The organism is Rhodococcus sp. NPDC058639 (genome assembly GCF_042717545.1).
GTDB lineage: Bacteria > Actinomycetota > Actinomycetes > Mycobacteriales > Mycobacteriaceae > Rhodococcus.
This window is the reverse complement of sequence record NZ_JBHXRF010000005.1, coordinates 104,293-204,902: the sequence shown is the minus strand read 5'-3', so window position 1 is coordinate 204,902 and position 100,610 is coordinate 104,293. Positions and strand designations below refer to the sequence as shown.

Below are 100,610 nucleotides of genomic sequence, written 5' to 3'. Positions count from 1 at the left end.
TGTTTTGTTTGTTTATTATTCTCATCGTGTCTCTTTACCCCATACTACCCTTTTAGAGCAGCCCCCACCCCCCCCCCCCGCGCCCGCCCCCCCCGCTTCTGTGAGTGTGCTTGCGGGCTAGGGTGACCCGCGTTATCCGGCGGGCGGGGCGAATGCCTTCAACGGCTCGGAGCCCGTCTGATCGTGGCCCCAGTACGCGTCGGCGGTGATCTCCTCGGACGTGTAGAACCGTTCGTCGACCAGCATGCCCTCGGTACCGAACTCGAGATCCCATCCGCCCGGTGCACGGACGTAGAACGAGATCATCTTGTCGTTGGTGTGGCGGCCCAGCGTCGAGGAGATCGAGAAGTCCATGCGGTTGACGCGATCGAGGGCCTGACCCACTGCGTCGAGGGTGTCGACCTCGGTCATCAGGTGCACGAGTCCGGGCTCTTCGTTCGGCGGCGCCGGGCACAACGCGAGGCTGTGGTGGCGCTCGTTGATGCCGAGGAAGCGCACGCGGGCGAGGCCGTCCTCGTCGAGACGGATCGAACCACGCGGCAGGAATCCGAGTACCTGCGTGTAGAACTCGTACGTCTCGTCGAAGTTCGCCGACGGCAGCACCACGTGACCGAGGCCCTGGCGTCCGGTGACCCAGCGTCCCGCGAATCGGGTGACCACGGGGCTGTGGTCGAGAACCGGGCCGAAGAACACCTCGAGGCGCGTGCCGGACGGATCCTCGAACGCGATGGCACCTTCCGCATCGATGTAGGTGGCCTCCTTGTGGGAGAGCACCTCCACCGTCCGGCCCGACTTCTCGACCGCTTCACGCACACGCTCGAGTGCGAACTCGTCACGTACTTCCCAGCCCACGGCCAGTGCCTTGTCCGAATCGCCGGGCAGCACCTGGATGCGGGAGCGACGCTCGTCGACGCGCGCGTAGAACCCGTCCTGCTCGGGACCGGAACCCTCGGCCATGCCGAGGCCGTCGAGCAGCAGTTCGCGCCAGCGCGGCACGTCCTGTGTCTGAATCCTGAGGTAACCGAGACCCCGTAACTCTGTCATGTCAGTTTGTTCCTCGAAAGTAGTAGGTGGATCAGATCATTGCGCGGTATGCGCCCTGCGGCTCGCCGCCGAGCTGCGTGAGGGCGGCAGAGTGGTAGATCATGCCGGGCACGTGAATGGCGTGAGTCAAGCCGACGTGCGCGTCGCGCCAGAAGCGCTGCATCGGCGTCTTCAGGTGAACGGCCGCACCGCCGGCGCGGGCGAAGACCTCGTCCATCGCACGCACTGCACGCCACGCCGCCGAGATCTGGGTGCGCCGGCCGATGGCCCGCTCCTCGAAACTGATCTCCTCACCGCGGTCCGTCTTGTCCCAGAAGCGGTCGACGGTCTCGAGCAGAGCCAGTCGCGATGCGGAGATCTCCGACGCGGCCTCGCTGATCGCGAAGAGAATGTAGGGGTCTTCCTTGATCGGGACGCCCGTGACCTGCACTCGCTCCTTCTGGGCTGCGATGTAGCAGGCGAGTGCGCCTTCGGTCATGCCGATCAGCGCCGACGTGATGCCCAGCGGGAAGATGTAGGAGAACGGGAACTTGTACAGCGTCTCGTCGCGCCCGGCGTGACGCCAGCCGTTGCCGCTGAGCACGATCTCGGCGTCGAGGGTGCGGTGCTCGGGGATGAAGGCGTCCTTGATGATCAGGTCCTTCGAACCCGTGCCGCGCAGGCCGATGACGTTCCAGCTGTCCTGGTCGATCTCGTAATCGGAGCGGGGGAGCACGACGTGCAGAACCTTGTCGGTTCGGTTGCCGTCCTTGTCTCCGACTGCCGCTCCGATCATGATCCATCCGCAGTGATCCGTGCCGGACGAGAATGCCCAGCGCCCGTTGAGGATGTAACCGCCGTCGACCGGCACCGCGACACCCATGGGCGCATACGGCGATGCCATCCACATGTCGTTGTCCGCGCCCCAGATCTCTTCCTGTGCTTTGGGGTCGAAGAACGCGAGCTCCCACGGGTGGACACCCACGATGCCGGCGACCCAGCCCGTCGCGCCGTCGAGCGCACCGAGCGCCATCACGGTCTCGGCGGCCTCACGGGGATGGCCCTCGAATCCGCCGTACTCCTTGGGCTGGAACGTGCGGATGATGCCGGACTCGCGCAGGTGCTTCGCGGTCGTGTCGGTGAGGCGCATGAGCTTGTCGCCCTCGACGCCTTCGGTGCGGATCTCGTCCGCGTGCTGCATGATTCTGTCCAAAACGTGGCCCATGGCGTGACTCTTCCTGGGTATCGGCTTGTGGGAGCCGAGCGGTGGGGTGGTGTCCCGATGAGGGGGTGGGGACCGGCGCACACAGTGTGCCGATGCGCTACCCCGAACAGTGGCAGGGACCACACCCACCCGCATCGATGTTTCCGTTGAACGGGACAGCAACTGCGGGACCTGCGGGGGCGCGGTACAACGAGGGCAACGCACCGGCCGTCCGTGCCCGCACCTTCCGAAGGAGCAAGATGACCGACACCGCAGCTCTGGTGGCTTCCCTGCTCGAGCGTGTCCAGGCACTCGAAGACAAGGCAGCGATCCAGGAGGTGCTGTCGGCGTACGGGCCGGCCGTGGACGCCGGTGACGCCGACGCCGTCGGCGAATTGTGGGCCGAGGATGCTGTCTACGACATCGACATCCGGGTGATGGAGGGCCGCGACGCGATCACCGAGATGGTCCGCACCCGTCCCCACCAGGACTACATCAACGAGGGCTGCGGCCACCTTCTCGATCCCGTCCACATCCGGGTCGAGGGCGACACGGCCGTCGCGACCTGCCATTCACTGTTGTTGCGCCGCAACCTGGACGCCGATTCCTTCCGCGTCTGGCGCGTCACCGCCAACCGCTTCGAGCTGGCACGCATCGACGGAACCTGGAAGATCACGCGCCGCACCGCCCGGCTGCTCGACGGTAGCGCCGCAGCGCGCGAGTTGCTCGCGCGAGCATCCCGCTGACACCGACCGGAGGACATGTCGTGTCGCAGAACGAATCACGGGACCCCGCATCGAAATCAGCGGCCCTCACCCTCGGTGCCGCAGAGCAACTTCTCGCCATCCGGGAAATCGAGCGGGTCTTCGCCGCCCGACTCCGAGTGATGGACAACAAGCAGTGGGAGTACTACCCCACCCTGCACACCGAGGACGTCGTCAGCGAAACGTGGCAGGGCCTGCCCGGCGACAAACGCCCCAGCACCGACGGTGAATCGGGCCGTGTGGTGGGGCGTGCGGCACTGACGCGTGCCATCAGCAACCTGCTCGACGGCCCGGTGCCGGTGACCTCGGCGCATCACGGGCACTGCCCCGAGATCGTGCTGGAATCCGACACCACCGCCCGCGGTATCTGGGCGATGGAAGACCGGTTGTGGTGGGACAACGCCGGCACCGAGGAATCACTGCACGGGTGGGGTCACTACCACGAGCGTTATACCAAAGTTGATGGCGTATGGCTGATCTCGTACCGCAAGCTCACTCGTCTCCGTCAGGTGCACACACCGGGATTCTTCTCGTTCCTGAAGCCGCTCTGAGTATTTCGGCACACCCGTGGCGCACCGTCGTCACGCGCGAGTAGCGGAGCCCTTCTCTGCCGCCCGCGCATGGCCGACGATTTCGCCGGTGAGTTGTGGCCACAATTGCGGGGGCAGGTTGTGGCCCATGCCCGGAACCACCACCAGGCGGGCTCCCGGGACGGCGTCGGCAGTCGCGATTCCGCCGTCCACCTCGACGAGCGGATCGTCTTCGCCGTGGATCACCAAGGTCGGGATCGTCAGGTTGCGTAGTCCCGGAGTGCGGTCGGGGGAGACCACGATCGCGGCGAACTGGCGCGCCACACCGGCGGCGTCGTGGCTCCGGAGGAACGAGCGCCGCCCGAGGTCGGCGACACGCGACTCGTCGAGCGGGTATCCGGGCGAACCGATCACCCGGTACAGCTGAAGGGAGCGTTCGGCGGCGCTGTCCGGGTCGGTCGGCTGCGGAAGGAACAGCGCCGCTGTCGCCTCCGGTCGCGTCCGCCCCACCTCCCGTGACGGAGTGGACATGATCGACGTCAGGCTCCGCACTCGGCCGGGGTGATCGATCGCGAGTTGCTGGGCGATCATGCCCCCCATCGACGCACCGACGATGTGCGCGGATTCGACACCGAGCGCGTCGAGCAACCCCGCCGTGTCCTCGGCCATGTCCACCAGCGTGTACGGCGGTGCAGGCGTGCTCTGTCCACCCAGCAGCGCACCCAGATCGGGAACTCCGGCCTCGTCGAGGTGACTCGACAATCCGATGTCGCGGTTGTCGAAGCGGATCACGTGGAAACCGTGGCCGGCCAGCAGTCCGCAGAATTCGTCGTCCCACGCGAGCATCTGGGTGGCGAGACCCATGATGAGCACAAGGGGAGGGGCGTCTGCGTCGCCGAACGTCTCGTAGGCCAATTCGAGGTCGCCGACTGTTGCGCGCTCGGTCCGGTCGGTCATGGGCATCCTCATCGCTCGCTACCGGTGTCTGTTTCGTACCCTGCCATGTCGCGCCGTCGTCTTTACGCTTTCGAGGGGACGTTGGAGTGTTCCGGAGGAGACTCGGAACGGACTTCGAAGTGAGGGCACATGACGGTCGACGAGAATCCCACGAATCTCCGCCGGGTGTCCAGGCTGCTTGCCGCCATTCGTGACGGCACCGATGACGACACGCTGGCGGCGGGATTCCTGCTCACCGCCACGGTCGTGGCGCTCGTCTGGGCGAACCTGGGGGATTCCTACGAGTCGTTCTGGCAGACCCCACTGAGCATCCGGATCGGGGACTACGGCATCACCCTCGACTTGAAGAACTGGGTGAACGACGGCCTGATGACGTTGTTCTTCTTCGTCGTCGGACTGGAAGTGAAACGCGAACTCACGATCGGAGAACTCACCGACCGCACACGCGCCGCTGTTCCCCTGGTAGCCGCCGTTGCCGGTCTCGCGCTGCCTGCTGTGCTCTACCTGTTGCTCAACCCCAGCGGGGAGGCTGCGGGTGCGTGGGGTGTGGTGGTCTCCACCGACACGGCGTTCGTGCTGGGCGCGATCGCGCTCGTCGGACCACGGTGCCCGGCCCGCTTGCGGGTGTTCATCCTGGCGCTCGCGGTGGCCGACGACATCGGCGCGCTCGCGATCATCGCGTTCTTCTACACCGAGCAACTGAGGCTCGGGTACCTGCTGCTCGGCTTCGTGGGTTTGCTGTTGATCATGCAGTTCCGCCGACTCGAAGTGTGGCGTGGCGTCGCCTACTTCTTGGTTGCGGCCGCAACGTGGGTGGCCTTCTACGAGTCGGGCGTGCATCCCACTCTTGCCGGTGTGCTGATCGCGTTGATCCTTCCCATCTACCCGCCGCGCCGCGCCGAGGTGGAACGGGCGGGTCAGCTCACGCGGGCGTTCCGTCAATCACCCAATCCCGACTACGCGCGCGCGGCGCAACTCGGTGTTCTCCGCGCGGTGTCCGTCAACGAGCGGTTGCTCCGGTTCTATCAGCCGTATACCGCCTTTCTCGTGGTGCCGATCTTCGCTCTCGCGAACGCCGGTGTGGTGATCACCGGTGAGACGATCGGCGACGCGCTCGTCTCACCGATCACGTGGGGTGTCGTCCTCGGTCTTGTGGTGGGCAAACTGGTCGGGATCACCGCTGCGACCGCAGTGTTCTCCCGTCTGCGACCCGGGAGCCTGCCGCCGGGCCTGACTCTGTCTCAGGTCAGCGGTGGTGCAGCACTTGCGGGCATCGGATTCACCATCTCCCTGTTCATCGTGGACCTGGCGTTCGAATCGCCGGAGGCGGCCAACGATGCGCGCCTCGGTGTACTCGTCGCAGCCGTGTTCGCGACCGGATTGGGCTGGGCGCTGTTCCGGTTGGCGGACCGCCGCCGCCCCACCGACGGGGTCCCCGGACTCGTGCTGTTACGTCCGGTCGATCCGAGCCGAGATCACGTGAGGGGACCGGAGAACGCACCGCTCACGCTCGTGGAATACGGCGATTTCGAGTGCCCGTTCTGCACCCGGGCCACCGGGGGCATCCAGGACGTGCGCAAACACTTCGGTGACGACCTCCGGTACGTCTTCCGGCACTTCCCGCTCGATGCGGTGCATCCCCACGCGCGTTTCGCGGCCGAGGCCTCCGAGGCGGCCGCGGCGCAGGGCAAGTTCTGGGAGATGCACGACGTCCTCTTCGCCCACAGCGACGCACTGTCGGAAGAGGAGATCTACGACTACGCCGAGCGACTGGGCCTCGACATGGACCGCTTCGACGAGGATCTGCGGTTGGAACGCTACCGGCACCGAGTCGACGACGACGATCTCGACGCCGCGACCAGCAACCTGTCCGGGACACCCACGTTCTACCTCGGAGCCACCGGCACGGGTCTTCCCTTGCACACCGGGCCGTTCGACGCGGCGACCTTGATCAGCAGACTCGAAGAAGCGCGCGAAGTCTGACCCTTACCGGACTCTGCACGCGCGCGAGGTTTGGGTGCGCATGCAGAGGGAAGCCGACATGCGGACCAGCATCCGGATAGCTCAGGAAGGTACTGATGGCTGAAGAGGACGCCCACACAACGCGGACCGATCAACTCCGCTTCCAGGACCCCGTGACTCGCTATCCGTCGATCACGCCTCCAGAGCAGCACCAGCCGGAACCGGGGCACGAATCCGACCTCGAGCCACGAGCGGACATCGGTGAGTTCTCGTACCGCGGCACCGGTCGCCTGCAGGGTCGCAAAGCCCTCGTGACCGGCGGTGATTCCGGAATCGGTGCGGCTGTGGCGATCGCGTTCGCCCGCGAGGGAGCCGATGTCGCGATCTCACATCTGCCCGAGGAAAAATCCGATGCGGAGAACGTCGCCCGCATCATCTCGGAGAGCGGCCGGAAGGCGGTGACGCTGGGTGGCGACCTGACGGACGCCCGCTTCTGCCGCAGTGTGGTGGACGATGCAGCCGAACATCTCGGCGGGCTCGACATCCTCGTCAACAACGCGGGCAAGCAGATCGCGACGACCAGTCTCGAAGAGCTGCCCGACGAGCAACTCGAGGAGACGTTCGAAACGAACATCCTCGCGATGTTCCGGACCACTCGCGCCGCGCTGGCGCATCTGGAAGCAGGGAGCACCATCATCAACACCACGTCGATCGTCGCCTACATGCCGTCGCCGACGCTGGTGGATTATGCCTCCACCAAGGCGGCGATCAACAACTTCACGAAGGGTCTGGCGAACCAGCTCGCCGGCAAGGGTATCCGCGTCAACGCTGTCGCGCCGGGTCCGATCTGGACACCGCTGCAACCTTCCGATGGGCAGCCGAAAGAGGAACTTCCCGAGTTCGGGCAGAACACACCCCTGGGGCGTGCGGGGCAGCCCACGGAACTGGCGCCGGCGTATGTGTTCCTGGCGTCGCCGGAATCGAGCTACGTGGTGGGATCGACGATCCACGTCAACGGTGGGATGCCGTCCCCGTAGTCACTCCGTGCGCCTGCACCGTCGATGGTCACTCGCTGCGCCTGCACGACCCGCGGACACACGCCTACGACGTGGTAGGCGTGTGCCGCGTGGACGGTCGGAGGTCCGTGTCATGTGGCGCACCGCCCCGGGCGTCACCGACAACCAAGACCGCCGTCGTGAGGCCTGAACAGCCTCGACCGACGCCCCGGCTCCATCCGAGTCTCCTCCCCGAGACTGGCCGCTCCGCAGATGTTCTGCGTATTCACTTGCGACACACCGTCTATCCTCTGACCCACGATTCCCGTTACTCCTCAGGGGCATACCTTGGTCAGGTTCAACCGTTCGGATTACAGACGGGCGAACAAGGCGATTCGTCGGTAACGGACCATCCGGATGCCGCGATCCTCGGTGCAGTTACCCACACCGAATGAGGTCCCGGATGACGAACTATTACGCAGTCGACGATTCGACCGACACCACCCCGATCCCACGCGTTCTACCGGATGCCGCTCCGCCTCGACCGGCCGGACTCCCTGCTCACCGAGCCGGACAGGCCGGCGCCTCGCAGCTCGTCCGTGTGCGCAGGCGTCGTCGCACGGCCGTAGTCGCAAAGAAGACACCGAGTCTCTGGTTCATCGGGGGCCTGATCGTCCTCCTGACCGCTTTCGGTGTCGCTATCGGCGCTGCGGTGTCCAACCAGGTGCGTCACGCTCCGGAGTACCAGTCGGTATACGTGCCCGCGCACCCACTCGTCCCCATCGAGTAGTGCGGTGGTGGGGCGCGACGCTGTTCGTCCCTCATGCGGCCGCGCAAATAGTCGTACAAAATAACCCGTGATGGTATATGGCAAAGTCCGATTACGCCCGAATGTCGTATTACTGGGACGGTGTAAATAGTTTCAACGGGTGCTCCGAAGTTCGTAAATTCGCCCGGGGGGACACGACGCGGAGGTCCGTTGCGCCCGTGCATGTTCGAGGCGTTACACCCAGTTAACCGTAAACGGGCGCGATACGGGGCTTTGGTGAAGAATGGGCGAAATTTAGGGGCAAATTTGGCCTTCCTCGGGGTGCTGCGAGTTGTAAGTGCCGTTATAGTTGCGGCAGCGATAGCGCGCCCGGCAGAGACTTCTCGGGCATCGCGAGGGCATTAGAGACTTCTCGGGCATCGCGAGGGCATTCGGGGAGGTTTGCCCAGCTCGTTCCTAGCCAATGGCGACTCGGACGCGAGTGGGATGACGCTGTCTCGGGGAGGAGACACATGAGGACGAGGGCACGATGACCGCGGTACCCGAAAAACGGCGTCCTACAGCGACTCTCGACCGTCGGGGGGCGCACGGCAAGAATGTGCTTAGCGATCGACGTGAAGAATCGCCGGCGACGCGGTGGAACTGGCAACGGGCGTACGTCCGCTGGCTGTTCTGGACCGACGCCGCGATCGTTGTTCTCGCCGTGGTGTTGGCACACGTGGTGCGTTTCGGACAGGACAGCCTGTTCACGATGGACACGGCGCACGCGCTCAACTACTCCCTGGTTTCGCTCGCGCTGGCCGCGGTCTGGATCGGATTTCTTGCCGCATTCCGCACACGGTCGCGACGCGTGATCGGTTCAGGCTACGACGAATACCAGCGCGTGATCGCCAGCACCCTCCGGTTGTTCGGCCTCGTGGCCATCGTCGCACTCGTGTTCCGGATGGAACTCGCCCGCGGATACCTTGCGATCGCGTTGCCGGCAGGGTTGATGACGTTACTGGTCAGTAGATGGCTTTGGCGCAAGCTGATTTCACGCAAGCGCCGCGCGGGAAAGTTCAGCACCCCGGTCCTCGTGGTCGGGGGAGCCCAGGCCGTGCGGCACATGGCGCAGACGTTCGAGCGTAAGAAGACCGACGGGTACCAGGTCGTCGGCGTGTGCGTCCCCCGGTATTCGGGTATTGCGGGCGAAGATATCGATGTCGGCAACCGCAGGATCCCCATCTACGGGGACGAGTCCTCGGTGGTCGAGGCTCTGCGCATCTCCGGTGCCGACACCGTAGCGGTGACGGCGACGGAAACCCTCGGGCACGAGGGCATTCAAGACCTCGTGTGGAAGTTAGAACCGCTCGATGCGGATCTCGTCGTCGCAACCGGCGTAGTGGATGTCGCCGGACCCCGACTCGAAATGCGTCCGGTGGCCGGCCTGCCGTTGATCCACGTGGAAAAGCCCCGGTACCACGGCGCGAAGCGCAGCGGGAAGCGCTTGTTCGACCTCGCTTTCTCGTTCGCCGCATTAACCGTGCTGACTCCCGTGTTCGCGCTGGTGGCGCTGGCGATCAGGCTCGACGACAAGGGACCTGTGTTCTACCGTGCCGAGCGCATCGGGTTGGATGGAAAACCCTTCGGGATGGTCAAGTTCCGCTCTATGGTGACCGACGCCGACACGCAGGTCGACACGTTGCTGGCCCAGAACGAAGGCGCCGGCCTTCTGTTCAAAATGCGCGAAGATCCGAGGGTGACCCGCGTGGGACGGATCCTCCGCCGCTTCAGTATCGACGAATTGCCCCAGTTCATCAACGTGGTGCGGGGTGAGATGAGCGTCGTCGGGCCTCGCCCACCGTTGCGTCGTGAGGTGGAAGGTTACGACGGCCGGGTCCGGCGGCGCCTGTTGGTGCGGCCCGGTTTGACGGGGCTGTGGCAGGTTAGCGGCCGGTCGGACCTGTCATGGGATGAGGCAGTGCGACTGGACCTCTCATACGTCGAAAATTGGTCGATGGTGAGTGATGTGCTGATTATCGGTAAGACGGTCAAGGCCGTGCTGGTTAGTGAAGGCGCGTACTAATGAGATGCACTTCCAGGGTACCGGTATGAAAGCAATCCACGGCCCACAGACGATGTCCCGAGCCTGTCTTGGGCGACTTACGTCGACAACGCCGTCTAGAACATCGCCGCGAGCGGTGATGTGGGACCGCGCCTGCCGACGTAAGTGCGAGGCGAGACAGCCAGCGGCACAGTCAGGTGCGGCGCTGAACGTGCAGGAAAACGCCGGTCTTGGGGCTAGGGGATCTGAGCATGTCTGTTTCGAACGTGAAGAACCAAACGATCGTTGACGAGAGACAACAGGCCGGAGAGTTTCATGGCGAGTCAGATGACTGTTTTTGGAACCGGGTACCTGGGTGCAACTCACGCGGCGTGTATGGCGGAGTTGGGGCACGAGGTTCTGGGAGTTGATATTGACCCCGCGAAGTTGGCCAAGCTCGAAGCCGGCGAGGTGCCGTTCTACGAACCGGAACTCGAAGAGGTACTCCGTAGAAACTTGGCGAATGGTCGTCTCCGGTTCACGTCGTCTTATGCAGAAGCTGCCGAGTTTGCCGACATACATTTTATCGGGGTAGGGACGCCTCAGAAAAAGGGCGAGTACGCGGCAGATCTCCAATACATTGACGCGGTGATCGACGGGCTCGCCCCCAAATTGTGCCGCCCGACCGTGATCCTGGGAAAGTCGACAGTGCCGGTCGGTACTGCCAAGCGCATTGGAGAGCGAGCGAGGGCGCTGGCCCCCGCCGGCGAGGGCGTGGAAGTGGCCTGGAACCCAGAGTTTCTGCGTGAGGGGTACGCAGTACACGACACCCTGCATCCCGACAGGCTGGTCTTGGGCATCGACCGCACGAGGTCGCGACGAGCGGAGGAAGTTGTGCGCGTTATCTATTCTCAACTTCTGCAAGAAGGAATTCCTTTTTTGGTGACCGATCTCGCGACGGCAGAGCTCGTAAAAACTGCAGCAAATTCTTTCCTGGCGACGAAGATATCTTTCATCAATGCGATGGCCGAGGTGTGTGAGGCAGCAGACGCGGACGTAACAGTGCTTGCAGACGCAATTGGATACGACACGCGCATCGGCCGTCTGTTTCTCAACGCTGGCATCGGATTTGGAGGGGGATGCCTGCCGAAGGACATCCGGGCATTTATGGCTCGAGCTGGCGAATTGGGTGCCGATCAAGCGCTTACCTTCCTTCGTGAAGTCGACAATATAAACATGCGTCGTCGCACGCGGGTCGTCGAACTTGCACGTGATATGGTCGGGGGCTCGCTACTCGGGACTCGCGTCGCGGTTTTGGGTGCGGCATTCAAGCCGGACTCCGACGATGTCCGGGATTCGCCGGCGCTGAATATCGCGGGCCAGGTTCAATTACAGGGCGCCTCGGTCACAGTTTACGACCCCAAAGCAATCGAGAATTCCCGCAAACTATTTCCGACCCTCGACTATGCCGCCACTGCGCTTGATGCATGTCGTGGCGCGGACTTGCTATTGATTCTGACCGAATGGACCGAATTCCAGGAGCTTGACCCGGCGAGCCTGCACCCAGTTGTCAGGTCGAGGACCGTGCTCGACGGTCGTAATTGCCTTGACCCAGGGGAATGGATGCGGGCGGGGTGGCAGTACCGAGGGATCGGGCGGAATTGCGAGAGCGGGCGACGCCAACATGATCCATTCGAGCCCGACAAGTTTGCAGTAGCGCGAAGTTTTTTCAACACCTCGGAAGGGAAACAGTGAAGGTCGGCCTGCTCGATACATCCTACGGCTCCGATAATGATGGAGACACGATTATTGTCGACGCAATCCTCAACCGCTTCCCATCGTTCCGCCGCGGCCCACGGTTGCCGACGCACCGTCACTTGAAGTGGACCGAACGGAGGATCGCTGCGCAGTCGGACGCGCTAGTCGTCACCGGGACCAATATCCTTTCATCTCAAATGCGACCTGACCGGCAGTGGAAACTGTCGACTATGACGCTGAAGGCGATCAGCAAGAAAGTCGTGTTCTTAGGAGTGGGCTGGAGACAGTATCAGCCCGATCCTGACCAGCTAAACACTTCCCTTTTGAACAGCCTTCTTCATCCTGACCTGCCGGTTTCGGCCCGGGACGAATACACCAATTCTAAGCTCAAGCGCATAGGAATCGATTCCCTGAACACAGGGTGCCCGACCACTTGGGGGCTGCCTGAGGTTATGGGTCCAATTGGGTATTCCTCCGAGTGTGTCTTCACGTTCACTTCGTATAATCCGGATAGAAACCACGACCCGGAGCTGATTTCAAGGCTTTGTGCTAAATATGAGATGGTCCACATATGGCCTCAGGGATCTGATGACCAAAAAAATGTACAAAAAATGAATCTCCCCCGCAATGCGCACCTTCTTCCCCGTGGCATCGAATCGCTCGACAATGCTCTTGTCGACCGGGACTATATAGGCACGCGGCTACACGCAGGTATTCGGGCCGCGCAACTTGGAAGGCCAAGTCTTGTGGTCGCGGTCGACAATCGCGCCGTCGAGATTGGTCGAGATACGGGGTTCCCGGTCGTTCAGCGAGAGGCTGGCATCACAGCGTTCGAAGAGCGGTTCGCGCAGTTATGCGAACAGAACACAAGAATCTCCATAAACCATGCGGATATCACCAAATGGACCAAGTGCTTCGAGAAACTACTTGCGACGAGTCCTCCAGTGCACGCCGGGAATGAGTGTGAAACTAGCCGATGAATAATTACGGGAAATCGGCGGATCTCATCGCAAAGGCGCTTGGCAAGACAGGTAGGCTTGTCGGACAGTCTTTGTGGCAGCGTCACCTGATCAACAAGGGTGTTAACGTAGGTTTACACGTCCAGATAATCGGCCGACCGATTGTGACGGTGCATTCCTCCAGCGTCATAATAATTCGCGACCGTGCTGTCCTATGTAGCAGGTCTGAATACACCGCGCTCGGCATAGCGAAACCTGTCATACTCCGGACATTGGCCGCAGGCGCGTCAATAGAAATTGGACATAATGTAGGTTTGAGCGGAACCGTGATTTGTTCGGCGAGCTCGGTGTCCATCGGAGACAACTGCCTGATCGGGGCCGACGTAACGATTGCGGATACCGACTTTCACCCAATATCACCCGCGACGGGGCGACGAAACGCACCGTTACCGGGCGCTCGAACTGAGGACCGGATATGCATAGGATCCGACGTATTCATCGGAGCTGGCACGCACGTACTCAAGGGAGTGCGCATCGGCAGCGGCGCAGTTGTGGGTACCCGAAGTGTCGTGACGCGGGATATTCCTCCGATGACCATTGCAGCTGGAAATCCTGCCCGACCCATCGGGAGGGTGATGCAATGAGGATTGGACTCGCCGGCCCAGTAACTCTCTCTGGACTCTCCGGATACCTTCCTGCAGGTAGCGCCGAGATGTCCACATATTCCTTTCCGTATTTAAGCAAGCTCGCAGTGGGGTATTTAAAAGCGGGGCATTCCGTAGATGTGTTCACCTGTTCGGAAACGGTCTCCCAGCCGATGTCCATTAGTGGCGGTCAGCTCACCGTACATGTCGGACGACGGCGAGTTTCGGCCCGCGAACGAGGGCTCGATTTTTTTCGCACAGAAAGGGCAGACCTCGTCGCGCTCATGGAAGCGGCTGCCCCGGACGTGGTTCACGCCCATTGGTTGTACGAGTTTGGCTCAGCCGCATTGACATACCAGGACGACTCGCTGGTAACCGCTCACGACTCACCAAGTGCTCTTGTTCGCAACTACAAACACCCGTACTGGTGGTTCCGGGCAGGTTTGGGTCTCAGGACTATTCACAGACTAAGAAACTTGAGCGTAGTTTCGCCTAGCCTGTCCACCGAGATTCCTGAGTCTTGGATACGCCGCAAGAATGTGGCGTTGATCCCGAACGGTATCGATATTCCTTCTGGATTCACAGGCCGGCCAAAGGTGGGGAACCCGCCGGTGACTTTTGCGTGCGTTGCGAATGGATTCGATGCACGAAAGAACACGTCTTCTGCCATCGTGGCCTTTTCGTTGGCCCGCCGAAAACTACCTGACTCGAAGCTTCTTTTGTTCGGCACCGGCCACGGTGCGGGAGAAGCTGCATACGAGTGGGCAAGTAGTCGCGATCTATGCGACGGGGTTTGCTTCATAGGCGCAACTACGCACGAGGAACTGCTCGCGTACTTGGGACGCGACGTCGATGTGCTGGTACATACCAGCGTGTGGGAGGCGTGCAGTATGGCGATCCTTGAAGCGCAAGCTCATGGAATTCCCGTGGTGGGAGGCGAGAAATCAGGGGGTGTTGCGTACACCCTAGCCTACGGATCGATTGGTCTATTGGTTGATGTCAAGGACCCTTATAGCGTGGCACGCGCCATGGTAGATCTCGTAAGCGACGAAAAATTCTATTCTGAAATCAGCCGACGAGCCGTCGATACGATGCGTACTCGCTTCGGGTTCGAAGGGGTTGTGGACCGGTACCTCTCCCGGCTCGAAGGAATTCTTGATGCACGTCACTAGAAGCCATACCGCTAGAGCGAGACAGAAGCGCGGCAAAGCGCGTCAAAGTGCCATGCATATCGCGGTATTGATGACTACCCACAACCGCGTAGCTGTCACCCTGCGATGCCTCAATGCGCTTGCCGCCGTGGAGACCGATGACGACGTCGAATTGACAGTGGTGCTTGCAGACGCGGGGAGCAGCGACGGAACTCTTAAAGCAGTTTTGGAGGCACATCCTGATGTCGTTTCCATAAGTCTGACCAGCGATAAGTATTGGGCTGAAGGAATGCGGAGCGCATGGGAGCAGGCGCAGTCTCTCGATTACGACTACATCCTCTGGTTGAACGATGATGTCGTTCTGGGACGCCTCGCTCTTACTACGCTCCTCGATACCCTGGATTGCGGCAGCCATCGTGCAGTTGCGGTGGGCGCACTTGTCGATCCCGTGACTGGTGAGGTTACTTACTCTGGGTTTAGGCAGCGCTCGAAATTGTTGCGCCCCTTAGCTTTGGAACCAGTACTCCCGGATTCGGAAGTCATGGAATGTGATACTTTGAATGGCAACGTCGTGCTGATTCCGGCCGAAATCGATAGGGAACTCGGCGGTTTCCCACACGGGTACGTGCATGGTATGGCAGACCTTGCTTACGGCTTCGCGGCACGGCGCTCAGGTTTTCCCGTGCTTGTGCACCCTGACCCGGTGGGTTTGTGCTCTCGAAATCCCGTTGCGGGAAGCTGGGAGGATCCGGGGTTGCGGCTAAACGAGCGATTTAAAACGCTCGCCGGACCCAAAGGTCTACCCCCGAGGGTGTGGATACGGTTCTGCATACGCCATGGGGGGATAGTCGGGCCCTTGCTTGCGATGAGCCCGTACATGCGGGTGCTAGTGACATCTCTCAAATACAAGTTCAAAAACCGCCGGGGCGGTGAGCGAGGGTGAACGAGCAGTTATATCTCGGCGTGGCGAGCGCCGCTCTAATTGTGCCTTTCAGCGCAGCAGTTGTACGTTGGCCGCAACTGGGACTTGCGGCGATTTCAATCGTGATAGCCGCGAGCTGGGAGGTCCCAACGTGGCCTTCTATCGGGACTGTTTACGGCCTCTCGGTTTCGCTTCCCGATGTGTTATGTGGAGTTTTGTTTCTCGCAAGCATCATTATGCCGAGGCCGACCGGAAGCGCGAGTGGACTGGCCCCCAGTTTTAAAATTGCGCTTCAGTTGTTTGTCGCGTTATTCGGGTTATCAGTGGTCCGGGGCGTTGTCGCCAACGGTGTAGCGAGCGCCTTGAATGAGGCGCGGCCATGGCTGTATATCTTGGCTATATCGTTCTGGACGGCACGTCTTCTCGCTGTCTCACCGAACGGGAGAAGGTGGTTGCAAAACTGGATTCTCGCCACGGGAGCCTTGGTGTTGATGGTCGCCATTATCAACATCTTCCGATATGGGTTGGGAGGGGCGAGCACGTCTGTCCGCTCCGTGCAAGGCGACATCCTCGAGGCTGGGAGGCCGGTCGCGTCGGGCCAGGCACTGATACTTGCCGCCTGCGCCATACTTGCTCTCTTCCTCTGGCACGCGCACGGAAACGCACTTCACCTGGTCCTGGGCGTGGCGTGCGGGGTGGCAGTCGTGGTTGTGCAGCATCGATCCGTTTGGATCGCTTTTGCCTGCGCGGCTGTGGTGGCCGTTATGTCGCTCGGTTCTGGAAAAAGGATGACTGTTGCACTCTTGGGGATTGCAGGACTACTCGCTGTCTCCCAGGCCGCACACTTGGGACTGCTCGGCCGGCTTCCCGAACTGCTGGCGAGGTCGGCAACTGACAGTGCAACATATCAGGGGCGTGTTTACGACTGGGTGGTTCTGGTCGAGCGGAGTCTCGAATCGGGGCCGCAGGCCTTGCTTCTGGGTATGCCTTCCGGGTCCGGGTGGTGGCGTTATAGAGAAGATGGGCTCCGAATAGGATACGTTCCGCACAATTGGTATATCGCGACATATCTTCGTGTTGGTGTTCTAGGACTAATGAGCGCGCTAGCTGCGGCAACCGTGTCGGTCGCGCATCTCTATGCCAGACATCGTCACGCGCCGTACCTATCGCTAGTAGTGCTCATCCTTATCTACGGCTGGGCCTACAACTTGCAGTGGTACCTGGCCCCCCTACTCGCTTTCGCACTGTGCGGGGCCTTCCCGAATGGCGCTGACGGGAACCCCCGTACCCGGCATGTGCGTTCTCGGCGTATCGGCAGTTCGCACCCCAAGTCTGTGCCCGGTGCTGCGGAGGCCCACAGTTGACCGGCGTTAAGCCACTTGCGACCGGGATAGCGTGGAGTTACGGCGCTCAGGTTTTAACGGCTATTGCACAGTTTTTGTACGCAGCCGTGACGTCGCGGCTGATCGCCCCGGACGGATTCGGTGCGTATGCTATCGCCCTGGTTGTATCAGGGCTCATCACATTGGTCGCCAACGGCGGACTAGGGCAATCCGTAGCGAGAATGCAGATTCTAGACCAGTCACGCCTAGAAGGACTTGCGACCTACGCGCTGATACTTGGGTTCATCGCGGCGGTGGTGCTCTTTTTTACGGCACAATTTTGGGCCGGGATATGGGGGGATGGCTCGGCCGCCGCGCCGATCAAATGGCTCGCGATCTCGGCGCTGTTGGCACCGCACATTGGTTTAACCTCGGGCCTTATGCGTCGACTCGGCCACTTCAAGCACTTTGCGGTTTGCACATTTATCACAAACATTGTGGGAATGGTGTTCGGGTTGGTCGTCCTTATCTCGACCGGCAGCCCCGTAGCCTTGATTGCTGCGCCCATCATCGCGCAGCTCACGCTGTGGTTGGCGTTAACCCATATGACTGAGAGAAAGCTTGTTCGTTTCGGGGCCCCGGCCCGCGCACGAGACGACATCAGCTTCAGTTGGGGCGTGACGCTTGCGAGCGTCTTGTCGTATACCGCAAACAACCTCGGAAAGTGGTCTGTTTCCAGATGGGTCGGAGCAGCGGCACTGGGCCAATGGAACCGCAGTGACGTTGTTACGGCGGTACCCTTTTACCAGCTTCAGACCGCGATAACGCAAGTCGTATACCCCGAATTTCGGCATGATCGTGGAGATACTAACCGCGCAAAGCGGGCATGGCCCGACCTGCTCATATTGGTGGCATGGGTGACTGTTCCTGCTGGTGCCGTAGGTTCGATAATACTTCCGTACCTTGTTCCGGTCCTTTTTGGTCCCGGGTGGGAACTGGCGGCGTCCCTTACCGCCGCGCTATCGCTAATCTGCGGCGTGCAGGTTGTCACGACCGTCTTGGGGAGTGCGGTCGAAGCGCTGGGGAAGTTTAAGTGGATATGGGCATCGCAGGTGCTCATGATTGGCATCCAGATCGTGGCGGTGGCCGCAACAATACTTCGGCACTCCGTATGGCCGGCAGTCATTGCGACGGGCGTGCTCGCAGTTGCGCGGCAGGCCTGGTATGTGTGGCTGTGCGGTCGTTCGGGCTATATCGACGTTCCGAGATTGCTATCCGGTTATCTGCGTGTCGTTGCGGGGACCGCCTACGTAGGGCTATTGAGTTGGACGCTTGTCAATTCAATTGATAGCCCTATTCGAGTAGCCGCAATTGCGCTATCGGCGGCATGCGCAGTATTGGGTGTCCTGTCTTTCCGCGACAGTTTTCCGCCATTGGTGATTTTGCGCCGTTACGGAATAGTCCGGAACGATGAGTAGTGATTGTGTTGCACACGCAAACCTCCGGAAAGAAAGTGGCGGAAGATGCCGAACCAGGATGATCGGAGTGACGGTGTGAATATCGTCCGTGTTGGGAGAGTTCCATTTACGGTGTCGAACCTCGGACGCGCGACGGACACGGTCCTGGCTGCTGCGAGCGCCCGCGAAGGACTCCCGGTTCGTCTAGCGAACGCCTACTGTGTTGCGCTCGCATCGAGTGACGAAAAGTACTGTTCAGTCTTTAATTCGCATGGGATTACCTTCCCCGACGGAACCCCGGTCGTATGGTTCATGCGCCGCCGGATTTCGGCTGCTAGGACAGTCCGTGGTCCGGCGCTTTTCGAACGCGTCATCGACCGGGGACGTGAAAGGCAAATCCGGCATTTCTTCCTAGGGACACAAGACGCCACCTTGGAAGCGCTCGTAGCGGAACTTGGCAGGCGTTATCCGGGAATGGAGTGCGCAGGCACCTTCGCCCCCGGCTTCAATGCGATCGATAACGAATCGCTTGTTGAGTTCGCCGAGAAGATCCGAGATTCGGAGGCCGATATCGTATGGGTCGCACTTGGCACTCCCAAACAGGACTTTGTGAGTTCCTGGCTGGCTCCGGAAGTTGGCTCCCCGTGTGTCGGGGTGGGGGCGGCCTTTGATTTCGTCGCAGGCCGTGTGGGGGAAGCCCCCGTATGGCTCAGGGAGACGGGCTTCGAGTGGTTATACAGGCTATTATCTGAGCCCCGCCGGCTATGGCGGAGATATCTCATCGGCAACTCCAAATTCCTTTACTGCGCCATCTTCCAGAGTTCCTCCAGCAGTCAAGTGTCGCATTTCGGATCGGGAGAACGCCGGTGACGAACCTTACGCGCTTCATATTGAGAAAGCTCGCAGTTCGAGCAAATGTCGCGGTGGGAGAGGGGTTTCACGCAGGGCCCGGATCGATTCTGTGGGCGCCGAATGCGCTCAGCATCGGTCGAGATGTGTACGTCGGTAAGAATGTCACTATTCAAATCGACGGGACCGTTGGCGACGGGGTGTTGTTCGCGAACGGTTCTGGCGTAGTGGGGAAGAACGACCACGACTACCGGCAGGTAGGCACCACCGTTCGGCATGCTTCGTGGGTTGGGGACAACCCACATCTTTCTCTTTCGACCTTTATCGGGTCAGACGTATGGGTTGGTTTCAATGCAGTGGTGTACTCAGGACTGAAGATCGGAAACAGCAGCATTATTGCAGCCGGAGCAGTCGTAACCAAAGACGTGCCCGACAACTCGATCGTGGCGGGGTCCCCCGCGAGGGTCATTAAACCGAGATTCACGGACGGCGAGTTTGCATCGCACTGGGCGTTGCTGCGAAGACAAGGCGTACGGTGGGTCGCACCCGCGAGTTCGACCGGAGGCTGTGTCTGAAATGGCCAAGTCCGTCGCAATTGTGCACCCTTGGATGCCGCAGTACCGTATCAAGTTCTTCACTAGCCTCAGAGAGGAGCTGGCGGCGCGGGACATCGAATTGTATGTCTATTTCGGAGACACCCCGCCCGAATGGGCGCAACGGAATGACTCGGCCATCTGCGATTCCGCGATACGGCTCCCCACCCGATTTTATCCCGTCGGCGGGCGTAACCTTAGCTACAAGGAAATCCGGCTGCTGACGCGGCAGGGAGAAGTGGACCTACTGATTCTCGAACAAGCTATTCGCAACCTTGAGACCTACCGGCTTATTTTCTCTAGGCGTCTGTATCGGAAACTGGCGTTTTGGGGACACGGACGGACATATACGGTTAGGAAGTCCTTATTCGAAGAGTGGTTGAAGTACCGGCTGACGGCACGGGCAGATTGGTTTTTCGCCTACACGACTGGTGGCGCGGACGCTGTTGCTAAGCGAGGTTTCCCGGTCGGAAACACTACCGTAGTGCAAAACTCTATCGACGCTGTAGAGTTACGCCGAAGTCTCGCGGAAACGACCGAAGAGGATTCTGCTTGGTTTCGGGACAAATATGACCTGACATCAAATACGTTCATTTATATCGGGGGTGTTGATGACTCCAAGAGAATTACATTCCTGCTAGATGTTGCAAAAGATGTGCATGCCTGCGACCGATCCTTCCGGCTCATCGTTGTAGGCGATGGACCCCAGGCGAGGGCAGTGACTGAGCTTTCTCGCCGAGAGCCCTGGCTGGTCTATCTGGGCGGGTTATTCGGGGCAGACAAGGCCAGAGCGTTGACTTCTGCCTCGGCGATTCTCAATCCGGGGCGTGTGGGCCTCATTGCAGTCGACAGTCTTGTTGCTGGCCGGCCGATCATCACTACTGAGTGGCCTCATCACGCGCCGGAATTCGAGTATCTCCGGCATGGAGAAACCGCAATCGTGACTCCAGATGAAAAGATGGTGTATCGGGATGCCATATTGAATGTGATGTCGGATCCGAGCGTGATTGTGGGGCTATCGCGCAACTGTTTGGCCGAGTCCGCTAAGTACGACGCCCGGGTGATGGCGGCCCGGTTTGCTGACGGTGTGGAGGAAGCAATAGAAACCGAACGCCCCAGAGATGGGGTGGTCCGAAAGATGAGACGTTGGTTGCTGAGGTGCGATCGAAGGAGGAAATCGGGTGTTGCCTAGACGAGAAACCGCGGGTTATTCGGTTCCTGTATTGCAAGGTCTGCGCGGGGCCGGGCTAGGAAACGAGGTGATTACATGGGCAACGGCGTACATAGGCGCGCAAGAGTTGGGATTAAGAATGCGGTGCCCTCCGTGGTTCTTGAATCGGAGGGGTTACCGGCGCGACTTCAATGCAGGGCATTTGACTGGGCCGGTTATCAGATCCTTCGAGGGCTGCCGAAAATAGTTGTCGACGAGGCCCTTGTCGTTGGGCACGATGATTACGCCAACGCGATGGAGGAAGTCAGGGGCAGGGTCCACGAGCAGCGCGGTCCGTTCGGGGTTTGGCACGCGTCAGGAATGTCGGGTGGATACCTTGGCATCAGTCGGGCGCGAGACTACCTCAGGGCAATGGTAACCAGGCCACCACACGTGATGGATGATATGTACAAGCTGCGTGGAAGAACTGATCCAGAGAAGCTGACGGTTTCTGTACATATTCGCGGAGGGGACTTTTCAGGGGGTGCAGGTACTCCCCGTCCGGGTGAGTTCAACAAGGTGATCCCGATTGAATGGTACTTCTCTGCACTGAGACTGGTGCGAAACCGATTTGGCTCGGATGCGCAGTTTGCCGTTTTACCGATTCTCCCGAGGATCGGGATATCGCACAGTTATCCCCAGGAGTTTCAGGCGACCGAGTTTCCTTTTCAGAGGCTCCCGCTCTTGTCAGATATCCTGTACATGGCAGAATCCGACCTTTTGATCTGCTCCATATCCAGCTTGTCCATGTTTTCGGCTTTTCTATCCGGAAACAACTATGTCCGGTTCGGTCCCCATCTTGGAGAGGCCGGCGGCTGGCTCAGTATCTGGGGCCACGAACCGCAGCAAGTCGCCGGACGAACCCACTTGAACCGAACAGGGGGTTCACTTGAGAACGCGCTTAGTGCGCGTGGTGTGGGATATTCAGATGGAGGCGATTTTCTGATGCTGTGTGGTCTCGGTTGGACGATGCTCTGAGGCAGAAGATGGCCCGATACGATTTACTTTGTACGGTGTTATTCCTGCTCGAAATTCGTACTCAAGCAGTTCTGAAGGGTAGACAGGATCCAGAAGTAGGTCATTCGAAATCACGCTTTTCGGCGCCGCTTGCAGCGGATCTCTGTGAAGGACGGAGGAGATTAGAGGTGTGATTGGCCTCGAAGCGGCGTAAAATACGCATTGGTCTCCGCCGCAACGGCGTTTGGCCGCCGCGCGACGCCGGTCGATCCTTCCGAATGAGCACGCGACTGTCACGGCATTCGCTCGATACACTAGGAGAGGTTATGAAGAAGGCGCTCATTACTGGAATTACCGGGCAGGACGGCTCGTACCTTGCGGAATTCTTGCTTTCAAAGGGATATGAGGTCCATGGGCTGATCCGCCGATCGTCAACGTTCAACACTGCGAGGATCGACCACCTCTACGTAGACCCGCATGACCCGACGGCAAGGCTTTTCCTTCATTACGGGGACTTGAGTGATGGTGCCAGATTGGTCACGTTGCTGTCAGAAATCGACCCAGACGAGGTCTACAACCTGGGAGCGCAGTCTCATGTACGGGTGAGTTTCGATGAGCCGGAGCACACCGGGAACACCACCGGTATCGGGTCGATAAGGCTCCTCGAGGCGGTCCGGCTTGCGGGTGTCAACTGTAAGTACTACCAGGCCTCCAGCTCTGAGATGTTCGGTGCGACCCCGCCTCCCCAGAACGAGGAGACCCCGTTCTACCCGCGCTCGCCCTATGGCGCGGCCAAGGTCTACTCGTACTGGGTGACTAAGAACTACCGCGAGGCCTACGGCATGTTCGCGGTCAACGGGATCCTCTTCAACCATGAATCGCCCCGCCGCGGTGAGACTTTCGTAACGCGGAAGATAACGCGTGCTGTTGCGCGAATCAAAGCGGGTGTTGAGAAGACTCTGTATATGGGTAACCTCGACGCGGTACGGGACTGGGGTTATGCGCCCGAGTACGTCGAAGGCATGTGGCGGATGCTTCAGGTCGATGAGCCGGACGACTTCGTTTTGGCGACGGGAGAGGCGCATTCGGTTCGGGACTTCCTAGAGGTTGCTTTCGGTCACGCCGGGTTGAATTGGGAAGAGCACGTCGAGTTCGATGAGAGATACCTTCGTCCTACCGAGGTCGATGCGCTCATCGGCGACGCCTCGAAAGCGCACCGCCTGCTCGGATGGAAGGCGAAGGTCCACACCCCCGAGCTCGCTCGGATCATGGTCGACGCTGATATCGAGGCGCTTGCCCACGAAGGCCGGCCTTGGATCGATAAGCCCACCCACGACGACTGGTTGGCGGTGTGATGATGAGCGAGGGCTTCGTTCCTGCCGCGCTTGACAGAGACGCACCGTTCTACGTTGCGGGTCACCGAGGGCTCGTGGGTGGAGCGATCTGGCGCCGCCTCGAGGCGGAAGGGTTTCGGAACCTTCTAGGCAGGTCGTCGGCAGAACTCGACCTGAGAAACCGCGATGCAGTCTTCTCATTCTTCGCGAAGTATCGCCCGGTCAATGTAGTGCTTGCGGCAGCCAAAGTCGGTGGAATCCTTGCGAATAGCACCTACCCCGTAGATTTTTTGTCGGAGAATATGCGGATCCAAGTCAACGTGCTCGACGCCGCGGTCATGAACGGCACGCACAGGTTGTTGTTCCTGGGCTCGTCCTGCATCTACCCAAAGCTAGCTCCCCAGCCGATCAAAGAGGAATATCTACTCACCGGTCATCTGGAGCCTACGAACGACGCATACGCGATCGCGAAGATTGCGGGGATCCTTCACGTGCAGGCCGTGCGGCGTCAGTACGGACTCCCGTGGATTTCCGCGATGCCGACCAATCTCTACGGGCCCGGAGACAATTTCTCGCCCCAGGGCTCGCACGTGCTCCCGGCACTCATTCGCCGATTCGATGAAGCCCGGAGGGATGGAATAGGTACCGTGACCAACTGGGGGACGGGCTCACCACTGCGAGAGTTCCTTCACGTCGACGACATGGCCTCGGCATGCCTTCACTTGTTGGAACATTACGACGGTTCCGCTCAGGTGAATGTCGGCACGGGTAAGGATCAGACGATCCGGGCGATCGCGCAGATGGTCGCCGAAGAGGTGGGTTTCGAGGGACAGATCGACTGGGATACGAGCAAGCCTGACGGCACGCCTCGAAAGCTATTGGACATCAGCAAACTTCGCGCATCCGGGTGGGAGCCGAAGATTGACCTTCGGTCGGGCATTGCCTCAACGGTGGCCTGGTATCGCGAGAATATCGACTCTGTCCGGACCTAGCGTGTCATTTTGGGTTCCTACGGCTCGGGCGAGAGGGTCCCTAACCGCACACCGGCACAGCAGCCTCGATGATCGGTTTGTCGATGATCGGTTGGATCGGCACGCGTGGTTCACCTGGCGCAGTCGGTTCGGTCAGTTCGTAAACTAGCTCTGTCGTCTCACCCTGCGGAATCGGCACCTGCACGTTGAACATCGGGTGGCCACGTTCCTTGCCGTTGAACCCGAACGCGGAGGTGCCGTTGACCGTTACCTTGTTCAACTTCGCGCCTTGGGTGGCGAGTAGGCCTACGTCGGAAAGGTTGGTGCCGACCGGTGCGCCCACCGGATTGTCGAACATCCCCGCGACGTAATTGGTGTAGTCACCAGCGGGAAGGCTGTTGGTGAGACGCACCGTGACAGTCGAATCGCGTTTCTCTCCGTCACACGGGCCTGCCGCGTACTCGATTTCGCGCTCCAGGTAATAATCGAGTTTGTTGCCGCCGAGGTTGTTGATCACCACGCTGGCGTAGGGCGCGGGATCATCGGGAACCACCTTGCCCAGCGGGGTGGTGGCCAGTACTTCTTGCTCTTCGGGCACTGAACTCCAGACAGCGAGGCGTCCCTCTCCCGCAGCACGGCCCAATGCTTCGAGTAGAGCCTGGGGGCGGGATATACGTCCGGTCAGCTTCTGCACGACCGTCTGCGCGACTGTCTCCAGGTAGGCTTTGCGCGCTGCCTGGTCTTCCCCGAATCGCGTATACGCTGTTGACTCGGTCAGTTCCACCACGTTGTCCGCGGTGATCGTCTCCCCATCCGGCAACGTCACGTCCCCCACCGCATCGAGGACGTAGCTCAGTGCGACGGGATCGGTTGCGATTGCTCCGTCGACCCGCTCGCCCGTTTCTTGCTGCCACATCGATTGCCAGATTTGACCGGCATAAGGGAAATGGGTGCTGATGTTGCTGTTGCGGAAGTCCTGGGTGGGACGGCTGTGGCCGTAGGATTGCTGGAATTCGGGGCCGAGATCGATGGGCGCGTAGTCGAACCGGAACTGGCGGTTGCTCGTCACGTCGTCCACGCCGACCGCGCCGTCGTTTGCGCGCACAACACCGAAGCCGCCGAGCAGGCCACCTGTGCCGCGTGCTTCGGCGTTGGTCTGGAAGCCGACGAAGTAGCTCCGCGGTCCGTCTGCGCCGAGCATCGCCGGCGCGATCTTTGCGGCGGTGGACGTATTGTTCAGGAGCCCAGACAATTCGGACACTTGGTCCTGGAGTTGCACCCTCGCGTCGTCGATCGGACCGATGTAGGTGCTGTCGACCGCCTGGGCCTGCGCGTCGAGATCGGTGATCGCGGCCGCGGTGGTCTCGAGGACGGGCGCGGCGTCTCGCAGTGCCGCGAGGTTGATCCGGGCGCCGTCGAGAATCAACTGATCGGGTGACACCGCACTGCCCGCGTCCACCGTCGGCAGCAGAACGTCCTGCGTCAGACCGCTCACGATGGTGGTCATCTGACGGGTGGAATCGAGCGGAGCTCCCAGAATTGGGACCGCGGAAGTAACTCGCCAGGGAAATGAATCGACGGAACTTTGGGCGTTTTGGGCGTATCGATCGGCATCGTCGGCTGCTTGTGAGGCATTCTCGGTATCTCCCGACAGCAGTGCGTCTTTGGCCTGCATTGCGAAGTTCTGAGCCTTCTCGAGGTCCGATCTCGCCTGGAGACCCTCGTATCCGAGCCAGCCGACGAAGCCGACAACGACGAGAATCGCTGCGCCGAAGGTGATCCGGATGATCCGGCGTTTCTTGCGTCGAGCAACCATTTCGTCGTCGGACAGGCGGCGACGAACCTTGCGGCGACCTGCATCGGCCGAATGTGATTCACCGGTAGCATCGCTCACGCTCGAACCCCCCTCATTGGTTCCGATGCTGACGATAACCCGACTTTCTCTTGGCCGTTCGTTCAAGTGGTAGCTATCGGTATGCGTAAGTACACTTCAGATATTCGATCGTGACAATGGGAGTTGGGAGCCTCCGGGCACGTTTCGGGCGGGAAGGGCCATCGTGTACCTCGCTCGTCGATCAGTCGAAACTGTCATATCGGGCGAGGTGAGGGAGTGCGGTGCAACGTTTTCCGCTGTCCCCGAGCCAGCAGGGCATCTGGTATGCGCAACAATTGAATTCGGACATTCCGTTCATTACGGCGCAGTACGTGGAATTGCGGGGTGTCCTCGACCACGACCTTTTGCGAAAGGCGTGTGTGCAGGGCGGCCGCGACGTCGAATCCGGCTTCCTCTTTCTTGTTCCCGGAGAGGGTCTTCCCGAACAGGCAATCGACCTCGAACTCGAGGACGATGTCCCGTATGTCGACTTTCGTGCCGCCGACGATCCGGAGAACGCTGCCCATCGCTGGATGACGCAGCAGTTCGCGAGACGCCTCGACCCGCTTCGGGACCGTCTGATCGCGACTGCTGTGTTGCACATCGGAGAGGATCGCTACATCCTCTCGAGCTACGTTCACCACATCGCCCTCGACGGGCACGGCGCGATGACCCTGATGCACCGCTGCGCGGACCTGTATACAGCGTGGAGTACAGGCATGGATACTCCGCCGCTCAGGTCCATGCCCCTCGAGAAGATCATCGAATGGGAAGCGGCCTACGCCAGTTCGTCGCGGCAGGCGGGCGACCGTGAGTATTGGTCGCAGCGACTGGCCGACCTGCCCGAGCCGCTGTCGCTCGCAGACGGGGCCGCACCGGCATCCGTTCCGGCCCGCCAGGCCGGAGCCGATATTCCCCGCGAGGTGGCCGAAGCCGTCGCGGCGCTCGCTCACGACGCGAACTCCACCGATGTACCCGTCGTCGTCGCCGCATTCGCCGCGTTTCTCGCGCGCACCAACGGCAGTACGGACGTAGTGCTCAGCCTGCCGGTGTCGGCGCGAACCACTGCGCCGCTGCGCCGCTCTGCAGGCGTGGTCTCGAACGTGGTGCCGCTGCGGGTGCGCGTCGAACCGTCCGCGTCGGCAACCGACCTCATCCGCGATGTGCAACTCGAACTCACCGGCGCGTTGCGTCATCAGCGTTACAGGTACGAAGACATGCTCGTGGACCTGCGGGAACTCGGCCGCGAATATGCCGACACGCGTGGCGCGTTCGGTCCCGTAGTGAATTTGATGATGTTCCACCCCCGGATCCGATTCGGCGATGTCATCGGCGACTTCCACGTGCAGTCCACCGGCCCGATCGACGACCTGTCCGTCAACGTGTATCCGGGTATCGCCGGGCGCTCCACCCGCATCGACTTCGAAGCGAACCCCGCTCTCTACAGTCCCGGACTCCTGAATCTGCAGCACAATCGGTTCCTCGGATTCCTGTCCCATTTCGTCCACGACCGGACGACTCCGATCGGCGACCTGCCACTCGCAGACGGTGCAGAACTCGAGGGACTGACCCCGGCCCGCGGTGACGACGCACCCGCGCCGCAACTGTTACCCGACCTCCTCTGTTCGCACGCCACCAGCGATGCGAGTGCTGTCCGCGACGGCGACGTGTCCGTCACCTACCGCGAACTGGATGCACGCTCCGACCACCTCGCACACCAACTCGTTTCCGCCGGCGCCGGACCCGAGGATCTCGTCGGGGTGCTGCTGCCACGTTCGGTCGACTCGGCGGTGGCGTTGTGGGCGGTCGCGAAGACCGGTGCGGCCTACACCCCGCTCGACCCGGAAACACCTGCTCGCCGCCTCGCCGAGATGCTGACCGCGGTACGCGTCGCCGTCGCGCGGGACGATGTGGCTCTGCCGGATCACGTCACGCGCGTCGCCCCGCCGGCCGGCGATATCCCGGCCGACGAGTTCACAGCCCAAGACCGGTTGCGCCCACTGCGTTCCGACAACCCGGCCTGGGTGATCCACACGTCGGGGTCCACCGGTGTTCCGAAGGCCGTCACCGTCGGCCACGGCGGACTGTCCGCACTGGTCGCGGCCCTCCGCAACCGCTACAGCGCCGACTCGGATTCGCGCGTGCTGCACTTGGCCGCACCCACTGTCGATGCGTCGCTGCAAGAATTGCTTCTCGCGTTCGACGTTGGCGCCACCGTGGTGATCTGCCCGCCGGAGGCCGTGGGTGGGCCGGCGCTCACTTCGCTGCTACGAGCCGAAGCGGTGACCCACGCCGTCACCGCGCCGGCCGTACTGGCAGTGACACCCGAATCGGGGTTGCCGGACCTGCGGGTGCTCGACGCAGGTGGCGAAGCCCTTCCTCGGAATGTCGCCGACCGCTGGTCTGTGGACCGCACTCTGCTCAATGCGTACGGCCCCACCGAGGCCACCGTGCTTGCCACACTCAGCGATCCGCTGCGGCCGGGTGGCGGTGTCCCCATCGGGCGACCGATCGACGGGATGACCACTGTTGTGCTGGACGCGCGTTTACACCCAGTGCCTCCCGGTGTGATCGGTGAGCTCTACCTGGGAGGACCGGGGATCGCACGCGGTTACCGCGCCGCGCCGGTCCTCACTGCCGAGCGCTTCGTCGCCTCGCCGTTCGGCGGCCGGATGTACCGGACGGGCGACCGCGTCCGCTGGAATGAGCGCGGCGAACTCGAATTCCTCGGTCGTGCCGACCAGCAGGTCAAAATCCGCGGTCACCGCATCGAGCCAGGCGAAATCGAAGCAGTACTCGCCTCTTTCGCCTCGGTGAATTCTGCTGCCGTCGCAGTGCGCGGTGAGAACCTCGCGGCGTACGTGGTGGGCGACGTCCACCCGGCCGATCTCACCTCGCGGCTGGCAGAACAGTTGCCGGTATACCTGCGACCCATGTCGATCACGGTCCTCGACGCTCTGCCTCTGACTCCGGGCGGCAAAGTCGACCGCCGTGCCCTGCCCGAACCCGCGCTCACTGCGACCGGTTCGCGCCCTCCGATCGGGCCCGTCGAAATCCTCGTCGCCTCCCTGTTCTCCGACCTGACCGGCACGGCGGACGTCACGGCCGACGACGACTTCTTCACTCTCGGAGGCCACTCCCTCGGTGCGACACAACTCGCCGCCCGGCTCAGCGCCGCCCTGGGGTGCGATGTGAACCTACGCGACGTGTTCGCACATCCGACTGTCGCGAGGCTGGCCGCCGTTGCCGTCGAACGACCGGCCGCTGTTCCCGCCCCCGTCGCCACGGCGGATGATGGATCGGCACCCCTGGCCCCGGCGCAACGTCGCCTGCTGCTCCTCGCCCGTGCGCACGGCGACCCCGCCGCCTATCACCTGCCATGGGCGCTGCACCTAGACGGCCGCCTCGATCTCGATGCACTCGAATCCGCGCTCACCGACGTTCTCGGCCGGCACGAGAGCCTGCGCACCGTGTTCACACCGATCGACGACGCACCGCTCCAGCACGTGCTGCCACTATCGGAAGCGCGCGCCGTCCTCGATCTGGAACCGTCTGCTGCCGAAGAAGGTTCGCTTGTCGAGACGATCAGGGTGTGGTCGGCCGAGCCCTTCGACCTCACCGCCGATATTCCGTTCCGCGTCCGTCTGTTCCGGGTAGCGGACGACCGCCACGTGCTTGCCGTGGTCGCACACCATATCGCTCTCGACGGTGCCTCGTTCGCACCGCTCACCCGGGATGTCGCGACCGCCTACCTCGCACGCACCCGCGGCGAGATGCCGGCGTGGACACCGCTACCTCTGCACTATCGCGATTACGCCCGATGGCACCGCGACCGCCTCGGCGATCCTCACTCGGCCGACAGTAGCGCCGCAGTCGAACTCAGCTTCTGGCGTGCAACTCTGGCGGGGCTGAGCGAAGCAGCACCGCTGCCCACCGACCGGCCTCGCGCCCGCGGCCTCGGACCGGCGTCGTCGGTCGACGTGATCGTCCCGTCCGAGGCGGCCCGCGCGCTGCATTCCCTCGCGCACGCCCACGACGCGACCACGTTCATGGCCGTACACGCCGCCGTCGCGGTGTGGCTCTCGGCCTGGGCAGCGGAACGCGACATCGCGATCGGTACGGGGATCGCCGGACGCGATCATCCCGACCTGGAAGACCTGGTGGGAATGTTCGTCGGCACGGTCACGCTGCGCGTGGATGTCGATCCGGCGCAGCCCTTCACCGATCTGCTCGCCACCGCCCGCGCCGCCGACCTCGATGCCTTCGCGCACGCGACCGTGCCGTTCGACGACGTCGTCGATGCCCTCGGCTTCACTCCGTTCCGCGTGATGCTCGCATACGACAATGTCGACGTCCCCGATCTCGAACTGCCGGACCTGACAGTGCGGGCGCGCGAGATCGACCCCATGCAAGCACGATTCGACCTCGAGATCTCGCTGCGCGAACTGCGCGACGGATCAATGACCGGTCGTCTCGTCTACGACTCGTCGCTGTTCGACGACGCGACCATCGCGCAGTGGTCGTCGCGCCTGACCTCGGTGCTCGAGCAGGTCGTGCGAGACCCCTCACAGCCCGTGGGCGACCTCGACCTGGGCGCTCCCGACGTCGAGACTGCTGCCGAGGGACCCGAGGCGACGTTCGCGGAACTCATCGACGGCTCACCCGCTCGGGTCGCCGATCCCGGAGCAGAACCGGTACACATCGCCACTGCCGCGCATCCGCTGGCGTGGAACCTGATCGGTCTCGGACTCGGAACCGAAGATCGAGTGGCCGTGCTGCTGCCGCGCTCGACGCAATCGATGCTGGCGGCGGCAGCCGTCGCGCTCGCCGGTGCAGCCTTCGTGCCCATCGATCCGCATCAGCCGCCGGACCGTATCACCACGTTGCTCACCGATTCCGGCGTCCGCTACGCCATCGCCGGACCGGGTGTGTCGCTTCCGGGCGACGTGCGCGCGGTGCCGTTCACCACTAGCGGTGACACCCGCGAGATCACCGACGCCGACCGGGTGCGCCCAATCCGTGTCGGCAACATCGCCTACGTGGTCTACACGTCGGGATCGACGGGCACGCCCAAGGGCGTCGTGGTGACACATCGCGGACTGGGGCCACTGGCACAGTCGTTCCGCGACCGGTTCGACCTGACCGGCGATGCACGCGTGATGCATTTCGCGTCGCCTGCATTCGACGCCTCCGTCCTGGAGTACGTCCTGGCACTGGTATCGGGCGGCACCCTCGTGGTCGCACCCGCGGACGTGTACGGCGGCGAGGAGTTGCTCGAGTTGCTGCGCTCCGAGCGCATCACGCACTGGTTCACCACGCCGTCGGTGCCCGCGCGTCTCGACCCGGCCGGGCTGGACGACCTGAGACTGGTCGTGATCGGCGGTGAGGCGTGGCCCGTCGACACCGCGCATCGCTGGGCGCACAACCGCACGGTGCTCAACGTGTACGGCCCCAGTGAAACAACGGTCCTGGCAACCTCATCCGCGCCGTTCGAGCCCGGGCATCCGCTCACTATCGGCTCCGGCCTCGTCGGCGTCACACCGGTCGTCCTCAACGACCGGTTGCGCCCCGTCGGCGAGGGAGTGACCGGCGAACTGTATCTGCTGGGCCAAGGCGTGGCCCGTGGGTATCTCGACGCCCCGGGGCTGACCGCCGAGCGCTTCGTCGCCTCGCCGTTCGGTGACGGTCGCATGTATCGCACCGGCGACCTCGTGCGCTGGACCCGAGTGGGTGACAGTGCTGCGCTCGAATTCGCGGGGCGCACCGACTATCAGGTCAAGATTCGCGGCTTCCGTATCGAACTCGGCGAGATCGACACCGTCCTGCAGGGCTACGCAGGAGTGAGTACCGCCGTCACCGTGGTGCACGACGAGACACTCGTCAGCTACGTGCAGGCCCGCGACACCGACCTCGACCCGGACGGTGTCCGGGAATGGGCCGCAACCAGGCTTCCGAGGCACATGGTGCCCGCGACCGTCACCGTGCTCGACGCGCTGCCTCTGACCACGACCGGGAAGATCGACCGCGCCGCGCTGCCCGCACCCACGGTCCGGTCCGGGCCGGACGACGGATATCGTAGTCCGGGCGAAGAACTGGCCGCACGGATCGTCGCGGACCTACTCTCGATCCCCGCGGTGAACCGCCGCGACGACTTCTTCGCTGTCGGCGGAAACTCCTTGATCGCAACGCAACTCGCGGCGCGACTGAGTGCCGTCGCGGGACGCCGCATCGGGGTTCGCGACATCTTCGAACACACCACGATCGACTCGCTCGCGCACCTGCTCGGCGAGCGCGATGATGGCGGGGATACCCTGCCGATCGTCCACGTCGACGCCGACGACGAGACGCCGCTTGCGCCGGCCCAGCAACGCATGTGGCTGCTCAACCGGTTCGACGTCGCCGGCGGTGCCGGGGGCGGCGACCACATCGCGTTCTCGGCCGAGTTCGACAGCGCATTCGACGTGGACGCGGGGCGTGCCGCAGCCCACGACGTGGTGAGGCGCCACGACGCGCTACGGACGGTCTTCCCCGAGGGGCCGGACGGCCCGTATCAGCGGGTGCTCACGTCCGTCGACGTCGACCTCACACCCGTCGAGGCGCACCCGGAACTCGAGACCGAGTTGCTCGGCTTCGCCCGCGAGAGCTTCGATCTCACCGTCGACCCCCCGATCCGTATGCGCCTCTACCGACGGGAGAACGGGTACGTCCTCGCGGTGGTGCTCCACCACATCGGGGTCGACGGCTTGTCACTGCTGCCACTGGGACGCGATGCCGCCACTGCCTACAGCGCCCGCCGGGACGGTCACGTTCCCGTCTGGCCGGAGCCCGCCGTCACCTACCGGGACTATGCACGCTGGCACCACAGCCTGCTCGGCGACGAGCAAGACCCGGGTAGCCTCGCCGCACGGCAACTCGGGTACTGGAAGCGCACCCTTGCCGCCGCGCCGCCGATGCTCACCCTGCCCACCGACCGGCCCCGGCAGTCCGCCGGTGACGGTGACGCGGGGCAGGTGAGATTCTCGGTACCCGCCGAAATCCACACCGCTGTGGATAAACTCGCTCGCGCCCACGACGTCACGGCATTCATGGTGGTGCACGCGGCGCTCGCCACTCTGCTCGCCACCCTCGCCGCGACCGACGATGTCACGATCGGTACTCCCGTGTCGGGACGCATCGATGCGGCCCTGGACGACATGGTCGGCATGTTCGTCGGCACCGTGCCGTTGCGGTTGCCCGTCCGCCCCCGCTCCACCTTCGCCGAACTGCTGGCCGAAGCCCGGCGCGTGGATCTCGACGCGTTCGCGCACGCGGACGTGCCGTTCGACCGGATCGTCGACGCTGTGAGTGCCGGCCCGTCCGGGCACCACCCGCTGTTCCAGGTGATCCTCGCGTACGAGACGTTCACCGTCGACACACTCGATCTGCCCGGTGGAACGGCCTGCGTCCGGGACATCTCGGCCGCGCCCGCGCGCGTGGACCTCGAAGTGGCGGTCCGCGAACGCCGCTCCGACACCGGAACACCCGCCGGGCTCGACGGCACCTTCACCTATGCAGCCGACCTGTTCGACGCTGACACCGTCGCGCAGTGGGGCACGTGGCTCGCGAGCATCCTGGACGCGGTCACCTCGGATCCGGGTGTGACCGTGGGCGGTATCGAGCCTGGGGGAGTGGCCGACGCGCCGGGCTGCGCACCGCTGCCACTGGCCGCACAGTCGCTGCCCGAACTCGTGGCGCAGTGCGTCGCCGACGACGCCGAAGCCGTCGCCGTGCTCGCGGACGAAGAATCGCTGACCTACGGGCAGCTGTGGTCACGCTCGGGTGGCCTCGCCGCGCTCCTGGCCGAACAGGGCGTCGGGGCCGACGATGTCGTAGCTGTCGCGGTGCCGCGCTCGGCAGACCTGCTCGTGGCAATCCTCGCCGTGACCCGCATCGGTGCGACTTACCTGCCGGTCGACGTCACACATCCGCCCGCTCGGCTGCAGGCTCTGTTCGACGACGCGCGGCCGGCGCTCCTGATCGCTCACCGCGGCTTCGGCTCACAGGTGCCGGCGGTGTACCTCGACGACGATGCCGTCGCCGCGCGGGTGGACGACGGTGCCGACTTCGACGCACCCGTGCTGCCGGATCAGGGCGCCTACCTGATCTACACGTCCGGTTCCACCGGAGTGCCGAAGGGCGTACTCGTCACCCACCGCAACGTGCTCGCGCTGCTCGCCGCGACCACCGACTTCGGCTTGGGACCTGCCGACGTGTGGACGCTGTTCCACTCGCCGGCATTCGACTTCTCCGTCTGGGAGATGTGGGGCCCGCTCACCACCGGCGGCCGTCTCGTGATCGTCGACCACCTCACGGTCCGCGACCCGCAGGCCGTCGCCGCGCTGATCGACCGCGAACAGGTCACGGTGCTCAACCAGACACCCACGGCCTTCTCGCAACTGTCCACTGTCGCCGCCGACCTGACGTCGTTGCGGCTGCTCATCTTCGGCGGCGAAGCACTCGACCCCGACCGCGTCACCCCGTGGGCCGATGCACACCCGCACGTGCGCACCGTCAACATGTTCGGCATCACCGAGACCACCGTGCACGTCACCGCCGGTGACGCCACCGTTGCCGGAATCGGCTCACCTCTGCCGGGCGTGACCGTCTCGATACTCGACGCGTCGCTGCGGCCTGCCTTGCCGCGTGCCGTCGGCGAACTGTATGTCGCGGGAGCTCAGGTAGCCAGGGGATACCGAGACCGGCCTGCGCTCACCGCCGCTCGGTTCGTCGCCGCGCCCGGTGGCGCGCGCCGCTACCGAACCGGCGATCTCGGCCGCCGCGATCGCGCCGGAACACTGCAGTATCTAGGGCGGGCCGATCAGCAGATCGAACTGCGCGGTTACCGGATCGAACCCGCCGAAATCGAAGCCGCCCTGATGCGGTGTGAGGGCGTCACCCAGGCTGCGGTCCTCCTGCGCGACGACATGCTGGTCGCGTACCTGGTCGGCGGTAACGGCCCGGAGGTGTTGCGGGAGTTGCGGCATTCGCTGCCGGATTACCTCGTTCCGTCCGCTGCCGTCGTCGTCGACGCGCTACCCCGCACCGTCAACGGCAAGCTCGACCACGAGGCCCTGCCGGCACCCGAGGTATCCACCACCGGCCGTACTGCTCCGCACGGTCCCGTGGAGGAACTCGTCGCCGAGATCTACCGCGAACTGCTCGGTATCGAGGGGACAGTCGCCGCCGACGACGATTTCTTCCACCTGGGCGGCCACTCGCTGCTCGCCACCCGGCTTGCGGGACGGCTGTCCGCCGTGGCGGACGTCGACGTCACGATCCGCGATGTCTTCGAGGCACGGACGGTATCCGAACTGGCAGAGCGGGTGTCGACGCGGCGGGGTGCCGGAAGCCGGGTGCCGATCGTCGCTGACGACACCGCTCCCGCGCCGCTGTCGGCCGCCCAGCAGCGCCTGTGGTTCGTCAATCGGTTCGACACTTCGTCGGCCGGGTACAACCTGCCCTTCGCGGTTCGGCTCGACGGCGCCCTCGACATCGGCGCCTTCGCCGCCGCCGTCGCGGACGTGACCGAGCGGCACCGCACGCTGCGCACGATCTATCCCGCGGCCGACCGGTACACGATGCTGCCCGCCCAGGCACCCGATCTCGTCCCGATCGCCGTTCCCGCCGACGCACTCGACGATTTCGTCCGCGACGTCGCCACCACCGGTTTCGACCTCACCGTCGACCGGCCGGTGCGCATCCGGTTGTATCGCACCGGACCGGATCGGCACGTACTGGTCGTGGTGCTGCACCACATTGCGGCCGACGGCTGGTCGCTGACGCCACTGGTGCGCGACCTGGCCGCGGCCTACGAGAGCCGTACCGCAGGCACCAGCCCGGACCTATCACCGCTTCCGTTGCACTACACCGACTTCGCTCGCTGGCAACGCGGCAGCGCCGACACCCAGGTGGCGCAGTGGACCGATCGCCTTGCCGGACTCCCCGACGAAGCGACGCTGCCCGCGGACCGTCCCCGGCCTGCGCGGCCCACCGGTCGGGGTGCGGGGCACACGATCACGCTCGACACCGGGTTCGCGCGCGGACTGCACACCCTCGCGCGTGACCGCCACGTCACGGTGTTCATGGTGCTCCATGCCGCGCTCGCAGCGTTGCTCACCCGGCACGGCGCGGGACGGGACATCCCGATCGGCACGGTGGTCTCCGGCCGCGGTGCCCCGGAACTCGACGAACTCGTCGGCATGTACGCCGGAACCCTGGTGCTGCGCACCACAATCGACCCCGAAGGGTCCTTCGCGGATCTCCTCGCCGAGGCGCACGCCCGCGACCTCGACGCGTACATGCAGCCCGACGCGCCGTTCGAGACGCTGGTCGAGATGCTCAACCCCACCCGCGCGGAAGCCCGGCACCCGCTGTTCCAGGTCGCGCTGTCGCTCGCGCGTCCGGCGCCGACGACGGTGGACCTGCCGGGACTGGCAGCGACGGTACTGCCCCTCGACGCCGAATACGCCAACGTCGACGTACAACTCACCGCAACCGAGACTCCCGCTGGACTCGATCTCGAATTCTTCTACAGCACCGATCTGTACGACGACGAGACGATCGCCGTGTACGCAGACCGCTATCGCGCGATCCTCGCCGCGGCCGTCGACGACCCGGCGGTGCGCGTCGGCGACATCGAACTCCCGGGGCCGGCCGTCGTAGCAAACATCGGACCCGATGCCGGACCGGTGCGGTCGTTGCGCCGGTGGCTCACGGCAGGAGCCGAACTCGGAGGCGCGCACCAGGCGGTACGCGACGGAGATCGCGACCTCACCTATCCCGAACTGCTGCACCACGCCGGCGCGCTCGCGGCACGCCTTCAGGCTGTGGGAGTCCGGCCGGGCGACGCGGTGGCCTGCGCGCTGCCCCGCTCGCTCGAATCGGTGGTCGCCGTGTGGGGAATCGTGTGGTGCGGTGCTGCTCCGATGCTCGTCGATCCGGACCAGCCCGCGGCGCGTCTCGCGGCGATGCTCGGAGACGCCACCGTCGGTGTCGGTGACGCCGCCACGCTGCCCGGCACGGTGGTCTGGCTCGACGTGGACGCCGACGACGAGGAACCGCTCGACGTCGTGACCGAACCCGCTCCGGACTCGCCCGCCTACATCGTCTTCACCTCCGGAACATCCGGAAACCCCAAGGGCGTCACCATTACCCAGCGCGGAGTCAGCGCACTCGCCGAGGACGTCGCCGAATACTTCGGAGCGGTGCCCGGCGATCGGGTACTGGGCGTCGCGGCACCGAGTTTCGACGCCTCGATGCTCGAACTGCTCGTCGCGGGTATCTCCGGCGCGACCCTCGTCGTCGCGGACTCCGAGAGCTATGCCGGTGACGCGCTCGGCGGCCTTCTCGAACGCGACGCCGTCACGCACGCGGTGCTGACGCCCTCGACGCTCGCCACGGTCCCCGTCCGCGACCTGCCCCACCTGCGCATGATCATGCTCGGGGGCGATCGGGTGGCACCGGCCCTCGTCGAACGCTGGGGGCCGCAGCGTGCGCTCCTCAACGGATACGGTCCCGCGGAGGGGACGGTCTTCGTCACCGTGTCGCAGCCGTTGCGGGCCGGTGGCGGTATCGGGATCGGTGTCCCCGTGCGCGGCGTCACCGCCCATGTCCTCGACGAGCGGTTCCGGCCGGTACCCGTCGGGGTGACCGGCGAACTCTATGTCTCGGGCGGACGGATCGCGGACGGGTACCACAACGCCCCCGCCCGAACCGCCGAACGGTTCGTCGCGGGACCCGGTGGTACTCGCCGCTACCGCACCGGCGACCTCGTGCGGTGGCGATACGACGGAACACTCGACTTCGTCGGGCGCAGCGACGCTCAGGTCAAACTCCGCGGTGTCCGCATCGAACCGGGCGAGGTGGACGCCGCGCTCACCTCCCTCGAGGGCGTCGACCGTGCCGTCACCGTCGCGCGCGACGGCCGGCTCGTCTCCTACATCGCTCCCGCGGCAGTCGATACCGACGACGTACGCCGGCGTCTGCGGTCCGTGCTCCCGGCGCATCTCGTACCGGCGGTGGTGGTTGCGATCGACACGATCCCGATCACCGCCCACGGCAAGGTCGACACCGCCGCGCTGCCCGACCCTCGTCCTGCCGCAGACCCGGCGGACGGGACAACGCCACCGTCGACGCAGACCGAAACGATGGTCGCCGGGATACTCGGCGAAATCCTCGGCGACGGTGCAGAACCCGTCCGCGTGGGCCGGACCGACGATTTCTTCGCCATCGGCGGGAACTCGCTGCTCGCCACCGTTCTGGTCGGGCGGCTACGGGAAGAGACGGGCGCAGCGGTGCCGCTGCGGACCGTATTCACCCACCCGACCGTGGACGCGCTCGCAGCCGCGCTCGATGCCGGAGGGTTCGACGTGGACGCCGGACCGGTTGCGGTGTCGCCGCGCCCCGAGCGCCTCCCGCTCGGCCGCGCGCAGCGCCGCCTCTGGGGACTGAACGCCCTCGCACCCGGTGCCTACCGGTTGCGCAGCGAGGTGCGGCTGGACGGACCACTCGACGTGGCCGCGCTGCACTCCGCCCTCACCGATGTCGCGCACCGGCACGACATCCTGCGCACCGAGTACGTGGTCACCGGCGACGACGTGTACCAGGTGATCGGGGACGAACCCCGCAGCACTTTGTGGCACGCACACCTCGAACGCGTCGGCACCCACCGGCACGTCCTGCATTTCGACGTGGACCATTCGATAGCCGACGGCACGTCGCTGCGACCGTTGTTGCGGGATTTCGGCGCCGCCTATCTGGCACGAACGGCCGGGCACGCCCCGCACTGGGAGCCGCTGCCCCTGCAGTACGCCGACTACGCGCTGTGGGAGGCCGAACGCGGTATTCCAGAAGCCGACATCGCACACTGGCGGCAGGCGCTCGACGGGCTCGGGGCCGCGGAACTCCCCGCCGAGCCCACCGGTGCCGGGCACACCACCCGGACCGTCGAGTTCACGGTGCCCGCCGACGTGCGCGACGCCGTGTCCGAGATGGCCCGCACCTACGGCGCCACCGAGTTCATGGTGCTGCACGCGGCTCTGTCGGTACTGCTCGCGCGCCTCGCCGCACACGACGACATCGCCGTGGCAGCAGTCGTCGGCGGCCGGCGCTGGTCGCAACTCGAAAACCTCATCGGGCCGTTCCTCGACACACTCGTGTTGCGCGCCCGGGTGGCACCCGACATGCCGTTCAGCGGGCTGCTCGGGCAGGTCCGGGACTTCGACGTCGCCGCCCTCGACCACGCATCGGTGCCGTTCGAGGACGTACTCGCAGAACTGAAGGTTCCGTCTCCCCAGGTGGCGCTCGCACTCCAAGATTTCGGCACAGATCCGGCGAACCTCGGCGATCTCACCGTGGACGCACGCGAAATCGTCGACACGGCTCCGCAATTCGACCTGCATTTCGCGCTTGCACCGGAGTCGTCCGGATTTGCGGGCACGGTGCTCTACGACGGATCACGATTCTCGGACCACACCGCAGGGCTTCTCGCGACACGTTTCGTGGCACTGCTCGGCGTGCTCGTGAAGACCCCGGACGGCCTGGTCGGCGACGCGGTGTTCGACGCGCCCGCCGATCCGCTCGTCGGGGACAGCCCCGCGCCCGTTCACACCCTCGCCGAACTGCTGCGGGCGGCGGCCGCAGCGCATCCCGATCGGGAGGCGTTGCGCGGCGCCGATGCGGTCCTGACCTATCGCGAACTCGACGAGCAGTCCGACGAACTGGCCGACGAACTGCGGGCACAGGGTGCCGGGCCGGGTGTCGTCGTGCCGATCGGCCTGCCTCGCAGCACCGAGTACATCAGGACACTCTGGGCGATCACCAAAACCGGTGCCGCCTTCACCGACTCGTCCGACGTCGGCAGCACGTGCTCGCCGGAGGTCGCATACGTCGTCACCACCTCCGGATCGACCGGCATCCCCAAGCGGGTCGCGGTGACGCACCGCGGGCTCGCGCCACTCGCCGCCGAGGTGGCGTGCCGGTACCAGGTGGGGACGGGTGACCGCGTCCTGCACGGCTACTCGCCGGCATTCGACGCCGCGCTGCTCGAACTGATGCTCGCGCACACCACCGGTGCCACACTCGTCGTCGCGCCCCCCGACGTGTATGCGGGGCCGGACCTGCATCGGCTCCTCGTGGAAGAGCGCATCACCCACTACCTGTCGACACCGACCGTGCTCGGCACCCTCGACCCGGACGGGTTGCCGGAGCTGAAAGTGGTTGCCTCCGGTGGCGAACCGCTGCCGGGTGCGCTGGCAGCGCGGTGGGCAGCCGGTCGCATGATGCTCGACGCCTACGGACCCACCGAGGCGACCATCGTCGCCACGCTGGCCGACATCGACGAGGACACCACTTCCGATGGCCGCACCGCCGGTATCGGACGCCCCGTGCCCGGGATCGTTGCCCACGTGCTCGACGCACGCCTGCATCCGGTGCCGAGCGGGGGAGTCGGGGAACTCTATCTCGCCGGGGAGGGCCTGGCCGCCGGGTATCTCGATGCCCCGGTGCAGACCGCCGAACGCTTCGTGGCGGCGAGCGACGGCGAGCGTATGTACCGGACGGGCGACCGCGTGCTCCGCCGCAGTGACGGAACACTGGTGTACCTCGGGCGGACCGACCGGCAACTCAAGGTGCGCGGCGTCCGTATCGAGCCCGGTGAACTCGAGGCCACGCTGCTCGCCCAGCCCGGGGTCCGCCAGGCCGCAGTGCTCGTCGTCGGCGACGCCCTCGTCGCCTTCGCCGCGGGGACCGGACTCACCGCCGAGGACGTCACCGCGCACCTCGCGCTCGTGGTTCCGCCTCAGCGCATGCCCTCGCGCATCCACGTGGTCGACACGTTGCCGGTCACGCCCAACGGCAAACTCGACCTCCGTGCCCTCGAACAACTCGATGCGCTCGAACAACTCGATGCGCTCGAACAACTCGATGCACTCGCCGACGCCTCGCTCGTGAACGCAGACGATGCCCAGCCCGGCCGCCTGCTCACCGACGCCGAAGAACTCGTGGTGACGGTGGCCGAGGACGTGCTCGGCGTACGTCCCGCCGCACACCGCGGGTTCTTCACGGCCGGCGGAGATTCGCTGTCTGCGGTGGTGTTCGCAACCCGCCTCACCGACGCGTTCGGGGTGGATGTTCCCGTACGGGAGATCCTCACGGCACCGACGCTCTCCGCGCTCGCCGCGCGGATCGGACACGACGACGCGCGACGGCTCCCGGTGCGCCGCTACGAGCGTGAGGGCCCGGCACCCCTCGCACCCGCACAACGGCGCCTCTGGCTGCTCGCACGCGCCGAACCCGACACCACGGCGTACATCGTGCCTGTCGTGCTGTCGCTCACCGGCGAACTCGATACCGCGGCACTCGGAGCCGCCGTCGGCGACGTCGTCGCGAGGCACGAGATCCTGCAGACGGTGTTCACGGACGAAGGACAGGTACTGATCCGGCCCCCGATGCTCGTGCACCGCGCACCCGCCGACCTCACCGAGGCTGTCACCGAGACCGTCGCCACGCCGTTCGACCTCACCACCGAAGCACCGTTGCGCATCCGGCTGTTCGACGTCGAGCCGGGCCGCTGGGTTCTCGCCGCGGCCGTGCACCACATCGCCTTCGACGGCGCGTCCCTCGGGCCGCTGCTCACCGACCTGTCGACTGCGTACACTGCGCGTCTGGGCGGGAGCGCCCCGCACTTCGAGCCTCTGCCCGTCACCTACCGCGACTACGCGCACTGGCAGCACGAACTGCTCGGTGATCCCGACGACCCACAGTCGCTCGCCGCGCGGCAACTGGACTACTGGTCGGAGACGCTCGCCGGCCTGCCGGACACCCCGCTGCCGCTGCCCCTCGACCGGCCACGCCCCGGACGCCCGAACTACCACGGTGCCCAAGTGGTCTCGCATCTCGATGCCGGAACCCACGGTCGTCTGCGGGAAGTCGCCCGCAGAAACGACGTGACGGTATTCATGACGGTCCATGCCGTACTCGCCGCGCTCCTTGCACGCCGCAGCGGACGCGACGACATCGCGGTCGGCACGGCGGTCGCCGGGCGCAGCGATCCTCAACTCGAGCAGCTCGTCGGCATGTTCGTCGCCACGGTCGCGCTGCGTACCGCGGTCGATCGGGCGAGGCCCTTCAGCGATCTGCTGCGGGTCGTGCGGGCGGCGGATCTCGGTGCGGTGGGCCACGCCGACGTGCCGTTCGAGCAGGTCGTCGCCCGGCTCGCGCCGCGCCGAGATCCTGCACACCATCCGCTGTTCCAGGTGCTGCTCACCCACCGGGCCGCGGGCGCAACCGATCCGGCGGCCGTGCTGCCGGGAATCACCGTGGCCGACGTCGCGGCCGGGGAACCCGCCGCGCAGTTCGATCTCGTCGTCGAAGTCGTCGAACAAGGGACCGGACATGACGACGCGGGCATCGACCTGCGTCTGATCTACGCCACCGAACTGTTCGACGGCAGCACCGCCGACGGTCTGCTCACCGAGTTCGTCGCCGTCCTGCACGGCGCACTCGCCGAACCCGAACGGCCCGTCGGCGACCTCGCCGCACCGGCCCCGGAACCTTTCGCGACGCCCGGCGTCGAACCCCGCACGCTGTCCGAGATCTTCGCCGACACCGTTGCCCGGCATCCCGGGCAGATCGCTGTGCGCACCGGCAATGTGGCGTGGACGTACGCCGGACTCGACGCCCGGTCCGACGACATCGCCGGTGAACTCGCTCACCGCGGAGTGCGCCGGGGTGACGTGGTCGTCATTGCGGTTCCGCGCGGCGAGTACTGGCCCCTCGCGGTGTGGGCGATCGCCAAGGCCGGTGCGACGTGGGTGTCGCTCGACCTCGCACAACCGGCCGCCCGCACCACCGCACTCCTCACCGACTCGGAAGCCGTCGTGGGCCTGACCGTCGGGGTATCCGGCATTGGCGGCCTCCCGTGGATCGACATGAGCGCCGACCACGGCGATCACCGCGTTCGGACACCCGCAGTCACCCCCGACGACGTCGCCTATCTCGTCTACACCTCCGGCACCACCGGGCAGCCCAAGGGCGTCGACGTGCCGCACCGGGGTCTCACCTCGTTGCTCGAGATCCAGCGCGAACGGCTCGGCCTGACAGCCGGTTCGCGTGTGCTCCACGCGTCGTCCCAGACGTTCGACGCGGCGGTGTTCGAATTGCTCTCCGCGCACGCTCACGGGGCGACGCTCGTCGTGACACCCGAGCACACCTTCGCGGGATCGCCACTCGAGCACCTCATTGCAGCCGAAGGCATCACGCATCTGTTGGCGACCCCGAGCGTTCTCGCTACCGTCGACCCCGGAGTACGCGACAACCTGACCGTCCTCGCCGTGGGCGAGACATTACCGTCCGTACTCGCACAGCGATGGTCGCGGCACCGTCTCTTCAACGGGTACGGCCCCACCGAATTCACCGTGGCCGTGTCGCTCGGTGGGCCAGTGGACGGCGCGACGAAGCCGGATATCGGCACGCCGGTCGCGGGCGCGTGCGTCCACATCCTCGATGCGCGCCTGCATCCGGTCCCGCCGGGCACGGTCGGCGAACTGTATGTGGGCGGGGCAGGGCTGGCGCAGGGTTACCATCACCGGTTCGGCCTTACCGCAAGGCATTTCGTGGCGAACCCGTTCGGTGTGCCGGGGGAGCGGCTGTATCGCACGGGTGACCTCGTGCGGGTGACGGTGGATGGGGTGCTCGAGCACATGGCGCGCGTGGACGATCAGGTACAGATCCGCGGGATCCGGGTCGAACCCGCCGAGGTCGACGCCGTCCTGCTGGGCATGCCGGGCATCGAAGCCGCGGTGACCGTCGCTCGGTCGGGGTCCGCCGGCGAACTCGCTCTCGCCGCATACGTGCAGGCGAGTCGCGCCGATGTCGACGGGGCTGAGTTGCACCGCGATCTCGCCGCTCGGCTCCCGCGGCACCTGCGCCCTTCCTCCGTCACCGTGGTCGATTCCCTGCCGCTGACGTCGTCGGGCAAGGTCGACAGAGCTGCGCTACCCGAGCCTGAAATAGTTGTCGCCGCAGACGCTTACGTCGCGCCGACAGGGGAGATCGCGCCGATTGTCGCAGCCGTGTACGCGCGGCATCTGAGGTTGCCCACACACGCGGTCTCCGCCGACCGCGGATACTTCGATCTCGGGGGCAGTTCGATGGGTGCGGTGGCCGTGGCCACCGACCTGCGTGCGGAACTCGGACGGGACGTGCCGGTCGAATGGATCTTCACCACGTCGACCGTCGCGGAACTGGCGGACCGGATCGAGCACGGGCAGCCCGGCACCACCGTCGACCCCCTCGGTACGGTCGTGCCTCTCGCGACGGGTGATCCGGCGCGGCCGGCGCTGTTCTGTGTACACCCGATCAGCGGACTGTCGTGGATGTACGCCGGGCTCGCGCCCTCTCTCGACGGCCGCACCCTTTACGGGGTGCAGGCGACCGGACTCGGTGACGACCTGACGCACCAGGGACTTCCGGATACCGTCCATGACTTCGCCGCCCGTTATCTCGAGGAGATCCGCCGGGTGCAGCCGGAGGGTCCGTACCACCTGCTCGGCTGGTCGGTCGGCGGCTCGATAGCGCACGAAATGGCAGTACAGCTGAGAGCATCCGGTGAGCGTGTCGGCGTGGTCGTGCTGCTCGACACCCTGACCCCCGAGGCGTTGCCGGACGATTCCGAACGGCAGCGCCGGGACGAAACAACCGGCGAATCCGACGGTGAAGTCGTAGCCGATCCGAGTATCCCCGGCGAACTCGTTGCCGCCGTGCGCCGGCGCAGCCGTGCCGCGTCGATGGCGGTCGAAACCGCCGCTCGGAGTCACTCGCCACAGGTGTACGCCGGTGACATCGAGTTGTTCGTCGCCGCAGTTGATCTCGATCGGCATCCCGCCCTCGCTGCCTCCTGGCAACGCTATGTCGGCGGCCGCGTGCGCGAACACCCGGTTCCGTTCGCGCACTCGGAAATGGCCGATCCGGACGCGCTCCGCGTGATCGGGCCGATACTGGGCAGCGCACTTTCGCGTTTCGAGGACATCCACAGCCCGCCGGTAGAGCATGCACGCACTGCCACCGCAATGAGGGAGACGACCTGATGGAAGTACACGACTACATGCGAATTCTCCAGGCGCGCTGGAAGATCGTCGCCGTGGTGACCGTCGTCGCGGTGCTCGCCGCACTTACCGTGTCTCTGCTGACGACGCCGCAGTACGAGGCGAAGACACGACTGTTCGTGTCGACGTCGTCGGGCGCGTCGGTCCAGGAGATCTACCAGGGCAACCTTTTCTCGCAGCAGCGCGTGACCTCCTATACGGAGTTGCTGGCCGGCACCACCGTCGCTTCGCGGGCACTCGACAAGCTCGGTATCACCGACATCACGCCGGTCGACCTCGCGGCCAACGTGACCGCGTCGTCCACACCGGACACGGTCCTCATCGACACTGCTGTGACCGACGAGTCGCCCGAGCGCGCACGCGACCTCGCCAACGCCCTGTCCGACGAATTCGTTCTGATGGCACGCGAACTCGAAACACCCGAAGGGGGCGGGGAGCCGACGGCCCGAGTGGTCGTCGAGCAGTACGCCGCGACCCCGTCGACGCCGATCGCTCCGAAGACGACCCGCAACGTCGCGCTGGGGCTTGCGGTGGGCTTGTTGCTCGGCATCGCACTGGCTGTCTTGCGCGACCGCCTCGACAACACCGTCAAAGATCGCAACGCCATCGAGGAAATCGCGGGCACGGGCGTCGTGGGTGTCATTCCGCTCGAGAAGTTGCGTCACGAAGAGCCGGCCATCATGTTCTCCGATTCCAGCAGCGGTGACGCCGAGGCATACCGGGAACTGCGCACCAACCTGCAGTTCCTCGAGGTGGACAACCCTCCACGCGTTCTGGTGTTCACCAGTTCGGTTCCGTCCGAGGGCAAGACCACAACGGCGATCAACACAGCCCTCGTGCTGGCGGAAGCGGGCAAGTCGGTGGTCCTCGTCGAGGCCGACCTCCGGCGGCCCCGGGTGTCGAAGTATCTCGGCGCTCTCGGCGAGGCAGGCCTGTCGACGGTCCTGGCGCACCAGGCGTCCCTGGACGATGTGCTGCAGTCGACACGATTCGATTCGCTGTGGGTGCTCGCCGCCGGCACGCTGCCGCCGAATCCGTCGGAACTGCTCGGCTCGGCACACGCCGAGGAGGTCGTCACCGATCTGCGGTCGCGGTTCGACTACGTCATCATCGACGCGCCGCCGCTGCTGCCCGTCACCGACGCGGCGATCCTCACACGCATTTCCGACGGTGCCCTGCTCATCGCGCGCTACGGGAAGACCACCCGGGAGCAGTTCACCCGCGCGGTCGGCAACCTGCGGGCGGTCAACGCGACGGTGCTCGGAACGATTCTCACGATGGTCCCTGCGAAGCGACGCGGCGCGTCGTACGAGTACCGGTACTACTACGACACCGACAAAGCGCAACAGAAGGTCGCGGCGCCCACGCAGGCTGTGGAAAACCCCGTCGTCACCGGCACACCCGTCGCGCCGAGCCAACCGAGCCCGCCGCGGCCGTCCCCGGGCAACGGCCGGTCTCCAGGTGGTCAGTTCCCGCCGACCGTGCGGGACGGCGAGAGTCGTCACTCGTCGGAGCCGCGGCCCGTGGTCCACACACCGCGGCGTCCGACGGATGGCTCAGGCCCGGATACGGGCGAGCAGGGGTAGCAGAAGGTCGGCGATCTCCGATCCGACCGCGACGAATGTCTCCTCGTCGCGGCCGATCGGGTCGACGATATCTTCCGGCCCGGACGCAGGAAACTGCGCCCGGGCCACTGCCAGTTCTGCGACGGACGCGGCGCCCGAAGCCTGCTGCACGCGCGCGGCTTCCGGCAGCGTGAACGTCACGCGCATCATCCGCGGTGCGAGCTTGATCACGTCGCCCCGATGCTGTTCGCTCATCGTGAGGATGAGGTCGGCGTCCTCTGCGATATCCGGAGTCAGCCGTCTCGCGACGAACCCCTCCGGGTCACCCCCGAGCTGCTGCAACACGAGCGCTGCGGTGGACTCCATGCCGTGTCCCACCACGGCCCTGGTGCCCGCACTGTGGGCGTCGAGGTCGTCCCGTCCCGACTCGGTGGCAAATGCTGTGGTCAACCGTTCGGCGGTGGGCGAGCGACAGATATTTCCGGTGCACACGAAGAGAATCCGCATCCGCCGATCGTAGGGGACGCCGCCGCGAGGGGTTGTCCCACGAACCGGCCCTGGCGTCGTATCCGACATTGGGTAGCATCGGAGCGATTCGAAAGGCGCCGGGGAGAGCACAATGCGGCTGGCGCGAACAACTGTCGAAGGCGGCTCATGAGTTCGGTTCTCGGTGTAACCGTGGGGGAAAGCGCCGTCCGGATCGTGCGTCCGGTGGATCGGACCGCACCCTCCGCGGGTTTTCAATTCCAGGTCGTGGAGACAGGTAAGGACGATCCGGCGCGACTTGCGGCGAGCACGCTCGGCGTGCTGTTCCAGGCAGGCGTGGCGGGCGATCCGATCGAGACCGTCGGGCTCGTCTACCGCGATCAGGCACAGGCCGAACGCCTGCGTGCCGCGCTGTCCGCCGAGAAGCTCGACCGCTTCACTCTCGTATCCGAGCCCGAAGCGGCCTTGACCTATCTGCAGGCGACCGGCGAACTGGGCAGCAACACCGCGGTCTTCTACGACCTCGGCGACGCGGGCCTGACGGTCACCGTGGTCGACCTGCGCGCCGGCCAGGTCCTCGCCGAACGGACCGACTCGATCGGTGGCCGTGTCTTCGACAACGCCATCCGCGAACACGCGCTCGATACCAACGGCGTCTGGCGTCCCGACGACCCGAGCACCGACAACGAACTGTCGGCGCAGTGCCGGCAGGCGAAAGAGAAGCTCTCCGAGAGCGATACCGTGGCGGTGCCCGGGGCGGCCGGTGTGGTGTTCCTGTCGCGCGATACCTTCGACCCGCTGATCTCCCAGTGCGTCGAGTCGTCGGCGCAGTTCGTGCACAACGTCATCGCTCGCTCGAACCGCAATCCCGAGGCCGTGGTGCTGCTCGGGGGCGGCGCGCACGTGCCGCTGGTCCAGGAAGTGCTGCGGTCGTGGCTGAAGCTTCCGCTGGTCGTGCCGCACGAACCCGAACTCGTCCTGGCCAAGGGCGGTGCGATTGTCGCTGCGCGGCCGCCGTCGTCGCAGCCGATCAGTCCGCTCACCCGAATCGTGCCTCCGCGTCCCGCGCCGGTCAGCGAAGACACCGACCGCATTCCGGTGGTGAAGGCGGCGGTGTCCTCTCCACCGCCGGAGAAGGCTGCGGAGAAGGCGAACGACGACGCGAAGCCGTGGTGGGCTGCGCTGTCGTGGCGGGGACCTTCCGTCAGCGGCAAGCAGATCTCCGGTGCCGGACTGGCCGGGTCGGCGCTGGCCGTCGTTGCGGTGATCGGTATCGCCTTGAGCGCGGGGAACTCCGTTTTCGGGGCGCCCGCAGACGGGCGCGGGACGAGTCCTACGCAGTCGTTCGATCAGCCGACGACGTCCTCGACGCTGCCGCGGCCTGCGCCCGCTGTGTCACCGTCGACGGTCGCTCCCACGACCACCACCGAGTCGCCCACGACCACCTACGCGCCGCGACCGGTACCGCCGCCTCCGGCGCCGGAACCGACTCCGGAACCGCAGATCCCGGGCCTGAACATTCCGGTCCCGACGTTGCCGCCGCTCCCGACGATCGAACTGCCCCGGCTACCGGAACTCCGCGTACCCGGTCTGTGACCTACCGGCCCGGCTCCCCGCTCCCGTTGGGGCGGGAGTGCCGGCCGGGCGCGACCGGCGGGCTTCCGGCCCGCGACAGCACGGCGGCGATCGCTGTGGTGAGCGGAACCGAGAGCGCCAGTGCGATACCGCCCACGCATGCGCGCACGATCTCGACGGCCACCGCGTCACCGGTGACCACGTCGGAGATCGACCGGCCCGCGACGGAGAAGAGCAGCAGCAGCGGCAGCGCGCCACCCGCGTAGGCGAGCACGAGCGTGTAGACGGTGCTGGCGATGTGGTCGCGGCCGACCCGCATCGCGGACGTGAAGATCTCCCGGCGCGACGCGCGCGGATCCAGGGATGCCAGTTCGAATGCCGACGACGCCTGCGTGATCGTGACGTCGTTGAGCACACCGAGCGAGCCGATGATGAACCCTGCCAGCAGCAGTCCGCTGATCGACACGGTGCCGATGTACATCTGGACGTCGGTGTTCTGTTCTTCGGACAGACCCGTCAGGTGGGTCATCCGGATCGCGACGTACGAGAGCAATGCGGCGAGGACCATCGAGGCGAGGGTGCCGAGCAACGCCGAACTGGTCCGCAGATTGACCCCGTGGGCGAGATACAGCACGGCGTAGAGGATCAGCGCTCCGCCGACCAGCGCGACGGGGACGGCCGGTTTTCCGTCGAGGAGCGCCGGGAGCATGAACATCACGAGAACAGCGAAGGCGACGCCGAGGCCGATGAGCGCCCGCAGGCCGCGCCAGCGGGCGACGGCGACGATGACGATCGCGAACGCCGCGATGACCAGGGCCAGTGGCAGGCCGCGCGCGAAGTCGTAGAACGAGTACTGGGTGGCACCGGTGGGGTCGGTCTGGCGGACGATCCGGATGTCGTCGCCGGTGCTCAATTCGGGCTGCCCGGGGCCGGGGACCACCTCGAGCAAGGTGGAGGCGCCGGCGTTGGGCCCGGACTCGATCGCGATGATGCTGCGCTCGCACTCGTAGGCGCCGCCCGCGGGCGGGGGCAGCGGGTCGCCGGGGAACACGCGCCCGGACGACGGGCTACCGCACGCGCCCGGACCTTGCTCCACCACTGTTCCGGCTTCGGTGACCACTGCGTCACCGCCGGTGGTCTGGAACGGGGCCGGGACGTCGATGGATTGACTGCTCGGCCAGAGCAGCACCGTTCCGAGGAGGACGACGGCGCCGATGGCCACCAGCAATCCGATGACGATCTTCGCGGCGAGCGGGCCCAGTGGTGCGGGTCCGTCGAAGTGGCCGTGTCCGTGTCCGTGACTCACGGCCACAGGCTAACCACCCACCGGGCGACACGCGCAGGCGGTGGCCGATCACGAGGTAAGAGAAGACAGGTGGGCTGGGGGTGGCGGGGAGCAGGGGGGTGTCCCCGCCACCGTCACCTGACCTCGCACAGGGGGGATGGCGTCGGTCAGGGAGCCCGGCACTGAGTGCCGAAATCCAAGCTACTTGCTTTTCGGGGCTCGCGGGGACCGCGATTCTGTGGCGCTCCTCACGAATCGGACGGACCGTCCAGGTCCGCGCAGCACCCGAGAGCTTGAACAGGGACTTTCGCCTCTAGCGCCCGCGCGTCACCGTTCCACAACGATCGTTGTCACGGGTCCGGACGCGGCGTGCCGCTACTGCTTGTAGCTCGAGAGGAAGTTGCCGATCCTCTCGATCGCAACGGAAAGGTCCCGGGCCCACGGCAGTGTGACGATGCGGAAGTGGTCGGGGGCGGGCCAGTTGAAGCCCGTGCCCTGCGTGACCAGGATGCGCTCCTGCAACAGCAGATCCTGGACCAGCTGCTCGTCGTCGTGGATGTCGTACACCTCGGGGTCGAGGCGGGGGAACGCGTACAGCGCGCCGCGCGGCTTGACGCAGCTCACGCCCGGAATCGCGTTCAGGCGCTCCCATGCGACGTCCCGCTGTTCGAGCAGGCGCCCGCCGGGCAGCACCAGATCGTCGATGCTCTGGTAGCCGCCGAGGGCCACCTGGATGGCGTGCTGGGCCGGGACGTTCGGGCACAGACGAGTGGACGCGAGCAGATCGATGCCCTCGAGGAATCCGGCGGCGTGGTCCTTCGGGCCGGTGATGACCATCCAGCCCGACCGGTAGCCGGCGACGCGGTACGCCTTCGACAATCCGTTGTACGTGATGCACAGCAGGTCGGGGGCGAGCGTCGCCAGGGAGACGTGCTTGGCGTCGTCGTAGAGGATCTTGTCGTAGATCTCGTCGGCGAGCAGCAGTAGCTGGTGCTTGCGTGCCAGGCGCACGATCTGCTCGAGCACCTCGCGGGAGTACACCGCGCCGGTGGGGTTGTTCGGGTTGATCACCACGATCGCCTTGGTGCGCTCGGTGATCTTCGACTCGATGTCCTCGATGTCGGGGTTCCAGCCGTTGGTCTCGTCGCACAGGTAGTGGACGGGTGTTCCGCCGCCGAGCGACGTCATCGCAGTCCACAGGGGGTAGTCCGGTGCAGGGATGAGCACTTCGTCGCCGTCGTCGAGCAGCGCCTGCATCGTCATGGTGATGAGTTCGGAAACGCCGTTGCCGAGGTAGACGTCGTTGATGTCGAACTTGGGGAAGCCCGGGACCAACTCGTAGCGCGTGACGATCGCGCGCCGGGCCGGCGCGATGCCCTTGGACTCCGAGTACCCCTGGGCATGCGGAAGCGACCCGATCATGTCCTGCACGATCGTGTCCGGCGCCTCGAACCCGAAGGGTGCGGGGTTGCCGATGTTGAGCTTGAGGATGCGATTGCCCTCCGCTTCGAGCCGTGCCGCGTGCGCGTGCACCGGTCCGCGGATCTCGTACAGCACGTTCTGGAGCTTGGACGACTGCTCCAGACGGCGGCTCATGCGGTGGTGGAGCTGGCCCTGTTCCTCGTTAGTCACGGCTCTATGGTGCCACCGCCCCGCAAACCGATTTCATCCGCATTTTCCCGACACGCAAAATTTAGGCGGGATCTACCGCGACGAATGTCCGGATCAGTGCGATGATTGGGATTCCAGCAAGGCCGCACGTCGGGGTGACGTGCGGGAAGATTAGGAGCAAGTGGTATGGCGCAGGGCACTGTCAAGTGGTTCAACGCAGAAAAAGGCTTCGGATTCATCGAGCAGGACGGCGGGGGCGCGGACGTTTTCGTTCATTACTCCGAGATCCAGGGTTCGGGATTCAAGTCGCTCGACGAGGGAGCACGCGTCGAGTTCGAAATCGGCCAGGGTCAGAAGGGCCCGCAGGCCCAGGGTGTGCGCCCTATCTGAAGCGCATCTCTGCTGACCGAGCGACGGCGTCGCATCTCAGGGTGCGGCGCCGTCGCCGTGTCTGCTCCAGGTGCCGATCCGGGTCTCACCGCAAACGGGACCCCATGGATACTGTGTAGCCGATCCAGCGCGCGACCCGCGTTGTGGTCGGGGGGGATTCGATCAGCCGTCGGAGACGGAACCGATGTGAGGTGGGAATGAGCGTGGGGGGCGACACCGAGCGCGCAAGCTCGGGTGCGCGATGGCGGGATCCGAAGCGTTACCTCTGGTTGTACGGACTGGCGATCCCGTTGAGCCCGTTTCTCGCCTACGTCCTGGTGCAGCACTTCCGCCTCGGGGTGTTCTGGGCGACCGGCGCCATCATCATCGCGGTGATCTGCCCACTGATCGACGCGCTTGCCAAGGTCGACACCAGCAACCCGCCCGACGCGGCGATGAAACCCCTCGAGAACGACCGGTACTACCGGTACTGCACGTACCTCTACCTGCCGCTGCAGTACGCCGGGTTCGTCTTCGGCTGCTGGCTCTGGGTATCGCAGCCCATGGGCGGTGCTGAGAAGTTCGCCCTGGCCGCGACCTTGGGCATCGTCGGCGGAGTCGGCATCAACGCAGCGCACGAGCTCGGGCACAAGCGCACGTCGATCGAACGAACCCTTGCGAAAGTGGCGCTCGCCCAATCTTTCTACGGCCACTTCTACGTCGAGCACAATCACGGGCACCACATCAGGGTTGCCACACCGGAGGATCCGGCGACCGCACGCTTCGGCGAAGGGTACTGGCGATTCCTGCCGCGTTCGGTGTTCGGCAGCCTCGGTTCGGCGGTGCGGTACGAGAACGCGCGGCTGAAGCGACGTGGCCTCTCGTGGTGGAATGTGCGGCACAACAACGTGCTCGGTGCCTGGCTGATGAGCACGGTGCTGTACGCGGCGCTCATCGCGGTCTTCGGCTGGTCGATCGCACCGTGGCTGGTCGTGCAGGCCGCCCTGGCCATCATGTTTCTCGAAGGCGCGAACTACATCGAGCACTACGGGTTGCTGCGGCGGAGCCGTCCCGGCGGCGGGTACGAACGGGTTGCTCCGGAGCACAGCTGGAACAGCAATCATGTCTGCTCGAACGTCTTCCTCTACAACCTCCAGCGGCACAGCGACCATCACGCGAACCCGCTGCGGCGCTATCAGACGCTGCGCTCCATGCCCGACGCGCCCCAACTTCCCGCCGGATACGCGGTCCTGATTTTGCTGTCCCTGGTCCCGCCGCTCTGGCGACGGATCATGGATCATAGGTTGCTGGAGCACTACGGCCGGGATTTGTCACGCATCAACATCCACCCCCCGAAGCGAGATTTGCTCCTTGCCAGATTCTCCGACTGACGCGAAGCTATATTACGGATCGATCTTGTCCGAATAACGATCCGGAATCTTTTCACCAGCGTCGGGAGCCGAGTGAAACAGCAGGATGCGCGTGGGCCTGTGGTCATCGATCACGAGCCGCAGTCGGGTTTCCCCCTCTCGTCGGCGCAGCGCGGGATCTGGTTCGCGCAGCATCTGCTCGGCGACATCCCGCTCACCATCGCCCAGTACATCGACGTCCACGGTGATCTCGACGTCGAGGCGTTCGCGGACGCCGGTGCGGCCACCGGCCGCGAAATCGGCACCGGAATGCTCCGGTTGTTCGAGCACGACGGGCAGCCCTACCAGGTGATCGATCCCGACCTCAACGATCGGGCCACCGTCCTCGACCTGCGTGAGCGTCCCGATCCCGAAGCCGCTGCCTTCGCGTGGATGCGGGCCGAATACCGCACACCGCTGGACATGCTCGAGGACCGGCTCATCGTGTGCGCGCTTCTGCGCATCGCCGACGCCCGGTACTTCGTCTACACCCGGATCCACCACGTCGCACTGGACGGATTCGGCGCCACAACCTTCGTCAACCGCATCGCCGAGCGGTACACCGCTGCCAAGGAAGGGCGCGAACCCGCGTCGTTCCCCGTCAGCGCGCTCCACGAGATCGTCGACGACGAGAACCGCTACCGGGACTCGGGCCGGTTCGAGACAGATCGGGAGTATTGGGCCGCGCGGGTCCGCGACCTGCCGCATCCGATCGGCCTCTCCGGCCGGGCGGCGCCGGTCGGCCCCAATCCGGTCCGTTACAGCGCGCCGCTGCCCGACGAGGTGTCGGCGTCCGTCGAACGCGTCATCGCCCGCGACGAGCAGGCCTCGTTCGCGAGCGTGGTCATCGCGGCCTTCGCCGCGTTCCTCGCCCGCGTCACGGGTGAATCCGACATCGTGCTCAGTCTGCCGGTCTCGGCACGCACGACCGTCAAGTTGCGACGCTCCGGGGGCATGGTCTCCAACGTCGTGCCGATCCGCGTGGGCGTGGACCCCGCGGACACCGCCCCCGACATCACGTCTCGCGTGCAACTCGAACTCACCGGAGCACTGCGGCATCAGCGGTACCGGCACGAGGACATGCGGCGCGACACCGGGAGGGGTGGAGCCGACCGGGGATTCTTCGGTCCCGCCGTCAACATCATGATGTTCGGGACGGAGATCCGTCTCGGCGATCTCGTCGGCCGTCTCCACGTGGTCAGCACGGGACCGGTCGAAGACCTCTCGCTCAACATCTATCCGAGCAAGCCCGGCGATCCGGCACACATCGACCTCGAAGCCAACCCGAACCTGTACTCTATCGACGAATTGCGCTCGCACCACAGCCGATTCATCGAGTTTCTTGCCGACTTCGCGGAGTGCGACGGCACGGTGGGCGCGCTCGAGGTGCTGCACGACGACGAGCGGGACGCACTCGTCCCGTTCCGTGGCCGCCCGCCGCGCCCCGTCCGGATGCTGCCGGACCTCCTCGCGCAGGGGATGTGCCGCAACCGTGACGGCATCGCCGTCCTCGACGGAGACCGGACGCTGACCTATCGTGCCCTCGACGAGCGCTCCGATCGGCTCGCCCGGGTGCTCGCAGACGCCGGCGCCGCTCCCGAGAGTTTCGTCGTGCTGAGCATGGAACGCAGTGCCGAAGCGCTGGTCGCCCTCTGGGCCGTGGCGAAGACCGGCGCCGCGTTCGTGCCGATCGATCCGGCGCTGCCCGCGGAACGTCTCGCGTACATGATCCGGGACTCCGGGGCGCGACTCGGCATCAGCACGCGCGACCGGATACCCGACCTGCCCGCTGGTCCGCGCTGGCTCGCTGCCGACGACGCGCATCCGGTTGTGGATGCGCCGCCGGTCGTAGCGGCCAGGCCCGAGCATCCCGCCTACATGATCTACACCTCCGGCTCGACCGGAACACCGAAGGGCGTGGTGGTCACCCACTCCGGGCTCGCCGCGTTCGACGCCGACGCCCGGCCCGAACTCGGCCTCACCCCCGCCTCGAGGATGCTGCGCTTCTCGTCGGCGAGTTTCGACGCATCGGTCTTCGAGATGCTGCAGGCGTTCAGCGCCGGCGCGGCGATGGTGGTCGCCCCGCCGCACATTCTGGGTGGGCAGGATCTCGCCGACCTGCTGCGCAGCAGCCGTGTCACCCACATCGTGTCCGCGCCGACCGTGCTCACCACCGTCGACCCCACCGGACTCGACGATCTCGAAGCCGTCGTGGTGGGCGGTGATGTCTGCACCCCCGACCTCGTCGAGCGTTTCGGTGCCGTCAGCCGGTTCACCAACAGCTACGGACCGACCGAAACCACCATCGTGGTCACCGCGGGGAGCCCGCTGCAATCGGGCGACCGGATCACCATCGGGCGGCCGCTCGATGGTGTCGCCGCCGTCGTCCTCGACCGCAGATTGCGGCCCGTCCCTGTGGGATTCGTGGGAGAGCTGTATCTCGGGGGCCCTGCGCTGGCCAGGGGATACCACTCCAGGCCCGGACAGACCGCCGACCGGTTCGTCGCCAACCCGTTCGAGCCCGGTGGCCGGCTCTACCGCACCGGCGACGACGTGCGCTGGACCACCGACCACGAACTCGAATTCCTGGGCCGCTCCGACTTCCAGGTGAAGATCCGCGGATTCCGGATCGAACTCGGTGAAATCGACACGGCACTTCTCGAACAACCGGGTGTCGACTACGCCGCGTCCGTCGTCCACGACACCGGGCACTCGAGCGTGCCGATCTCGTACGTGCGGATGGAATCGGGCCACCCATTCGACGCAGCCACGCTCCTCGAGGGCGTCGGCCGGTTGCTGCCGTCGCACATGATTCCCGCCGCGCTGATGGAACTGGACCACATTCCGGTGACTCCCGCGGGCAAGCTCGACCGCGCCGCCCTACCGGCACCACGGTTCGAGTCGGCCGAATTCCGCGCGCCCCGGACAGATTCGGAGATTGCGCTCGCCGAACTCGCGGTGGGGCTCCTCGACGTCGAGCGGGTCGGTGTCGACGATTCGCTGTTCGCGCTGGGCGCCGACAGCATCGTGGCGATGCAGTTCGCCGCCCGCGCCAAGGACATCGGTCTGCACATCACGGCACGACAGATCTTCGAGCACAAGACGATTGCCGCGCTGGCCCGTGTCGCTACGGCGGTGTCGGCGACCACGGTCATGGCCGAACTGCCCGGTGGCGGTGCCGGCGAGATTCCGCTGACGCCCATCGTGCACGACATGCTCCGGCGTGGTGACTACTCCACGTTCGCGCAAGCGGTACTCGTCACCACTCCCGCGGGTCTCACCGCCGAACACCTCTCTGCCGCTCTCGCCGCCGTGCTCGACCGCCACGACATGCTGCGCTCGGTGATGCGTGACGACACCTGGGAGGTCCGTGCCGGCGCCGCCGATCCCGGAACCTTCGTCACGCGCGTTCCCGTCGCCGACATCGACGCCATCGACGACCTGATCGCGTCCCGGTGCGACAGTGCCGCAGCGGCGCTCGATCCTGCCGAAGGTGTGATGCTGCAGGCCGTGTGGTTCGACGTGGACGCGGCCGACACACAGGGCAAACTCCTGCTCGTCGCGCACCACCTCGTCGTCGACGGGGTGTCCTGGCGGGTGCTGCTCCCCGACCTCGGACAAGCCTGGATGCAGGTCGCGGCGGCCCAGGAGCCCGTGCTTCCGCCGGTCGGTACGTCCTTCCGCCGCTGGGCGCACGCCCTGCACGACGCGGCCCGCGACGGCACGTTCGTCGACGAACTCGCCTACTGGCAACGCACGTCGGCCGGGGCCCGTCCGCTGCGCGGGATCGAACCCCTCGACCCGCACGTCGACACGCTCGCCGCCACCCGGCGCGTCCACGTCGCACTCGACCCGTCGGTCACCGACGCCGTCCTGACCCGGCTGCCCGCGCTCTACGGCAGCGGTGCCGCAGACGGATTGCTCACCGCCCTCGTACTGGCTGCCGCACGCTGGGACCACGGTGCCGAGCGTTCGCTGCTGCTGACCCTCGAAGGCCACGGGCGCGACCTCGATACGCCGGACCCCGCAGAGCTCGCGCGCACCGTCGGCTGGTTCACCAGTGCCTACCCGGTGCGTCTCGCCGTCACCGGCGACCTCGACGACGCCCTGGCCGGCGGATCCGCAGCGGCCGCCGCGGTCAAAGCCGTGAAGGAACAGCTTGCCGCCGTGCCGAACCACGGTATCGGCTACGGCATCCTGCGGTACCTCGATCACGAGACCGGTTCGGTGCTCGCGGACCTGCCCGAATCCCAGCTCTCGTTCAACTATCTCGGCAGGCTGACCTCGGGCCACATACCCGACGAGATCCGCGAGATCGGCTGGGTACCCGACGACCTCGATCTTGATCCGAACCGGACCTCCGCGCTCGCCGCCGCAGCGGCGATCGACATCAACGCCATGGTCGTCGACGGTCCCGACGGACCACACCTCACCGCGTCGTTCGCGTACGTGCCGCGCGTGGTCTCCTCGGAGGACGTCGCCGAACTCGCCGAACTGTGGCGCAGCGCTCTCACCGGTCTCGCCGCGCACCTCGATCGTCCCGGCGCGGGCGGTTTGACCCCGTCCGACGTGCCGCTCGTCGCAGTGGGCCAGCGCCAGATCGAGCTGTGGGAATCCGAGTACCCCGCAGTGCGCGACATCTGGCCCCTCCCACCGCTCCAGGCGGGTTTGCTGTTCCACACCCGGCTCGCTGCCGGCTCGCTCGATGTCTACGTCGCGCAATTGACCCTCGAACTGGCCGGTGCCGTGGACGGCGACCGGCTGCGCAGCGCCGTCGACGCGGTCGTCGCCCGGCACGCCGGCCTGCGCACCGCGTTCGTCCACGACGAGACCGGGGATCCGGTGCAACTCGTCCTCGATCGCGTCGAGGTGCCGTGGCGTGAGGTGCGCGCCGCCGCGGGTGGGGCCGCCGAGGTACTAGACGCCGAACGCGGAACACCCTTCGACCCCGCCCGGCCGCCCCTGCTGCGGGCGGTCCTCGTCCGCACCGACGACGGTCGCGCGACGCTCGTGCTCACCAACCACCACCTCGTGCTCGACGGGTGGTCGATGCCCCTTCTCGTGCGAGAGATCCTCACCCACTACATATCCCGGGATGCGCTTGCCGAGCCCGTGCCGTACCGGGACTATCTCCGGTGGTGGCGCGAGCAGGACACGGACCGGTCGCTGCAGGTGTGGAGCGACTTGCTCGCCGGCGTCAGCGAGCCGACGCTTGTCGCGCCGAACGCAGAGGCAGCCTTCGAGGACAACCCCGGCGAGATCGACATCGACCTGAACGACGAGTTGCTCACCGCGCTCACCGAGCAGTCGCGCGAGACCGGGATCACCGTCAACACCCTCGTGCAGGTCGCGTGGTCGCTCGTCCTCGGCCGGATGCTCACGCGTTCGGATGTGGTCTTCGGTGCGACCGTCTCCGGCCGCCCCGCCGAACTGCCCGGTGTGGAGAACATGCTGGGCCTGTTCATCAACACCGTGCCGGTGCGGGTAAAGCTCGAGCCCGGCGACACCGTCGCCGACGCGCTGCGCAGCGTGCAGGACGCGCAGGTGTCGATGCTCGACCACCACCACGTGGGTCTGGGCAGCATCCAGCAGAACATCGGTGCCGGAACCCTGTTCGACACCCTCACCGTGTTCGAGTCGTACCCCGTCGACCGCGCCGGTTTCGACGAGACCACCGATTTCGCCGGCATGCGCGTCACGGGTATCGATGCCCGTGACGCCACGCACTACCCGCTCACCGTCATGGCGATCCTCGAACCACGGTTGCGGCTGAGCGTGCGCTACCGCACCGACCTGTTCGACCGCGCCACCGTGGACCGCATCGCGCGGCGACTCGTCGGGGTGCTCGAGACCGCGGCGACCCGGCCCGACACGCAGGTCGGAGACGTCGATGTCTTCCTGCCCGGCGAACGTGACACCGTCGCCGGATTCGAACGCGGCCCGGAGCGGGAGCTGCCACCCACCACGCTCGTGGATCTTGTCGCGCACCAAGCGCAGCGGACACCCGACGCGCGAGCCGTCCTCGTCGAGGGCGCTCCCGCACTGCCGTATTCGGAATTCGCGTCGCGGGTCAACCGCCTCGCTCGTGCCCTCGTCGCCGACGGTATCGGCCCCGGTGACCTGGTGGGCGTCTCGATGCCGCGGTCGCTCGACCAGTTCACCGCGATCCACGCCGTCGTCACCGCCGGTGCCGCCTACGTGCCGATCGACCCCGAACAACCGGCGTCGCGCACCGCACACGTGCTCGATACGGCTGCCCCGGCCCGGGTGCTCAGCGCTCTGCCGGACACGGCCGGGTTCTCCGACGCGCCGCTCACCGATCTCGACCGCCGTGCGCCGCTCCACCCCGACGACCTGGCGTACGTGCTGTTCACGTCCGGGTCCACCGGACGCCCCAAGGGTGTCGCCATCTCGCACCGCAGCATCGTCAACCGCCTGCTGTGGATGCAGGACACCTATCCGCTCACGGTCGACGACGTGGTGCTGCAGAAGACTCCCGCGACATTCGATGTGTCGGTGTGGGAGCTGTTCTGGCCGTTGCTCACCGGTGCCTCGGTGGTGCTCGCGAGCCCGGACGGGCACCGCGACCCGCGCTACCTCTCCCGCGTGATCGACGAATACGGAGTCACTGCACTCCATTTCGTGCCGTCGATGCTCGAGGTCTTCCTCGCCGGTGCCGACCTCGGGCGTTGCGGCAGCATGCGGCAGGTGTTCACCAGCGGGGAGGCGCTGCCCGCCACCACCGTCGCACGGTTCGCCGAGAGCCTCGGCGTGCCCCTCCACAACCTGTACGGACCGACCGAAGCCGCGGTCGACGTCACCGCTCATCCGACGGTGGCAGGGGAGAACCCGGTGCCCATCGGAGCGCCGGTCTGGAATACGACTGTGCGCGTGCTGGACTCGCGACTCCGGCCGGTTCCGGTGGGCGTCGAGGGCGAGCTGTATCTCGGCGGAGTGCAACTCGCTCGCGGATACCACGCGGCACCCGGGCTGACGGCAGCGCGATTCGTCGCCGACCCGTCCGGCCCAGCGCGTCTCTACCGCACCGGCGACGTGGTGCGGTGGCGCGCCGACGGCGTCCTCGAGTACGTGGGCCGCAGTGACTTCCAGGTGAAACTCCGAGGCCAGCGCATCGAACTCGGAGAGATCGAGTCCGCGTTGCTCGAACACGACGCCGTCGCGCAGGCCGTGGTCGCGCTGCATCGCGACGACGTCGCCGGGGAACACCTGGTCGCGTACGTTGTCGGCGCCGTGGACAGTGAGGCCGTCCTCGCGCACGCCGCAGCGCGCCTCCCGCGGCACATGGTTCCCACGGTCGCGATGGTGCTCGACGCGCTACCGGTGACCTCCAACGGCAAGCTCGACCGCAAAGCCCTTCCCGCAACGGAATTCGGCTCCGATGCCGAGTACGTCGAGCCGGCGACCGCGACCGAGGAGACGGTGGCGGCGATCGTGGCCGACGTGCTCGGACGCGACGGCCTCGGCGCGACGGCGAACTTCTTCGATCTCGGCGGCAACTCGCTGACCGCGACGCGGCTGCTCGCCCGCCTCGACGGCACCTTCGGTACCCGGCTGCAGATCCGCGATCTGTTCGACAACGCCACGGTGGCCGGACTGTCCACCCTCATCGACGGACAGCAGGATCGGCAGGTGGGTCCGGCACTCGTCGCGGGACCGCGCCCCGAGCACATCCCGCTCTCACCGGCGCAGGCGCGCATGTGGTTCGTCAACCGCTTCGACCCGGCCTCGGGTGCCTACAACGTGGCGGTCGCGCTACGCCTGACCGGCACGCTCGACATCGACGCGCTGCGCACCGCCGTCACCGACATCGTCGACCGGCACGAGACGCTGCGCACCCGCTACCCGGACAACGGCGACGGTCCCCGGCAGGAGATCCTTCCGGTCACCGACGCGATCGACGCACTCACGCTGACCGTCGACGACCTGCACGGGACGCTCGACGAACGGCTCCTCGAGGTCGTCGCCCGCGGCTTCGACGTCACCCGCGAGATCCCCCTCGCGCTGAACGTCGTCCGCGAAGACGCCGACCGGCACGTCCTCGCGCTGGTCGTGCATCACATCGCGATCGACGGCTGGTCGATGCAAGCCCTGGCCCGCGATCTGGTTGCCGCCTACGGTGCACGCAGCGCCGGCGCCGCCCCGGCGTGGGAGCCGCTGCCGGTCGGGTACGCCGACTACGCGCTGTGGCAGCAAGGACTTCTCGGCAGCACCGACGACCCCGACTCGGTGGCGGCCCGTCAACTCGCGTTCTGGCGGGACGCCCTGGCCGATGCCCCCGAGGTCCTGGACCTGCGCGCCGACCATCGTCGACCGGCGGTCCCGTCGTTCCGGGGCGGCACGGTCACCGTCGACGTGCCCGCACCGGTGTATGCCCGGGCGGCAGAGCTGGCGAGGGCGCACGACGCGTCCCTGTTCATGGTGCTGCACACCGCCCTTGCGGTACTGCTCGCCCGGACCAGCGGCACCTACGACGTCACCGTCGGCACACCCGTCGCCGGTCGCGGCCACCGTGACCTCGACGACGTGGTGGGCATGTTCGTCAACACCCTTCCGTTGCGCACCCGGTTCGATGCCTCGCTCTCGTTCGCCGCGGCCCTGACGACAGTGCGCGACACCGACCTTGCCGCGTACTCCCACGCCGACCTCCCGTTCGAGCAACTCGTCGAGGCGCTCGCCCCGGCGCGCTCGACGTCGCACCAACCGCTGTTCCAGACGGTGCTAGCGCTCGACGTGCCGCAGCCCGGTGCGGTGACACTGCCCGGTCTCGACATCGAGGTACTGCCCGTCGATTTCGGGATCGCCAAGTTCGATCTCGAATTCGCCGTCACCGAGCACGAGCGGCACGCGACCGTCACGCTGACCTTTGCCCGCGACCTGTTCGAGGACACCACTGCCGCAATGCTGGTCGACCGTTACGTGCGGGTGCTGGAGTCGGCCGTGGCAAATCCGGATGCCTCTGTCGGCTCCCTGGACCTGCTCTCGCACGCCGAGCACGACGACCTGTTGCGCCGTCCCGAATCCGTCGGCGTACGCACGCTCCCGCAGCTACTCACCGAGGCTGCCGCCGACCCCGACGCACCCGCGCTCGTCTCCGGGACGCGCATCGTCACCTACGGCGAACTCGACCGCCGCTCCGCTGCGCTCGCACACATGCTGATCGAGGCCGGCGCGGGCCCCGAGACCGTCGTCGCGGTCGCCGTGGAACGTTCGGTGGAATCGGTACTCGCCGTCTGGGCGGTCGCCCGAACAGGCGCCGCATTCCTGCCCGTCGACCCGACCTATCCGGCGGCTCGCATCGAGCACATGCTCACCGACTCGGGCGTGCGGCTCGGGCTCACCACCGACGCGCACCGCAACGCCCTGCCCGACGACGTGCGGTGGCTCGACGCTGCCGCGCAGACCGATGACGAGCGGACCGATGACGAGCGGCCCGTTCCCGCGCGCGAACCGCACCCCGACCACCCCGCCTACCTGATCTACACGTCTGGCTCCACAGGCGTGCCCAAAGGCGTGGTCGTCACCCACCGCGGCCTTGCAGCCTTCGTCGCCGAGCAACAACGCCATTACGGCGTGCGGCCCGGTGACCGCGTCGCGGCATTCGCGTCACCCAGTTTCGACGCGTCGCTGCTCGAACTGCTGATGGCGGTCGGTGGAGGAGCGACCCTCGTGCTCGTCCCCACCGGCATCTACGGCGGCACCGAACTCGAGACGGTGCTCGCCGACACCGGCGTGACACACCTTTTCCTCACGCCCGCGGCACTGGCGACACTCGATCCCGCAACGCTGCCGCACGTCCGGGTGGTCGTCGTCGGCGGTGAAGCATGCGAACCGTCGCTCGTGGCACGGTGGGCGCCGGGACGGGCGATGTTCAACGCCTACGGCCCTACCGAGTCGACCATCATGGCAACGCATTTCGGTCCGATGACGCCGGGAGAACCGGTGCGCATCGGCAGTGCCGTCCTCGGCACGTCCGCGAGGGTTCTCGACGACCGGTTGCAACCGGTGCCCACCGGAGTGCCGGGCGAACTGTACGTATCCGGTGCGGGGCTCGCGCGGGGTTACCACGATCGCGCCGAGCTCACCGCGACGCGGTTCGTCGCCGACCCGGTCGGTGGCGGACTCATGTACCGGACGGGCGACCGCGTCCGGAAGGTCGCCGACGGCACACTGGAATACCTGGGACGCAACGACTTCCAGGTGAAAGTTCGCGGCCACCGGATCGAACTGTCCGAAATCGACGCCGTCCTGTCCGGGCATCCGTCCGTCGACGCCGCGGTGAGCGTGCCGCACGCCGCAACCGGAGCCGTGGTGGCGTACGTGGTGCCCGCACCCGGTCACGCGATCGATACCGCCGACGTGACCGCTCACGCCGCCCGCGCCCTGCCCGATTACATGGTGCCCTCGGCGATTACAGTCGTCGACGCCTTCCCCCTCACCGGTGCGGGCAAGGTCGATCTACGGGCACTGCCCGAACCCGTCTTCACCGCCGCACAGTTCGTCGCACCGCGAACCGACGCCGAGAGGCGGGTCGCGGCGGTCTACGCCGAAGTGCTCGGCCTCGAGCAGGCCGGTGCGCACGACGACTTCTTCGCGCTCGGCGGCAACTCCCTGTCGGCGACCCGTGTGGTCGCGCGACTCGACGCATCGCTCGGGGTGCGCGCAGTGTTCGAGAACCCCACCGTGGCCGCGCTGGCCGCCGTCGTCGGTGACAACGGGCCGGGCACGCGCCCGCCGCTCGTCGCCGGGCCCCGCCCCGGCCGCATTCCGCTCTCGCCCGCACAGCAGCGGATGTGGCTGATCAACCGGTTCGACCCCACGTCGCCCGTCTACAACGTCCCCGTCGCCGTGCGCCTGCGCGGCCGACTCGACCACGACGCACTGCGCGCCGCGGTGCACGACGTCGTGCAGCGGCACGAGACCCTGCGGACGGTCTTCCCCGACGCCGACGGTCCACACCAGGTGGTCCTCGACGACGCCCCGGTGAACCTGACGCCGCGCCCGATCACCGCCGATACCGAGCGTGACGAGATACTCGCCGTGCTGTCGCGCGGATTCGACGTCACGACCGAGGTCCCGATTCGCGGCGCTCTGCTCCAGGCTTCCGCCGACGAGCACGTGCTCGTGGTGGTCGTGCACCACATCGCCGCCGACGGTGCCTCCACCGTGCCGCTCGCCCGCGACATTCTCGTCGCCTACAGCGCCCGGCTCGCCGGCACCGCTCCGCAGTGGGCGCCGCTCGCTGTGCAGTACGCCGATTTCGCGGTGTGGCAGCGCGCCGTACTCGGCGATCCCGCCGACGCCGGATCGCTTGCAGCGCGTCAGCTCAGCTACTGGACCGAGGCACTCGAAGACGTCCCGGCCGTGCTCGAGTTGCCCGCCGACCGGCCCCGCCCGGCGGTCGCCTCGCAACGTGGTGCGCGCATCGACTTCCGCATCGGTGCCGACACCGTGGACGCACTCGACGCCCTTGCCCGCGCACACGGCGCCACGCGCTTCATGGCGCTCCATGCCGCCCTGTCCGTGCTGCTCGCGCGCCTCGGCAACACCGGTGACGTCAGCGTCGGCACCCCCGTCGCCGGTCGCGGGGAGGCCGCGCTCGACGACGTGGTCGGCATGTTCGTCAACACCCTGGTGCTGCGCTCCCGGTTCGACCCGGCCGCCGGTTTCGAGCGGACCCTCGAGCAGACCCGCGACGTGGACCTCGCCGCGTTCGGGCACGCCGACGTGCCGTTCGAGCAGATCGTCGACGCCGTCGACCCGGTCCGTTCACAAAGCCACGCGCCGCTGTTCCAGGTGACGCTGTCGCTCCAGAACCAGGGCACGGGTGTCCTCGAATTGCCCGGCCTCGAGATCGAACCCGTCGAGCCGGGTATCGATGTCGCGAAAGTGGATCTCGAATTCACCCTCCGCGACGACGACGGTGGCCTCGCCGGGTCGCTGACCTACGCGACGGACCTGTTCGACGCCGGTACCGCGGAATCCTTGACGCGGCGCTGGCTGCTGCTGCTCGACGCGGTGACCGAGAACCCCGCTGTGCCGGTGGGCGAGGTACCGCTGATGGGGGAGACCGACGCCGCCCGTGCACTCGAACACGCCGTGCCCGCAGATCTCCCGGCACGCGTGCTGCCGGAGATCTTCGCGGGCGGTGTCGCCGCGAACCCGGACGGCATCGCGGCCACCGACGGGACCAGGCACCTGACATACACCGAGCTGGATCGTGCGTCCAACCGTCTCGCGCGCATGCTCGCCGAGCACGGCGCAGCGCCGGAAACGTTCGTGGCACTGTCGTTCCCGCGCTCGGTCGACGCGATCATCGCACTGTGGGCAGTGGTCAAGACCGGTGCGGCGTTCGTACCGATCGACCCCGCGCTGCCCGCGGCGCGCATTGCGTACCTGCTGTCGGATTCCGGCGCGCTTCTCGGGCTCACCCACGGTGACGCGCCGTCGACCGACATCCCGTGGCTCCGCGCCGACGACGCCGCCGGATACTCCGATGCGCCGATCGAACGGACGACCGCGGTCGGGTCCGCCGCCTACATGATCTACACCTCCGGGTCCACCGGCACCCCGAAGGGTGTCGTCGTCACCCACCGTGGCCTCGCGGCCTTCACCGCCGAACACCGCCCCGAACTCGGCCTCAGCTCCGAGTCGAGGATGCTCCGGTTCTCGTCGTCGAGCTTCGACGCCTCGGTGTTCGAGCAGATCGCCGCGTTCTCCGTCGGTGCCACGATGATCGTCGCGGCACCGGAGATCGTCGGCGGCACCGAACTGGCCGATCTGCTGCGGCGAGAACGGGTCACGCACATCCTCACCGCGCCCGCTGCGCTCGGCACCGTCACACCCGACGACCTGCCCGATCTCGAAGCGGTCATGGTCGGCGGCGACGTGTGCCCGCCCGAACTGGTCGCCAAGTTCGGCTCCGTGTGCCGGTTCGTCAACTGCTACGGCCCCACCGAAACCACCATCATCATCACGGAGACCGCACCGCTGAGCGCGGACGACGCCATCACCATCGGCGCGCCGATCCGCGGCGCGGGGGCCGTCGTCCTCGACGACCGCCTGCACCCAGTGCCCGACGGTGTCGTCGGCGAGTTGTATCTGTCCGGCGCCGGACTGGCCCGCGGCTACCACCGCCGACCCGAGCTGACGGCGTCCCGATTCGTCGCCAACCCCTACGCCGGTGGGCTCATGTACCGCACCGGAGACCTGGTGCGGCGCACGGCCGGAGGTGAACTCGACTTCGTCGGGCGCCGCGACGCCCAGGTGCAGGTGCGGGGCCTCCGCATCGAACTCGGTGAAATCGAAGCCGTCCTCACCCGCACCGACGGGGTCGCGCAGGCTGTCGTGCTGGTACACAACGACGCCCGCACCGGCGATCGGCTCATCGGCTACGTCGTCCCCACCGAGGGCAACACCGCCGACACGCAACTGCTCCGGAACCGGATCGCCGACGAACTGCCGTCCTACATGGTGCCCGCGCAGATCCTCGTGCTCGACGCGCTGCCGATCACCGCGAACGGCAAACTCGACCGGAAAGCACTGCCGGTCCCCGCTTTCGAGACGCGAGCATTCCGCGCACCGGAAAACCCGGTCCAGCAGACCGTCGCCTCGGTCTACGCCGAACTGCTCGGCGCCGACCGGGTCGGGCTCGACGACGACTTCTTCGCGCTCGGCGGCAACTCCCTGATCGCCACGCGGGTGATGTCGCGGATCGGGTCGGAACTCGGAGCGGACATCCCCCTCCGCGTCCTGTTCGAACAACCCACGGTGGGCGCGCTCGCCGCGGCAGCGCAGGAGTACATGGGACGGGTAGCGCGCCCGGCGCTGGTCGCGCAGGAACGCCCCGCCCGCATCCCGCTGTCGCTCGCGCAACAGCGGATGTGGTTCCTCAACCGGTTCGACCCCGGCGCGGCGACCTACAACATCCCGGTCGCGCTCCGGTTGTCGGGCGACCTCGACCTCGCAGCACTGAAGTCGGCGGTCGAGGACCTGCTGGTGCGGCACGACATCCTGCGCACCGTGTACCCGGAGGTCGACGGCGCGGGTATCCAGCAGGTATTGCCGCTGTCCGAGGTGGACACGGATCTCACGCCCGTTCCGGTCGAGGCGGATGACGTGTTCGCCGTTGTCGGAGAATTGATCTCGGCGGGATTCGACGTGACGGCGGAGGTGCCGGTACGAGTGCGGCTGTTCCGCGCCGGGCCGGAGGAATACATTCTGGTCTTCGTGGTGCACCACATCGCAGGTGACGGGTTCTCGATGGGACCGCTCACCAGGGACGTGATGACGGCGTACGCGTCGCGCGTCGACGGTCAGCCGCCCACGTGGGCTCCGCTGCCGGTGCAGTACGCGGACTATACCCTCTGGCAGCGGCAGATCCTCGGCTCCGAGGACGACCCGGACAGTGTGGTGTCGAAGCAGATCTCGTACTGGAGCGAGACCTTGGCGTCGCTGCCGGATCAGCTCGAATTGCCCTGGGATCGGCCGCGTCCCCAGGTGGCGTCCCATCGGGGTGCGTCGCACACGGTCACTCTCGACGCGTCGCTCCACCAAGGTCTGCTCGGGCTCGCGCGAACACACCACGCCACGCTGTTCATGGTGCTGCACAGCGCCATGGCGTCCGCTCTCGCCCGGCTCAGCGGCACCTCCGACATCGCGCTCGGTACGCCGGTTGCCGGCCGTGGTGAAGCCGCACTCGACGATCTGATCGGGATGTTCGTCAACACGCTGGTCCTGCGTACCGAAATCGACCCCGGTCGGTCGTTCGCGGACCTGCTCCGCTCGGTGCGGGAAACGGATCTGCACGCGTTCGCGCACGCCGACGTGCCGTTCGAGCGCCTCGTCGAAGTTCTCGCACCGGCCCGTTCGCAGGCGCGTAACCCGCTCTTCCAGGTGATGCTGACGCTGCAGAACATGCAGCCCGCCGACTTCCGTCTTGGTGGCGTCCGCATCGAACCCGTCGAGGCCGATCTGAACCAGGCGATGGTCGATCTCCAGGTCACCGCGCACGAAGCATTCTCGGACAGCGGTACTCCGGACGGTATCGACCTGACGTGGACCTACGCCACGGACCTCTTCGACCGTTCCACCGTCGCGGGGTTCGCCGACCGGTTCGTCCGCACTCTCACCGCAGCGGTGCGCGATCCCGAAACTCCCGTCGGCGACCTGGAATGGCTCGCGCCGCGGGAGTGTGCGGCCCTACACGAGATGGGCCTTCCCGCGGTGTGCACCGACCCGGGCGGCGTCACCCTCCCGGACCGGTCGGCAGCGCAGGCCGCGAAGACGCCGCATGCCGTCGCCGTCGCCGACGAAGACACCTCGTACTCCTACGCGGAATTCGCTTCGAGAGTCAACGGACTTGCCCGGCACCTCATTTCGCTCGGTGTCGGCCCGGAGACGAGCGTCGCCATCGCGATGGAACGATCGATCGATGCGGTGATCGCGGTCCACGCCGTGGTCGCCGCGGGCGGTGCCTACGTGCCTGTCGACCCCGGCCAACCGGCCGAGCGGATCTCCCACGTGTTCGAGATCGCCGATCCGATACTGGTGTTGTCGGACTCGCGCCACGACCTGGGCGCGGATCGGACGGTGATCGATATCGGTACTTTCGATGCGAGCGGCGTGCCGGACGGACCTGTCTCGGACGCCGAACGACGGGGCCCGCTGCGCCCGGACAACACGGCCTACGTGCTGTTCACGTCGGGCTCGACAGGACGCCCGAAGGGTGTGGCGGTCTCGCACGCGTCGGCCGTGAACCAGCTGGACTGGTTGCAGGAGGAGTTCGGGGCCGATGCCGCCGACACCATTCTGCTCAAGACCCCGCTGACTTTCGACGCATCGGTGTGGGAGCTGTTCTGGGCCTTGCACAGCGGAGCACGGATGGTCGTCGCGGCACCGGACGGTCACCGCGACCCGCAGTACCTCGCGCGTGCGCTGGTGGATTTCGAGGTGTCCGTGGCACAGTTCGTGCCGGTCGTGCTCGATGCGGTGCTCGACGTGCTGGAGGAGCCCACTCCCTCGTTGCGGTTGGTGTTCGCCGGCGGTGAGGCCCTGTCGGGTGCGACGGCCGACCGCGCGCTGAGGATGCTCGGGTGCCGGGTGCACAACCTGTACGGCCCGACCGAAACGACGATGCAGGCCACGCACCGCCGGAGCGACCCGGATTCCGACGGTGGGCGCGTGCCCATCGGTATACCCGTTCGGAACACCGGCGCCCTGGTGCTCGACACACGTCTGCATCCCGTGCCGGTGGGAGTTGTGGGCGAGCTTTATCTCTCGGGTGTCCAGTTGGCCCGCGGCTATGCGGGACGCGCACACCTGACGGCCGACAGGTTCGTGGCGAACCCGTTCGACGGTGCGGGGACGAGGATGTACCGCACGGGAGATCTGGTGCGGTGGAACGCAAACCGCGAACTCGAATACGTAGGACGCAACGACATGCAGGTCAAGCTGCGGGGCCAGCGGATCGAACTCGGGGAGATCGACTCGGTGCTGCGCGCACACGAGGGCATCCTGGCCGGCGTAGTGGTGGCGTGGCCGGAACAACTCGTCGGTTACGTCGTGCCCACCGGTGAACTCGATACGCAGCGACTGCGAGAGGCGATGGGGCGGGTGCTGCCGTCGTACATGGTGCCGGCGCAGTTCGTCGTGCTCGATGCCCTGCCGACGACGCCCAACGGGAAGGTCGATCGGAAAGCGCTGCAACAGCCCGAGGTTCGAGCACGCGAGTTCCGGCGTCCGTCGGGTGGCGCCGAACGTGCTGTAGCCGATGCCTTCTCCGGCGTTCTCGGTGTCGCACAGGTGGGTGCGGACGACGACTTCTTCGCGCTCGGCGGCACTTCTCTGGTCGCGACCAGGCTCGTCGCACAACTGCGCGACGCGCTGGGCGTCGCCGTCCCGCTGCAGTGGTTGTTCTCGCATTCGACGGTGGAAGCGCTGGCGCGGAAGATCGCCGAGGGCGGGGCGTCCGGCCCGGAGTTCGGAACGCTGCTCCCCATCCGAGCGGAGGGTGACCTCCCCCCGGTGTTCTGCGTGCATCCGATCATCGGATTGTCCTGGTGCTACACCGCACTCGCGCAGGAGATCGACCCGTCCGTACCTGTGTACGGATTGCAGACCCCGCTCGAGGATCTGCCCACATCCCTCGACGACCTGGCGGCGCTCTATGTCGACGAGATCCGCCGGATCCAGCCGGAGGGCCCGTACCGGCTGCTCGGATGGTCGCTGGGAGGTGTCATCGCGCACGCCATGGCGGTGCAACTCCAGGCCACCGGCCGCACAGTGGAAACACTGGTGATGCTCGACAGTTTCGCGGACACCGACACCGGCACCGACGCGTCCGAAGAGCCGGAAGTGCCGATGAGCGACCTGCTCGCCGGATTCGGCATCGCCGGAGACGGTGACGAACCGGCGGACCTGGCCGGAGTCGTCCGGGTAGTCGCCGACCTCACCGGCAACACGGCCGAGGACACCGAACGGCTCGTGCGGCAACTGATGGAGGCGGCCCGGCACAACGTTGTCCTGGCGGCCGGTCACCGGCCCGCACGGTTCGACGGTGACGTCCTGTACTTCACCGCAGCCGAGGACGAAGGCCACGGGGCCGCAGGCTGGGCCGATGCCGTGAGCGGCCGAATCCATGACCATTCAGTGCCGGTCACCCACTGGCGCATGACTTCGACCGAGGCACTTGCCGTGCTGGGGCCTCGGCTGCGTACTGTCTTCGCAACCCCATCCGACCACGACCGACAGGGCAAACAAGCAAGATGAACATCAACGTTCTGCGGCGAAGTACTGCCTGCGTCATGGTCGCTTCGGCGCTCATCCTGGCGGGGGCGCCCGCCACCGCCTCGCCCGGCGGGGAGGAGGTGCGGATCGAGCAGGTCGAAGGAAACCGCTACGACATGCACGTGTACTCGGAGTCGATGGGCCGAGAGATCCCGTTCCAGCTGATCCGTCCGGCCGACACCAGCGTTCCGCGGCCGACGCTGTACCTGCTGAACGGGGCCGGGGGAGGCGAAGACGGTGCGAACTGGCTCAATCAGACGAAGATCCTCGACTTCCTCGCCGACAAGAACGTGAACGTCGTGATCCCCGCACAGGGCATGTTCACCTACTACACCGATTGGATGCGTGAGGATCCGGTCGTGGGTATCGCGAAGTGGGAGACGTTTCTGACACAGGAGCTTCCCCCGATGGTCGACCGCGCACTGGGCACTACGGGTGTCAATGCGATCGCGGGACTGTCGATGGCAGGCACGTCGGTGCTCGACCTCGCAATCCAGGCGCCGGGACTGTACCGAGGGGTCGCCTCGTACAGCGGCTGTGCCCAAACCAGCGATCCTGTGGGCCAGGCGTATCTCCGGTCCGTCGTCGAAGTGATGGGTGAGACCGATGCACGCAACATGTGGGGCCCGTACGACGGCGACGAGTGGGCCCGGCACGATCCGACGGTCAACGCCGAAGGGCTGCGCGGGCTCTCCCTCTACATCTCGAACGGAAACGGTTTGCCCGGACCGCACGAGAACCCGGCACTGGCACGCACCCCTCAGGCACCGCCGCTGCACGAGCAGGTCGTGGTCGGTGGCGTGATCGAGGCGGCAACGAACGTGTGTACCCAACGACTGGCCGAGCGGCTGGAAGAACTCGATATCCCCGCCACCTTCCACTTCCGTGAGAACGGCACGCACTCATGGGGGTACTGGGAGGACGAACTCCATCGTTCCTGGCCGCAACTGGCGGCGTCACTCGATCTCGGTAACTGACGCACCTGGGTGACCCCGCCCTGATCGAAAAAGCTCGCGGCCCTGGTGGTTTGTCCACCAGGGCCGCGAGCTTTACTTCAGGGCTGCTTACCTGCGACCGGGGGGCTTGATGCCGCCCTTGATCTGCAGTCCGCCCGGCTTCGCCTTCGGCGGGGCCGGTGCGTCGGCAGCGGGTGCCTTCGGCGCCTCGGGTGTCGTCTCCGACTCCGTTGCCGCCGACTCCGTTGCCTCAGGCTCTGGTGCCACCGACTCCGTCACCGGCTCGGTCGTCTCCGGCTCGGAAGCGACAGTCGGCTCAGGAGCAGATTCCGCGGCCGGCTCAGGAGCGGGCTTCGGTGCCGGTGCCGCCTTCTTCGCACCCGGGCTCTTCAGACCACTCTTGAGCTGCAATCCGCCCGGCTTCGCCTTGGGGATTGCCGCAGCCTTCGGCTCCTCGGCTGCGGGAGCCGCGGGAGTCTCGGTTGCGGGAGTTTCGGCGACGGGAGTTTCGACGACGGGAGCCTCCGGTGCCGCGTCGGCCTTGGGTGCGGCCGGTGCTGCTGCCTTCTTGGCACCGGGAGCCTTGAGGCCGTCCTTCATCTGCAGTCCGCCCGGCTTCGCCTTGGGAGCCGCAGCGGCTGCTGCCGGTGCGTCTGCTGCTGCCGGTGCGTCTGCGGCATCCGCTGCCGGTGCCGCGTCGGCCTTGGGTGCGGCCGGTGCTGCTGCCTTCTTGGCACCGGGTCCCTTGAGGCCGCCCTTCATCTGCAGTCCGCCCGGCTTCGCCTTCGGGACCGCGGGGGCATCCGCGGACGAGGTCTCTGCCGCGGGAGCATCTGCTGCCGGGGCGTCGGTCTTCGCGGACGCTGCGGGCGCTGCTGCCTTCTTGGCGCCCGGTCCCTTCAGGCCGCCCTTCATCTGCAGCCCGCCCGGCTTGGCCTTCGGCGCTGCGGATGCTTCCGAAGCCGGTGCCTCGGCCGCCGGTGCCTCGGCCGCCGGTGCCTCGGCCGCAGGGGCCTCTGCGGCCGGAGCCGCTGTCTTCTTGGCACCGGGTCCCTTGAGACCGCCCTTCATCTGCAGTCCGCCGGCCTTGGGTGCGCCGGTGGTCTTCGGAGCGGCAGGAGTAGCTGCAGCGGCCTCGACGGCCTCCACACGCTCTTCCTCGACCGCCTCGGCGGTCTCCTCGACCTCGAGCTCGGACTTCGGCTCCTGGACGACCTTCAGGTTGTCGCTGAGCTTCGCCGCCTCGACGCGGGAGATCGACTCGAGCATGAGCTGCGCGACGTCGATGACCTCGACGCCTTCGCCCAGCCCCTGCTCCTGGCGGGCGGTGACGCCGTCGGTGAGCATCACGCGGCAGAACGGGCACCCCGTCGCGATCTTCGAGGGGTTGGTGGTGAGTGCCTCGTCGACGCGGTCGATGTTGATGCGCTTACCGATGCGCTCTTCCATCCACATGCGGGCACCACCGGCACCACAGCACATCGAGCGTTCGCCGTGACGCGGCATCTCGACGAGCTTGGCGCCCGAGGCTTCCATCAGCTCACGCGGTGCGTTGTACACCTTGTTGTGCCGGCCGAGGAAGCACGGGTCGTGGTAGGTGACGTCCTGGCTGACGGGCGCGACCTGCACGAGCTTCTTGGCGCGGACCAGCCGGTTGAGCAGCTGCGTGTGGTGAACCACCTCGTAGGAGCCACCGACCTGCGGGTACTCGTTGTTCAGGGTGTTGAAGCAGTGCGCACAGGTGACGACGATCTTGCGCTTGCTCTGCTCGACGCCGTCGAACACTCCGTTGAGGGTCTCGATGTTCTGCTGTGCCAACTGCTGGAACAGGAACTCGTTGCCCGCGCGACGAGCGGAGTCACCGCTGCAGGTCTCGTCGGCGCCGAGCACCATGAACTTCACGCCGGCGGTCGCGAGCAGCTCGGCGACAGCCTTCGTGGTCTTCTTCGCACGGTCCTCGTAGGCACCGGCGCAACCGACCCAGAACAGGTAGTCGTAGCCATCGAAGCTGTCCGCATCCTGGCCGAAGACCGGGATGTCGAACTCCATCTCGTTGATCCAGTTGAGACGGTCCTTGGCGTTCTGGCCCCAGGGGTTGCCCTTGTTCTCGAGGTTCTTGAACAGACCTGCGAGCTCGGACGGGAAGTCCGATTCGATGAGCACCTGGTAGCGGCGCATGTCGATGATGTGGTCGACGTGCTCGATGTCGACCGGGCACTGCTCGACGCACGCACCACAGTTGGTGCAGCTCCACAGCGTTTCGGTGTCGATGATCGGCGCGAGTTCGCCCGCCTCGACCATTGCCGTCGTGTCACCGACGAGCTTGCGCTCCGCTTCGGTGCGTGCACTCGCCGGAATCTTCGCGAGCGCAGCCTCGTCGACGTTGCCGTCGCCGTCGACCAGACCGACCTCGTCGCCGCCCATGTCCTTGCGGCCACCGGCCAGCAGGTACGGGGCCTTGGCGTTGCCGTGGTCGCGGAGCGAGGTGATGAGCAGCTTCGGCGACAGCGGCTTACCGGTGTTCCAGGCGGGGCACTGCGACTGGCAGCGACCGCACTCGGTGCACGTGGTGAAGTCGAGCCAGCCCTTCCAGGAGAAGTCCTCGATGTTTCCGGCGCCGAACGTGTCGGTATCGGGGTCGGCATCTTCCATGTCGACGGGCTTGCCCTTGGACATCATCGGCTTCGCGGCACCGAGGGCGACGCCGCCGTCGTCTTCACGCTTGAAGTAGATGTTGAAGAATGCGGAGAAGCGGTGCCACGCGACACCCCACGTGATGTTGCGGCCGACGATGTAGAGCCACACCATGCCGGACATCAGCTTGACGAATGCGAAGACCGAGACCAGTTCGGGGCTCTCGGGAAGGATCCGCGCGACCTGCATCGTAAAGAAGTCGGTGCTCATATGGCCACCGCCGTAGGTGGCGATCTTGCCGGCCTTCACCAGGATCATGCCGAGACCCTCGAGGAGGACGACGGCTTCGACGAAGTAGGCGGCCTTGAAGTTGGAGCCGCTGAAGCGCGACAACCGGCCGGGCTGACGCGGGTGATTGAGCTGGCGGATGGTGATCAGCGTGAGGATGCCGATCACGGTGCCGAGGCCCAGAATCTCGTCGATGAAGTGGTAGACGGCCGTGTCGCCGATGATGGGCCAGTGGAAGTTCGGGTCGAACGTCTGGCCGTAGGCCTCGAACCAGACGATGGCACCGAGCATGAAACCGACCATGACCAGCCAGTGCGCCCAGCCGACGGTACGGAACTTGGTCATCTTCGTGTGCGCGATGAACTCGACGAGCATCTGCTTGAAGCGCGGGAAGAACGGCCGCCACCGGTCCGGGGCCGGTTGGCCGACCCGGATGGTCTTGACCATCGTCCATGCGCCGCTGATGAACGCGAACCAACACACGAGGCTGAGCAGCACGCCGATCGTGCCCAACGTGATCGTCAGGGCATTCATACGTGGCCTTTCGTGTCGGGGGCAGCACCATGCCGCCTGGTATAAGCCACCGCATCGTAACGCAGGATAAGTTACTGACCGGTAACTTGATGGAGAACAGAGTCAGGCTACTGGTCGGTAACAACGTTCGTGCAGCGGGGATGTGTGTGCCCGGCCACGTTAGTGGTCAAACCATCCGGCCTATCTAGCCAGGCTCACCTAACTGCAGGCGATTCCGGTTCGCTGCCGAGCTCGGGCAACCGGCTCCGATCGGGGCCCGGGCGAAAAAACTCATATAAGACATGTGGTGTGACGTCGGTTATGATTCGCTCCGGACGTGGCATCCGGACAATTGGTTCGCCGTCGGGGGGTCTGGGTGTGCCACGCGTACAGGGAAAATGGGGGCGTCCCTCGGGCGTGCGCCATGTCACAGAACGGAATCCAATGAAGCTCAAGAAGCTTGTCATCGTCGCGACGATGACTGCCGCCGCTATGGGGATCACGGCCGGCACTTCCTACGCAGCTCCGGCCGCCCCGTCGGCCGAAGACAAGATCAACTATGAGGTCCGGCCCGAGGGCGACTCGGTCGTCACCGTGATCGACGCGGGCTCGTTCGCCATCTCCGGTGACGGCACGCAGGTCGAATTGCAGGACAACGACGGTAACGCCGTCATCAGCCTGCCTCTCGCCGTCCAGCTGGGCGATCTCCAGCTTCCGTTCGAGCGTGAGATCAGCGAAGACGGCAAGACGTTGACCCTCACTCCGGTGGTCGACCCGGCGAAGGCGACGCCGGTCGAGCCCGAAGACAAGGTCGCGATGGGGATCACGCCTGTCGGCCTGAAGCTGTCGGACGTTGCGTCCCCCGACGAGAACCTCAAGGCCCAGCAGAACTTCGTGTCGCAGTTGGGCATGGCGACCGCGATCGGCACCGTCGCAGGCGCCATCATCGGGTGTGTTGTGGGAGCTATCCCCGGGAGCATCATTCCGGGTGCCGGCACCATCATCGGGTGTGCGGGCGGCGCAGGCGTCGGCGGCACCATCGGAGCCTTCGTCGCAGGCGGTCCGACAGCAGTCATCGCCGGCATCGCAGTCGTCGAGACGCTCCTGGCGGCTCCCGGCACCACCGAGTGGGCGAAGTAGCACTCTGCACGTAGGGCAACGGCCCCGTCACCTCATTGGTGGCGGGGCCGTTCTCTGTCAATGCGGGAAAGACGGCGTGAGAGGCGGCGGCGAGGGGATCGTCGCCAGCCGTCCGTCGTGGACTTCGGCGACTCGGTCCGCGGCGCCGAGGAGCGAGCGGTCGTGCGTGACGAGAACTGTGGCGGTGTGCCGTTCCCGTGACAAACGGGTGATCAGTTCGACGATCTCCTCGCCGCGCTCCTGATCGAGGGCGCTGGTCGGTTCGTCGACCAGAAGCACATTCGGCTCGTTCATCAGGGCGCGCGCGATGTTGACCCGCTGCCGCTGGCCGCCGGACAACGCGTGCGGTCTGCGGTCGGCGTGATCCGCCATGCCGACCGATTCGAGCAAAGACATCGCTCGGGACCTCGCCTCGCGGGTCGAGCGCCCGTCGATCCAGGCCATCACCTGAAGTTGCTCGACAGCCGTGAGCGACGGTACGAGGTTGGACTGCTGGAAGACGATCCCGATGGTGTGCCGACGCAGTTCCGCGAGACGAGCGCGAGACAGGCCGGATGTGGCGACACCGTCGATCACGACCGTTCCGGAGTCGGGCGATCAGGGTGGCGGCCACGGCGAGCAGACTCGATTTACCGGAGCCGGACGGGCCGACCACAGCGGTGACGGTGCCGGCGGGCACGTCGAGCGTGACGTCGTCCAGGGTGAGCACACGGTCGTCGCCGTCGGCGTAGGTGAGGGAGATATCGGTCATGATCAGACTCATCGGGCACTTCCCAGAGCGGTGAGGGGGTCGACGGAGGTGATGCGGCGAACAGCGATCGCTGCGCCGAGGGAGCCGAGGGCGATCATCACCGCCGCCGGTACCAGGAGGGTGGCCGGCGTCAGTGCGAACGGAACGGACCCGGACAGCGCCGCACCGGCAGCGGCCGCCAGCGCAGTGCCGAGGGCGGTACCAGTGGTGAGAACCACGAGGGCCTTCCCAAGGGCATCTCTGACGAGCCGGCCGGTGGAGGCACCCAGGGCTTCGAGCACGGCGATGTCGCCGCTTCGCTGGATCGTCCAGACGGTGAAGAAGGCGCCGATGACGAGCGCGGAGATGGCGAAGAGGAATCCGCGCATCAGTGACCCCTACAGTCAGGCTCCTGGCGTGGTGCCTCCATCTGCTCGTCGGGTTGCTCGCACTCGCCGTAGTTCGGGCATTCGCGGATTCGGCCCCCGACGCGGGCCTCGTCGCCGCCGTGGCGGCGATAGCAGCGGTGACCTACGGTCTCGGACCCTTGCTGCCCGCCGTCGGCCGGTCCTATGCCGGAGCCGTCTCATGGCTCTCCGCGGTGGGGGCCGGTGTGGCTGGTGCTCCTGGCGCTCTCCGCGGAGGCAGTCTGGCTGGCGTTCCCTCTCTATTTCGTGCAGCTGCACCTGTTGCCCCGGCGCAGCGGGCTCGTTGCGGTGCTGCTCACCACCGCGGCGGCCGTCGTCGGCTTCTCGATCCACCAGGCTGCTTTCAGCCCGGCCACCGCGATAGGGCCGTCGCTGGGTACCGCGGTGGCGGTGGTGTGGAGCTACCAGGCGTTGTACCGGGAGAGCGAACAACGCCGGATGCTCATCGACGAACTCACCGCCACACGTGCGGATCTCGCCGCCGCCCAGCACAGTGCCGGGGTTCTCGAAGAACGTGAACGACTCGCCCGCGAGATCCACGACACCCTGGCACAGGGGCTTTCGAGTATCCAGCTTCTGCTGCGCGCAGCCGAGCGGGCTCTGCCCGACCGAGTGGACGCCGCAGCCGGCTACGTGGGCCGCGCGCGCTCGGTTGCTGTGGACAACCTCGGAGAGGCGCGACGTCTCGTGGTGGCGCTCGCTCCGCCGGCTCTGGACGACACCACGCTGGCGGGTGCGCTGGAGCGACTGTGCGCGACGACGACCGACAGGCATCACATCGACGCCCGCTTCCACCTACGCGGTGCCCCGATCGGTCTCCCGGCCGAGTACGAAGTCGCATTGCTCCGGGTGGCTCATCGGCGCTCGCCAACACCACCCGTCACTCCCGGGCAACCGGTGTCGATGTGACCCTCGACTTCGGGGACGACCGCGTAGCGGTGGACATCACCGACGACGGGGTGGGCTTCGATCCGGGGTCGGTGCCCGAACCTGCGCCCGAGAGCGGTTTCGGGCTGGCGGCGATGCGCGCCCGCGTGGACGATCTGGGAGGTACGTTCACCGTGCGATCCGCCGAAGGCGAGGGGACCTCGATCACCGCCGTTCTTCCGCTTCCCTCCGAATCGTCTTCCGAGAGGCATCTGTGAGCGCCGACCCGATCCGTGTACTGCTCGCCGACGATCACCCGGTCGTCCGGGCGGGTTTGCGTGCAGTCCTCGAGACGGAGCCGGGAATCGAGGTCGTCGCCGAGGTGGCGACTGCCGAGGACGCGGTGGCCCGGGCGACCGCATCCGACATCGACGTGGTCATGATGGATCTGCAGTTCGGGCGTGGACAGGTGTCGGGTGCTGCCGCGACGGCCGCCATCACTTCCCGTCCTGGGGCTCCGCACGTCGTAATCGTCACCACTTATGGCACCGACGCCGACACACTGCCGGCGATCGAGGCCGGTGCCACCGGCTACCTGCTCAAGGACGCGCCTCCGGAGGAGTTGGCGGCCGCGATCCGTACCGCGGCGTCCGGTCGCACGACTCTCGCTCCGGCAGTGGCCGATCGGTTCGTCCATCGTCTTCGCGCTCCAGGCACGTCGTTGACCGGCCGGGAGGTCGAGGTTCTCGGGCTGGTCGCGGAAGGGCTGTCGAACCACCGCATCGCGCAGCGACTGCATCTCACCGAGGGCACGGTGAAATCCCATCTCGCGCGTATCTATACCAAGCTGGGGGTCGATTCGCGCACGGCTGCGGTGGCGTCGGCTACCGAACTCGGATACATCCGTCGTTGACGGCGCCGATGACGCCGGATACAGAAAAGAGGCCCTCCTTCCGAACGGAAGGAGGGCCTCTTTCGAGATCGAGTGCTTACCAGGTGCGGACCTTCAGGCCCGGGTTCTCGGCCAGAACTGCGTTGATCGGTGTCGCGAACAACTCGGGGGTCTCGCCGAGGAGGCTGCTCACGAATCCGGCCACCTCGCACAGGCCGTACTGGCCCACGTTCGAGGCGCTGGAGATGCCGAGTGCCAGGGTGCCCGTGACGAGCGTTCCGCCGCTGTCACCCTGCAGTGCGCACAGGTTCGTGGAGAAGCCGTTGCTGAGCACGCGCTCGCCGATCGCGACGTTCTGCTGCGACGACGTCACGACACCGCAGCTGTAGCCGGTCCGCAGGCCCGACTTGCACACGGGCGTTCCGACGATCGGATCGGCGGTGCCGGTGATCGGCAGGGGAGCGGCGTTGGGAACACGCACGCCGTTGTTCTCGAACCTGCCTGCGGCATCGGCTGCCGGCCGGATGATGCCGTAGTCGTTGTTGTCGAGGCTGGTCTTCTCGAACGTTCCGAGACGCTGGCCGAGCGTGTCGCCCAGAAGCTGGTACACCTCGGATGCCCACCGCGTTCCGGCCTGTGAACGGTTCGGATCGCAATGACCGGCGGTGATGTTGACGGGGCTACCCGAACCGTCCTCGGCGTTGAAGCCGAGGGAGCAGCGAAGGCCTGAGCCGGCACCGAGTGCCGCGTAGGCATCTCCGCCGAGCAGGGCGTCGGGCGCCGCGATTCCCGCGGTGAACTCGAATTCCGGAGTGGACTCGGGCGTCAGCTCGGTCGGAGCGAAGAGAACACGCACGCCGTCGAGGAACGGCGGCAGTTCGAGTCCGGCGACGTTCTCGGCGCGCACCACGAGGTCGTTGTTCACCACGTCGATCGCGATGCCGCGGATGACGTCGGCGATCGCGGGCGGCTGCGTGTCGAGCCAGTCGTTGAGCTCGTTCAACCGGGCTTCGAGTGCGTTCTCGCTGTTCTCCGTCTTCTCGACGACGAAACCGGAGTCCTCGGCGGCCGCGCGGGCCTCGTCGAACTGCTCACCGTCGGCGAGACCGACGATGGGCGTGCCCTGCTGGTCGAGCCAGACACCGGCGAACACGCTCTCGAACTGCTCACGCGCCTTGTCGGCGAAGCGGGCCAGTTCCTGGCTGCGCTCTGCGTCGTTGAGGAAACGGTCGGGACTGATCTGGAGGTCTCGCTGCAACGCTTCCACCAGTTCGGCCGGCAGTGCGGTCGTCGGGGCCGGCGCAGGCTCGGCCTGAGCGACGGTGGCTGCGGTGCCGAGGAGCAACACGGCGGCTGAGCCGATGACGGCTGCCTGACGTGCGAAGGAGCGGCGCATGAAAACCTTTCTCGTTGTCCCTCCGCGGCTCGAGCGCGCAAAGGTAACTGACCCGTGAGGGCCGGCATTGGTCGATCCTAAGGGGTAACAGGTACGACTCACAGTGGGTTGTGAGCGACCGGTGTGTCGGGTGTTGCTCCTGTGACTAGCCCCGGTGAGGCTAGGCCGCGTTGATCGTGCGCACCGTGCTGCCGGTGGCGTTCTCGATGTCGCGGATGGAAATACCCAGGCTGGAGGTGCCTCCGTTGGGTGCGAGGACGAGATTCGCTTCGACGCAGTTCGGTGCGCCGGCACTGTTGGAGCCGCTGATCACGCCCAGGGCGAGCGTGCCGGTGACGATGGATCCGCCGCTGTCGCCGGACAAGGTGCAGGCCGTCGTGGCGAAGCCCCGGATGGTGCTCGAATACCCGGAGTTGTACACGAGCTGGGTCTCGACACGCTCGGCGGCGACGACACCGCAGGTGAACGAGGAGGACTGCCCCGACTTGCAGACGGGCGCGCCGACGACAGGAACTGCGGTGCCGGTGATGGTCAGCGTGGAGCCGTTGCCACCGCGCACGACCGGACGGTTCAGACCGGCAGCGACGCCGGCCTCGTCGAGGGAGATGACCCCGTAGTCGAGCGTGCTGTCCGTGCCCACCGTGGACTGGGTGAACGTACCGATCTTGGTGCTGGCGTCGATGTCTTCCCGGTTGGGCAGGTAAACCGTGGAGCCACCCTGCTCACGGGCAACGGCGTCGCAGTGGCCGGCGGTGAGGTTGACCGGGTCGCCGTTCGCGTCGAGACCGCTGAATCCGAACGAGCAGATACCGATCCGCTCGAGCGGCGTGGTCCGCACGTCGCCGTCGGCGGTGATGTAGGTGTCGCCTCCGAGCGGAGCCGGATCGTTGGGGGGAAGGCCGGGGCTCAGCTGCACCTGCACGTTCGCGATGAGCGAAGGCAGATTCAGGGCGCGTCCGACCGGCGAGTTCACGACGTCGACCACGAGCTGGTTGTTGAGGACGTCGATCGACGTCGAGTTCACCTGGGACGACACCTCGCGCGGAAGTGCCGACACCCACCGGTTCAGCTCCGCGAGGGCCTGCTCGAGGCCGTCGGCGGACAGGGGCGCGACCGTGGCGCGGTAGCCGTCCTTCTGTGCCTTCTCTGCCGCATCCCGATTGGTCACCGCGACGACGGGCTGCCCGTCTTCGCCGAGCCACGCACCCGCGTAGTCGTCCGGGCTCTCGGCCCGGAACGAACGGGCGTAGTCGCCCAGCGCCTGTGCGCGGGCGGCGCGATCGAGGTATTCCTCCGGTGAGATGCCCAGATCCCGGGTGATCGCATCCACCAGTTCGGCGGGCAGGTCGGGAACCGGGAGCTGTTCTGCCGGGCCCGCATGGGCGGCGGTGGTCAGCGGTCCCACCAGCAACACGGCCGACGCCGCTGCAAAGGCGACACGGCGGGCGGTGGAACGAGCGGCGCGCGACGCCGGCAAGAGACGCATGAGGGCCCTTCTACATGGTGTATCAGTGGTCTGAACTGCGATTATGTACACGAGCGCGGTACTTGCGGTACCGACCCGCGGGACAGCCTACGGCACAAACGTCAGTGCAAAAAATGTGCCCTAGATCACGTGCGGAATCAGCCGCCGGAAGAGTCGCCTTCCTCCGTGGTAGGAGGTGCCTCGGGCTCGGTCGTTTCGGTCTCGGTCGGTGCGGTCTCGGTGGGCTGCGTCGAGGGCTCAGTGGTCGGGGGTGTCTCACCCGAGTCGTTCCCGCCTCCGCCGCTCGACGGCGGATTACGGCGCGACCATCCCGTGCTCGTCGTGGTGTTGCTCGACGGCCCCGCGCTCGACGACCCGGTATTCGACGACGAGCTCGCCGCGTCGCCGGTGGTGCTGGGATCGGTCCAGACCGGTGCGCCGCCCGCCGGCGCGACCGCGGGAGCGACCGCCGCAGAAGGATCGGACTCCGTGGGCGACTCTGTCGTGGTCGTCGTCGGGATGCCGCCAGGCGGTTTCGAGGGTGACGGTGTCCCCGTGATGTCGCCGAACGGCGCGACCGTCGTCTCCATCGGCGAGGTATTGGCGGTCGCCGTCGAGGAGTCGCGCATCGTGAACACCCACGCACCCACACCGACGAGCAGAGCGATCGCCGCTGCCGCAGCGCCGACGGTGAACAGCGGGGACCGGCGCTTGGTCTCGGGCTCGTCTGCCGGTGCCGGCGCCGGCGCCGGCGAGGTGGCCCTGACCGTTCCTGTCGTCCCGGGAGGCGGAGTGGCCGTGATCTTGGCGATGACGGTAGTGGTCTCGGTGTCGAGTTCGCTGCGCTTGGGCCCGGTGGGACGCGCGACGGGCAGAATCTGGGTCGAGCCCAGCAGATCCACCGAGCCCGCCGCGGCAGCGAGCGCCGCGCCGCGCACCATCGTCTGATGAGGCTCGGGTGCGAGTGCGCTCCGTACTCCCAGGCCGCTCTTGAAGGACTGGGCAACCAACTGAGCTGCGGTGGGATCGATGGCTTCGTCGACGGTGACGACGATGGCGTCGAGATTGCTGACGAGCCATCCGAACGCCCCGAGGGCGGCGGACAGCTGCGCTGTCACGGACGGCGCGTCTTTTTCGGCAAAGCGGAACGACTTACCTGCCGCGACTCCGGAGCGGACCAGGGTGACAGTCGAGCCCAGCGGGTCGATGTGGTGGACCGCGACGAGCCGGCCGGTCTGGTGGGCCACCTGCGACTCGTACCACGCGGCGGCTGCCTCGGCGTCCGAGATGAGCGACACGTGCCGCAATCCCACGTAGTCGAGTGCGTTGCGCAGGACGGCGACGGTCGACGGCGGCCACTCGGTGGGATGGGTTGCGACCGCGGTGTACGGCTGGTTGCCGATGAGGCGGGCCGCGTCGGCGAGAAGGCATTCCATGGCGGTGGCCACGAGGTCTTCGGCGCGGGAGAGGGAGCCGTCGTTGGCGCGGACGCCGCCGGATCGGCCGATGCTGCCGACGAACTCGGTGAACGAACTGGTGGTTCCGTCGAAGAAGTCGTGGTCGCCGAGCGTCGCGGTGCCATCGGAGTGCAGGTGTATTGCTGTGCGCCGTTCGATGGGTGGCGGATCGGGTCGTCCGGGCGACGACGAGGTGACCGCAACCGACGACACGGAGTTGCCCACCCTCAGGCCTACGCCTACGGACATGCCGGAATTCCCCCAAATCTGGTCGGAGCCTGTGCAACGGGGACCGTCCGCGCCGGATCCGGGCGACGTGATGCTGCACAGTCTCCGCGGAAATGTACAGGCGTATGCGGACATGACGATAGGTGAATCTCGAAACCACCGGTTGGACCCCTCGGGCCGCCACTCCGCGAGAGCATTCGGGCCCGGCGGACGGAGCGCCGCGCTGACCGAGATCTCCGCCGCATGAATGTGAAGACCATCACATCCGGGAACGATCCGGCCATATCTTCGGTTGCATGTATCAGACAACTTGAGCTACCAAGGCTCAACTCCACTTGACTGGAGCGTCCGGAGGGGTGCAGTCTCGACTTGGCGAAGCCAAGTTGAGTCAAACAGGCTCAGGTTGGGGAACTGAACGTTCCGCGGTGCGACACGCATCGCGGTGAAACATTTGGAGGAAATCATGGCTCGTGCGGTCGGTATCGACCTCGGAACCACCAACTCGGTCGTTTCCGTTCTGGAGGGCGGCGAGCCCGTTGTGGTCGCCAACTCCGAAGGTTCACGCACCACCCCGTCCGTCGTCGCTTTCGCGAAGAACGGCGAGGTTCTGGTGGGTCAGCCTGCCAAGAACCAGGCGGTCACCAACGTCGACCGCACCATCCGTTCCGTCAAGCGGCACATCGGGTCCGACTGGAACGTCGACATCGACGGCAAGAAGTACACCCCCCAGGAGATCAGCGCCCGCACGCTGATGAAGCTCAAGCGAGACGCTGAGGCATACCTGGGCGAGGACATCACCGACGCCGTGATCACCGTTCCGGCCTACTTCAACGACGCCCAGCGTCAGGCGACGAAGGAAGCCGGCACCATTGCCGGCCTCAACGTCCTGCGCATCGTCAACGAGCCCACCGCTGCGGCCCTCGCATACGGGCTCGACAAGGGCAGCAAGGAACAGACCATCCTGGTCTTCGACCTCGGTGGCGGCACGTTCGACGTCTCGCTCCTCGAAATCGGTGACGGTGTCGTCGAGGTCCGCGCGACCTCCGGTGACAACCACCTCGGTGGCGACGACTGGGACGAACGCATCGTCAACTGGCTCGTCGACAAGTTCAAGGCACAGCACGGCGTCGACCTGACCAAGGACAAGATGGCCCTGCAGCGTCTGCGTGAGGCTGCGGAGAAGGCGAAGATCGAGCTGTCGAGCTCGCAGTCGACGTCGATCAACCTGCCCTACATCACGGTCGACGCGGACAAGAACCCGCTGTTCCTCGACGAGCAGCTCTCCCGCTCCGAGTTCCAGAAGATCACCGGCGACCTCCTCGAGCGCACCCGCGCTCCGTTCCAGCAGGTCGTCAAGGACGCAGGGATCTCGGTCGGCGACATCGATCACGTGGTCCTCGTCGGTGGCTCGACCCGTATGCCCGCCGTCACTGATCTCGTGCGCGAACTCACCGGTGGTCAGGAGCCCAACAAGGGCGTCAACCCCGACGAGGTCGTCGCCGTGGGTGCAGCACTGCAGGCGGGCGTCCTCAAGGGCGAGGTCAAGGACGTGCTGCTGCTCGACGTCACCCCGCTGTCCCTCGGTATCGAGACCAAGGGTGGCGTGATGACCAAGCTCATCGAGCGCAACACCACGATCCCCACGAAGCGTTCGGAGACCTTCACCACGGCCGACGACAACCAGCCGTCCGTGCAGATTCAGGTCTTCCAGGGCGAGCGTGAGATCGCGGCGCACAACAAGCTGCTCGGCTCGTTCGAGCTCGGCGGTATTGCTCCGGCTCCGCGCGGCGTCCCGCAGATCGAGGTCACCTTCGACATCGACGCCAACGGCATCGTGCACGTCACCGCCCGCGACAAGGGCACCGGCAAGGAGAACACGATCAAGATCCAGGAAGGCTCCGGCCTGTCCCAGGAGGAGATCGACCGGATGGTGAAGGACGCCGAGGCACACGCCGAGGAAGACCGCGCCCGTCGCGAAGAGGCCGAGGTCCGTAACCAGGCCGAGTCGCTCGTGCACCAGACCGAGAAGTTCATCAAGGACAACGAGGACAAGGTGCCGGCCGACGTCAAGGAGAAGGTCGAGGCAGCCGTCAAGGATGCCAAGGACGCTCTGGCCGGTAACGACATCGCCGCGGTGAAGTCCGCCGTCGAGAAGCTCGCGACCGAGTCGCAGGCTCTCGGCCAGGCCATCTACGAGTCGCAGGGCGGAGCCGAAGGCGCAGCAGCCGGTGACGGTGCTGCGGCAGGCGCAGACGATGTCGTCGACGCCGAGGTCGTCGACGAGCCGAGCGATTCGGAGAAGAAGTGACATCGGGTAAGCCCGAGCAGGAACCGGTGACCGTCACCGACAAGCGGCGGATCGATCCCGAGACCTTCGAGGTGCGGGACGCGGCCGAGTCGAGTGAGGGCACCGGCGCCCCTGCCGAGGGCACCGTAGAAAACGAGGACACCGTGAACGAGGGCGTCGTCGAGAACGAGGACGGCGAGGAGGTCCGCGTCGAGGAGACCGTCTCCACCGAAGCGGAACTCGCGGAACGCACCGCGGATCTGCAGCGCGTCTCCGCGGAGTACACCAACTACCGTCGCCGGGCCGAACGCGAGAAGGCTGCCATCGGCGAGTCCGCGAAGGCCTCGGTGGTGGCGCAGTTCCTCGACGTCGTCGACGATCTGGATCGGGCCCGTGCCCACGGCGACCTCGAATCCGGACCGCTGAAGGCAGTGAGCGACAAGCTGACCCGCATTCTGACCGGACTCGGCCTCGTCGGCTTCGGCGACGAGGGCGACGTGTTCGATCCGGAACTGCACGAAGCGGTCCAGATGGAAGGCGACGGCAGCAACCCGGTGCTCGGCACGATCCTGCGCAAGGGTTACCGCGTCGGCGACCGGATCCTGCGACATGCGATGGTGACCGTCACCGACGGCGATCCGGCGGACACGCCGGAGCAATCGCCGTCCGACAGCACCGGCACAGAGTAAGAACAACAAGAGCGAGAGGAGGAGACGCCCGGTGAGCCAGCGGGAGTGGATCGAAAAGGACTTCTACAAGGACCTGGGCGTCTCGTCCGACGCTTCGCAAGAAGACATCAAGAAGGCCTACCGCAAGTTGGCTCGGGATCTGCATCCCGATGCCAACCCCGGCGATGCCGCAGCCGAGGAGCGGTTCAAGTCGGTCAGCGAGGCTAATGCCGTGCTGTCCGACCCGGCCAAGCGCAAGGAATACGACGAGACCCGCCGGATGTTCGCGTCCGGAGGTTTCGGCGGCGGCTTCCAGCCCGGCGGAGGCGGATTCTCCGGGGGCAGCACCACATTCGACCTCGGTGACCTCTTCGGGGGCGGCGGGGCCGGCGACGGTGGACTGGGCGACCTCTTCGGAGGCCTCTTCAACCGCGGTGCAACACCCGGGGGCGGTGCGAACCGGTCGCGGCCACGCCGCGGCGGCGACATCGAGACCGAGACGACCCTCGACTTCCGTGACGCCGTGCAAGGTGTCACCGTTCCGTTGCGCCTGACCAGTCCCTCGCCGTGCACCACCTGCCACGGCAGCGGTGCCGAGCCGGGCACCAGCCCGCGAGTGTGCCCGCAGTGCAACGGAAGCGGGATCGTCTCCCGCAACCAGGGCGCCTTCGGATTCTCCGAGCCGTGCGACGAATGCCGCGGTTCGGGCTCGATCATCGACAGCCCGTGCCGTGACTGCCGCGGCAGCGGCGTCCAGGAGCGCACCCGCACGATCACGGTGCGCGTGCCCTCGGGCATCAAGGACGGTTCCCGCATCCGCCTCGCCGGGCAAGGCGAGGCAGGCCTGCGGGGTGCACCGTCGGGCGACCTTTTCGTCATCGTGCACGTCCGACCCGACCGTGTGTTCGGCCGGGACGGCGACAACCTGACACTCGTATTGCCGGTCAGCTACGGCGAACTCGTGCTCGGCAGCACCGTGTCGGTTCCCACGCTCGACGGCCGGGTCGGTCTCAAGATCCCGGCGGGCACGGCTGACGGCCGGGTTCTGCGGGTGCGGGGTCGCGGCGTCCCCAAGCGCGGGGGCGGAGCGGGAGATCTGCTCGTGACCGTGAAGGTTGCGATCCCTCAGAAGCTCGATGAACAGGCGACGGAAGCGCTGCGCGATTATCTTCGTGCCGAAGAGGCCGGCGGATTCGACCCGCGTGAAGGATGGGCAGGTGCGTGATGAGCGATACGGGAACTCCCCGCAATCTCCCGCCGGATCCCGATGCGCGTGTCTATGTCATCTCGGTCGCCGCGGAGCTCGCCGGGATGCACGCCCAGACACTGCGTAACTACGACCGGCTGGGACTGGTTACCCCTCACCGCACCAGCGGTGGCGGACGGCGTTATTCGCCGCGCGACGTCGAACTGCTCCGTGAGGTGCAGCGGCTTTCCCAGGACGAAGGTGTCAACCTCGCCGGGGTCAAACGGATCATCGAGTTGACCAACCACGTCGAGGCATTGCAGCAGCGGGTTGCGGAACTGTCCACCGAGGTCGCGCAGTTGCGCTCCGCCCGGCGTGATCTGGTGCCCGTGCCGCGCACCAACGCGTTGGTCGTGTGGAAGCCGAGGCACGCGCGCGAATCCTGACGCACAGACAGCACAGACCCCCACGTCCGACAGGGCGCGGGGGTCTCGCTTTTCCGGGCTCGTGACGCCCGGTTTCACAAGTGCGGTGTCAGGAACTGCGGTCTCAAGAACTGCGGTCACCGATCGTGTACGTGACGTTCATGAACGGGAAGTGGGCATCGACCTGCGCGGCGGCGGTGTACGCATGCCGGTTGGCGCCGTCGATCCGCGTTCCGTCGGCGTTGGCGATCCCTGTGCCGTGGTTGCTGGCCATGAGCACGGCGGTGGCCTCGCCCGGCATCGTGTAGGTGACCTGCATGCCGAATCCGCGCCGGTCGGCGCTTCCGGCAGTCACGACTTCCGTTGTGTGCGCGGGGACGACGGTCGCCGGTTCGTTCACCCACTGCCCGTAGGGAATGCTCGCCGTGCCGAGCACCATGGGCGCGTCGGTGTCGTTGGTGACCGTCATCGTGATGGTCGGTGCGTCTGAAGGAAGGGTCTCGCTGCTCGCCGCTGCGGGGGCAGTGAGGGTGGCCGCCGCGGTCAGGGCGACGGCGGCACATACGCGGGTGCGGTACTTCATGGTGCTCCTGCGGTCGACGAGTCGAGGCCGCCGGTCTGGGACGGCCGGCAAAGTGTACCTACGAGTACAAATCGCCGGTAAGGGCCGCGTCCGGACCTGCCGTCACGCCGGGACGAGATCGCTGACCTGGGCCACGAGTTCCAGCGACCGCAACCACGCGTCGCGTCCGGGAGCCGACGACACGACGATCAGTTCGTCTGCCTGCGCGCGCTCGGTGAAGCGGTCCAGGTAGTCGCGCACCTCGGTCGGGGTGCCCACCGCGGTGTTCTTCAGCATCGTGAGCACCTGGTAGCCGGCGGGGGAGTCGAGGAGCAGATCGATCTCCTCCTCGGTGAACGTGCGCCCACGCCCGACCATCTGCACGACGCGTGAACGCTTGGTGGCTTCGAACATCGCTGCCGCTTCGTCGGCGGTGTCTGCCGCGATGACACCGACACCGGCGATGACGTACGGCTCGGGGTGCTGCTCGGACGGCTGGTATTCGCGGCGATACAGCGAGACGGCTTCCTCGAGCGCTTGCGGCGCGAAGTGCGACGCGAACGCGTAGGGAAGACCCAGCAGGGCAGCAAGTTTCGCGCCGAAGAGCGACGAGCCCAGAATGTACAGCGGCACATCGGTGCCCTTACCCGGAACCGCGTCGACACCCGGGATGCGCGAGGCACCCTTCAGATACCCCTGGAGCTCGAGGACGTCCTGGGGGAAGCTGTCGGCCGACGACGGGTCGCGTCGCAGCGCCCGCATCGTCTTCTGGTCGCTGCCCGGTGCCCGGCCGAGCCCCAGATCGATGCGACCGGGATGCAGCGTCGCGAGCGTGCCGAACTGTTCGGCGATCGTGAGCGGCGAATGGTTCGGGAGCATGATGCCGCCGGCGCCGAGCCGGATCGACGACGTGTGTGCCGCGACGTGCGCGATCAGCACGCTCGTCGCAGACGACGCGATGGTCGGCATGTTGTGGTGCTCGGCGTACCAGATGCGGCGGTAACCCCACCGTTCGGCGAGCTGTGCCATCTTCACGCTGGCGTCGAAACTGTCGCGAGCGGTTTCACCCTCGCCGATATGGGCCAAATCGAGGATGGAGAGAGGAACAGTCACCGAGAATCCTTCGTCCGGGGCCCGCCACCGGCAGCCGGCCACACCCTCGGTGCAACCCGGGGTGGCCGCGGGCTATTCCGGGAGGCGGCCGTCACAGCCGGTCGAAGTGCCCATAGGTGCCGCGGTAGAACAGCAACGGCCCGTTGGACGGCAGCGCTGTCAGGCCGGTGACACGTGCCACGACGATCGTATGGTCGCCGGCGTCGTGCTCCGTTTCCACGGTCGCCTCCACGCGAGCCAGCGCGCCGTCGAGGGCAGGGGCACCGTTGTCGCCGGGAACCCAGTCGACGCCGCGGAACTTGTTGCCACCGCTGACGGCGAACGCCGCGCACAACGTGCGCTGGCTCTCCGCGAGGACGTTGATGGCGAGAGTGCCGATCTCGCGGATGCGCGGCCACGTCGTGGACGTGCGGGCGGGGCAGAAGGAGACCAGCGGCGGGTCCAGCGACACCGAGGTGAACGACTGGCACGCGAAGCCGAGCGGTGCGTCGCCGTCGAGTGCGGTGATGACTGTGACTCCCGTGCAGAAGTTGCCCATCACGTTGCGCATCGTCCTCGGGTCGAGCACGGTGTGTTCCGCCGTCATCGATGTTCCTTTCCGTCCTGTTGCTCTCCAGTGTCCGTCATGTCGGGACGGCGGGTGTCGGGGGAGTCCGGTGGCGTGCCCCCGTGGACGCTAGCGGGGTCGTCGTCCACACGGCGATGGCTTCCCATCCAACGGGAGATCCACACGGTTCAACGATCTTCCCGCTGTACGGGACGCCGCCGATGCCCTCCGGGTGCATGCCCTAGCGTCGGCGGGGGCCTACCCTGTGCTGCCGATCACTATCGTCTCGTCCCCGAATGAAGGAGCATTTCCATGGCGTCGACTCCCGTTCCGCCTGTGACCCCTGCCCATGACATCGAGGTCGACCTGCTCGTCATCGGTTCGGGAACGGGCATGGCGGCTGCACTCGCCGCGCACGAACTCGGCTTGTCGACGTTGATCGTGGAGAAATCTCCTCATGTCGGTGGTTCCACCGCTCGCTCCGGTGGCGCGTTCTGGGTGCCTGCCAATCCCGTGCTGGTGGAGGCCGGATCGGGTGACACCGTCGAGCGCGGACACACCTACGTCCGGTCCGTGGTGGACGGCACGGCACCGGCCGAGCGTGGCGAGGCCTTCGTCGACAACGGTGTGGCGACCGTAGACATGCTCCGGCGCACGACGCCGATGAAGCTGTTCTGGGCGGAGGGCTATGCCGATTACCACCCCGAGTTGCCCGGTGGCTCGGCGGTGGGACGCAGTTGTGAATGCAAGCCGCTCGACCTGTCGGTGCTCGGTGAGGAACGCGGACGGTTGCGCCCGGGCCTGATGGAGGCGGGACTGCCCATGCCCACGACGGGCGCCGACTACAAGTGGATGAACCTCATGCTCCGCGTTCCGCACAAGGGCTTCCCGCGCATCTTCAAGCGACTGGCGCAGGGCGTCGCCGGGCTCGCCGTCAAGCGTGAATACGTCGCCGGTGGTCAGGCGATCGCTGCAGGACTGTTCGCAGGTGTGCTGAAGGCCGGTGTGCCGGTCTGGACCGAGACCTCGCTGGTGCGTCTGGTCACCGACGGGGACCGGGTCACCGGTGCCGTCCTCGAGCAGAACGGCCGGGAGGTGACCGTGACCGCGCGCCGCGGAGTCGTGCTCGCCGCAGGCGGTTTCGACCACGACATGGCGATGCGGCGAAAGTTCCAGTCCGAGCGTCTGCTCGACCACGAGAGCCTCGGCGCGGAGAGCAACACGGGCGACGCGATCAAGGCGGCCCAGGAGGTCGGTGCCGGTCTCGATCTCATGGATCAGGCCTGGTGGTTCCCCGCCGTCGCACCGACCCGTCCGGGCAAGCCGCCGATGGTCATGCTCGCCGAGCGGTCGCTGCCGGGTTCGTTCATCGTCGATCAGACCGGACGCCGCTTCACGAACGAGTCGTCGGACTACATGTCGTTCGGACAACTGGTCCTCGCACGTGAACACGCCGGCGACCCGGTCGAGTCGATGTGGATCGTCTTCGACCAGAAGTACCGCAACAGCTACGTGTTCGCAGCCGGCGTCTTTCCGCGCCAGCCGCTCCCGGAGTCCTGGTACGAGGCGGGCATCGCCCACCGTGCTTCGACCGCCGAAGAACTCGCGGCGTCGATGGGAGTGCCCGTGGACACCTTCTCCGAGACCTTCGGCGCGTTCAACGAGGATGCCGCCGCCGGAACGGATTCCGAGTTCGGCCGTGGCGGCAGCGCCTACGACCGGTACTACGGTGATCCCACGGTCCGGCCCAACCCGAACATGCGGCCGCTGACGCACGGTCCGTTCTACGCGGTGAAGATGACCCTGAGCGACCTCGGCACGTGCGGCGGCGTGCGGGCCGACGAGCGGGCGCGGGTGCTCCGCGAGGACGGCAGCGTCATCGGCGGGCTCTACGCGGTCGGCAACACCGCGGCCAACGCGTTCGGCCATCGTTACCCCGGCGCCGGCGCGACCATCGGCCAGGGACTGGTGTTCGGATATATCGCCGCCCGCGACGCAGCGGGAACAGCCGCCGCGAAGTAAAGCGCGGTGAAGCCCTGAGTCCCCGGCGGCGCGGCCGCCGGGGACTCAGTACGCGTCGTAGCGGATGTTCTCGAGCGGGGTACCCGTCTCGAGCAGTCGCTGCACGGTGGAACGCACCATCGCTGCGGAGCCACAGACCAGCACCTGGTGATCGCCGAACGCCCCGTACGACGTGACGATGTCGCCGAGAGTGCCTTCGAGGAGCTCGTCCGGGTCGATGCCGAAATCGCCGACATGCGAGGCGATCCGGTCGTAGAACGGATCCTGGATCGCGGGGTCGTACAGCGACTCGGTCACCGGCACGATCGTCAGCCAGGGCAGTGCTTCCCCGAGCAGAGCCAGCATGTCTGCCGCGTAGAGGTCCCGGGGCATTCGGGCACCGACGAAGAGGAAGGTGCGGGGCGGCTGTGGCCGCCGCGCGACGTCGAGGAGCAACGCGCGCAGCGGAGCCAGACCGGTACCGCCGGCGATCATCACCACGATGCGTCCGGTGTCGTCGACATGGAGGTCACCGCCGCGGGGATTGCCGACGGTCCATACGTCTCCGGGACTGGTCGACTCGACGATCGTTTTGCTGACCCAGCCGCCCGGCACGGTGCGGACGTGGAATTCGAGCTTGCCGTCCATCGACGGGGGGAGTGCGGGCGACAGTCGGCGCGGCAGGTTCGGGCGCTGCGGCACGGTCACGTCGACGTACTGGCCGGCGCGGAACGGAACGATGTCGCTGTCGCATTCGAGCCGCACGACGGCCAGATCGCGTCGCAGGCGGTGGTGCTCGACCACGGTCGCGGAGACCGCGATGTCGGTGTCGGTCGATGACGGCGTAGCCGACTGCATTCGTGACCCCCGGGTGGTGTGGCGCGATGTTGCACAGACTCTAGGCGAGGAACACACACCCCGACAGAGTGGAACGTGTTTCAGTTTTGCGGGTGCAGCGGTTATCGTGGCGGGAACCGGGTGACGCTGACCACATCAGGAGCCCGTCCCGCGGGCCGTCACACCCCCGGACCACGACACCGACCGGAAGGACGACATGATCGAGGAGTACGCGGACCTGCACCGGCCCGTCTTCACCCCGGACCTGCTCATCACGGCGCTCGACCGCAGCGCGGACCGTCCGGCGCTGTACCTCGGCGACGTCGTCCTCACCGGCGCCGAGATGCGCGGTGCCATCAGCAGGTTCCAGCAGGCCCTCGGGTCCGTGGGAATCGGCCAGGGGTCGTCGGTCGCGATGCTGTCGAAGAACCGGCCCGAAGTCCTCATCTCGATGGGTGCGACGATGGTCGCCGGATGCCGCAACAGTGCGCTCAATCCGATGGGTTCGCTCGCCGATCACCTGTACATCACCTCCGATGCCGAGATCGAGACCCTCATCTTCGATCCGGATCACTTCGAGGAGCGGGCCGCCGAGCTGCAAGCCCAGATCCCCACCCTGAAGAATCTGTTCTCCCTCGGCCCGTCGGCTGTGGGCACGGACATCCTCGCGCTCGCCGACCAGTTCACCGAGCAGCGCCTCGTGGCTGCTCCGGTGTCGGCCGAGGACACGTCGTCGATGGTCTACACCGGGGGAACCACCGGAAAGCCGAAGGGCGTGATGGGGTCGTTCCGGTCCGGCGCGGCGCTCAACCAGATTCAGATGGCGGAGTGGCAGTGGCCCGACCAGCCGCGCTTCCTGATCTGCACCCCGCTGTCCCACGCCGGCGCCGCGTTCTTCGTGCCGACGCTGCTGCGCGGTGGCTGCCTCTACGTGCTGCCGTACTTCGAACCCGGCCTCGTGCTCGAGACCATCGAGAAGCACCGCATTAACGCCACGATGCTCGTACCCACGATGATCTATCTGCTGCTCGACCATCCGGACTTCGACGCGCGCGATCTGTCGAGCCTCGACACGCTCTTCTACGGCGCCTCGGCGATGTCCCCCGCCCGGCTCCAGGAAGGGATCGAGCGGCTCGGGCAGGTGTTCTTCCAGTTCTACGGGCAGTCCGAGTGCGGCATGACGATCTCGGTGCTGCGCAAAGAGGAACACCTCGCCGACGATCCGGAACGACTCGCCTCGTGCGGACGTCCGGTGCCGTGGCTCGACGTACGCCTGCTCGACGACGACCTGCGCGAAGTGCCACAAGGGGAACTGGGCGAGATCTGCGTGCGTGGCCCGCTCGTCATGAAGGGGTACTGGAAGAAGCCCGACGAGACGGCGGAAGCACTGCGCGGTGGGTGGCTGCACACGGGCGATGTCGCGCGTGCCGACAAGCACGGCTTCCTCACCATCGTCGACCGCAAGAAGGACATGATCGTCACCGGCGGCTTCAATGTGTTCCCCCGGGAGATCGAGGACGCGATCTCGTCCCACCCCGCCGTCGCTTCGGTGGCGGTCGTCGGTGTGCCCGACCAGAAGTGGGGTGAGGCGGTCAAGGCATGCGTCGTGCTGCGCGACGGCCAGACCGTGACCGCGGACGAACTGATCGAGAAGGTCCGCGCGGCCAAGGGATCCGTGCACGCTCCCAAGTCGGTGGACTTCCTCGATTCGCTGCCGCTCACGCCCCTCGGCAAGCTCGACAAGAAGACGTTGCGCGCGTCGTACCGTTAGATCGGTCGGCGCCGGAACGGCCGGCTTCCCTGCTCGATCGCTGCCTGACATACTCCGTCGCATGGCAAACGGGGGACCCCAGCGGGTCGAGGTGCGACTGGCCGTCGAGTATCCGGGGACAGGGACGGTGAATACGCGGGGCAGCGGAGCGATGAGGCCGGTCGAGCCGGTGCCGCCGATCTGTGCGCGGCACGGCGAACCCGAGGTCGACCGCGTGCGTGTCACCGTCTCGTCGGATGCGGTGCGCCCCCAGGAGAAATCCGGTCGCATCGGCTCGGCTCTCGAAGCCGCGTACACCGTGCAGGTCGCCGCCGTGGAGTGGCCGACGTGCGCGCGGTGCGTCGCCGCCCGCGTGCGCTGGCAGATCGCCGCTGCCGCAACCTGTACCGTCCTCGGCGTCATCTTCCTGGCGTTGGTGTTCGCACTCGTGCAGGGCGCGCCGAAGGTGTACGGGTTCGTGCTGCTCAGCGTGTTCGGGATGTCGTTCCTGCCGATCTATGTGGCACTGCGCGTCATCGAGCCGCGCCGGGCGGCGCTCGGTGTGACTATCGCAGAGTGCGGTTCGGAACTCGTGGTGGCGCAGGCGCATCCGGAGTTCGCGCGCGCGGTTGCCGCGCAACGCGCCTGACACAGTGGTTGTAGACGCGGTGGCTACAGACGCGGTGGTGGCAGACGCAGAGGTGACAGACGCGGTGGTTACAGCGGATCGAAGCTGATGTTCTGGCGGGGGGTGCCCGCCGCGGACAGCGCGTAGATGGTGGTCCGGATCATCGACGGTGAGCCGGAGATCTGAATCTGGCGGTCGGCCCACGATCCGAACTGCCCGACGACCTTCCCGAGCTTGCCGTACATCGTGCGGTGGAGGCCCTTGGGCGTTTCCCGTACGGGAACCGGGTGCCACCAAGGGTTCTCGGTCTCCTCCACGACGGGAACCACCGTGAGCCACGGGTTGGTCATCGCGATCTGCCACAGCGTCTCGAGGTCGTAGAGGTCGCACGGGTACTTGCCGCCGTAGAACAGGTGGACCCGCGGATTGGTGCCGCGCATCGCCATCTCCATGATCTGCGCGCGGAGAGGTGCCAGGCCGGTGCCCGACGCGATCATGAGCACGTCCTGGCCGCTGTCGCGATCGACGCGCAGGCCACCGAGCGGCGGTCCGATCAGCCAGCGGTCACCGACGCGCACCTCGTTGACGAGCGCGGGGCTGACCCAACCGGAGGAGACGCGCCGCACGTGGAATTCGACCTGTCCGTGCGGGTTCGGTGGAATGGCGGCCGACAGATAGCGCCACATGTGGGGTCGCTGGGGGATCTGCACGCTCATGTACTGCCCGGCGTAATGCGGGATCGGTGTGTCGGTCTCGAGGCGGATGATCGCCACGTCGGGAAGGACCCGCTCGTGGCCGACGACCGTCGCGCCCCAGACTGCGGGCAGATCGTCGGTGGCCGCGGCGACGGCCATCGTCTCCACGAGCCGGCCGATCACCTCCGCCCAGGTCCGTTCCAGAGTGGCGGTCCACAGGATGATCGGGGTGCATTCACGGATCGCGAAGAGCAGCGCGTAGCCCGCCGAGCGGAAGTGGTCCGGCTTGACGCCGTATTTCCGGTGGTCGCGCGCGAGCTGTCCGAGGAAGGCTTCGACGGCGTCGAAGTCGGTCAGCCGGTTGACGACCCATCCGATGGCGGTCGTGAACCGATGCCGCATGCTCTCCATGCCCGCTGGGAACAGTTCGCGAATGCCGGCCGATTCGGACCAGAGGGTCGTGTAGAACGCCGAGGCGAATCGTTCGGGGCCGGTGGGGGTCGCCGCGATCGACGCGAAGCTCAATTGCACTCGCGCGATGGCGAAAGTTTCCAACGCCATCCTCCCACGTACTGCGCCTGCTGGACGCCGTCACTGTAGTCGGTCACGGGACGGTCGGCTACACCGTGGGCACCGATCTGTGGCTATGGTGTGAATCACAGCAGCAAGAAACTTGAGCGGAACAAACTCAATCTTGTATCCGTTGTGCATAGCGAACCTTGTGGACACCGGTCCGCAGGTACAGAAATCAGCAGTTTTCTCAGTGAAAGGGGCGCGCGGTGGATTCGTTCAACCCGACGACCAAGACTCAGGCCGCACTGACGGCCGCTCTCCAGGCGGCGTCCACCGCGGGCAACCCGGATATCCGGCCGGCACACCTCCTGGTGGCACTGCTCGACCAGCCCGACGGCATCGCTGCTCCGCTCCTCGAAGCGGTGGGCGTGAACCCCGCCGCGGTCCGGAGCGAAGCCGACCGGCTCGTCGGTGCACTGCCGCAGACCACCGGGGCCACCACCACGCCCCAGCTCGGGCGCGAGGCCATCGCAGCGCTCTCCGCGGCGCAGAAGCTCGCGACCGAGCTCACCGACGAATTCGTCTCCACGGAGCACGTTCTCGTCGGCCTCGCCAGTGGTGACTCCGACGTGGCCAAGCTCCTCGTGGGTCAGGGCGCGACGCCCACGGCCCTGCGGGATGCCTTCACTGCCGTGCGCGGAAACCGCCGGGTGACCAGTGCGGACCCGGAAGCCACCTACCAGGCACTCGAGAAGTACTCGACCGATCTCACAGCACGTGCCCGTGACGGAAAGCTCGACCCGGTCATCGGACGCGACAACGAGATTCGCCGTGTGGTGCAGGTGCTCTCGCGCCGTACCAAGAACAACCCGGTGCTCATCGGTGAACCCGGCGTCGGCAAGACCGCGATCGTCGAAGGGCTCGCCCAGCGCGTCGTCGCGGGCGACGTGCCCGAATCGCTGCGCGGCAAGACCGTCGTCGCCCTGGACCTCGGGGCGATGGTGGCCGGCGCGAAGTATCGCGGCGAGTTCGAAGAGCGTCTCAAGGCCGTCCTCGACGAGATCAAGGACTCCGCCGGCGAGATCATCACCTTCATCGACGAGCTGCACACCATCGTCGGTGCCGGTGCGACCGGTGAGTCCGCGATGGACGCGGGCAACATGATCAAGCCGATGCTCGCGCGCGGTGAACTCCGCCTCGTCGGTGCGACCACCCTCGAGGAGTACCGCAAGTACATCGAGAAGGACGCCGCCCTCGAACGGCGCTTCCAGCAGGTCTTCGTGGGTGAGCCGAGCGTCGAAGACACCGTCGGCATCCTGCGTGGTCTCAAGGAGCGGTACGAAGTGCACCACGGTGTGCGCATCACCGACTCCGCTCTCGTTGCCGCAGCGACGCTTTCGGACCGGTACATCACCTCGCGGTTCCTTCCCGACAAGGCCATCGACCTCGTCGACGAGGCAGCGTCGCGTCTGCGCATGGAGATCGACTCGCGTCCCGAGGAGATCGACACGGTCGAACGCATCGTCCGTCGCCTCGAGATCGAGGAGATGGCGCTGGAGAAGGAAACCGACGCCGCCTCCAAGGACCGCCTCGAGAAGCTGCGCGCCGAACTCGCGGACGAACGGGAACGGTTGAACCAGCTCACGACGCGCTGGCAGAACGAGAAGACCGCGATCGACTCCGTACGCCAGGTCAAGGAGCAGCTCGAAGCGCTCCGCGGCGAGGAGGAACGGGCAGAGCGCGACGGCGACCTGGGCAAGGTTGCCGAACTCCGGTACGGCCGCATCCCCGAACTGGAAAAGCAGCTCGAGGCAGCCGCTGCCGCGTCGGGGACCGCAACCGGTGACGACGTGATGCTCAAGGAGGAAGTCGGACCCGACGACGTCGCCGATGTCGTCGCCGCATGGACCGGTATCCCCGCCGGACGCATGCTCGAGGGCGAGACCGCGAAGCTCCTCCGGATGGAGGACGAACTCGGCAAGCGTGTCGTGGGACAGGACCGGGCGGTGCAGTCGGTGTCCGACGCGGTGCGTCGTGCACGCGCCGGTGTCTCCGACCCGAACCGTCCGACCGGATCGTTCCTGTTCCTCGGCCCGACCGGTGTCGGCAAGACCGAGCTGGCCAAGGCACTCGCCGATTTCCTGTTCGACGACGAGCGCGCCATGGTGCGCATCGACATGTCGGAGTACAGCGAGAAGCACTCGGTCGCGCGCCTGGTCGGTGCACCTCCGGGGTACGTCGGCTACGAGTCGGGTGGCCAGCTCACCGAAGCCGTGCGCCGTCGCCCCTACTCGGTGGTGCTGTTCGACGAGGTCGAGAAGGCCCACCCGGATGTGTTCGACACGCTGCTCCAGGTGCTCGACGACGGTCGGCTCACCGACGGGCAGGGACGCACCGTCGACTTCCGCAACACGATCCTGATCCTCACGTCCAACCTGGGCGCCGGGGGCGACAAGGAGCACGTGATGGCGGCGGTGCGGTCGGCGTTCAAGCCCGAATTCATCAACCGGCTCGACGACGTGGTCGTGTTCGATCCGCTCTCCGAGGAGCAGCTCGCGCAGATCGTCGACATCCAGCTCGCACAGCTGGCCGACCGGCTCCAGGCACGGCGGCTCACGCTCGACGTCAACTCCAGCGCGCGGCTGTGGCTGGCGGTGCGCGGATACGACCCGCAGTACGGCGCCCGTCCGCTGCGCCGGCTCATCCAGCAGGCGATCGGCGACCAGCTCGCCAAGAAACTGCTGGCCGGAGAGATCAAGGACGGCGACACGGTCCCGGTGGGCGTCAGCGAGGACGGCGACCGGCTCGTGATCGGCAGCTGACCCACCCTCGTGGGGGGGGGGGGGGGGGGGACGGGCCCCGCGGAGAACAGCTGAGAACAGAAAACGACAAGACACACCAACCACAAGCGCAGTACGCGAAGGAGCAGC

The 100,610-nt window shown here is 66.2% G+C and carries 54 protein-coding genes and 2 pseudogenes; 37 read left to right on the top strand and 19 right to left on the bottom strand.

What is annotated here, in order from left to right:
• Window positions 1–132: 132 nt before the first annotated feature.
• Window positions 133–1,044: a biphenyl-2,3-diol 1,2-dioxygenase gene (gene bphC, locus ACFWU2_RS11690; RefSeq protein WP_378605652.1), complete on the bottom strand. Its 912-nt coding sequence runs from the start codon at window positions 1,042–1,044 to the stop codon at window positions 133–135.
• A gap of 31 nt (window positions 1,045–1,075) precedes the next feature.
• Window positions 1,076–2,248 carry an acyl-CoA dehydrogenase family protein gene (locus ACFWU2_RS11685; RefSeq protein WP_378605649.1) on the bottom strand — a complete coding sequence of 391 codons (1,173 nt, stop codon included), beginning with the start codon at window positions 2,246–2,248 and terminating at the stop codon, window positions 1,076–1,078.
• Window positions 2,249–2,487: 239 nt separating this feature from the next.
• Here ACFWU2_RS11685 and ACFWU2_RS11680 point away from each other — a divergent pair, with 239 nt between their 5' ends.
• Both ACFWU2_RS11680 and ACFWU2_RS11675 read left to right on the top strand, forming a co-directional pair.
• Entirely contained in the window at window positions 2,488–2,973 is a 486-nt protein-coding gene (locus ACFWU2_RS11680) for a nuclear transport factor 2 family protein (RefSeq protein ID WP_378605646.1), read from the top strand.
• A gap of 20 nt (window positions 2,974–2,993) precedes the next feature.
• Entirely contained in the window at window positions 2,994–3,542 is a 549-nt protein-coding gene (locus ACFWU2_RS11675; protein ID WP_378605643.1) for a nuclear transport factor 2 family protein, read from the top strand.
• Between the two features lie 30 nt (window positions 3,543–3,572).
• Here ACFWU2_RS11675 and ACFWU2_RS11670 read toward each other — a convergent pair whose 3' ends face one another.
• The gene (locus tag ACFWU2_RS11670) at window positions 3,573–4,478 is read right to left on the bottom strand and encodes an alpha/beta fold hydrolase (RefSeq protein WP_378605640.1); all 906 of its coding nucleotides are present in this window, start codon (window positions 4,476–4,478) and stop codon (window positions 3,573–3,575) included.
• A gap of 129 nt (window positions 4,479–4,607) precedes the next feature.
• Between ACFWU2_RS11670 and nhaA the strand changes: the two genes are divergently transcribed.
• From nhaA to ACFWU2_RS11590, 16 genes are all read left to right on the top strand, one after another.
• Complete coding sequence (gene nhaA / locus ACFWU2_RS11665) at window positions 4,608–6,461, top strand: Na+/H+ antiporter NhaA (protein ID WP_378605637.1); 1,854 nt, start codon at window positions 4,608–4,610, stop codon at window positions 6,459–6,461.
• Between the two features lie 95 nt (window positions 6,462–6,556).
• Entirely contained in the window at window positions 6,557–7,477 is a 921-nt protein-coding gene (locus tag ACFWU2_RS11660) for an SDR family oxidoreductase (protein ID WP_378605634.1), read from the top strand.
• A gap of 421 nt (window positions 7,478–7,898) precedes the next feature.
• Window positions 7,899–8,225 carry a hypothetical protein gene (locus ACFWU2_RS11655; RefSeq protein ID WP_378605631.1) on the top strand — a complete coding sequence of 109 codons (327 nt, stop codon included), beginning with the start codon at window positions 7,899–7,901 and terminating at the stop codon, window positions 8,223–8,225.
• 508 nt (window positions 8,226–8,733) lie between these two features.
• Window positions 8,734–10,269 (top strand): sugar transferase, encoded by a 1,536-nt coding sequence (locus tag ACFWU2_RS11650; protein ID WP_378605628.1) that lies wholly within the window; start codon window positions 8,734–8,736, stop codon window positions 10,267–10,269.
• A gap of 294 nt (window positions 10,270–10,563) precedes the next feature.
• Window positions 10,564–11,982 (top strand): UDP-glucose dehydrogenase family protein, encoded by a 1,419-nt coding sequence (locus ACFWU2_RS11645; RefSeq protein WP_378605625.1) that lies wholly within the window; start codon window positions 10,564–10,566, stop codon window positions 11,980–11,982.
• Window positions 11,979–12,965, top strand: a complete 987-nt coding sequence (locus tag ACFWU2_RS11640; RefSeq protein WP_378605622.1) for a polysaccharide pyruvyl transferase family protein — start codon at window positions 11,979–11,981, stop codon at window positions 12,963–12,965. Before ACFWU2_RS11645 ends, ACFWU2_RS11640 begins: the two co-directional genes overlap by 4 nt.
• A complete protein-coding gene (locus tag ACFWU2_RS11635) occupies window positions 12,962–13,588 on the top strand; it encodes an acyltransferase (RefSeq protein WP_378605619.1) in 627 nt (208 codons plus the stop codon). Before ACFWU2_RS11640 ends, ACFWU2_RS11635 begins: the two co-directional genes overlap by 4 nt.
• Window positions 13,589–13,656: 68 nt before the next feature.
• Complete coding sequence (locus ACFWU2_RS11630; RefSeq protein ID WP_378605616.1) at window positions 13,657–14,760, top strand: glycosyltransferase family 4 protein; 1,104 nt, start codon at window positions 13,657–13,659, stop codon at window positions 14,758–14,760.
• A 70-nt stretch (window positions 14,761–14,830) separates the two neighbouring features.
• Window positions 14,831–15,682 carry a glycosyltransferase family 2 protein gene (locus ACFWU2_RS11625; RefSeq protein ID WP_378605613.1) on the top strand — a complete coding sequence of 284 codons (852 nt, stop codon included), beginning with the start codon at window positions 14,831–14,833 and terminating at the stop codon, window positions 15,680–15,682.
• A 1,339-nt stretch (window positions 15,683–17,021) separates the two neighbouring features.
• Entirely contained in the window at window positions 17,022–18,461 is a 1,440-nt protein-coding gene (locus ACFWU2_RS11620; RefSeq protein ID WP_378605610.1) for an oligosaccharide flippase family protein, read from the top strand.
• Window positions 18,462–18,506: 45 nt separating this feature from the next.
• Complete coding sequence (locus tag ACFWU2_RS11615) at window positions 18,507–19,310, top strand: WecB/TagA/CpsF family glycosyltransferase (protein WP_378605607.1); 804 nt, start codon at window positions 18,507–18,509, stop codon at window positions 19,308–19,310.
• Complete coding sequence (locus ACFWU2_RS11610; protein ID WP_378605604.1) at window positions 19,205–19,864, top strand: acyltransferase; 660 nt, start codon at window positions 19,205–19,207, stop codon at window positions 19,862–19,864. Before ACFWU2_RS11615 ends, ACFWU2_RS11610 begins: the two co-directional genes overlap by 106 nt.
• 1 nt (window position 19,865) lies before the next feature.
• Complete coding sequence (locus ACFWU2_RS11605) at window positions 19,866–21,074, top strand: glycosyltransferase family 4 protein (protein ID WP_378605601.1); 1,209 nt, start codon at window positions 19,866–19,868, stop codon at window positions 21,072–21,074.
• Between the two features lie 75 nt (window positions 21,075–21,149).
• A complete protein-coding gene (locus tag ACFWU2_RS11600; RefSeq protein ID WP_378605598.1) occupies window positions 21,150–22,070 on the top strand; it encodes a hypothetical protein in 921 nt (306 codons plus the stop codon).
• A 305-nt stretch (window positions 22,071–22,375) separates the two neighbouring features.
• Window positions 22,376–23,404, top strand: coding sequence for a GDP-mannose 4,6-dehydratase (gene gmd / locus ACFWU2_RS11595; protein WP_378605595.1), 1,029 nt, complete (start codon window positions 22,376–22,378; stop codon window positions 23,402–23,404).
• A gap of 2 nt (window positions 23,405–23,406) precedes the next feature.
• The gene (locus ACFWU2_RS11590; protein WP_378606267.1) at window positions 23,407–24,375 is read left to right on the top strand and encodes a GDP-L-fucose synthase family protein; all 969 of its coding nucleotides are present in this window, start codon (window positions 23,407–23,409) and stop codon (window positions 24,373–24,375) included.
• A 40-nt stretch (window positions 24,376–24,415) separates the two neighbouring features.
• On the opposite strand, the gene ACFWU2_RS11585 is transcribed toward ACFWU2_RS11590, so the two are convergent.
• Complete coding sequence (locus ACFWU2_RS11585) at window positions 24,416–26,170, bottom strand: DUF4012 domain-containing protein (RefSeq protein WP_378606264.1); 1,755 nt, start codon at window positions 26,168–26,170, stop codon at window positions 24,416–24,418.
• A gap of 299 nt (window positions 26,171–26,469) precedes the next feature.
• Between ACFWU2_RS11585 and ACFWU2_RS11580 the strand changes: the two genes are divergently transcribed.
• Both ACFWU2_RS11580 and ACFWU2_RS11575 read left to right on the top strand, forming a co-directional pair.
• Complete coding sequence (locus ACFWU2_RS11580) at window positions 26,470–45,351, top strand: amino acid adenylation domain-containing protein (RefSeq protein WP_378605592.1); 18,882 nt, start codon at window positions 26,470–26,472, stop codon at window positions 45,349–45,351.
• Window positions 45,351–46,955, top strand: coding sequence for a polysaccharide biosynthesis tyrosine autokinase (locus ACFWU2_RS11575; protein ID WP_378605589.1), 1,605 nt, complete (start codon window positions 45,351–45,353; stop codon window positions 46,953–46,955). Before ACFWU2_RS11580 ends, ACFWU2_RS11575 begins: the two co-directional genes overlap by 1 nt.
• Here the strand turns inward: ACFWU2_RS11575 and ACFWU2_RS11570 are convergent.
• Window positions 46,926–47,441 carry a protein tyrosine phosphatase gene (locus ACFWU2_RS11570; RefSeq protein ID WP_378605586.1) on the bottom strand — a complete coding sequence of 172 codons (516 nt, stop codon included), beginning with the start codon at window positions 47,439–47,441 and terminating at the stop codon, window positions 46,926–46,928. The genes ACFWU2_RS11575 and ACFWU2_RS11570 overlap by 30 nt on opposite strands.
• A 147-nt stretch (window positions 47,442–47,588) precedes the next feature.
• On the opposite strand from ACFWU2_RS11570, the gene ACFWU2_RS11565 reads away from it, so the two are divergent.
• Complete coding sequence (locus ACFWU2_RS11565) at window positions 47,589–49,016, top strand: Hsp70 family protein (protein ID WP_378605583.1); 1,428 nt, start codon at window positions 47,589–47,591, stop codon at window positions 49,014–49,016.
• Window position 49,017: 1 nt separating this feature from the next.
• On the opposite strand, the gene ACFWU2_RS11560 is transcribed toward ACFWU2_RS11565, so the two are convergent.
• Both ACFWU2_RS11560 and ACFWU2_RS11555 read right to left on the bottom strand, forming a co-directional pair.
• Complete coding sequence (locus ACFWU2_RS11560; protein WP_378605580.1) at window positions 49,018–50,301, bottom strand: YibE/F family protein; 1,284 nt, start codon at window positions 50,299–50,301, stop codon at window positions 49,018–49,020.
• Between the two features lie 354 nt (window positions 50,302–50,655).
• Window positions 50,656–51,876 (bottom strand): pyridoxal phosphate-dependent aminotransferase, encoded by a 1,221-nt coding sequence (locus tag ACFWU2_RS11555; RefSeq protein WP_296550560.1) that lies wholly within the window; start codon window positions 51,874–51,876, stop codon window positions 50,656–50,658.
• A 201-nt stretch (window positions 51,877–52,077) separates the two neighbouring features.
• On the opposite strand from ACFWU2_RS11555, the gene ACFWU2_RS11550 reads away from it, so the two are divergent.
• The 4 genes from ACFWU2_RS11550 (at window position 52,078) to ACFWU2_RS11535 (ending at window position 72,451) form a co-directional block, all read left to right on the top strand.
• Window positions 52,078–52,281, top strand: a complete 204-nt coding sequence (locus ACFWU2_RS11550) for a cold-shock protein (protein WP_378605577.1) — start codon at window positions 52,078–52,080, stop codon at window positions 52,279–52,281.
• A gap of 197 nt (window positions 52,282–52,478) precedes the next feature.
• A complete protein-coding gene (locus ACFWU2_RS11545) occupies window positions 52,479–53,651 on the top strand; it encodes an alkane 1-monooxygenase (RefSeq protein ID WP_378605574.1) in 1,173 nt (390 codons plus the stop codon).
• A gap of 72 nt (window positions 53,652–53,723) precedes the next feature.
• On the top strand, window positions 53,724–71,456 hold the full coding sequence (locus ACFWU2_RS11540) for a non-ribosomal peptide synthase/polyketide synthase (RefSeq protein ID WP_378605571.1): 17,733 nt from the start codon (window positions 53,724–53,726) through the stop codon (window positions 71,454–71,456).
• Window positions 71,453–72,451: an alpha/beta hydrolase gene (locus ACFWU2_RS11535; protein ID WP_378605568.1), complete on the top strand. Its 999-nt coding sequence runs from the start codon at window positions 71,453–71,455 to the stop codon at window positions 72,449–72,451. The genes ACFWU2_RS11540 and ACFWU2_RS11535 overlap by 4 nt, the downstream gene beginning before the upstream one ends.
• Window positions 72,452–72,538: 87 nt before the next feature.
• On the opposite strand, the gene ACFWU2_RS11530 is transcribed toward ACFWU2_RS11535, so the two are convergent.
• Window positions 72,539–75,886: a (Fe-S)-binding protein gene (locus tag ACFWU2_RS11530; RefSeq protein WP_378605565.1), complete on the bottom strand. Its 3,348-nt coding sequence runs from the start codon at window positions 75,884–75,886 to the stop codon at window positions 72,539–72,541.
• Between the two features lie 423 nt (window positions 75,887–76,309).
• Between ACFWU2_RS11530 and ACFWU2_RS11525 the strand changes: the two genes are divergently transcribed.
• Entirely contained in the window at window positions 76,310–77,005 is a 696-nt protein-coding gene (locus tag ACFWU2_RS11525) for an ammonium transporter (protein ID WP_378605562.1), read from the top strand.
• Window positions 77,006–77,062: 57 nt separating this feature from the next.
• Here ACFWU2_RS11525 and ACFWU2_RS11520 read toward each other — a convergent pair whose 3' ends face one another.
• The 3 genes and pseudogenes from ACFWU2_RS11520 to ACFWU2_RS11510 form a co-directional block, all read right to left on the bottom strand.
• A complete protein-coding gene (locus ACFWU2_RS11520) occupies window positions 77,063–77,578 on the bottom strand; it encodes an ABC transporter ATP-binding protein (protein WP_378606260.1) in 516 nt (171 codons plus the stop codon).
• Window position 77,579: 1 nt separating this feature from the next.
• A pseudogene (locus ACFWU2_RS11515) lies at window positions 77,580–77,756 on the bottom strand (ATP-binding cassette domain-containing protein); the annotation flags it as partial.
• A gap of 8 nt (window positions 77,757–77,764) precedes the next feature.
• Window positions 77,765–78,130 (bottom strand): annotated as a pseudogene (locus ACFWU2_RS11510) (FtsX-like permease family protein); the annotation flags it as partial.
• Between the two features lie 216 nt (window positions 78,131–78,346).
• Between ACFWU2_RS11510 and ACFWU2_RS11505 the strand changes: the two are divergent.
• Genes ACFWU2_RS11505 through ACFWU2_RS11495 form a run of 3 tightly spaced genes read left to right on the top strand, consistent with a single transcriptional unit; the run spans window position 78,347 to window position 79,943 of the window.
• Window positions 78,347–79,072, top strand: a complete 726-nt coding sequence (locus tag ACFWU2_RS11505) for a sensor histidine kinase (RefSeq protein WP_378605559.1) — start codon at window positions 78,347–78,349, stop codon at window positions 79,070–79,072.
• Window positions 79,069–79,308 carry a sensor histidine kinase gene (locus ACFWU2_RS11500; RefSeq protein ID WP_378605557.1) on the top strand — a complete coding sequence of 80 codons (240 nt, stop codon included), beginning with the start codon at window positions 79,069–79,071 and terminating at the stop codon, window positions 79,306–79,308. The genes ACFWU2_RS11505 and ACFWU2_RS11500 overlap by 4 nt, the downstream gene beginning before the upstream one ends.
• Window positions 79,305–79,943, top strand: a complete 639-nt coding sequence (locus ACFWU2_RS11495; RefSeq protein WP_378605555.1) for a response regulator — start codon at window positions 79,305–79,307, stop codon at window positions 79,941–79,943. The genes ACFWU2_RS11500 and ACFWU2_RS11495 overlap by 4 nt, the downstream gene beginning before the upstream one ends.
• Window positions 79,944–80,019: 76 nt before the next feature.
• Here ACFWU2_RS11495 and ACFWU2_RS11490 read toward each other — a convergent pair whose 3' ends face one another.
• The 3 genes from ACFWU2_RS11490 to ACFWU2_RS11480 all read right to left on the bottom strand — a co-directional run bounded on the left by ACFWU2_RS11490 (window position 80,020) and on the right by ACFWU2_RS11480 (window position 84,489).
• Complete coding sequence (locus ACFWU2_RS11490) at window positions 80,020–81,318, bottom strand: S1 family peptidase (RefSeq protein ID WP_378605553.1); 1,299 nt, start codon at window positions 81,316–81,318, stop codon at window positions 80,020–80,022.
• 160 nt (window positions 81,319–81,478) lie between these two features.
• The gene (locus ACFWU2_RS11485; RefSeq protein ID WP_378605550.1) at window positions 81,479–82,804 is read right to left on the bottom strand and encodes a S1 family peptidase; all 1,326 of its coding nucleotides are present in this window, start codon (window positions 82,802–82,804) and stop codon (window positions 81,479–81,481) included.
• A 137-nt stretch (window positions 82,805–82,941) separates the two neighbouring features.
• On the bottom strand, window positions 82,942–84,489 hold the full coding sequence (locus tag ACFWU2_RS11480) for a hypothetical protein (protein ID WP_378605547.1): 1,548 nt from the start codon (window positions 84,487–84,489) through the stop codon (window positions 82,942–82,944).
• A gap of 442 nt (window positions 84,490–84,931) precedes the next feature.
• Here ACFWU2_RS11480 and dnaK point away from each other — a divergent pair, with 442 nt between their 5' ends.
• From dnaK to ACFWU2_RS11460, 4 genes are read left to right on the top strand one after another with little or no spacing between them, the layout of a single operon-like run.
• Window positions 84,932–86,776, top strand: coding sequence for a molecular chaperone DnaK (dnaK, locus tag ACFWU2_RS11475; RefSeq protein ID WP_378605544.1), 1,845 nt, complete (start codon window positions 84,932–84,934; stop codon window positions 86,774–86,776).
• Entirely contained in the window at window positions 86,773–87,444 is a 672-nt protein-coding gene (gene grpE, locus ACFWU2_RS11470) for a nucleotide exchange factor GrpE (protein ID WP_378605540.1), read from the top strand. Before dnaK ends, grpE begins: the two co-directional genes overlap by 4 nt.
• A 31-nt stretch (window positions 87,445–87,475) precedes the next feature.
• Window positions 87,476–88,648, top strand: a complete 1,173-nt coding sequence (gene dnaJ, locus ACFWU2_RS11465) for a molecular chaperone DnaJ (protein ID WP_378605537.1) — start codon at window positions 87,476–87,478, stop codon at window positions 88,646–88,648.
• A complete protein-coding gene (locus ACFWU2_RS11460) occupies window positions 88,648–89,055 on the top strand; it encodes a heat shock protein transcriptional repressor HspR (protein ID WP_378605534.1) in 408 nt (135 codons plus the stop codon). The genes dnaJ and ACFWU2_RS11460 overlap by 1 nt, the downstream gene beginning before the upstream one ends.
• 103 nt (window positions 89,056–89,158) lie before the next feature.
• Here the strand turns inward: ACFWU2_RS11460 and ACFWU2_RS11455 are convergent, their stop codons facing one another.
• From ACFWU2_RS11455 to ACFWU2_RS11445, 3 genes are all read right to left on the bottom strand, one after another.
• Entirely contained in the window at window positions 89,159–89,617 is a 459-nt protein-coding gene (locus tag ACFWU2_RS11455; RefSeq protein ID WP_378605531.1) for a hypothetical protein, read from the bottom strand.
• Between the two features lie 102 nt (window positions 89,618–89,719).
• Entirely contained in the window at window positions 89,720–90,709 is a 990-nt protein-coding gene (locus ACFWU2_RS11450) for an LLM class flavin-dependent oxidoreductase (protein WP_378605528.1), read from the bottom strand.
• 91 nt (window positions 90,710–90,800) lie between these two features.
• Entirely contained in the window at window positions 90,801–91,295 is a 495-nt protein-coding gene (locus ACFWU2_RS11445) for a flavin reductase family protein (protein WP_169619011.1), read from the bottom strand.
• 273 nt (window positions 91,296–91,568) lie between these two features.
• Here ACFWU2_RS11445 and ACFWU2_RS11440 point away from each other — a divergent pair, with 273 nt between their 5' ends.
• Complete coding sequence (locus ACFWU2_RS11440) at window positions 91,569–93,278, top strand: 3-ketosteroid-delta-1-dehydrogenase (protein ID WP_378605525.1); 1,710 nt, start codon at window positions 91,569–91,571, stop codon at window positions 93,276–93,278.
• Window positions 93,279–93,323: 45 nt separating this feature from the next.
• Here ACFWU2_RS11440 and ACFWU2_RS11435 read toward each other — a convergent pair whose 3' ends face one another.
• Window positions 93,324–94,115 carry an FAD-binding oxidoreductase gene (locus ACFWU2_RS11435; RefSeq protein ID WP_378605522.1) on the bottom strand — a complete coding sequence of 264 codons (792 nt, stop codon included), beginning with the start codon at window positions 94,113–94,115 and terminating at the stop codon, window positions 93,324–93,326.
• Between the two features lie 196 nt (window positions 94,116–94,311).
• On the opposite strand from ACFWU2_RS11435, the gene ACFWU2_RS11430 reads away from it, so the two are divergent.
• Window positions 94,312–95,865 carry an AMP-binding protein gene (locus ACFWU2_RS11430; protein WP_378605519.1) on the top strand — a complete coding sequence of 518 codons (1,554 nt, stop codon included), beginning with the start codon at window positions 94,312–94,314 and terminating at the stop codon, window positions 95,863–95,865.
• Between the two features lie 61 nt (window positions 95,866–95,926).
• Window positions 95,927–96,493, top strand: a complete 567-nt coding sequence (locus tag ACFWU2_RS11425) for a hypothetical protein (RefSeq protein ID WP_378605516.1) — start codon at window positions 95,927–95,929, stop codon at window positions 96,491–96,493.
• 68 nt (window positions 96,494–96,561) lie between these two features.
• Here ACFWU2_RS11425 and ACFWU2_RS11420 read toward each other — a convergent pair whose 3' ends face one another.
• On the bottom strand, window positions 96,562–97,722 hold the full coding sequence (locus ACFWU2_RS11420) for an FAD-binding oxidoreductase (protein WP_378606257.1): 1,161 nt from the start codon (window positions 97,720–97,722) through the stop codon (window positions 96,562–96,564).
• Window positions 97,723–97,946: 224 nt separating this feature from the next.
• Here ACFWU2_RS11420 and clpB point away from each other — a divergent pair, with 224 nt between their 5' ends.
• Window positions 97,947–100,502 carry an ATP-dependent chaperone ClpB gene (clpB, locus tag ACFWU2_RS11415; protein WP_378605513.1) on the top strand — a complete coding sequence of 852 codons (2,556 nt, stop codon included), beginning with the start codon at window positions 97,947–97,949 and terminating at the stop codon, window positions 100,500–100,502.
• Window positions 100,503–100,610 lie beyond the last annotated feature (108 nt).

What these genes read in the sequence shown, in the direction of transcription:
- ACFWU2_RS11435 (WP_378605522.1), bottom strand. Translation starts at nt 94,115, where the DNA reads ATGCAGTCGGCTACGCCGTCATCGACCGACACCGACATCGCGGTCTCC.
- ACFWU2_RS11625 (WP_378605613.1), top strand. Translation starts at nt 14,831, where the DNA reads ATGACTACCCACAACCGCGTAGCTGTCACCCTGCGATGCCTCAATGCG.
- gmd (WP_378605595.1), top strand. Translation starts at nt 22,376, where the DNA reads ATGAAGAAGGCGCTCATTACTGGAATTACCGGGCAGGACGGCTCGTAC.
- ACFWU2_RS11615 (WP_378605607.1), top strand. Translation starts at nt 18,507, where the DNA reads ATGCCGAACCAGGATGATCGGAGTGACGGTGTGAATATCGTCCGTGTT.
- nhaA (WP_378605637.1), top strand. Translation starts at nt 4,608, where the DNA reads ATGACGGTCGACGAGAATCCCACGAATCTCCGCCGGGTGTCCAGGCTG.
- ACFWU2_RS11555 (WP_296550560.1), bottom strand. Translation starts at nt 51,876, where the DNA reads ATGAGCCGCCGTCTGGAGCAGTCGTCCAAGCTCCAGAACGTGCTGTAC.
- bphC (WP_378605652.1), bottom strand. Translation starts at nt 1,044, where the DNA reads ATGACAGAGTTACGGGGTCTCGGTTACCTCAGGATTCAGACACAGGAC.
- ACFWU2_RS11525 (WP_378605562.1), top strand. Translation starts at nt 76,310, where the DNA reads ATGAAGCTCAAGAAGCTTGTCATCGTCGCGACGATGACTGCCGCCGCT.
- ACFWU2_RS11635 (WP_378605619.1), top strand. Translation starts at nt 12,962, where the DNA reads ATGAATAATTACGGGAAATCGGCGGATCTCATCGCAAAGGCGCTTGGC.
- ACFWU2_RS11430 (WP_378605519.1), top strand. Translation starts at nt 94,312, where the DNA reads ATGATCGAGGAGTACGCGGACCTGCACCGGCCCGTCTTCACCCCGGAC.
- ACFWU2_RS11425 (WP_378605516.1), top strand. Translation starts at nt 95,927, where the DNA reads ATGGCAAACGGGGGACCCCAGCGGGTCGAGGTGCGACTGGCCGTCGAG.
- ACFWU2_RS11600 (WP_378605598.1), top strand. Translation starts at nt 21,150, where the DNA reads ATGGGCAACGGCGTACATAGGCGCGCAAGAGTTGGGATTAAGAATGCG.
- ACFWU2_RS11585 (WP_378606264.1), bottom strand. Translation starts at nt 26,170, where the DNA reads ATGGTTGCTCGACGCAAGAAACGCCGGATCATCCGGATCACCTTCGGC.
- ACFWU2_RS11630 (WP_378605616.1), top strand. Translation starts at nt 13,657, where the DNA reads ATGTCCACATATTCCTTTCCGTATTTAAGCAAGCTCGCAGTGGGGTAT.
- ACFWU2_RS11610 (WP_378605604.1), top strand. Translation starts at nt 19,205, where the DNA reads ATGGCGGAGATATCTCATCGGCAACTCCAAATTCCTTTACTGCGCCAT.
- ACFWU2_RS11655 (WP_378605631.1), top strand. Translation starts at nt 7,899, where the DNA reads ATGACGAACTATTACGCAGTCGACGATTCGACCGACACCACCCCGATC.
- ACFWU2_RS11440 (WP_378605525.1), top strand. Translation starts at nt 91,569, where the DNA reads ATGGCGTCGACTCCCGTTCCGCCTGTGACCCCTGCCCATGACATCGAG.
- ACFWU2_RS11605 (WP_378605601.1), top strand. Translation starts at nt 19,866, where the DNA reads ATGGCCAAGTCCGTCGCAATTGTGCACCCTTGGATGCCGCAGTACCGT.
- ACFWU2_RS11575 (WP_378605589.1), top strand. Translation starts at nt 45,351, where the DNA reads ATGGAAGTACACGACTACATGCGAATTCTCCAGGCGCGCTGGAAGATC.
- ACFWU2_RS11590 (WP_378606267.1), top strand. Translation starts at nt 23,407, where the DNA reads ATGAGCGAGGGCTTCGTTCCTGCCGCGCTTGACAGAGACGCACCGTTC.
- ACFWU2_RS11535 (WP_378605568.1), top strand. Translation starts at nt 71,453, where the DNA reads ATGAACATCAACGTTCTGCGGCGAAGTACTGCCTGCGTCATGGTCGCT.
- ACFWU2_RS11650 (WP_378605628.1), top strand. Translation starts at nt 8,734, where the DNA reads ATGACCGCGGTACCCGAAAAACGGCGTCCTACAGCGACTCTCGACCGT.
- ACFWU2_RS11670 (WP_378605640.1), bottom strand. Translation starts at nt 4,478, where the DNA reads ATGACCGACCGGACCGAGCGCGCAACAGTCGGCGACCTCGAATTGGCC.
- ACFWU2_RS11645 (WP_378605625.1), top strand. Translation starts at nt 10,564, where the DNA reads ATGGCGAGTCAGATGACTGTTTTTGGAACCGGGTACCTGGGTGCAACT.
- ACFWU2_RS11685 (WP_378605649.1), bottom strand. Translation starts at nt 2,248, where the DNA reads ATGGGCCACGTTTTGGACAGAATCATGCAGCACGCGGACGAGATCCGC.
- ACFWU2_RS11490 (WP_378605553.1), bottom strand. Translation starts at nt 81,318, where the DNA reads ATGCGCCGCTCCTTCGCACGTCAGGCAGCCGTCATCGGCTCAGCCGCC.
- ACFWU2_RS11660 (WP_378605634.1), top strand. Translation starts at nt 6,557, where the DNA reads ATGGCTGAAGAGGACGCCCACACAACGCGGACCGATCAACTCCGCTTC.
- ACFWU2_RS11455 (WP_378605531.1), bottom strand. Translation starts at nt 89,617, where the DNA reads ATGAAGTACCGCACCCGCGTATGTGCCGCCGTCGCCCTGACCGCGGCG.
- ACFWU2_RS11530 (WP_378605565.1), bottom strand. Translation starts at nt 75,886, where the DNA reads ATGAATGCCCTGACGATCACGTTGGGCACGATCGGCGTGCTGCTCAGC.
- ACFWU2_RS11545 (WP_378605574.1), top strand. Translation starts at nt 52,479, where the DNA reads ATGAGCGTGGGGGGCGACACCGAGCGCGCAAGCTCGGGTGCGCGATGG.
- ACFWU2_RS11460 (WP_378605534.1), top strand. Translation starts at nt 88,648, where the DNA reads ATGAGCGATACGGGAACTCCCCGCAATCTCCCGCCGGATCCCGATGCG.
- ACFWU2_RS11680 (WP_378605646.1), top strand. Translation starts at nt 2,488, where the DNA reads ATGACCGACACCGCAGCTCTGGTGGCTTCCCTGCTCGAGCGTGTCCAG.
- ACFWU2_RS11445 (WP_169619011.1), bottom strand. Translation starts at nt 91,295, where the DNA reads ATGACGGCGGAACACACCGTGCTCGACCCGAGGACGATGCGCAACGTG.
- ACFWU2_RS11570 (WP_378605586.1), bottom strand. Translation starts at nt 47,441, where the DNA reads ATGCGGATTCTCTTCGTGTGCACCGGAAATATCTGTCGCTCGCCCACC.
- dnaK (WP_378605544.1), top strand. Translation starts at nt 84,932, where the DNA reads ATGGCTCGTGCGGTCGGTATCGACCTCGGAACCACCAACTCGGTCGTT.
- ACFWU2_RS11550 (WP_378605577.1), top strand. Translation starts at nt 52,078, where the DNA reads ATGGCGCAGGGCACTGTCAAGTGGTTCAACGCAGAAAAAGGCTTCGGA.
- ACFWU2_RS11485 (WP_378605550.1), bottom strand. Translation starts at nt 82,804, where the DNA reads ATGCGTCTCTTGCCGGCGTCGCGCGCCGCTCGTTCCACCGCCCGCCGT.
- ACFWU2_RS11480 (WP_378605547.1), bottom strand. Translation starts at nt 84,489, where the DNA reads ATGTCCGTAGGCGTAGGCCTGAGGGTGGGCAACTCCGTGTCGTCGGTT.
- ACFWU2_RS11565 (WP_378605583.1), top strand. Translation starts at nt 47,589, where the DNA reads ATGAGTTCGGTTCTCGGTGTAACCGTGGGGGAAAGCGCCGTCCGGATC.